Origin of the sequence: Cytobacillus oceanisediminis (assembly GCF_003182355.1) — a bacterium.
In the GTDB taxonomy this organism is placed as follows: Bacteria; Bacillota; Bacilli; order Bacillales; family Cytobacillaceae; genus Cytobacillus; species Cytobacillus oceanisediminis_A.
Genome location: NZ_QGTW01000001.1, coordinates 690,825 through 806,167 on the forward strand (window position 1 = coordinate 690,825; position 115,343 = coordinate 806,167).

108 protein-coding genes, 10 pseudogenes and 1 riboswitch (2 of these 119 cut by a window edge) are annotated in these 115,343 nt (G+C 37.9%); of the genes and pseudogenes, 24 read left to right on the top strand and 94 right to left on the bottom strand.

Annotated elements, in window-relative coordinates; genetic code table 11:
• The 7 genes from DFO73_RS03255 to DFO73_RS03285 form a co-directional block, all read right to left on the bottom strand.
• A protein-coding gene (locus tag DFO73_RS03255) for a DUF3574 domain-containing protein (protein WP_258309189.1) crosses the window boundary here: on the bottom strand, window positions 1-266 show its 5' portion. The gene continues 193 nt to the left of window position 1, outside the view; 266 of the gene's 459 nt are visible here — the first part of the coding sequence; the start codon lies at window positions 264-266; its stop codon lies off the left edge, out of view.
• Between the two features lie 350 nt (window positions 267-616).
• Entirely contained in the window at window positions 617-2,374 is a 1,758-nt protein-coding gene (locus DFO73_RS03260; protein WP_110063327.1) for an ABC transporter ATP-binding protein, read from the bottom strand.
• Window positions 2,375-2,407: 33 nt separating this feature from the next.
• On the bottom strand, window positions 2,408-3,220 hold the full coding sequence (locus tag DFO73_RS03265; RefSeq protein ID WP_110063328.1) for an energy-coupling factor transporter transmembrane component T family protein: 813 nt from the start codon (window positions 3,218-3,220) through the stop codon (window positions 2,408-2,410).
• A 36-nt stretch (window positions 3,221-3,256) separates the two neighbouring features.
• Window positions 3,257-3,835, bottom strand: a complete 579-nt coding sequence (locus DFO73_RS03270) for a hypothetical protein (RefSeq protein ID WP_110063329.1) — start codon at window positions 3,833-3,835, stop codon at window positions 3,257-3,259.
• A 272-nt stretch (window positions 3,836-4,107) separates the two neighbouring features.
• Window positions 4,108-5,160 carry an NAD/NADP-dependent octopine/nopaline dehydrogenase family protein gene (locus tag DFO73_RS03275; protein ID WP_110063330.1) on the bottom strand — a complete coding sequence of 351 codons (1,053 nt, stop codon included), beginning with the start codon at window positions 5,158-5,160 and terminating at the stop codon, window positions 4,108-4,110.
• Window positions 5,161-5,190: 30 nt separating this feature from the next.
• Entirely contained in the window at window positions 5,191-5,883 is a 693-nt protein-coding gene (locus DFO73_RS03280) for a GntR family transcriptional regulator (RefSeq protein ID WP_110063331.1), read from the bottom strand.
• A 186-nt stretch (window positions 5,884-6,069) separates the two neighbouring features.
• Complete coding sequence (locus DFO73_RS03285; protein WP_110063332.1) at window positions 6,070-6,261, bottom strand: hypothetical protein; 192 nt, start codon at window positions 6,259-6,261, stop codon at window positions 6,070-6,072.
• 1,040 nt (window positions 6,262-7,301) lie between these two features.
• On the opposite strand from DFO73_RS03285, the gene DFO73_RS03290 reads away from it, so the two are divergent.
• Window positions 7,302-7,892: a guanylate kinase gene (locus DFO73_RS03290; protein WP_110063333.1), complete on the top strand. Its 591-nt coding sequence runs from the start codon at window positions 7,302-7,304 to the stop codon at window positions 7,890-7,892.
• Window positions 7,893-8,056: 164 nt separating this feature from the next.
• Here the strand turns inward: DFO73_RS03290 and DFO73_RS03295 are convergent, their stop codons facing one another.
• The 3 genes from DFO73_RS03295 to DFO73_RS03305 all read right to left on the bottom strand — a co-directional run bounded on the left by DFO73_RS03295 (window position 8,057) and on the right by DFO73_RS03305 (window position 11,537).
• A complete protein-coding gene (locus tag DFO73_RS03295) occupies window positions 8,057-9,553 on the bottom strand; it encodes a flavin monoamine oxidase family protein (RefSeq protein ID WP_110063334.1) in 1,497 nt (498 codons plus the stop codon).
• 474 nt (window positions 9,554-10,027) lie between these two features.
• The gene (locus DFO73_RS03300; protein ID WP_258309192.1) at window positions 10,028-10,369 is read right to left on the bottom strand and encodes a CBO0543 family protein; all 342 of its coding nucleotides are present in this window, start codon (window positions 10,367-10,369) and stop codon (window positions 10,028-10,030) included.
• A gap of 34 nt (window positions 10,370-10,403) precedes the next feature.
• Window positions 10,404-11,537 carry a DUF2515 domain-containing protein gene (locus DFO73_RS03305; RefSeq protein WP_258309193.1) on the bottom strand — a complete coding sequence of 378 codons (1,134 nt, stop codon included), beginning with the start codon at window positions 11,535-11,537 and terminating at the stop codon, window positions 10,404-10,406.
• Between the two features lie 68 nt (window positions 11,538-11,605).
• On the opposite strand from DFO73_RS03305, the gene DFO73_RS03310 reads away from it, so the two are divergent.
• Window positions 11,606-13,486, top strand: a complete 1,881-nt coding sequence (locus DFO73_RS03310) for a terpene cyclase/mutase family protein (protein WP_375137292.1) — start codon at window positions 11,606-11,608, stop codon at window positions 13,484-13,486.
• Between the two features lie 180 nt (window positions 13,487-13,666).
• On the top strand, window positions 13,667-15,091 hold the full coding sequence (locus DFO73_RS03315) for a Na+/H+ antiporter NhaC family protein (protein WP_110063338.1): 1,425 nt from the start codon (window positions 13,667-13,669) through the stop codon (window positions 15,089-15,091).
• A gap of 383 nt (window positions 15,092-15,474) precedes the next feature.
• On the opposite strand, the gene DFO73_RS03320 is transcribed toward DFO73_RS03315, so the two are convergent.
• The 3 genes from DFO73_RS03320 to DFO73_RS03330 all read right to left on the bottom strand — a co-directional run bounded on the left by DFO73_RS03320 (window position 15,475) and on the right by DFO73_RS03330 (window position 20,338).
• Window positions 15,475-17,031 carry an HAL/PAL/TAL family ammonia-lyase gene (locus DFO73_RS03320; protein WP_110063339.1) on the bottom strand — a complete coding sequence of 519 codons (1,557 nt, stop codon included), beginning with the start codon at window positions 17,029-17,031 and terminating at the stop codon, window positions 15,475-15,477.
• 21 nt (window positions 17,032-17,052) lie between these two features.
• Entirely contained in the window at window positions 17,053-18,633 is a 1,581-nt protein-coding gene (locus DFO73_RS03325) for a BCCT family transporter (protein ID WP_110063340.1), read from the bottom strand.
• 238 nt (window positions 18,634-18,871) lie between these two features.
• Window positions 18,872-20,338 carry a helix-turn-helix domain-containing protein gene (locus tag DFO73_RS03330; RefSeq protein ID WP_110063341.1) on the bottom strand — a complete coding sequence of 489 codons (1,467 nt, stop codon included), beginning with the start codon at window positions 20,336-20,338 and terminating at the stop codon, window positions 18,872-18,874.
• 409 nt (window positions 20,339-20,747) lie between these two features.
• On the opposite strand from DFO73_RS03330, the gene DFO73_RS03340 reads away from it, so the two are divergent.
• Window positions 20,748-22,202, top strand: coding sequence for a flavin monoamine oxidase family protein (locus DFO73_RS03340; RefSeq protein WP_110063342.1), 1,455 nt, complete (start codon window positions 20,748-20,750; stop codon window positions 22,200-22,202).
• Window positions 22,203-22,474: 272 nt separating this feature from the next.
• Here DFO73_RS03340 and DFO73_RS03345 read toward each other — a convergent pair whose 3' ends face one another.
• The 3 genes from DFO73_RS03345 to DFO73_RS03355 are packed head-to-tail and all read right to left on the bottom strand — an operon-like array spanning window position 22,475 to window position 27,973.
• Entirely contained in the window at window positions 22,475-24,049 is a 1,575-nt protein-coding gene (locus DFO73_RS03345; RefSeq protein WP_110063343.1) for a SagB family peptide dehydrogenase, read from the bottom strand.
• Window positions 24,050-24,071: 22 nt separating this feature from the next.
• Window positions 24,072-26,015: a TOMM precursor leader peptide-binding protein gene (locus DFO73_RS03350; protein ID WP_110063344.1), complete on the bottom strand. Its 1,944-nt coding sequence runs from the start codon at window positions 26,013-26,015 to the stop codon at window positions 24,072-24,074.
• Entirely contained in the window at window positions 26,012-27,973 is a 1,962-nt protein-coding gene (locus DFO73_RS03355) for a putative thiazole-containing bacteriocin maturation protein (RefSeq protein ID WP_110063345.1), read from the bottom strand. Before DFO73_RS03355 ends, DFO73_RS03350 begins: the two co-directional genes overlap by 4 nt.
• A 173-nt stretch (window positions 27,974-28,146) precedes the next feature.
• On the opposite strand from DFO73_RS03355, the gene DFO73_RS29920 reads away from it, so the two are divergent.
• Window positions 28,147-28,743, top strand: coding sequence for a hypothetical protein (locus tag DFO73_RS29920; protein WP_441307074.1), 597 nt, complete (start codon window positions 28,147-28,149; stop codon window positions 28,741-28,743).
• 40 nt (window positions 28,744-28,783) lie between these two features.
• Here DFO73_RS29920 and DFO73_RS03365 read toward each other — a convergent pair whose 3' ends face one another.
• Entirely contained in the window at window positions 28,784-28,879 is a 96-nt protein-coding gene (locus tag DFO73_RS03365; RefSeq protein WP_110063346.1) for a YjcZ family sporulation protein, read from the bottom strand.
• A 204-nt stretch (window positions 28,880-29,083) separates the two neighbouring features.
• On the opposite strand from DFO73_RS03365, the gene DFO73_RS03370 reads away from it, so the two are divergent.
• Window positions 29,084-29,230, top strand: a complete 147-nt coding sequence (locus tag DFO73_RS03370; protein ID WP_258309196.1) for a hypothetical protein — start codon at window positions 29,084-29,086, stop codon at window positions 29,228-29,230.
• Here the strand turns inward: DFO73_RS03370 and DFO73_RS03375 are convergent.
• Window positions 29,217-29,525 (bottom strand): hypothetical protein, encoded by a 309-nt coding sequence (locus tag DFO73_RS03375; protein WP_142669505.1) that lies wholly within the window; start codon window positions 29,523-29,525, stop codon window positions 29,217-29,219. The genes DFO73_RS03370 and DFO73_RS03375 overlap by 14 nt on opposite strands.
• Window positions 29,526-29,601: 76 nt before the next feature.
• Here DFO73_RS03375 and DFO73_RS03380 point away from each other — a divergent pair.
• A pseudogene (locus DFO73_RS03380) lies at window positions 29,602-29,757 on the top strand (AraC family transcriptional regulator); the annotation flags it as partial.
• Between the two features lie 523 nt (window positions 29,758-30,280).
• Here DFO73_RS03380 and DFO73_RS03385 read toward each other — a convergent pair.
• The gene (locus DFO73_RS03385; protein WP_110063348.1) at window positions 30,281-30,787 is read right to left on the bottom strand and encodes a DinB family protein; all 507 of its coding nucleotides are present in this window, start codon (window positions 30,785-30,787) and stop codon (window positions 30,281-30,283) included.
• Window positions 30,788-31,454: 667 nt separating this feature from the next.
• Here DFO73_RS03385 and DFO73_RS03390 point away from each other — a divergent pair.
• Window positions 31,455-31,592 (top strand): sporulation histidine kinase inhibitor Sda, encoded by a 138-nt coding sequence (locus DFO73_RS03390; RefSeq protein ID WP_110063553.1) that lies wholly within the window; start codon window positions 31,455-31,457, stop codon window positions 31,590-31,592.
• Between the two features lie 229 nt (window positions 31,593-31,821).
• Here the strand turns inward: DFO73_RS03390 and DFO73_RS03395 are convergent, their stop codons facing one another.
• A complete protein-coding gene (locus DFO73_RS03395; RefSeq protein WP_110063349.1) occupies window positions 31,822-32,244 on the bottom strand; it encodes a VOC family protein in 423 nt (140 codons plus the stop codon).
• Between the two features lie 351 nt (window positions 32,245-32,595).
• Between DFO73_RS03395 and DFO73_RS03400 the strand changes: the two genes are divergently transcribed.
• Window positions 32,596-33,534 carry a 3-oxoacyl-ACP synthase III family protein gene (locus DFO73_RS03400; RefSeq protein ID WP_110063350.1) on the top strand — a complete coding sequence of 313 codons (939 nt, stop codon included), beginning with the start codon at window positions 32,596-32,598 and terminating at the stop codon, window positions 33,532-33,534.
• Window positions 33,535-34,327: 793 nt separating this feature from the next.
• Entirely contained in the window at window positions 34,328-36,013 is a 1,686-nt protein-coding gene (locus tag DFO73_RS03405; RefSeq protein WP_110063351.1) for a NucA/NucB deoxyribonuclease domain-containing protein, read from the top strand.
• Between the two features lie 206 nt (window positions 36,014-36,219).
• Here the strand turns inward: DFO73_RS03405 and DFO73_RS03410 are convergent, their stop codons facing one another.
• The 8 genes and pseudogenes from DFO73_RS03410 to DFO73_RS29140 all read right to left on the bottom strand — a co-directional run bounded on the left by DFO73_RS03410 (window position 36,220) and on the right by DFO73_RS29140 (window position 44,245).
• Entirely contained in the window at window positions 36,220-37,566 is a 1,347-nt protein-coding gene (locus tag DFO73_RS03410; RefSeq protein WP_110063352.1) for an MATE family efflux transporter, read from the bottom strand.
• A 113-nt stretch (window positions 37,567-37,679) separates the two neighbouring features.
• Window positions 37,680-38,501, bottom strand: a complete 822-nt coding sequence (gene nikE / locus DFO73_RS03415; RefSeq protein WP_110063353.1) for a nickel import ATP-binding protein NikE — start codon at window positions 38,499-38,501, stop codon at window positions 37,680-37,682.
• 34 nt (window positions 38,502-38,535) lie between these two features.
• Window positions 38,536-39,366, bottom strand: a complete 831-nt coding sequence (nikD, locus tag DFO73_RS03420) for a nickel import ATP-binding protein NikD (RefSeq protein WP_110063354.1) — start codon at window positions 39,364-39,366, stop codon at window positions 38,536-38,538.
• A 20-nt stretch (window positions 39,367-39,386) separates the two neighbouring features.
• Window positions 39,387-40,217, bottom strand: coding sequence for a nickel ABC transporter permease subunit NikC (nikC, locus tag DFO73_RS03425; RefSeq protein WP_110063355.1), 831 nt, complete (start codon window positions 40,215-40,217; stop codon window positions 39,387-39,389).
• Window positions 40,214-41,158, bottom strand: a complete 945-nt coding sequence (gene nikB, locus DFO73_RS03430) for a nickel ABC transporter permease subunit NikB (RefSeq protein WP_110063356.1) — start codon at window positions 41,156-41,158, stop codon at window positions 40,214-40,216. Before nikB ends, nikC begins: the two co-directional genes overlap by 4 nt.
• A gap of 17 nt (window positions 41,159-41,175) precedes the next feature.
• Window positions 41,176-42,807 (bottom strand): nickel ABC transporter substrate-binding protein, encoded by a 1,632-nt coding sequence (nikA, locus tag DFO73_RS03435; protein WP_110063357.1) that lies wholly within the window; start codon window positions 42,805-42,807, stop codon window positions 41,176-41,178.
• Window positions 42,808-43,274: 467 nt separating this feature from the next.
• Window positions 43,275-43,703 (bottom strand): annotated as a pseudogene (locus tag DFO73_RS03445) (DUF523 domain-containing protein).
• A 410-nt stretch (window positions 43,704-44,113) separates the two neighbouring features.
• On the bottom strand, window positions 44,114-44,245 hold the full coding sequence (locus tag DFO73_RS29140; protein WP_258309197.1) for a hypothetical protein: 132 nt from the start codon (window positions 44,243-44,245) through the stop codon (window positions 44,114-44,116).
• A gap of 410 nt (window positions 44,246-44,655) precedes the next feature.
• Window positions 44,656-44,757: riboswitch (purine riboswitch) on the top strand.
• A gap of 132 nt (window positions 44,758-44,889) precedes the next feature.
• On the opposite strand from DFO73_RS29140, the gene DFO73_RS03455 reads away from it, so the two are divergent.
• The gene (locus DFO73_RS03455) at window positions 44,890-46,086 is read left to right on the top strand and encodes a NupC/NupG family nucleoside CNT transporter (RefSeq protein WP_258309199.1); all 1,197 of its coding nucleotides are present in this window, start codon (window positions 44,890-44,892) and stop codon (window positions 46,084-46,086) included.
• 379 nt (window positions 46,087-46,465) lie between these two features.
• Here the strand turns inward: DFO73_RS03455 and DFO73_RS03460 are convergent.
• The 5 genes and pseudogenes from DFO73_RS03460 to DFO73_RS03485 all read right to left on the bottom strand — a co-directional run.
• Window positions 46,466-46,893: pseudogene (locus tag DFO73_RS03460) on the bottom strand (isocitrate/isopropylmalate family dehydrogenase); the annotation flags it as partial.
• 577 nt (window positions 46,894-47,470) lie between these two features.
• The gene (locus tag DFO73_RS03465; protein ID WP_258309201.1) at window positions 47,471-47,995 is read right to left on the bottom strand and encodes an SRPBCC domain-containing protein; all 525 of its coding nucleotides are present in this window, start codon (window positions 47,993-47,995) and stop codon (window positions 47,471-47,473) included.
• A gap of 569 nt (window positions 47,996-48,564) precedes the next feature.
• A pseudogene (locus DFO73_RS03475) lies at window positions 48,565-48,793 on the bottom strand (MFS transporter); the annotation flags it as partial.
• Between the two features lie 264 nt (window positions 48,794-49,057).
• On the bottom strand, window positions 49,058-49,651 hold the full coding sequence (locus tag DFO73_RS03480; protein ID WP_110063362.1) for a dienelactone hydrolase family protein: 594 nt from the start codon (window positions 49,649-49,651) through the stop codon (window positions 49,058-49,060).
• A 74-nt stretch (window positions 49,652-49,725) separates the two neighbouring features.
• A complete protein-coding gene (locus DFO73_RS03485) occupies window positions 49,726-50,019 on the bottom strand; it encodes an antibiotic biosynthesis monooxygenase family protein (RefSeq protein ID WP_110063363.1) in 294 nt (97 codons plus the stop codon).
• A gap of 245 nt (window positions 50,020-50,264) precedes the next feature.
• On the opposite strand from DFO73_RS03485, the gene DFO73_RS03490 reads away from it, so the two are divergent.
• On the top strand, window positions 50,265-50,558 hold the full coding sequence (locus tag DFO73_RS03490; protein ID WP_110063364.1) for a hypothetical protein: 294 nt from the start codon (window positions 50,265-50,267) through the stop codon (window positions 50,556-50,558).
• A 243-nt stretch (window positions 50,559-50,801) separates the two neighbouring features.
• On the opposite strand, the gene DFO73_RS03500 is transcribed toward DFO73_RS03490, so the two are convergent.
• From DFO73_RS03500 to DFO73_RS03510, 3 genes are all read right to left on the bottom strand, one after another.
• Window positions 50,802-51,287 carry a DinB family protein gene (locus DFO73_RS03500; RefSeq protein WP_110063365.1) on the bottom strand — a complete coding sequence of 162 codons (486 nt, stop codon included), beginning with the start codon at window positions 51,285-51,287 and terminating at the stop codon, window positions 50,802-50,804.
• Window positions 51,288-51,604: 317 nt separating this feature from the next.
• Window positions 51,605-51,868 carry a hypothetical protein gene (locus DFO73_RS03505; protein ID WP_110063366.1) on the bottom strand — a complete coding sequence of 88 codons (264 nt, stop codon included), beginning with the start codon at window positions 51,866-51,868 and terminating at the stop codon, window positions 51,605-51,607.
• Window positions 51,869-52,134: 266 nt separating this feature from the next.
• Entirely contained in the window at window positions 52,135-52,545 is a 411-nt protein-coding gene (locus DFO73_RS03510) for an Lrp/AsnC family transcriptional regulator (RefSeq protein WP_110063367.1), read from the bottom strand.
• A gap of 118 nt (window positions 52,546-52,663) precedes the next feature.
• On the opposite strand from DFO73_RS03510, the gene DFO73_RS03515 reads away from it, so the two are divergent.
• Window positions 52,664-53,425 carry an MBL fold metallo-hydrolase gene (locus DFO73_RS03515; protein ID WP_110063368.1) on the top strand — a complete coding sequence of 254 codons (762 nt, stop codon included), beginning with the start codon at window positions 52,664-52,666 and terminating at the stop codon, window positions 53,423-53,425.
• Window positions 53,426-54,040: 615 nt separating this feature from the next.
• Here the strand turns inward: DFO73_RS03515 and DFO73_RS03520 are convergent.
• From DFO73_RS03520 to DFO73_RS03535, 4 genes are all read right to left on the bottom strand, one after another.
• Window positions 54,041-54,973 (bottom strand): D-2-hydroxyacid dehydrogenase, encoded by a 933-nt coding sequence (locus DFO73_RS03520; RefSeq protein WP_110063369.1) that lies wholly within the window; start codon window positions 54,971-54,973, stop codon window positions 54,041-54,043.
• A 157-nt stretch (window positions 54,974-55,130) separates the two neighbouring features.
• Window positions 55,131-55,754: an FMN-binding negative transcriptional regulator gene (locus DFO73_RS03525; protein WP_110063370.1), complete on the bottom strand. Its 624-nt coding sequence runs from the start codon at window positions 55,752-55,754 to the stop codon at window positions 55,131-55,133.
• A 21-nt stretch (window positions 55,755-55,775) separates the two neighbouring features.
• Window positions 55,776-56,294, bottom strand: coding sequence for a GNAT family N-acetyltransferase (locus DFO73_RS03530; protein ID WP_110063371.1), 519 nt, complete (start codon window positions 56,292-56,294; stop codon window positions 55,776-55,778).
• Window positions 56,295-56,320: 26 nt separating this feature from the next.
• Window positions 56,321-56,773 (bottom strand): MarR family winged helix-turn-helix transcriptional regulator, encoded by a 453-nt coding sequence (locus DFO73_RS03535; RefSeq protein ID WP_110063372.1) that lies wholly within the window; start codon window positions 56,771-56,773, stop codon window positions 56,321-56,323.
• A gap of 116 nt (window positions 56,774-56,889) precedes the next feature.
• Here DFO73_RS03535 and DFO73_RS03540 point away from each other — a divergent pair, with 116 nt between their 5' ends.
• Entirely contained in the window at window positions 56,890-57,534 is a 645-nt protein-coding gene (locus DFO73_RS03540) for a YczE/YyaS/YitT family protein (protein WP_110063373.1), read from the top strand.
• A 55-nt stretch (window positions 57,535-57,589) separates the two neighbouring features.
• On the opposite strand, the gene DFO73_RS03545 is transcribed toward DFO73_RS03540, so the two are convergent.
• The 3 genes from DFO73_RS03545 to DFO73_RS03555 form a co-directional block, all read right to left on the bottom strand.
• Window positions 57,590-58,360, bottom strand: a complete 771-nt coding sequence (locus DFO73_RS03545) for an alpha/beta hydrolase family protein (RefSeq protein ID WP_110063374.1) — start codon at window positions 58,358-58,360, stop codon at window positions 57,590-57,592.
• Between the two features lie 630 nt (window positions 58,361-58,990).
• Window positions 58,991-60,001 carry a tRNA dihydrouridine synthase gene (locus tag DFO73_RS03550; protein ID WP_181395902.1) on the bottom strand — a complete coding sequence of 337 codons (1,011 nt, stop codon included), beginning with the start codon at window positions 59,999-60,001 and terminating at the stop codon, window positions 58,991-58,993.
• Between the two features lie 504 nt (window positions 60,002-60,505).
• A complete protein-coding gene (locus DFO73_RS03555) occupies window positions 60,506-60,961 on the bottom strand; it encodes an SRPBCC family protein (protein ID WP_110063376.1) in 456 nt (151 codons plus the stop codon).
• Window positions 60,962-61,286: 325 nt separating this feature from the next.
• Here DFO73_RS03555 and DFO73_RS29735 point away from each other — a divergent pair.
• Window positions 61,287-62,118: pseudogene (locus DFO73_RS29735) on the top strand (tyrosine-type recombinase/integrase).
• A 131-nt stretch (window positions 62,119-62,249) separates the two neighbouring features.
• On the opposite strand, the gene DFO73_RS03565 reads toward DFO73_RS29735, so the two are convergent.
• The 5 genes and pseudogenes from DFO73_RS03565 to DFO73_RS29745 all read right to left on the bottom strand — a co-directional run bounded on the left by DFO73_RS03565 (window position 62,250) and on the right by DFO73_RS29745 (window position 64,785).
• Complete coding sequence (locus DFO73_RS03565) at window positions 62,250-62,456, bottom strand: DUF2187 family protein (protein ID WP_110063377.1); 207 nt, start codon at window positions 62,454-62,456, stop codon at window positions 62,250-62,252.
• 35 nt (window positions 62,457-62,491) lie between these two features.
• Complete coding sequence (locus DFO73_RS03570) at window positions 62,492-62,806, bottom strand: hypothetical protein (protein ID WP_110063378.1); 315 nt, start codon at window positions 62,804-62,806, stop codon at window positions 62,492-62,494.
• Between the two features lie 598 nt (window positions 62,807-63,404).
• Window positions 63,405-64,160, bottom strand: a pseudogene (locus DFO73_RS29145) (tyrosine-protein phosphatase).
• Window positions 64,161-64,449: 289 nt separating this feature from the next.
• Complete coding sequence (locus DFO73_RS29740; protein WP_375137294.1) at window positions 64,450-64,665, bottom strand: hypothetical protein; 216 nt, start codon at window positions 64,663-64,665, stop codon at window positions 64,450-64,452.
• 18 nt (window positions 64,666-64,683) lie between these two features.
• Window positions 64,684-64,785 (bottom strand): VOC family protein, encoded by a 102-nt coding sequence (locus tag DFO73_RS29745; protein ID WP_375137295.1) that lies wholly within the window; start codon window positions 64,783-64,785, stop codon window positions 64,684-64,686.
• 952 nt (window positions 64,786-65,737) lie between these two features.
• On the opposite strand from DFO73_RS29745, the gene DFO73_RS03590 reads away from it, so the two are divergent.
• Window positions 65,738-66,283 (top strand): DUF3231 family protein, encoded by a 546-nt coding sequence (locus DFO73_RS03590; protein ID WP_110063381.1) that lies wholly within the window; start codon window positions 65,738-65,740, stop codon window positions 66,281-66,283.
• Between the two features lie 520 nt (window positions 66,284-66,803).
• Here the strand turns inward: DFO73_RS03590 and DFO73_RS03595 are convergent.
• Entirely contained in the window at window positions 66,804-67,349 is a 546-nt protein-coding gene (locus tag DFO73_RS03595; RefSeq protein ID WP_110063382.1) for a DUF3995 domain-containing protein, read from the bottom strand.
• A 1,100-nt stretch (window positions 67,350-68,449) separates the two neighbouring features.
• On the opposite strand from DFO73_RS03595, the gene DFO73_RS03600 reads away from it, so the two are divergent.
• The gene (locus DFO73_RS03600) at window positions 68,450-69,367 is read left to right on the top strand and encodes an NAD-dependent epimerase/dehydratase family protein (RefSeq protein WP_258309202.1); all 918 of its coding nucleotides are present in this window, start codon (window positions 68,450-68,452) and stop codon (window positions 69,365-69,367) included.
• Window positions 69,368-69,836: 469 nt separating this feature from the next.
• Window positions 69,837-70,394 (top strand): annotated as a pseudogene (locus DFO73_RS03605) (IS110 family transposase).
• 144 nt (window positions 70,395-70,538) lie between these two features.
• On the opposite strand, the gene DFO73_RS03610 reads toward DFO73_RS03605, so the two are convergent.
• The 6 genes from DFO73_RS03610 to DFO73_RS03635 form a co-directional block, all read right to left on the bottom strand.
• Window positions 70,539-71,135: a class I SAM-dependent methyltransferase gene (locus DFO73_RS03610; protein WP_110063384.1), complete on the bottom strand. Its 597-nt coding sequence runs from the start codon at window positions 71,133-71,135 to the stop codon at window positions 70,539-70,541.
• 123 nt (window positions 71,136-71,258) lie between these two features.
• Window positions 71,259-71,681 (bottom strand): DUF3916 domain-containing protein, encoded by a 423-nt coding sequence (locus DFO73_RS03615; RefSeq protein ID WP_110063385.1) that lies wholly within the window; start codon window positions 71,679-71,681, stop codon window positions 71,259-71,261.
• A 228-nt stretch (window positions 71,682-71,909) separates the two neighbouring features.
• Complete coding sequence (locus DFO73_RS03620; RefSeq protein ID WP_110063386.1) at window positions 71,910-72,809, bottom strand: PhzF family phenazine biosynthesis isomerase; 900 nt, start codon at window positions 72,807-72,809, stop codon at window positions 71,910-71,912.
• A gap of 135 nt (window positions 72,810-72,944) precedes the next feature.
• A complete protein-coding gene (locus tag DFO73_RS03625; RefSeq protein ID WP_110063387.1) occupies window positions 72,945-73,544 on the bottom strand; it encodes a hypothetical protein in 600 nt (199 codons plus the stop codon).
• A gap of 156 nt (window positions 73,545-73,700) precedes the next feature.
• Window positions 73,701-74,162, bottom strand: coding sequence for a VOC family protein (locus DFO73_RS03630; protein ID WP_110063388.1), 462 nt, complete (start codon window positions 74,160-74,162; stop codon window positions 73,701-73,703).
• Window positions 74,163-74,601: 439 nt separating this feature from the next.
• The gene (locus DFO73_RS03635; RefSeq protein ID WP_110063389.1) at window positions 74,602-75,429 is read right to left on the bottom strand and encodes an HAD-IIB family hydrolase; all 828 of its coding nucleotides are present in this window, start codon (window positions 75,427-75,429) and stop codon (window positions 74,602-74,604) included.
• Between the two features lie 84 nt (window positions 75,430-75,513).
• On the opposite strand from DFO73_RS03635, the gene DFO73_RS03640 reads away from it, so the two are divergent.
• Window positions 75,514-76,497, top strand: a complete 984-nt coding sequence (locus DFO73_RS03640; RefSeq protein ID WP_110063390.1) for a LacI family DNA-binding transcriptional regulator — start codon at window positions 75,514-75,516, stop codon at window positions 76,495-76,497.
• A 48-nt stretch (window positions 76,498-76,545) separates the two neighbouring features.
• Here the strand turns inward: DFO73_RS03640 and DFO73_RS03645 are convergent, their stop codons facing one another.
• The 5 genes from DFO73_RS03645 to DFO73_RS03670 all read right to left on the bottom strand — a co-directional run bounded on the left by DFO73_RS03645 (window position 76,546) and on the right by DFO73_RS03670 (window position 79,246).
• Complete coding sequence (locus tag DFO73_RS03645) at window positions 76,546-77,019, bottom strand: AAA family ATPase (protein WP_181395904.1); 474 nt, start codon at window positions 77,017-77,019, stop codon at window positions 76,546-76,548.
• A 225-nt stretch (window positions 77,020-77,244) separates the two neighbouring features.
• Window positions 77,245-77,466 (bottom strand): cyclase, encoded by a 222-nt coding sequence (locus DFO73_RS03650; RefSeq protein WP_110063391.1) that lies wholly within the window; start codon window positions 77,464-77,466, stop codon window positions 77,245-77,247.
• A 170-nt stretch (window positions 77,467-77,636) separates the two neighbouring features.
• A complete protein-coding gene (locus tag DFO73_RS29750; RefSeq protein ID WP_110063392.1) occupies window positions 77,637-77,933 on the bottom strand; it encodes a DUF4181 domain-containing protein in 297 nt (98 codons plus the stop codon).
• A 191-nt stretch (window positions 77,934-78,124) separates the two neighbouring features.
• Entirely contained in the window at window positions 78,125-78,400 is a 276-nt protein-coding gene (locus tag DFO73_RS03660; protein ID WP_110063393.1) for a hypothetical protein, read from the bottom strand.
• 429 nt (window positions 78,401-78,829) lie between these two features.
• Window positions 78,830-79,246: a carboxymuconolactone decarboxylase family protein gene (locus DFO73_RS03670; protein WP_110063394.1), complete on the bottom strand. Its 417-nt coding sequence runs from the start codon at window positions 79,244-79,246 to the stop codon at window positions 78,830-78,832.
• A gap of 123 nt (window positions 79,247-79,369) precedes the next feature.
• Here DFO73_RS03670 and DFO73_RS03675 point away from each other — a divergent pair, with 123 nt between their 5' ends.
• Window positions 79,370-79,819: an Lrp/AsnC family transcriptional regulator gene (locus tag DFO73_RS03675; protein ID WP_110063395.1), complete on the top strand. Its 450-nt coding sequence runs from the start codon at window positions 79,370-79,372 to the stop codon at window positions 79,817-79,819.
• 745 nt (window positions 79,820-80,564) lie between these two features.
• Here DFO73_RS03675 and lepB read toward each other — a convergent pair.
• The 6 genes from lepB to DFO73_RS03710 all read right to left on the bottom strand — a co-directional run bounded on the left by lepB (window position 80,565) and on the right by DFO73_RS03710 (window position 85,528).
• Window positions 80,565-81,110 (bottom strand): signal peptidase I, encoded by a 546-nt coding sequence (gene lepB / locus DFO73_RS03685; protein ID WP_110063397.1) that lies wholly within the window; start codon window positions 81,108-81,110, stop codon window positions 80,565-80,567.
• A gap of 490 nt (window positions 81,111-81,600) precedes the next feature.
• Window positions 81,601-81,987, bottom strand: a complete 387-nt coding sequence (locus tag DFO73_RS03690) for a VOC family protein (RefSeq protein ID WP_110063554.1) — start codon at window positions 81,985-81,987, stop codon at window positions 81,601-81,603.
• 97 nt (window positions 81,988-82,084) lie between these two features.
• Complete coding sequence (locus DFO73_RS03695; RefSeq protein ID WP_110063398.1) at window positions 82,085-82,363, bottom strand: ArsR/SmtB family transcription factor; 279 nt, start codon at window positions 82,361-82,363, stop codon at window positions 82,085-82,087.
• A gap of 607 nt (window positions 82,364-82,970) precedes the next feature.
• Window positions 82,971-84,020: an SDR family oxidoreductase gene (locus tag DFO73_RS03700; RefSeq protein WP_110063399.1), complete on the bottom strand. Its 1,050-nt coding sequence runs from the start codon at window positions 84,018-84,020 to the stop codon at window positions 82,971-82,973.
• Window positions 84,021-84,227: 207 nt separating this feature from the next.
• A complete protein-coding gene (locus DFO73_RS03705; protein WP_110063400.1) occupies window positions 84,228-84,854 on the bottom strand; it encodes an undecaprenyl-diphosphatase in 627 nt (208 codons plus the stop codon).
• Between the two features lie 128 nt (window positions 84,855-84,982).
• Entirely contained in the window at window positions 84,983-85,528 is a 546-nt protein-coding gene (locus DFO73_RS03710) for a helix-turn-helix domain-containing protein (RefSeq protein WP_110063401.1), read from the bottom strand.
• Window positions 85,529-85,704: 176 nt separating this feature from the next.
• Between DFO73_RS03710 and DFO73_RS03715 the strand changes: the two genes are divergently transcribed.
• Complete coding sequence (locus DFO73_RS03715) at window positions 85,705-87,066, top strand: D-serine ammonia-lyase (RefSeq protein ID WP_110063402.1); 1,362 nt, start codon at window positions 85,705-85,707, stop codon at window positions 87,064-87,066.
• Between the two features lie 239 nt (window positions 87,067-87,305).
• On the opposite strand, the gene DFO73_RS03720 is transcribed toward DFO73_RS03715, so the two are convergent.
• The 6 genes from DFO73_RS03720 to DFO73_RS03745 all read right to left on the bottom strand — a co-directional run bounded on the left by DFO73_RS03720 (window position 87,306) and on the right by DFO73_RS03745 (window position 91,689).
• Entirely contained in the window at window positions 87,306-87,770 is a 465-nt protein-coding gene (locus DFO73_RS03720; protein WP_110063555.1) for a DUF402 domain-containing protein, read from the bottom strand.
• 423 nt (window positions 87,771-88,193) lie between these two features.
• Complete coding sequence (locus DFO73_RS03725) at window positions 88,194-88,415, bottom strand: helix-turn-helix domain-containing protein (protein WP_110063403.1); 222 nt, start codon at window positions 88,413-88,415, stop codon at window positions 88,194-88,196.
• 10 nt (window positions 88,416-88,425) lie between these two features.
• The gene (locus DFO73_RS03730) at window positions 88,426-88,908 is read right to left on the bottom strand and encodes a DUF2975 domain-containing protein (RefSeq protein WP_110063404.1); all 483 of its coding nucleotides are present in this window, start codon (window positions 88,906-88,908) and stop codon (window positions 88,426-88,428) included.
• A 483-nt stretch (window positions 88,909-89,391) separates the two neighbouring features.
• Entirely contained in the window at window positions 89,392-90,315 is a 924-nt protein-coding gene (locus DFO73_RS03735) for an AEC family transporter (protein WP_110063405.1), read from the bottom strand.
• A 56-nt stretch (window positions 90,316-90,371) separates the two neighbouring features.
• Window positions 90,372-90,686, bottom strand: coding sequence for a hypothetical protein (locus DFO73_RS03740; protein WP_110063406.1), 315 nt, complete (start codon window positions 90,684-90,686; stop codon window positions 90,372-90,374).
• A 130-nt stretch (window positions 90,687-90,816) separates the two neighbouring features.
• A complete protein-coding gene (locus tag DFO73_RS03745) occupies window positions 90,817-91,689 on the bottom strand; it encodes a LysR family transcriptional regulator (RefSeq protein WP_110063407.1) in 873 nt (290 codons plus the stop codon).
• A gap of 219 nt (window positions 91,690-91,908) precedes the next feature.
• Between DFO73_RS03745 and DFO73_RS28435 the strand changes: the two genes are divergently transcribed.
• Window positions 91,909-92,067, top strand: coding sequence for a hypothetical protein (locus DFO73_RS28435; protein WP_181395906.1), 159 nt, complete (start codon window positions 91,909-91,911; stop codon window positions 92,065-92,067).
• A 256-nt stretch (window positions 92,068-92,323) separates the two neighbouring features.
• On the opposite strand, the gene DFO73_RS03750 is transcribed toward DFO73_RS28435, so the two are convergent.
• Window positions 92,324-93,226, bottom strand: a complete 903-nt coding sequence (locus tag DFO73_RS03750) for a DMT family transporter (protein WP_110063408.1) — start codon at window positions 93,224-93,226, stop codon at window positions 92,324-92,326.
• Between the two features lie 160 nt (window positions 93,227-93,386).
• Here DFO73_RS03750 and DFO73_RS03755 point away from each other — a divergent pair, with 160 nt between their 5' ends.
• Window positions 93,387-94,763 carry an aminotransferase-like domain-containing protein gene (locus tag DFO73_RS03755; protein WP_110063409.1) on the top strand — a complete coding sequence of 459 codons (1,377 nt, stop codon included), beginning with the start codon at window positions 93,387-93,389 and terminating at the stop codon, window positions 94,761-94,763.
• 370 nt (window positions 94,764-95,133) lie between these two features.
• Here DFO73_RS03755 and DFO73_RS03760 read toward each other — a convergent pair whose 3' ends face one another.
• The 12 genes and pseudogenes from DFO73_RS03760 to DFO73_RS03815 all read right to left on the bottom strand — a co-directional run bounded on the left by DFO73_RS03760 (window position 95,134) and on the right by DFO73_RS03815 (window position 107,240).
• Entirely contained in the window at window positions 95,134-95,634 is a 501-nt protein-coding gene (locus DFO73_RS03760; RefSeq protein ID WP_110063410.1) for a DinB family protein, read from the bottom strand.
• Between the two features lie 79 nt (window positions 95,635-95,713).
• Window positions 95,714-96,304, bottom strand: coding sequence for a lysophospholipid acyltransferase family protein (locus DFO73_RS03765; protein ID WP_110063411.1), 591 nt, complete (start codon window positions 96,302-96,304; stop codon window positions 95,714-95,716).
• Window positions 96,305-96,569: 265 nt separating this feature from the next.
• Window positions 96,570-96,902 (bottom strand): chaperone CsaA, encoded by a 333-nt coding sequence (csaA, locus tag DFO73_RS03770; protein WP_110063412.1) that lies wholly within the window; start codon window positions 96,900-96,902, stop codon window positions 96,570-96,572.
• Between the two features lie 34 nt (window positions 96,903-96,936).
• On the bottom strand, window positions 96,937-97,836 hold the full coding sequence (locus DFO73_RS03775) for an EamA family transporter (protein WP_110063556.1): 900 nt from the start codon (window positions 97,834-97,836) through the stop codon (window positions 96,937-96,939).
• A 92-nt stretch (window positions 97,837-97,928) separates the two neighbouring features.
• A complete protein-coding gene (locus DFO73_RS03780; RefSeq protein ID WP_110063413.1) occupies window positions 97,929-98,630 on the bottom strand; it encodes an AraC family transcriptional regulator in 702 nt (233 codons plus the stop codon).
• Between the two features lie 459 nt (window positions 98,631-99,089).
• A complete protein-coding gene (locus tag DFO73_RS03785) occupies window positions 99,090-100,280 on the bottom strand; it encodes an aminotransferase-like domain-containing protein (protein WP_110063414.1) in 1,191 nt (396 codons plus the stop codon).
• Between the two features lie 609 nt (window positions 100,281-100,889).
• Window positions 100,890-102,503: a M20/M25/M40 family metallo-hydrolase gene (locus DFO73_RS03790; RefSeq protein WP_110063415.1), complete on the bottom strand. Its 1,614-nt coding sequence runs from the start codon at window positions 102,501-102,503 to the stop codon at window positions 100,890-100,892.
• Window positions 102,500-103,671, bottom strand: a pseudogene (locus DFO73_RS03795) (aminotransferase class I/II-fold pyridoxal phosphate-dependent enzyme). Before DFO73_RS03795 ends, DFO73_RS03790 begins: the two are co-directional and overlap by 4 nt.
• A gap of 27 nt (window positions 103,672-103,698) precedes the next feature.
• Complete coding sequence (locus DFO73_RS03800) at window positions 103,699-104,982, bottom strand: TRAP transporter large permease (RefSeq protein WP_110063416.1); 1,284 nt, start codon at window positions 104,980-104,982, stop codon at window positions 103,699-103,701.
• Window positions 104,979-105,467 (bottom strand): TRAP transporter small permease, encoded by a 489-nt coding sequence (locus tag DFO73_RS03805; protein WP_110063557.1) that lies wholly within the window; start codon window positions 105,465-105,467, stop codon window positions 104,979-104,981. Before DFO73_RS03805 ends, DFO73_RS03800 begins: the two co-directional genes overlap by 4 nt.
• Window positions 105,468-105,549: 82 nt before the next feature.
• Entirely contained in the window at window positions 105,550-106,575 is a 1,026-nt protein-coding gene (locus DFO73_RS03810) for a TRAP transporter substrate-binding protein (RefSeq protein ID WP_110063417.1), read from the bottom strand.
• Window positions 106,575-107,240, bottom strand: a complete 666-nt coding sequence (locus tag DFO73_RS03815) for a GntR family transcriptional regulator (protein ID WP_110063418.1) — start codon at window positions 107,238-107,240, stop codon at window positions 106,575-106,577. The genes DFO73_RS03810 and DFO73_RS03815 overlap by 1 nt, the downstream gene beginning before the upstream one ends.
• A gap of 117 nt (window positions 107,241-107,357) precedes the next feature.
• Here DFO73_RS03815 and DFO73_RS03820 point away from each other — a divergent pair, with 117 nt between their 5' ends.
• Complete coding sequence (locus tag DFO73_RS03820; protein WP_110063419.1) at window positions 107,358-108,728, top strand: FAD-binding oxidoreductase; 1,371 nt, start codon at window positions 107,358-107,360, stop codon at window positions 108,726-108,728.
• 489 nt (window positions 108,729-109,217) lie between these two features.
• Here the strand turns inward: DFO73_RS03820 and DFO73_RS03825 are convergent, their stop codons facing one another.
• From DFO73_RS03825 to DFO73_RS03860, 9 genes and pseudogenes are all read right to left on the bottom strand, one after another.
• Window positions 109,218-109,736, bottom strand: a complete 519-nt coding sequence (locus DFO73_RS03825; RefSeq protein WP_110063420.1) for a DinB family protein — start codon at window positions 109,734-109,736, stop codon at window positions 109,218-109,220.
• 324 nt (window positions 109,737-110,060) lie between these two features.
• Entirely contained in the window at window positions 110,061-110,270 is a 210-nt protein-coding gene (locus DFO73_RS03830) for a hypothetical protein (protein ID WP_110063421.1), read from the bottom strand.
• A 4-nt stretch (window positions 110,271-110,274) separates the two neighbouring features.
• A complete protein-coding gene (locus tag DFO73_RS03835; RefSeq protein ID WP_110063422.1) occupies window positions 110,275-110,445 on the bottom strand; it encodes a TetR/AcrR family transcriptional regulator in 171 nt (56 codons plus the stop codon).
• 345 nt (window positions 110,446-110,790) lie between these two features.
• Complete coding sequence (locus DFO73_RS03840; RefSeq protein WP_110063423.1) at window positions 110,791-111,582, bottom strand: DUF817 domain-containing protein; 792 nt, start codon at window positions 111,580-111,582, stop codon at window positions 110,791-110,793.
• A 52-nt stretch (window positions 111,583-111,634) separates the two neighbouring features.
• A pseudogene (locus tag DFO73_RS28440) lies at window positions 111,635-111,715 on the bottom strand (helix-turn-helix domain-containing protein); the annotation flags it as partial.
• 1 nt (window position 111,716) lies between these two features.
• A pseudogene (locus DFO73_RS03845) lies at window positions 111,717-111,851 on the bottom strand (DUF2975 domain-containing protein); the annotation flags it as partial.
• A gap of 481 nt (window positions 111,852-112,332) precedes the next feature.
• Window positions 112,333-114,054 (bottom strand): methyl-accepting chemotaxis protein, encoded by a 1,722-nt coding sequence (locus DFO73_RS03850; RefSeq protein ID WP_110063424.1) that lies wholly within the window; start codon window positions 114,052-114,054, stop codon window positions 112,333-112,335.
• A gap of 317 nt (window positions 114,055-114,371) precedes the next feature.
• A complete protein-coding gene (locus DFO73_RS03855; protein ID WP_110063425.1) occupies window positions 114,372-115,058 on the bottom strand; it encodes a copper homeostasis protein CutC in 687 nt (228 codons plus the stop codon).
• Between the two features lie 163 nt (window positions 115,059-115,221).
• Window positions 115,222-115,343, bottom strand: partial view of a PhnE/PtxC family ABC transporter permease gene (locus tag DFO73_RS03860; RefSeq protein ID WP_110063426.1) — the final stretch only. It continues 736 nt past the right edge of the window; the window shows 122 of its 858 coding nt (coding positions 737-858); its start codon lies beyond the right edge, outside the window — the gene reads right to left on this strand; it ends in the stop codon at window positions 115,222-115,224.

Genomic DNA, 115,343 nt, shown 5'->3' on the forward strand with positions numbered 1-115,343 from the left:
TCAATAGCTGTTGCTCCTCCAAACATTTCTGAAAATTTCTCTAGCGACCTGTTAACATATGGAGTATTGTCGATTGGCTGATCTACATAATACGTAGAGGGTACGTAGATTTTCACTTCATCTTCGAGATGAAATTGCCCTTTTAAGGCAGAAGATTGTATTCTATTGAAGGTTTCATGTTCCCCTGTAGCATATACAGCATTTCCTAAAAAGCCAATGAACAGAATCATGGGGATGATCCAATAGAAGATTTTTTTCCTTTCCAACATTGCCACTCCTTCTTATTAAAAAGTTTGGCTAGCAAAACAAAGATGAAAATCTACCAATTATTATAATTTCTTCTATCTGTTTTTTCATGGTAATTTTTTACTTATTTTCATATCTATTTTTTAGTCACTAAATGCTGTAAGAGACCAGCAGTTTTCAAGAGTATTCCAGAGAATAACAGGACATTTACCGGTATTTCCTGCCCAAGAAACTTTTCTCTTATACCATTCTGCTTAAACATTCACAAACTGGCCAAATGGCAACACGATTAATTGAAAAAGGACACCGTGTATTCCAAGGTGTCCTTCCGTAAATTTTTTCATGATTTAAATGTTACAATGTTACTATTTTAAATAATTGATTTCTTCCCTACTTTTTCAGTTCTATTCTCTATAAAATTCCTGCTGAACATCTTCCAATTTGTAACCCTCGGAAACCCATTTTCTAATAAAGCAGCAGAAAACTGCGAAATAATCGGAGGCTTTAATTTGAGTGAATGAAGCATTTGATAGTTTTTAAAAAACACTTCATTCGGGCTGCCATCCAGAACAATTTTACCGCCATCCATTACGACTACTTTGCTCGCATATTGCGCCACGACCTCCATATCATGAGTGATCATGACAATGGTTGCATCTTTCTCCTCTATGAGTTTTTTCATCAAAGTTAATAGCGCTTTAAGACTTTGCTCATCTTGGCCTGTGGTTGGTTCATCAAGTAAAATAATCTTTGGGTTTGATATAAGCATGGTTGCGACAGCCAGCCGTTGTCTTTCCCCCCTGCTTAATGAGAAAGGATGTTCTTTTCTTTTTTTCTGTAAGCCTACTGTATTGATGGCCAGTTCAACTTGTTCCTCTATTACTTCCTTGCTATAGCCTCTGTTTTTTAGTCCAAATTCGACTTCCTCTTCAACAGAATTACAGAAAAGCTGATTGTCGGGGTTTTGGAAAACATACCCGATATCCAATATGATATCCTGGACTTTATAATCTTTCGTATTTTTATTATTGATGATGACGGACCCATGATTGGGCTTGAGCAACCCAATTAAATTTTTCATTAATGTTGATTTGCCGCAGCCATTATGCCCGACAATAGCCAAAAACTCCCCTTTTTGTACTTCAAGATTGATATCATACAGGATTTGCTTGCCTTTTTGGTAACTAAAATTTACACCATTTAATTTTGCCACAGCATTTTCATTGCCGCCTCTTTTTTCAGCTTCGTGCTTTGGCAGGCTTAGCTTTTTTGAAACTAACAGGTTCTTAACCCATTCAAAAACTTCTTTCTTGGATATCGGTAATGGATCACATTCATACCCCTTATCGAACAGGTATTTAGCCAGCCTTATATGATCTGGAATCCTTATCCCCAAAGTGTCCAGATCATCAAAGTGATGATAAAAAATGTCTCTCGGTTTCCCATTATAAAGAATGCATCCTTCATGCATAATGATGACTCTGTCAATGGCTTCAACCAAATCATTTAAATCATGTTCGATAATGATAAAAGTCGTATCAATTTCTTCTTTCAATTCCATTAAAATGTCCATTACTTCCTGTTTGCTTACCGGATCCAAATCTGTTGTCGGATCATCCAGTATCAAGATGGACGGCAGCATGGCTAAGTTGCTTGCAATCGAAACCTTTTGCTTTTGGCCCCCCGATAATGAGAAGGTAATTTGCTTTTTAATATCTTCGAGTCTCAGTTTTTGCAGTGCGTAATGAACCCTTTCCCGAATGACTTCCTGTTTGTAGCCCTGGCATTCAACCCCAAAGGCAATCTCATCCTCCACTCGGATGGAGAAGATTTGATCTTCTGGATTTTGAAAGACCATGCCGATCTCAGAGGCAAGGTCATGCATGGGCACACGTTGCGTATCTTTTCCATTTATCACAATATCCCCGGCTAAATTACCCTCTGCAAGATGCGGGATGATTCCGTTTAAACATTTTGCAAAAGTTGTTTTTCCGCTTCCGCTTGTTCCAGATAAAAGGACAAATTCTCCCTTTCCAATCTCCAGGTTTATTTCATTTAATGCTTTCTTTTCCGTGCCTGGGTAAGAAAAACTGACTCCTCTTACTTCAATAATATGATTGGCATTCATACATTCACTCCTTCTTCAGGGGTGATACAAAGTTTAGCTATACACGATAGAATTAGATCCTCCTAACCCCAAGATGAATCGAATATAGATAGCAGCTGCAAAGAAAAGAATCGTCAGAACGATAACGAATATATCCATTCGTGTTAATTTCATATCTTGATAGTATTCTTTCCAGGCCATTTTGCTAAATCCCTTACTTTCTACAGCCAGCCCCATTGTTCTGCTTTTTCTCAAAGAGTTAATTAAGAGAGGAAATACAGCCAGTTTAAAACTATTCCAGCTTCCTCTCAGCCCTTTTTTATTTACGCCTCTAATGGTTTGCGCATTAGAGATATTCGTTAGCTCTTCAAATACAAGCGGGAAAAATCGTAACGTGCCCAGGAACATAAACGCCACATTAATCGGCACCTTCATTTTCATTAACCCTTTTGCCAATAGTGCGGGATCTGTCGTGGAGATGATAATGATTGTCATAAAGCAAGGGATTGCAATTCGGTAGCCAAGAATCAGCCCCGAGTAAAGGCCTATATCCGTTGCCTGAAGAGAGCCTATTGAAAATAATATGTTTGTATTTGGCTGATTGTAATTATAAAATGTCGCGAACACGATTGCAGACATGGCAAGGATTATGATGGTTACGAGTAAAGGCAAAATGGGTTTTATTTTGATTTTGGCGGAAAACCATAGGAGAAGTCCCAGCATGAGGATCCCTGTTAAATAGAGAGGATCCATAAATAAAAGCGGAATAATTACAAACCCCAGAATTAAAAATAGCTTTGCCCTTGGATCCAGTTTGTGCACCCAAGTATCCTCATCCAAATTAGAAACGAAATCAATTGCCGCCAATTGTCACACCTCCTGGATTATTTCAAAGACTGGCCTTTAGCCCAAGAGTGCTTTAATCCGAATGCCAAATTTTTTCGCAAATACTGTACCAATGACCATCCCGACAATGGATATGGCGAAGACTATGCCGATTAAATTGAATGGAACTGGAATTTTCATTACGCTAATAATGCTCCACCATACAAAAGCTTCATAAACGATGTTATAGAGGACTGCAGCGATAATTAAATGTTTCGTGCTTGAATAAATTTCATCCGGATTACTAAATGCTTTTTTACTGATATTCAAATAGATCTCCGGCAGCAGTGGAGCAATGACGACCAGAACCCAGTATACTGGAATTTCTCCTTGAATAAAAAAGTTGATGGCGCACCAGGCTACCGTATAGTAAAAAGATGCATATGGTCTCCTGACAATCACCCAGCAAAGAACCAGGCAGAAGGCACAAAATAGATAGACAAAGGTATGATTAAAAGGGAAAACAACACCAGCAAACTTAAAGAAATACCAGAGGACTCTATACAGTACAGCGAAGATGACAATGGTAATTAAATCAACAGCTGTTATTTTTCCCTTTACCTGCTGCACTGGATTCCCCATTTCTAATTGACCCATCTTAGTACACCCCTCTGTTTTTTATGAACTCTCTTTTCTAAAAGATTATTGTTTTTGAATAGATTCTGCGAGATAAACACGGTTGGTTGATTGGAGCGTAAGGTGCGAGACTCCTGCGGGAGAGCGGGACAGGTGAGACCCCACAGGTTCTACGCGCCGAGGAGGCCCACCGCCCGCCCCGAAGTTCGCTTAGCATCCTGGAGCGGAAATCAACCTCTTCTCACTACTTTAAAAAAGCAACAAAGTTTGCGAAAACAGCCTTTATGAAAAACTTAAGTTGACTTAACAACACCTCCCAGTGCATGAACTTTCTCCATTGTTAACCCCTCAAAATTTACTCCTTCCTTTCGAAAGTCTTTATTTAATAACAGTGAAGCCGTATTAATAATGGCGTCTGTATAGGGAGTCTTTACTCCCGCTAGTTTCCCTAATTCTGATATTGGAACAAGACCATAAGGTATATCTTCTGTAAAATATCTATGGTCGAAGGAGGCGGGACCCTTACCTACAGGGAATAACCCGGATAAAGCTTTATACAAGCTTGGATAATCCGTTTCGTAGAAATCATTTAATAACGTTAAAATGTCTTGAGTCTCTACCTCTAAAAGCGCTGCTATTCTTAGCCTTTCTTCATCTAGTTTTTCAATATATGAAACCGTTTTTGGGGAAGCACCTTGACTATAGAATTGAAATTCCTCAGAAGAATCAATCCTGCTGGCATTGAATAAGGCGATCGGGGTATGAATGACAACGTTTGTATTATTAATGGAAGTTTCAAAAACATTCTTTGTTGTTGTTAATTGAGGAAAAGTTTTCAAGAACTTTTTAGAGATTGGAGTGTGTGCGGAATTAGGAATAGTGCTTATTAAAATATTTTTCTTTACTTTATTGATAGATACGGATCCGTTATGATCTGCTATACTTACAAATGGCATGGCACTCGTTTCTGCAATCGTGATATTCTTGCTTTCGAATGTATCGCCTAAAATTTCTTTGCATTCAATGGCTCCCCAATACCCAGGAAATATCGCAATGGTTTGATTATTTTTTAATAATGGCTTCAATTGATTGAAGACTGGTCTGTGTCCAAATGATGTAGTGGAGATGATGATAAACTCAGCTTTTTCTATCACATCTTCCAAATCAGCTGATACTTTTATTGATACCCTCCCTGAATAAACCCCTTTAAGATTAAGTCCCTTTCTGGAAATCAGCTCTGCTTTTTGTGAGTCTCTGCTATATAACTTCACCTCCTCTCCATGTAAAGAAAGGTAACCTGCTATAGCCTGCCCTGTGTTGCCTGCTCCAATGACGGCAAACGACATAGAATCCCACTCCCCTTTTAAGATCGCTGTTTAATCAGAGATCTCATTCATGGTGTCTTCATATTGCTTTGCAACTGCTACAGCCTGCTCCATTGAATTTAGGACATGATTTTTCATCATGGATTCAGCATTGTGTTTATCTTTCTTTTTAATAAAGTCCAGAATCATTTCATGTTCAACCGATGTCTTTTTGGTATCTATAAAATGAGCGAGCCTCCGATACCTCGTGATATGGTCATTAAGCTGTCGCAGTATTTTTACAGCAGTCTTATTTTGGCTAACCTCATAGAGATACGTATGGAATTGACTCCCGTAGTGGCTGACATCCTCCATGTTTCCTTCATCAGAAGTTTGTTTGACCATTTGAACAAAATAGGATAAATGTCTAATATCCTGTTCTGTACAATTCTCTGCCGCTTCTGCTGCTATAATGCCTTCTAACATACTTCTGACGACAAATATTTCTCTAACTTCCTGCGCTGATACGGGTGCAACTTTTAACCGTCCATTAGGCTGCCTGACAACCAATTCTTCCAGTTCAAGTCTTTGCATGGCTTCTCGAAGGGGAGTCCGGCTAATTTCAAGCTCTTTGGCTAAATCCTCCTCGACAATAGGCTGATCTGGGGTAAATTCACACTTAAGAATCTTATTCTTGATCTCTTGGTAGGCGAAGTCTTTTGCTGAAATTCTTATCGCGGTTACAGTTTTGTTCAGTTCTTTCACCTCCTTAATATAATTGTATACAGTTATATTTTAGTTCAGAATTTTCAAAATATGACTAGAGAATAGGCATGTAATAAAAAAAAGACCTCCCATTAGGAAAGTCTCTCACTTTTCCGCCAAAACTTCTATTCTTATGAAGAATCATAGCAGCTTTCAGCAAATGTATTATTCGTATTCCGTCTCTTCTTAATTTTTCCTAGGGAAGATTCTGACATCGTCTGTTTTTAACTTTCCTCTTTTTTCGAAGTCCTTAAAATGGATAATTTCAGAAAGAATCTTACATCCATCTGCTTTTTCAAACTCTTCACTAGCTTCAACCTTATTGTCATACTCAAACATTTTGATGCCGTCTTGTAAAAAAAGGGTTAAAATCCACATATCTTTTCCCTCCTGGATATTAAGATTAACGGACTAATCTCCCTACATTGTTTTATGTGTGAGTCCGCAAAAAAGAGAAACAAAGGTTTATGGCTGATCATTACGATCCAAGTTTGGAGTTCATCTGTATGTGATTGAATGGTTTGAATGTATTTCTGGAATTCTATTTAAACTTCCTCTGCTGAAAAAATGATAAAAATGAATTCCTTCCCCATTCCTTCACATCTTTAACCGAGTCCCTGACTCTTTCCCACAAACATTCCTTATCGGTACAGAACATTTCCAGGAAGAACGTATGACCTCATTGAATTTGACACTTTATTTCATAAACAGATCAAAACCGATTGTAATCAGCCAGCCAAGAGCAAGACTAACGGACAGATATGTACCAATATAAAGGAAAATCTCCACCATGATTCCTCCTCAATTAGGATTGACTTAGATTTTTGGGCGCTCCATGCAAAATAGCGTTTTCATAAGGTGGATTTATTCTTGCTGCTATATGCAAATCCAAACAAGCAGTAAGGCAAGCATTGAATTCCATTGCTTCCAAAACGTCTTTCAATCTGTTCTATTTTCCGGTTTCAACTCCCTTCGTCCTAAAAACAATGCCATTATAACAAGTGATTCTTAAAAATATGTCGAACCATCGGAAATACACTTAATTGTTAATAGACTGTTAACTTCCTTTAATAAACCGCTGTAAAAACTAATATTTGTCTTATAGACGAAATCCTGCTTCTCCTGAGACATTTCACTTAAGGTCTTGCTTCTATATTGATTACTGTTAAAAATCCTTTGTTTTCTGTTAAAGTTGTTTTACGAATATTAACTTTTGAATATTCTGTTAATATTAAAGGGTTTTTGCCAATTATCACGAATTTTTAGGTACAATCAAAAAAGGGACATCTTCATATTAAATAGAGCTTAAACATTGCGGGTTTTCTTGCAAATGCACACCCGCATTGAGGTGAAATAAAACTTCTCAGAGACAGATGTTTCTTTTCTTGAAATTCAATTTTAAAAGATGGAGGTCATTTATGTACCAAATTAAAGGAAAAGAAAAAATATTCATTTATACTGGCCCAGATGGTTCAGGGAGAAAAACCATTGCTAAAATGGTCGCTACCGCGTTTGATATGCAAACTGTTCTTTCCTACACCACTCGTTCCCCCCGGCATTATGAAAAAGATGGTGAAGACTACCATTTTGTTGATGTAGAAACCTTCAAACTCATGCAAGAACAGCAGGAATTTCTCGAAAGTGTTGAAATTGATGGGTATTATTATGGGATTCGCGAAGAGGATATCGTCCAGGTATTTCAAAAACATCCTCTCATTTATTTAACTTTGAATCCTGAAGGTGCGGAGAAGCTGGAGAAAATGTATGGTGAACGCATCATGAGCTTTTTTATTTTTGCGGATCGCGAGACAGTTATTCAGCGTCAAAAAGAACGTCAGGATCCTGAGGAAGACATTCAGCGGCACATGGCCCATTACGACGAAACCATGGGCTATAAAAAGAACTATAAACATGTATTTGAAAATTATGATTCTCCACAAGTAGCTTTTCAAATTAGCGAATTGATCGAAGCATTTTTAGACAGAGGCGTTATTGTTACGGACTACTAAAGAAATAGGTTGAAGAGAAGCTGGATGAATAGTTTCAAAGTCTTTCCTTCATGGCCTCAGGCAAATAACAAGTATAAAAGCAGTGGATTTCGTAAAGAAATCACACTGCTTTTGATCGTTTTCATCATTGATTGGTTAAAAAATATTTCGTCATTAGGCACTTTTTATTGCTTTACTTTTGATTCAAAGTGAGTTTTTGGCAAGTCATTAACTTCATATGCAGCACGGATACCGGACTCGATTGCTCCCTGGATCCAGGCATGATTCGTTGAGGCATGTTCGCCTGCGAAATGCACCCTGCCTTCGGGTGTGGAAATATAGGGGGATAACTCTTTCACCTGCTCTGGTTTAAACATCGTGAATGCTCCAGCAGAATATGGATATCGAATCCAGCTGTGGCTCGTTCCTCCTTGAAAATCACTAAAGACCTGTTTACCGTGAATCTCAGCTAAATTTTTTAATACATATTCCAGGCGATTATCTTCTTCCAGACTATCCCACGGTATCGCATCATCTTCCCATGTGTAACTCCCCAAAATAACACCCGATCCTTGTGTACCGAGACCATGACTTGGGTATTGAACATATTTAATAGGGAGATCCGTAACGGTTTGCCCGCCATACAAACCTTGCCTTTCCCAAAACCTGTTTTTAAACTGGATGCCTGTCTTCGTCGATCCCACATATTTAAGTTCCCGAATGGCCTTCCATTTGTTTTCGGAAAATGAATGGCGAGGCTCAATTTCTACAAATTGAAGCACCGAAAAAGGAATCGTTACAATTGCAAGGTCACCTGTAATTTGAAATGGCTCTAAAATTTTATGGACAGAAGAAATGGTTACTTGGTTATCGTGTTGTTTAATTTTCTTAACATATTGTCCGTATTGAATATTATCTTTCAATTGATTGGTAAATGCTTTAGGAAGCTGGTCGTTGCCGCCTGTGATTTCATAAAATTTGATACCAGGGGTAAATAGGATTAGCAGTTCACGTACCAGTTCCAAGAAAGAAAGCTCCATAAGCCCTTCCAGTGTAAGAAGTACTTTTATCATTTCAATGGCACCCGGGGATAGTGTCACGCCGAATGGATTGTATCTCAAATAAGTATCCAGCGAGTATTTATCTAATTCCTGTATGGCCCATGGCCAATTTCTTTTTGGGTTTTGTTCTATAAAACTGGTTACCGGTTTTATTGCTGCTTGAAGCAATTCGCTGGCTGTTTTGCCTTTTTCATGCGGGTAAACGGGAAAGCGTAACATGTCAGGATTCTGTTCATACGCTTTTAGACGAGTTTTTATCCCTTTCACATAGATAATATCGTTAGGAGTCGAATTGATAAACTCATTAACTGGGAGCTGGAATTTTTTTATATATTCCATCGTCAGCAAATGAGTATGGGGAATTCGCATCGCACCAGCTTCAAGAAATTGCTGATCCCTAAAATCTCCCCTTAATGTATATATCCGTCCTCCCACCCTATCACTTGCTTCAAGGACCGTCACATTGTGCCCAGCCTGCTTAAGCAAAGAGGCTGAGACCAGCCCTGCCATACCTGCACCAATAATGATGATCTTCTTTGGTACTTTGGTTTTTTCAAGTCCATTTCTTATGATTGAAATCATGTGATCAGAGGATAACTTGGGAAATACGTAATTTAACATGCTTTTCCTCCTCTACAACGATGAAGACCAGGAACCGTTAAAATAGGGTCTTCAGTCATTTTATTCAGGAAGAAAAGCGAATTATGTATAAATCATGATATCTAATAAACTTGGATAAGTAATACATAAAAATTTATGTAACTATTTTCCATTACTAATTATCCTTTAAGTCTATAAGTAGTCTTATTGTTGATACATATAGTGAAGAGTACATTGTGATTAAAGAGATGCCCCCGGTACAATACCGAGGTCATCTTTTCAATAGCAAAGTCTCTTACTATTAAACTGTAGAATACAGTTAAATTGGCACACCATTTTTTTGGCTAATATGAATTATTTCTTATTATACCCATTGTATTTATGTATTCTGTTTGTTTATTTGCAAACAAAATTCGTTATCGTTTATATATAAAACTCTTATATTAGAAAATGGCCTGCATGGAAAGGTATTTATCCTTCCGTGCCGGCCTCTTATTATATCTTTCTATTCATCCATCCATGAAACGCATAAATCAGCCCAATAAATAAGCAATAGCCCACCAAGGTATTCAAGTGGTTCCAGTCATCTGCATGAACGAACAATCCCAAATCCTCTGCCGCTTTTTCCATAACCGCCATCGCCAAACTGATAAACAATACAAATAGGACCCTTAACCAGCTTTTACACCTTTGCATGATTTTTAAAAGAACAATCATGGTAATGGGAAGAACAAGCAGCGTGAACCCTATATGGATGGAAAAAATCGTTGGCAATGGGCGAATCGGGAAGCTGTAAAGCTCCTTTCCGACATAATAGAGATCTAAATAAGTTCCCAATAAGGAAGCCAGCAGCATAGCGGGTATGTAGCGTTTAATGCCATATCGTGACGGCTTTTTTTGCGAGGGCCGCGAGCTCGAGTCTTTCAAGTGTTTTACAGTATGCATCCTGAATCTCCCCATTAATGGTATCTTCCAATTCATTGAAATAATCCAGTACGTGAAAATGTTCAAACCAGTCCCCTTTTTCCGCTTCTGCATGCTTTACATTTTCCCAGGCATTTTCAAGAGTGGGACTATAGATTCTTCTGCCTCCTGGCCTCAGCTTGCATGATTTTAATTGAAACTGATATTTTTCGCCTGGAAGCCCTTCGTGGACAGCATTAAAAATAGCTGGCCAATAATCCTTCCTTGAGCCCGTATGGGGGTGGCGGTTCGCCCACTGTTCCGTAAGGGCCAGCACATCCTTGTTCCTGTAAAGGACTTCATACAGCCTCTTCCCTAATAAAATTCGTTCATGTAAAGACTCAAAATGATATAAGGTCTGCCCCTTCAAATGAGTAGCTCCGCCCTTTTTGTATGGAAAAAGGATGTGATTGAGTGACAGAAGCTCCTGAAGCTTAAATTCAAGCTTTTGAAAAACCTCATTTTTATAACTGTGATTCTGAATCACCCGTTTTTCCAGATAGCTTTGTTCATTAATAATCAGGGCGATTGTGAGGAAGTATGGATTCGGCTTTCTCCAGAAGCAGCTCCAGTTCGCTTCCATAAAGACGGAGATATTTAAGAAAGGAAACAGGAAAAATAACGGTCTGTTTCTTTTCAGGCTTTCACGGTAAATCAAAAATTGCGGATAGGCATCCTGAAAGATAAGCCAATTCCCTCTTTCCAAAAAGGAAAAAAAGGATTGCTTTTCCTTTTCCGATAATAATCTGGACAGCAGTTCCCCCTTAAGGTCAGTCATGTTCCAGCCGCCATTTCGGGAAACCATATGCCCGAGAAACGCCCAGTGTACTTCCGGATGCTGACGGTAGAAATCCAGATAGGCTTTTGTTCTTGTGACATTATTTTGATTCCATACCTCTGTTTCCCGTTTGATTTGCTCGAGGATTTTCATCTCTTCATCTGAAAGGGTTCCAGTTTTTTGGATACTTGTCCTTTTCTTTAATTCTTCTTTTATCACTTCAATGGGGGATTGCTCTTGTTTCTTTCGGAAAAAGATCGTCATCCCCTCCTCCATGAATTCTCTCTCCGTTAACTGAATATGAATCAATATATGAAACTACTGGGAGAGGAATGTGCAAAATGACCAATACCATCCAAGGGATTAACCAGTTAATCGATAAGTTAAAAAAAGAACAGTCTTCAGATGGATCTTGGAAATATCCCTTTGACACAGGCATCTCGACAGATGCTTATATGATCATTTTATTAAGGACACTGGAAATACATGATGAAAAATTAATAAGGAGGCTTGCTTCCCGAATTTTGAGCAAACAGGAGGTAAATGGCGCCTGGAAGCTTTTTTATGATGAAAGGGATGGAAATGCCGCTGCCGCGTTAGAGGCCTATTACGCGCTTTTATATTCCGGCTATGTTCAGAAGGAAGATCCGAGGATGACTGCTGCCAAGCGGTTTATCCTGGAGAATGGCGGGATGGAAAACGTGAATGTCTTTACGAAAATCATGCTTTCTTCGACGGGGCAGTACAAGTGGCCGGCATCCTTTCCAATCCCTATTGAGATCATGCATCTGCCCCTTTCCTTCCCCTTTAACTTTTATCAGTTTTCAGTGTATGGGCGAGTGAATCTTGCTCCAATTCTGATTCTGGCAGAAAATAAATTCAGTTTAAAAACGAAAAATAGCCCCGACCTTTCCGATTTAAGATTAACAAGGGCTGAAAAACATGATTGGGAAATTCAAGCAGAATGGCGATCTTTATTATCATTAATCAAAGAAGGCATAGAAGACCTCTTAGGCCTGCCGGAACAGCTTCACGCAATGGCGATGGACCGGGCAAAAAAATATATGCTGGAGCGCATTGAAGCGGATGGAACTTTTTATAGTTATTTCAGTTCGACCTTTTTAATGATATTTGCTTTATTATCTCTTGATTACTCAAAGAATGACCCCATTATAAAAAACGCCGTGAATGGCCTGAAATCGCTTAAGACAGATATAGACGGCCTCCCGCATATGCAATATGCAGATGCCAGTGTGTGGAACACGTCCCTTATTAACTCCACTCTCCAAATGGCCGGTGTCTCCCCTGAAGACCCCGTTGTTCAAAAGGCAAACAACTATTTGCTGAAGCGTCAGCATGATCAGTTTGGGGATTGGGTCATTCATAATCCGAATAGCTTGCCGGGCGGATGGGGATTTTCTGATGTCAATACAGTCAACCCCGATGTGGACGACACGACTGCTTCTTTGCGGTCGATTGCCAGAAGTGTGAGGGGCAGCCCCATCTATCAAGATGCCTGGGATCGGGGCATAAGCTGGCTATTATCCATGCAGAATGACGATGGCGGCTGGCCTTCATTTGAACGGAATACACAGAATCCATGGCTCGATTTCCTGCCGATCGAAAAGGGTGAATATATTTTTGGTGACACGACCTCCGCTGATCTGACGGGAAGAACCCTTGAGTTTTTGGGGAACTATACAGATCTTCCAAAGGACCATCCTGCTTTTAAGAACGCAATTACCTGGCTCTTGAAAAATCAGGAACACAATGGTTCGTGGTATGGCAGATGGGGAGTTTGCTATATATATGGCGCATGGGCAGCTGTCACTGGGCTTATTGCCGCTGGGCTATCAGCAGAACACCCATCCATCCAGAAGGCAGCTGACTGGTTAAAGAGGATTCAAAACAGGGATGGCGGATGGGGGGAATCCTGTCTGAGCGACAGCCAAAAGACATACGTACCCTTGAATGCGAGCACCATTACAGACACATCATGGGCAGTTGATGCCTTAATTTCTGCTGAAAATAAGCCCACAGAAGCAATCCAAAAAGGGATTCATTATCTGCTGAACTCACTCGATAAAGAAGATTGGACAACAGCCTATCCAAAAGGGCAAGCCATGGCAGGAAGTTTCTACATCCATTATCACAGCTACCGGTATATCTTTCCCCTTATGGCATTGTCCCATTATCATCAGAAGTTTGGCTAATTGTGCATATCCATGCAAACAACCAAGCGCAAGGCGGTCGCTGATTAACTTTTGGCACTGCCTTGCGTTTTTTAGTTTTTTTTCGACTCCTTTTTCCAGTCCACCATTTTTTCATAACTGCCCGCTCCCCAGGCAATACTAATTTAGTAATTGCATTTTTTGGCTTCGGGAGGAAGTACCTTGAATCAAACCTGGCTCTCTCTGTTACCATTCATAATCGTAATCGCCATGTCCATCTGGCTAAAAAATATCCTGCCTGGATTAGTTGTTGGCATTTTGGTTGGATCTGTCATTGTTTCTGCTGACCCGCTGGCAGGCACGGAGCAATCTGTGTCATACATCGTTACCACCCTCTCCGATGAAACGAATATCAAAATCATCGGGTTTTTATATTTATTTGGCGGCCTTGTTGGGATGATGAACATTACAGGCGGCATTAAAGGCTTTTCTGAATGGGCCGGTGCCAGAATCCGAACAGAGCGGGGGCTCCTCGGCTTTATTTGGTTTACTCTGCCCTTTACGTTCATGATGCCGATGTTTCGCATTATGATGATTGGCCCTATCATTAAGTCACTGATTAAAAAGATGAATCTGTCCAAGCAAAAGGTGGGCATGACGCTGGATATTTCAACAGAGTCTGTCATTGTGCTTTTGCCGGTTGCGACGGCATTTGTCGGCTTCATGGTTTCACTGGTAGAAGGCGGTATTAGCGGCCTCAACCTGGATATGTCTCCTTATGAAGTGTTTTTACTAAGCATTTTGTTTAACTTTTACGCCATCATTATGCTGGTCATTGGGATTGTACAGACGTTTTGGACTCCAAAAAGGACAGACCAGCATAATAAACAAGTGCATATAGATCTCGAAGAACAAGAGCATGAATTCCACCGCATGGGGATTAAGAAAGAATTGTCCCTTGTTAAGGCACAGCCCTGGCATTTGATTATTCCTGTTTTTTTGCTGCTTGCTTTTTCACTTTTTCTTTTATGGCAGGACGGCATGGCTCAGGGTGCTAACACCCTCTTTGAAGCCTTTTCGATGGCGGATGCCACTTTTGTCATGCTGCTGGCTGTTTTTATCACACTGGTGATAACGTTTGTTTTTTACATAATGAGAAAAGAAAAAATGAACGAAATTCTCTATCATTTTTACGATGGAGGGAATCAGATGATGGAAGCGATCAGCCTCCTTATTCTGATCTGGGCATTAACCCTGGCTGCAGAGGATCTTGGCTTTTCCGAGTTTATCGGAAGCTCACTCGGTAGCTTTTTGCCAGCCTACCTGACTCCAGCAGCGATTTTTGTGCTTGGTTCTGTGGTTGGTTATTTTATTGGCAGCTCATGGGGAACCTGGGGGCTGTTCATGCCATTGGGAATTACACTGGCCGTTTCAACCGGAGCGTCCATCCCTCTTACAGTTGGTGCTGTTTTCGCTAGCGGGGCATTTGGTGCGTTGACTTCCCCGCTTGGTGATACCACCATTACGACTGCCTCCATATTGGATATGGATCTTGTTGATTATGCCCGGTATAAATTAAAGGTTTCGGCTATTGGCGGTGTGATTGCTGCTGTGTTGTTTATTGTAAGCGGCTTTTTCACTTCCTGATGGTATTGCCAGCACTATTAACCGTACAGGCAGAGCCTGCTACTTTCTGCTTTAATCTTCTCCCCGTTGCAAAAAATTTCCTCGGTGTTAAATTTTGTGCTCAAAACTGCGGAAACAGTTATGTGTATTTTTTAAACTCTGAACAAGCAAGTATTAAAGGGAAATGTTTTTAAACCTCTCATCGTCTGCTTCTTTAGACTTGCGACCGGGAATTTTTTTTGCGGCATAAGAAAAGGAAGCGACAGATCCTGTCACTTCCTTTTCTTTATTAAACGTGCTTCAAATAACTTTCTTTCATTTGTTTTAAGGTTTCATCAGCAGGTAGACTGTAGGCGTATGCTTATTTTACATTGACATGAAGAGTGTTTTATAAATTGAATTTTTTACTTGTAAGCTCCGTCCCTATTAAACTTTCCTATTGTATCTTCCACACACTTTATAATTTCACCTGAATGAATCAAATCTCGAATCCCTTCCAACAGAGGGTAAAGATATAGATCTTCTTCCATTTCAGGTATGAAACTGCCAAGCTTGTCTAACACTGCTTTGCTGGCAGAGCCTGGCGGATTATTGGTTTCAGCGAACTGATGGGCAGAATATACTGACAGCAATTCAATTGCCAAAACATATTCCAGCTTAATTGCCACCTCACGTGCCTTTTTAGCTGCATTATAGCCCATCGCGACATAGTCTTCCTGGTCTGCGCAAGTTGGAATGCTGTCAACGGTCGCAGGGTGGGATAATATTTTCATTTCATTTAGGAGCCCAGCTTGGCTGTATTGAGGAATCATTAGGCCTGAATTTAAGCCCCCATTTTTAATGAGGAAGTCAGGAAAGCCTGAATGCTTACTATTAATAAGCCGGCTGTTTCGCCTCTCTGACATTTTCGCTAAGGCTGTCACCGCGATACAGGCTGAATCTAGCTCGATTCCTACATATGAAGAATCGCAATTGCAGCCGGATATCGTTCCCCCTTCTTCATCATCAGGCCATAGGATCGGATTATCACTGCAGCCATTCATTTCTATTTCAATGGTTTTCAGCGCATCATTAAGCGTTTTTTTGGCAGCTCCATGCAGCTGCGGAATGGCTCTCAAAGATAATGCATCCTGTAAACGATAATCGATGAAGCTCTTAGCCATATTTGAGTCTGAAAGAATCTTACGTATATTGTCGGCGGTTTCCCGCTGTTCTTTATGGGGACGAACAGACATTAGCCGATCATCAAATGCGCGGACCGTTCCCTTTAATGCTTCAAGTGACATTGCCCCGATAATATCAGCAGCGGCCGCTGCTTTTAACATATCGTATAATGCAAGAGCACCCATACCAGTTGGGCTGGTTGTGCCACTGGTAAGTGCCAATCCTTCTTTTGCCGAAAGCACAATTGGTTCGAGACCTGCCAAGTGCATTGCTTTTTTGGCTTGCATTTGCTGCCCGCCAAAATAAGCTTGGCCCTCCCCAATTAAGACAAGAGCTATATGAGCCTCTGGACTTAAATATCCGACCGAACCTTCCTTTGGGGAAAATGGAGTTAACGCTAGATTTAAAAATTGCCGATACATTTCCAGCGTTTCTAGTCGGACCCCTGAATATCCTTGACCAAGATTTTGCAGAACCATTAGCATTGTTGCCCTTACCACTTCTTCAGGAAGTGGTTCACCGACAGATGTAGCATGTGATAATAGAATATTTTTCTGCAGCTGGGCTGTTTCCTCAGGAGAAATTAATTGTGTATAGAGGGCTCCAAAGCCCGTATTTACGCCATACATAATTTTACCTTTGTCCATCTGCTTTTCTAAGTGACTTCGAGAGTTCTCTACCCTTTGCTTATAAGCATCGGAGAATTCGACCGGGGTCTTATATCGTGCAACTGCTGCAAACTCTTCAAGTGTTAGTGAATTGCCTAATACAACTTTCTTTATGTCTTTTAGATTCATGCCCTATCCCCCATATCCTAGTCACTTTTCAACTTTATCAATAAAAAACATCTTAATCGCAGAGGCGACCTGTAATACGAAAATAAACAGGACAGTAGAACCCCCAAGAGCTGCTAAATACTTAACGCCGTCGACCCCTTGGGCTCCACCGGCATACGCCACCATAACGAAAGCAATCGTGGCAATTGAAAGTGCCCAGAGAAGCTTTTTCCACTTAGCTGGCTCCTCATCATGTTTGATATTTTCAGTGCACAAAGATGAAATTGTGCGTACCATTGAATCTGCGGCGGTTGCAAAAGAAAGGATAAGAGCAAGCATTACAACAGGAATTAATATACTGCCTAACGGCAAATTGGCTAAAAATGCCCATAGCCCAGCAACTGCACCACTTTCTTTAATTGTGCCAACAAGGTCTATAACGTTATTTTGCTGCCAAAATAACGCCGTTCCTCCCCAAACCCCAAACCAAACGATGCTAAATACGGAAGGCAAAATCCAGTTGATAAACATAAATTCACGAATTGTACGACCATGCGAAATAATCGCAAGAAATATTCCCATCAAAGGTGCATAGGCAATCCAGATGGCCCAATCATATAGAGTCCACCACATTACGAGCGCTTCTCCGCCCATATCTATTGGGTCTAGGCCCCAGGCCCAGAAATTTTGCAGCCAGTATCCCATTCCAGCAGTGGAAGTTCGTAAAATATACAGAGTTGGACCAATAATAATGATCGTAATCAGTATAATGTAAAATACTTTTGCATTGATATCTGACAAAATCCGAATTCCCTTATCCAATCCTTTCAATGCTGAAAGGGTAAATGTACCTGTAATCAAAAAGGTTAACACGAGCCACATTATAGGTCCTTGCTGGATCCCATATGTTGTTTCAATCCCCGAGCCTACCAGAGCCAACCCGGCACCTAGGGAGGAGGCCAATCCTAGTGCGATTGCTAGCACAGCTAATGTATCAATGATGCTTGTCCAAACGCCCTTCGTTATTTTTTCTCCAAATAAAGGAATTAACGTTGCTGTAACCGATAATGATTTCTTCCGATTAAAGTACATGTACGCTACGACTAAGCCGCTTAATGAATACATGGCATAAGGGATGAAAGTCCAATTATAGAAACTCCGTCCCATTGCAAAAATCGCTGCTTCAGAAGTTCCTGGCTTAATACCTGTTTGTTCCATTTCTCCATAAATATTTCCAAGATAAATGATTGGTTCATTCACTCCATAAGTAATAACACCTGTTGCAATTCCTCCTGTCAATGCCATTGCAAACCAAACAGGAAAAGAGAATTTAGGCTTGGCATCCTCTCCCCCTAAACGAACCTTTCCAAGCTTTGAAAATGTTACAAGTGCCACAATTACTAATGCAACAATGGAAATGATTTGATAAAGCCACCCGAGACCCCGCAGAGAACCCAGAAAGCCGTTCATTGATATGTCTGCCAGCATTTTGTTATTAACAATACCAAGAACAGCCCCTCCTCCAACAATGAGAAACGCTGGCCAAAAAACACCTTTACGGGTTTTCCGATTTGTTCCGATTTTCACCTCTGGGCTATTTCCCTTTTCTGTTTCCAAAGACATGTATACTCCCCCTTTTAACAAACATGTGTGTAATTCAGAAACGAGTTGGCAAAATAATGTTTTGAATTTACAGAAAATTATAAATCATAAACACTCATGAAAATATACATGTTCATTTTGAACTTCAATACATATCTTTGATATTAAACTTTATATTGAGACCTATATATATACTTTTCTTAGATTTCTATATTTTCTTTAGATTTTAAAGTTGCGAGTTATAAACAATATATGTATTCTATTTGTTTAATCGGTACTCCCGTGGTGTAAAAGAAGTAGCTTCTTTAAAAAGACGTGTAAAATAATTGGGATTATTGAAACCAACTTGATAGGCTATTTCTTTTATGGAGAGTTCCGTTCCTGTCAAAAGCCGTTTTGCCTCTTTAACTCTTACGGTTGTTAAGAGCTGACGAAATGGTGTTCCATGTTTGTTCATTAATACATGGCTATAGTAAGAAGGGTTTCTTCCCACTGCTTCAGCTACTTTCTCAAGTGACAAATTAGGATTACTATAATGAGATTCAATATAACTGATCCCTTTTTCGATAATGTCATTTTTGGAATCTACTTCAGCTTCCTGAGCCCAGTCGATAATTTGATAAATAAATAACAGCATTTCTTGTACAATACGATACAAAACACTATTTTTCAGGATTTCAGTGAATATTTTCATATAATATTTTTCAACATCTTGTTTATTTAGACTATATGTCTTCATAAAACGCCTTATTTGTGCCAATATACTAGTCAGTCTGGTTCTTAATGTTTCCGGATTTGGAAAGGGTGTATGTATATGTAAAAATTCATTATGCATCCATTCTTTTATCTTTTGTTTATCAAAACTGTTAAGCATGTCAATCCATTCACGCTGTTCATTTGGTGTTAAGAATGGATCCACTTCACACCTGCATTCATATTCATCCCTTGGCAGTACCACCTGCCGATAACCAATAAAAAAAGTTACTTCCAATAAGCTTCTTGCTTTTAAATATTTATCATGAACAGGACTGTCTTCAGTACCGGATGGAATGATCACAGCTGCTAATGGCTCTATATATACCGCTTCCCATTCCCTTAATATTTTCCATGCTTCTTCCTTATATCCGATTCCTGTATCTCTAAAAAGACAAACTACAGCATCCATCAAAGGCAAAATAACGGGTTGTTCCCGGAATGGATAAAAGGATAAGAATGAAGCCAAGTCTATCACCTTTTGATTTTCAGTTTGCAGCAGAATAAGCGTAATATTGGCAGCATGCTGTTCATCATTTAAAAATAATGAACGGTAGGAATAACCTTCATTATGTAAAGACCCCTGACTATGTTTTTGTTCACCAATAGCAGCATTCGAAAGGGCCATTTGCAGACAACGTTTTATTTGTATTGGCTCAAGCGGCTTAACAAGTAAATCAATGCTCTGCCATTCAAGGGCTTGCTTTGCTCTTTCAAAGGTTGCTTCAGCTGAAACAACAATCACTTTTTTACAAAACCTTTTAACATGCCTTGTCATAGAGGCCCAATTTTCATTGGGAATCATATCTAATTCTATATATAAAATATCTGGAGTCTCTTTTTCCAACATTATTATTGTTTCCTTTATCGTGGTTGCAGTTATTACATGATTAATAGGGAATGAATATGCTGAAATAAGCCATTCAATTACGATTCTCTCATGCTGGTCTCGCTCAGAAATTAATATCTTCATTTAGTTCACCTGCCAAGTAGTAATCTAACAGTCTTAAAACTTTTAAAAAATGACTTAAATTAAGTTAAAGTATATAGATTATTTTTTTAAAATAAAATAACTTTTAAAAATATTTAAACGATCTTGGTTTGCTTTTTCATCCAACTCCTCTGCAATACTTATTTTATGATGGCGTGTGGGAAGCGGTAAACATTCTTATTCTCATTTGGCAATAATGTTCTGCGGAGGAGTTGGGTTTTTTTAGCGCGAGCTCCCTGGGAAGTTTTCTTCCCGCTTTTCTTACTCCAGCAGCTATCTTGTCTGTTGCTGCATAAAACAACCTATTTTAATAGTCATTACGTTTAAATGCACATAGGGATCCCTTCAAATGAATATACTGCAATGATTCCTATTGCAGAGGGGCGAAGAGATGGCTTGGAACAAGAAACTCGAATTAACGATTGAGCAAATGCTTTACCTGATTAGAAATGGATTGAGAAAATCACACTCCCCGAAGCACATAATCATTGTCGGTGCAGGTATGGCAGGACTAGTTGCTGGTTCTTTATTAAAGGAATCCGGTCATAAAATCACAATCCTTGAAGCGGACGGCAGAATTGGCGGACGTGTATATACCATGCGCTCCCCTTTTAGCGATGGATTATACTTCAACGCAGGACCCATGCGCATCCCCCATGTCCATTCATTGACTTTTGAATATATTAAAAAATTCAGGCTTCCCATCAACGTATTTATAAACCGGACTCCAATGGATCTTCTTTACGTAAATGGCATCAAAACGCGTCTCGACGTGTTTGAACGCAACCCAGGCATTTTAAAATTCCCCATTCCTCCAAATGAGAAAGGGAAATCGGCAGAAGAGCTTCTGCTTTCAGTCGTACAGCCTTTTATTGACTTTATCAACCAAGACCCTGTGAGAAATTGGGCCATTCTGGAAAAACAATATCGGAAATACTCGTTTGGATATATATTAAACTCTTATTTTTCAGATGGTGCAATCGACATGATCGGTGTGCTTCTCGATTTGGAAGCATTCATGGGAATGTCTTTTATTGAAGTTTTACGAGAGTTAATCATTTTTACTTCACCAGGTGGTTACTATGAAATAACAGGCGGAATGGATCGATTGCCAAAGGCATTTCTGCCCCAATTAAAAGAAGATATTCGCCTCCAGCAAAAAATGACGGGAATCGTTCAGGATACAAATGGTGTTGCCATCCACTGTACTCATCAGCATTCCCAGGAGTCTTTTACCTTAACAGGTGACTTGGCTATCGTGACCATCCCATTTACGGCTTTGCGATTTGTGGATGTCAAACCATTCCATTCTTTCTCCTATTTGAAACGCAGAGCCATACGCGAACTTAATTATATGGCAGCAACCAAAATTGCTATTGAGTTTAAGAGCAGGTTTTGGGAAAAAGAAGGCCAACTTGGCGGGAAAACCATTACGGACCTGCCGATTCGATTTACCTTCCTTCCAAGTCACGGGATTGGGACAAAAGGACCTGCAATTGTTTTAGCCAGTTATACTTGGGCGGATGAAGCACTAACGTGGGATAGTCAGCCTGAGGACGAGCGCATTCACTATGCGCTAAAAAACTTGGCGGAGATTTACGGAAATCAAGTGTATGCTCAATTTGTTACAGGGGCTTCCTACAGCTGGGGCCAGAATCCTTATTCTTGCGGCGGATTTACATTCTTTGAACCAGGACAGGAAACCGAATTGTATCCTAATATCCTAGCACCTGAAGGGCGAGTCCATTTTGCCGGTGAGCATACGTCCCTTACCCATGGCTGGATTCAGGGAGCGATCGAATCCGGGATACGAGTTGCCTATGAGGTGAATGACTTGCCAAAATAAAACCGGAAAAAGAGAGAAAAAGTACTGATACTTCTACTATATGCCCGAGCTGCTGGGGGAACATTTTATGCTAGAGGAACCTCCTGAATATCGAAACTGCCCTCAAAGCCTAGGATCTTCTCTATTCAGAATCGGAAAATGATAAACTAGTGAAAAAGAGATACCCTCTTATTGAGAGTATCTCATTTCGGCTCGGTATTAGTCTTATAAATTATTGTTAAATTGATCAAAGTTGTATATCAATTTTACTTCTATCAGAATCATCTCCTTGCCTAGCTAATTAAATTCCCCCTCAACCATGGACGGGCTCGGTAGAAGCCAATCGGGATTTGGATTAGGCTTGTTTTTCCCTGTGATTCCATCCTGTAAATTTCATCACACGTTTTCGCATCAAATCCGAGAAGTGGATGCCCGCCCATCCCGAGGGCTGTCGCCGCTAAAAGCAGTCGCTGCACAAGCATACCAGCTTCCATTTGCTGGATACGGTAGCCTCTGTAGCCAAGTGCCGTTGTATAAAAATCTTTATCCCCTGCTACATGCAGGCAAAGCGGGACTTGGAACAAATTCACATTACCAGCTGGCATTCCGTATTGCAGTACAAGCCGATGATCTCCGGAATTTAGCTCCTGCAGCGAATGAGTATCGCTGTCATAATAATAAGCTCCATCCGGAATGCCTTCCACATTATTCAAGCAGGCATAAAGCATGACACGTGACTTGCGCTTATCAAGTGCCGCATCTAAATCGTTTCGGTACGAGAAAGAAGCAGTTGCCTCCTGCAGCAGAGCTGCCAGCTGCTTCCCGCTAACCTTTCCTAAAACGAAATCAATGTCCGGTGAATAACGATTTCTGCAGACTGACGCAAGATCATAAGATATCCTTTTTACATGAGGAAGAGCCACCGCCTGCCCCTCACAATGCCTCTCTTCAGCTTTCATTTGCTGAAACGATCGCGTTGATTCCAGCATGGACGCCTTATTTATTTTGGTTAACATCGGAAATTCTTTAACTTTAAGCGACCTGACACAGTAATTATTCTGAATAGATGTCACTTCCTGGCACAATTCAGAGGCAGAGACCATCTCGTCTATGCCGCTTCTGTTCGTAAACCAGCTGGTCGGTTCAACCGAAAGCGGGATAACGGCATAAACGCTCTCCTCCTGTTCGGGCAGTCCAAGAAGATGGTTGAAGGCACGATCAAGAAATTGATAGTACACCCCCGCTGCAAAACCAAACCTCTTCGCCACCTCCAATAATTGACCAATTACCACACCTGCATCCAAGCCCTGCAGACGATAAGCAAAGTTATTGTATTTAAAGAAATTTTTCCAAAACATTGTCGTCACAAACACAGTGCCAAAACAAGCGGACACATCACAGCGATTGCCAAGAGCACGGGCTGCATATGAATCAAAATTGCCTTCACGCAGCAAGACCAGGCGGTGGTGCAGCACATCATAATGGTATATCCCTTCCGGCAAATCCTCCATTTTTAGATACATGTATAATTCGTTGGGATACAGCGCTCCGCCAGAAGGAACAGTACGCCGAAACGACTGCATAATGTTATCCGCTTGTTCATTGGAACCAAATGCAGAGGCTGACTGGCAAAATTGATTAAGGCCAAATACATACCAGAGAAAATGACCGATTTTCCGAAGGTCAGGCTTTGCCGGTGCCTCCCATTCTTCAAGAGAAAGGGGTACTTCCAGCGAAAGGGGAACAACTGGCAAGCCGCGGTAAAGCTTATACGCAAGCGGCGCATCTTCCCAGTCCACTTCCCAATCTGATGGGCTTATCTGATCAATATCAAAATGCAAATTATGCAGAAATGTCTCTAGACTCATCCTTTCACCTCCCAGACAGCGCTTATGGAAATGGGTGCGGATGTGGATTAAGCTGCTCAAATGCAAGCGGTTCTTTTGCATACCCGAGTTCCATTGGGACCCTTAACACCCTCTCAATCCCTGAGACGCGTGTTAGGTGATGTCCGAATGTCATAGGCAGCATCCCTGGAATCAGCACTTTGACACAATGTAATCCGTTCCGTTTAACTTCCGGTGTGGTCTGATCCACCACAATAACATCAAGGTTCACTCCGTGTAATGCTTGAAGAATGTCCTGCAGATCATCTGTCAGGTCTGCATGTCTCCCCTCCCACTTGAATTCCTCGGAAAACGTTTGGAGCGGACGATTTTCATCCAGCAAGAACTTTAGACGCTCTTCCGCTTGCGGTAAACCGTAGAGCATCCCATGATCATCCATTTTCCTGACGAGGGAAGAATCTTGCAGCATTCGCAAAAATTCCTCCTGGTTCGCTTCCAATTTGTCGTCAAGTGTCATCATCATCCCAGCTAACTCGTGAACCGCGCTTTTTACCGCCCGTACCGGGTCAGGATGGGCTCCTGCCGCACAAATGATATTCAATCCCTTTTGCTTCCTGTTTTTCGCCATCGCCCAAATACTTGGAATGCCGTGCTCCATTGTCGCGTTATAGATATACAGATCGTATCCCGCTACCGTCCTCACCCGATCAATCATTAACTTCAATTCCTGGTCATTTGAGGAATAAGGATCAAGACGCGGAAGGCTTAGCTTGCCGTACCAAGCCATCAGGAACGAATCACGCTCCACCACTTCTAAAATACCGTAGAAAATAGCCTCCTCCAAGCTTCCGCCTAGTGCACATCCGTTGGACGTTTCATAGACAAATCCCTGCCCGCAGCCCAAGCTGTAATAAGCAAGCAGCTCAGGAACCAGAATGGGACGCTCTTGCAAAAACGAATAGCCCCATACCCAATTCATTGGGATATCAGGATCAAACTTTTTAAATGGAAAATCCGGCCGTGCATACTGTTCATCCGCATGCACACCTACTTTAACAGGATTAAGGGCCCGATCTTCCAGGTTGCGGAAACTGTCATAGACTACTGTCCGTTTTCCACGGGGTGCCATACCGCAGGACCGCTCAAGACCCTCCAAAATCGCAGTCAACTCGCTTACCTTATATGAATGGGTCCGGCCTGCTACCCCTTCGTCCCCTGAAAACAACGGCAGATTTACAATTACATCCGCAAACGGAGGTGTGAAATCATACATTTTACCATTCAATAAACCAGTCCGCGGATCCAGGTAATCTTTGACGAGAAATTTATTTAATTCATCCATGGAACGGCAACGGTAACTGTCGGGGCTAACTTTTGGACTAGGCTTCATTGAAATTCGGGCAGCTGCCTGTGAATCTTCAGGTAACGGACTGCAGACCGGACACAATGAATCCGGTAAGATCTTGTGGCAAGAGTTCTGAAGTGTCTTCAGGTTGATCAAAAACATCCTTCCTTCCAAGTCGTCCAAGCTGCCCTCCAACACCCTGTGCACTTCCGATACGAGCAAGTAAGCCATCTGTAATAGCCCCGTGCTCGATGCCCATGCGTCCTGTATCATACTACCGTTCTCTGCCAGTTTCTGCTGCAGTCCCCACATCTCTTTGCGGTCACGCCCTGCAAAGAGTTTTCGCATGTCCGCACACTGTGAGCACCCCGGCGTCCCCGGGTGAACCAGCGGACCAACCACACCCTCGCCAAAGGAAACAAAGCCCCTTAACCAAGGAATACCGGATGATCGTGACACCTCTTCTACCTTTTTATGGACGGCAGGAAACCAGGCATCGTGCAGCACCAAGACCAAATCGGTCCCTTCCGGCAGGTCTGGTTCAAAATTTTTATAGCGAACTATTTTATATTGGGCGGGCAGTTCTTTGCACACGCTGTCCGCCAGCAGTCCTTCTCCGACAACTACCACGACCGCACTCACTGAGATTCCTCCTCTCGTAACAGCACCCCAAACACCCCTGCCAGATGCTCTTTTAAAAAGGGTTCAACCGAAAATTCACAGACTAAGAGCTGCTTGCTGTTCCGTTCCAACACCTGTATAGCAGACAGCAAAACCTGGGATTGTTCCGTCTCTTCACAAGGAGGAATAACTAGGTTTAGCGGCTCCTTTTCTTCCAGAAGAAAAGATGATACCTCTAAGGCTGCTGGTTTATGTCTGCTCGTTTGGTTTTGCGCCTGGATGAGCGCGTACTGCAACGCTTTCCTGAGCGCTATTGTTCCATTAAAGCCTGCACTGCCATACCAGCGATCGTTCGCACCAACCCAGACCAGAGGGAAGCCGGAAACTTCTTCGCCCATACAGATTTTTGGTGCTCCCGCCATCGTGGTCAATGCCTCCAAATAAAACCGGCACCGTTCATCGTCTACTGCACTTAAATGCACCTGAGTGACAGAATTCTGATCAGCATGACGTTTAGCTAGCTCCTCGTCTAAACACCTTTCCAACCCGCGGTAAACACCCTCCACAAACGTTTCCCCTGCTCCAATACCTACAAATTCATGTGAATTTACACGATTGCCCTTTATATGATGATTTGGAAGCAGATCGGTAACGAGCTGACCAGCCATCCGTGACACATACGCTTCTATCCCGGTCAGACCCGCTTCCCGGCGTGCCTCCTTATGCCTCAAATCTGAACAGATAATGTTTGGCAGCAGCTTTGCCGGACCCTTGGACAGCGGGTCGACTGCCTCAACATCGCACTGCGCTAGTGGAAGCTGCTTTAAATCTCCCTCCTCCCATTTATGAAAAATCCCTGATTCTTTGGATGTCAATTGGCTGAAGAAAAGAAACAAACTGTTCGGCTCACTTCTGCTCGAACTTTGTTCGATCCTCAGATCAACATCTTGAATCCATTCCACAGCTGTAGTTCCTGTCAATTTTGGATGAGGCAAGAATGAATGCCAATTTCCTTCCAACGTATCCAGATTAAGCAGGAAGAACTGATTTCTTTGTTCCGCACTGGTTATTCCTGTAACCTCTTTAAACAGTTCAAACACGATCAAATTCGCCAACATTGCTCCTGCTGTGGAGGAGAAGGTGTGTAATTGCTTGTCTTCGCAAAACGCAGATTGATGGATGCGGTGCCACGCAGACTCCCAGCACCCTTCTGATTCAGGATGCACCAGCGGACCTGCGAGACCAACCTGTCTGTGGAATATAGCAGGAAGGAACACCTTCTTCTCTTCCCTGCAAACGGCATGAATAACACGCAGTTCCTCTATGCCGCCCGTATCCGACACATATAAAATGGAATCATACGGCTGAATAATTTCCTCCCATGAATTATCTTCTTCCTTCTGATGGGGTACCTCCTCTACTGAGACCTCGGGATCTGATTGACGGGCATGTTCCATAATGTCCTTCAACCGCTGTCTATTAGTAGATTCCGGGTCCGTAATGAGCATATGGACCTTAGGCAATCCGGACTCAATCAGTGAAGAAACCAGCGAAACAAAAAAAGGACCCGATCCTACTGCCAACACTTTTGCCTGACGATAGGCCTGAAATCGGGATGCGCCCGAATCGCCGAAACTTTCCAAGAATTCGATTTGAGAAGCAAACTTTTTAAGAACATGTTCTTGCAATTGATGCGGATGGTCTTGGCTTACATCCCGAACAAAGCCATTTCGATACAGCACTTCTGCAATTTCAAACACCCGATCCCTATGTGGACCCGGCAAACCGGCTGTCAAATCCCCCAATGTATATTCACCATTAAACATCGGGATCAGCTTTTGAACCCACTGATCGATCATACTGCCTTCCATTTGGAAGGAGCTTACATTGTTCCGAAAATACACACCATTCTTAGGATCAGGGAGAAAAAACGTGTCCCTTTTCACCTTCAGCCGCATAGAAGAGGTCAAATTTTTCATTCCGCTCCTCCTTACCCGTAAACTGTTCCTATTTATGAAACATTCCTTTCTCTATAATCCTATGTACCGGGATTTGTCTCATATGTCTGCCCTTTAGAAGAAAAGCCCCTGCATGCAGTTGCAGGGGCTTCCCTTTTGAATGTCCAGCCAGTATTTTTATAAAACTGGCATGATTGATAAGGCTAGCGACCGCCACAACGGCCGCCGCAACGGCCGCCGCAGCGATCACCACAGCGACCGCCGCACCTAAAACAGTTAGAGCAGCGAAAACAATTAAAACAGTTAAAGCAGCTGAAGCAGAAAAAGAAAAAGCAGCTAAAGCAACGGCCAAATCCACCGCCAAAACCACCGCATTGCCGTGCCTGATCCATATAGTACTGGTTTTGATCCCACGGAACCGCCTCGTTCGCATGGAAATCACCAACATTCAACATTTGAAGATCTCTTTGGAAATCATTCATGTTCATACCTCCGTATTTTTTAATATGCTGTGCCAGCAACATGAAAGGGGACATAATGAAGAACATCAGAAATCAAAAGTCATGAACCCATCAATTCTTCAATACTCTCCTCATCAAAATATGTTCTGCGATGGGGGATTGTTACTGAATCAAACACCCATATTTACCCGAGATTCATATAACCATGAAGAACGAATAAATGTTTTTGGCATCGAATGTGTTGCCGACTATATTTCAACAAGCTCGAGATATTGCTTAAAAATACATCTAAAAAAAGAAAAAAGAAGCGTCTCATGGACACTTCTTTGAAATAAGGAAGGTGAACTTATTTGTTTGCTCATTCCTAATATTAGTAGAACCCTTTCATGAAGGATGTACCGACAATAATTAAAAGAATGAAAAGGACCACGATTAAAGCAAAATTAGAACGATGGCCGTCTGACATAGCGTATCACCTCCCTTAATGAGTATGTAATATAGCGTATGTCCCAATGATTAATATCGTAATGGACAAACGTGGAATTATATAAAAATAGAATAAAGTGTGCAGATCTTTTTTACTCGACCAAAGTTGAGTTAATGGAGTTACGGAAGATATTTGTCCAGATCCGGTGTTCCTCTTGGGGTACCTGGGGACTTTTCATGCCCGTTGAGAAATACAATGGCCGTCTCAACAGGGGCTTCCATCCCTTTAACAGTTGGAGCTATCTTAGCAAGTGGAGCATTTGGTGCCTTAACCACACCGTTTGATGATCCCACCATTACGAGAATGTTTCACTCTTTCAATATCCAATAGTACTGCCCTCATTTTTCATGAAAATTAACCTAATCCCGCAAATGAGTAAAACAGTCCCAAAGGCAGTAATAAAGAATATTGGGGATAGTATTTTTACAAAGGAAAGCCCGACCATAATCAAGCCAACAAGGAGATAGTGATTAATGGCTTGCAAACGGTAGGCTTTCTGCTCAATATGCCAAGCATGATAGTAACCTTGTAAAAATCCTGAAATAACCTGTAATAAGAGAGCCATAAAAGGAAGAACTTCAAACGAATTTCTTATTAAGCCTACAAGTATATAAACAGAACCCATCCCCATGTAAATAAAAGGGATATACAATAGGCAGCCTTTTTTATAACTTGAAAGACTCGATAGCCCAGGGCAGAGCATCAGTGATGTTATTAACCATATCATGAATAACTATGATCGGTCTTTTCGGATTGAGGATCTTGCGGAAATTGCAAACATGAGCGTTTCTTCGCTTCATAGGCACTTTAAAGAGGTAACACCCATGAGTCCTATTCAGTTCCAAAAACAATATAAACCTATTATCCCCTTCCTTATGGTAGGGGGTTTTTTTGTGGAGAAAAAGGATAATCATTCAGAGAGAGCATCAGGAAAAATTGGTGCAACTAACAAATTATGAATCATTACATATAAACTAACTCCCCGTTAGTTCAATAAAAAATGACTCGCCACAGCCCCCCTCTCTTAAACTCAAACACTCGTTAGTTCAATAAAGCCTTAATAGCTTTTAATGATAATTGAAGTTTCTTACCCCCTATTTTAAACATCGTTTTAACTATCTTTCTTACTGCGGTTTGATTTAGAATAGCTACCAACATTACCGTAATCAAAGCATAAATAACTACTTTTTCCCCAGACATTTTTTTATCATATTAATTCTATTAGAATACAATTAGTCCTTCTTAAATTAAACTCCCCCGATAGTGCAAAAAAAGCTGCCAAAATGACAGCTTTGTTCATTCAACTCTTACACCCTTTAGTTGAATAAGAAATGAGACGCTTATTAAACAATCGGCCTTTTTTGGCATATTCACAAAACGCTAACATTCAAAAAGAAAATATACATAATCCGTAGGTACGCCTCGTTCACCTTGTTGACGCAGCATCGCTGTCACATTTCCGCGATGGTAGGTTCCATGATTCACTACATGATGAATAAGATCTGCAAGTATGAACTCACAGCGACCATATTGAGGGTGCTCTGTAATGATGATTCGTTCTAGGTCCTGCTGCTCTGCAAAAAAACTGTTAAATTCCTTTGAAAGCGCATCATAGAACACTTCAAGTTTATCTATGGACGCTCCTGATGCTTCTGACTTTCGACGCTCAACTTCTTTAACAGTATCCTGAAAGCTACTCCCTTTCATCGTCTCCAACCAAGTAATGTCTGTTGCAAATAGGTGAATCAGCACATCTGAAATCGATGAGAAAACACTATTAACTGTCTCGTTATAAATCCTATCAGGTAGCTGTTTCAAGTGTTGGATCACTTTTTGGTTAGCCCAAACGTGGTAATCGTACAATTTCCTTGCCCGATTATTTTCCATTAGCTCACTCCACTCTTTTTTTAAAATTGAAAAAAAGTTTTAGGACGATAAGAAGTAATTAAATTTGTTTTCTCTTAATCAGCCTGCTTCCAAATCTCAACTCTACATATTATTCTTTATATCCTTTTTTTCTGGACTTTTTTCACCCATCTATTTTGCTGAAGGTAATAGAATAATTGGAATCCTCCGGGAGAGTTTACTTTAATCCTTGGTTCTTTTACAGCATCTCTTCGAAACTTGGACTAAGTGTATGACCGAAGAACTAATCCTCCCTTTATTCCGCAATCTGGCCCGTTTGTTCGAATGACAAAGTGAGGTAGTTACGTGAAATCCTTATTTTATAATGCTGGCCCATTACAAAGACACTCGTTGCTCGATATAAGCGCCCGATCGTTAAAAAAGCTTTTTTACTTTATTGTAACCTCCATACAGCAACAAGTAAAAATGCTCCCTTTATAAAAAGTCCACTTTATTAGTTAAGTTCTCTTAGTTTTTAATCTGCTGATTCCTTTAGTCGAAATTCCAAAAATTACGTAATATTTATTACAATTTCGTTACAATGTTTATGGAACTATTTCCTTTTTTTTGATTAATTTAGATAATAATGTTTGTGTGTTTATTCACTGATTGAAGGATTTTAGGAGGGCGAAAATTGACGGTTCAAACAATGTCAGATGAGTTATTAATTTCTTCGTATCATAATGCTGTAAAGCTAAATATAAACGATAACTTTATAGAACTATTGTATAGTGAAATTGAACGTAGAAATATTCAGCATTTACTCCCGCATGGACAGTCCAGATAAGGCATATGTCTGTATTTTAAACAAAAGATAATGTGTTGAAGAAGCAAGGCCAAAACTCCAATATCCTCGGGCAACACGATATGGCCCTTGTTCTCTGCATTTCATATTCCGCTATAAATTCCAGCCTAGTTGTCTTCATGGGCTCTAAAAAGAAAGAATAAGATTATTTTATCGCAATGCAAATTCAAAATGAACCTGCGATGCTTTAATAAAACATCGCCTCCTTTAGCTATCTATTGGGAAACAAGATATTTTCTTTGAAAAATGGACTTAGTTCACTCCATACATCAAATTTATTACCATCTAAATCATAAAAAACAAAATTTCTTCCAGAGTGTCCTCTGTTTTCTATCTCTTCGACTCTAATTTCATTTTGCTTAAAGTCTCTATGAATTGTTTCTAATGCATTTAATCCGTTAACCTCAAATGTTAAAGAAAAATGCTCATTACCGTAAATATCAAAGAAATTGGAGCTTTGATTTTCATTAGCCTTCACAAGGAAAATGCTTTGATTGGCAAAATTTAAAATAGCTTTGTCTTGATCTTTGTAGCTTAACTCTGCTCCTAATTTATTTATATACCAATCAGAAGAAAGGCCTACATCAGTTACTGGTATGTATGTTGTTCCTACCCTTAATAATCTCTCACCCATTATTTAGTCTCCTTTTAAATTCTTATTAATAATAATTTCTCCTTTTAAGTATCTTTCTCCTTTTGAACTTCCATTTTTTTCTTTAATCAATAAAAGTTCACTCCTAGTGTACCTTGCTATATCTTCCACCTGCTTTTAATAGGGGGTTTCTAGTAATGTAAGATCCTGCTGAATTTTTTTATACACTTAACCGCCAATTGCTAACAGGATTTTTCGTCTGGAGCTGAACAGAAGAAGGAATGGCTGTACTTTCAAGCCTACAATTAATTTGAAATATATAATTATTCCAGAAAATGTAGAATTTTGTGATAAAATGTAATGGAAAATATTAACTTATGGAGGTTTTGGTTAATGTACAGTGCAGGCGTACTTGGAATCGGAGTAAACATCCCGGAGAAAGTCATAACAAACGAAGTGATATCAAAACGATTCGGCATTACGAATGAAGAGATTTACAGGAAGACAGGCATTTTGGAAAGACGCTACGAGTCTCCTAGCGCTTCCCTTACGGACATGTGCGAAATCGCAGGCAAGAGGGCAATAGAAGACGCTGGTGTCGACTCGAGTGAAATCGACATGGTCATCATCGGTACAAACACTCATGACACCCACATTACGGCGGCACTAGTACAGGAGAGGCTCGGCGCCACACAATGCGCAGGTCTGGACCTTCACTCGGGATGCTCCAGCTTTATCACGGCTTTGGCGACGGGCGCCCAGTATGTCCAGACGGGGTTATACAAATATGTATTGGTAATTGCCGTCGACAAATGCTCTTCCCTCTTGAACCCGATGGACAAAAAGACCGCTCTGCTGTTTTCTGACGGGGCAGCGGCTGTTGTTGTGGGAAGGGTGGAAAATAACAAGGGAATCCTTGGCATCCATATGCAGATGGATGGAAGCGGAGGGAAATACCTCCATCTCGATGAAAACAAGAACATCAAGATGGACGGAAGGGCCGTTTACGAATTCGCTGTGGACCGATTTCCGAAAGCGGTGCATAAAGTGTTGGAAGTATCGGACTTATGCCTGTCGGATGTAGATTTCATCGTCCCGCACCAATCCAATCTGCGTATCATCGAAGAAGGGATCGAGAGGCTGGGATTTTCTATGGAAAACGTACACACCAAAACCATTCAATATTACGGTAACTCCTCAGCACCTACGGTAGCAATAGGACTCCATGAGGAAGTGAAGGAAGGTAAGATAAAGGACGGGGATTTGGTAGTCCTTGTGGGATATGGAGCAGGTCTCGGTTGGGGAGCCATCGTCCTTCGCTGGGGAAAGTGACCATTGTTAATGATCAAGCCGCTTGACTTGGCGGCTTTTTTATTTTGCTTCGTCACATTAAATAATAGCCCGGAAACATTATAGGCACAGACAAACTGCTGATTTAACCATTCTGGATCAGTACTTCCCTGTATACGAAGGAGTTTTTTGTGAGATATACTTAGCTGATTCCCTGCTAACTTTGCTTCACTTCCCTATTCTCCATCATTTCTAATACATCAAAACTACCATATTTTATTAAATTAACCTGCCCCTTCGTTCAAAAAGAAAAAAGCCGCCTGTTTTGGCAGCTGAACCTTAAGCTCTTGCACCCCATTAGTTGAAGATCACATACTCCTAAAAAGATATAGACCAAAACCAAGGGTATACCTCCATAGAGTTTTTTACCTACTATTATAGGACAACCGTAAGAAAATTTTAATCTCACTTCTGTATTAACATAAAGTTTTCAGTTTTGTTCGAGGTTCTTTTCCATTAAATAAAAATTTACACAAAGAAGAAACTTTCCTTGTTTCGGCAAGGCACCAGATGGTTGAAGATCTTTATGAATAAAATTAAAGGGTTTTTTATACGACCCCTTTTTCCTAGTACACTAATTATTTTGGGAATTATTGTAGGTTATTGGTTGTATTTCCCTTGGAATATATTGTAGATTTCTTTTTTCTGTAGTATCCTGTCAACGATTTGGATGTTATCGAAATAATGGATCTAATTTATTGTCCGGGAGGAAAATCCCTTCCATCTATGTCTAAGCCAACATTTATTCCAAATCAAAAAATCAGGGAGGGATTAGATGTCCAGGTTTTACAGACAAATTGTTATAGCTATACTTCTTTTGTTTTTGGTAATGGGAATGATTTCACCGGCACAAGCGAAGTCCGAAACAGAAGGCGGAGGTTATTGGCTCCCAAATGACAAGGAGAAGATTGAAAAGGCAACCGAACTGATGCAGCAAGGAAAGTCCATCGGAGAACTTGGGATCATGCAAGATCAGATCCAGAAAAAAGAAGGCATTCAGACATTAGATGAATTGATGAAAGAAGACCAGCAAAGTAACGCAACCTACAAAGCGAACATGGCTCCTCCAATCAAGACGGCAGCCGGATGGACACCCCCTGAATTTGACTATGATCATATCCTGACCACAGAAGAATGCCAGAGAAGTCCAGACAGCAGTTCAGAAACAGGGTATATCAAGAACCGTTATTCCTTCTGCTGGTCCCATGTTGCAACATATCAAGTCCCTGTAAAATGCATTGGCGGGTTCTGTTTTAATGAAGGCGTTCAATTTCAATTCACTGAAATAGGCTATGGCTCCAACCAAAGCAGGAAAATGAGGGTCTATTATACACTTGATGATATCATCGTGACGCATCCATCCCTAAACGGAGCCAAACTGAAAATTGATATGATGTGTGAATCCAAGCTGAATGCAGGTGACTGTAAAGAGGATCCCGACTATCCAGCTACGGAACGAACGATCGCCCAATGGAAAAACACGAACTTCAGTACAGAAATTTTCACATCAGAAGCGCCCCCTTCAACTGATTCAAACCCTGACCAGTTGGGCTACATGGAATTTTGGCCAAAACTTACCCTTACACATGCACCAAGGAAATTCAAAAAGAGCATTGATGGCATTAAACAGACAGTTCGTTACGATTCTGCAAAATATATGTTCGCTTTCCCTAATCAATATTTCTGGCAAGGAGCCGTATTCAGCAAAGCCACACCCATTTTTAACGTCCCAATCACAAAACCGGAATTTTCGATGTTAGCTGAAGCCGGCCAGCATTGGAAGTTCGCGATGGATCACCCGGAACAGACTAAGCCTCAAATGATCGGAAAGAAGATACCGGGCGAAGTCGGGGACAGCACGTTGACACGGATGTATACGAAACGCCATCCGGATGAATACAACCGCAACAGGTCAAAGACAAGAAGCACTTGTGAGCGGGAGTTCAGAGATGAGGATCGGACCGGCAAGGATTGTGACGAGTATCCGTTCGCTTCCACCTGGCAAGGCTCCTCGACGAATGGATCGGATAATTTTTCTGTGAGCCTTATTTCATCGGACTCCAATCAAGCTGCAGGGACCTGGCTAGGTACCTGGTACGCGTATGACCGTATATTAGACGGAGACCGATTCCACGTCCAGGTCGAAGCCCCTGAGAAAATTGCGACGATCCGTTCTGAAGGCCAGCCACAAGACGGTCAGGACCATCGTTCCAGCGATAACTTCTCTATTCAGAACATACCTTCATATGCGACCAAGTTACAGTGGAAAATCGTCGATGGACCAACTGATGCTAAGTTTGATGTCATGAAAGACATCAATTTAGGCATAGATGAAACCATTTTTTATGACCTCCAGGATGGATCGGAAACAGAAATCGAAACCAGCGGGGATCTTTATATCGCTAATCCGGAAAATACGAATGGGGAAAGCTTCACTGTAGAAGTTTATGCCATCCCATAATAATAACTTAGAGGCTGTTCTTTAAGTATGTGATACTTAAAAGAACAGCCTCTTTCTTACCATTAGTGTTTTATATGCACAAAGTTTATTAAAACTAAACTAAATCGTTTTTAAAAAAGGGCCCCTTTAACAGAAATACCCCCATTAGTTTAAGTACATTCCTTCTCAAAAGCACAGAAAAATGAACAAAGTGGAATCTTCTTTCATTAAAACAGCGACTTTGACATTTTAGGTAAATAAGAACCTAAAACAAGAGAACGCGAAAGAGTAAATAGGGTAAATGATAGCCATAAACCATGATTGCCAAGTACCGGTATTAGTACGTATACTAGGACAATAAAAAATATCATAGAAACCATTAATGAATTCCTAATTTGAGCCGCTTCTGTTGCTCCAGAAAACACCCCATTTAGGATAATTCCCCAAAACCCTGCTATAGGAAATAATAAAAGCCAGCCCTGGTATTGCAAAATGCACTCTATTACTTCTTCAATTGAAGTAAAAAGAGGATAAATAACCGAAGAACAAATAAACAACAATAATGATAATACAATTCCTGAAATTGTTCCCCACTTTGCAGATAGCTTTATCGTATCTGAAAACAACTGATTATTATTTGAACCGATAGCTCTGCCAATTAATATACTGCTTGCATTTCCAAAACCACCTAAGCAATAAGCCATAATAAAATGCAGTTGAAACAAAATTGCATTAGCAGCAAGCTCCACTTCCCCCATCTGTGCTCCTTTTGAAGTAAAGATCGTATAAACAGCTAACAAGCAAATTGACCGAATAAACAAGTCGCGATTCACCTTAATCATTTTTATAAATACTGTTCTTTCAAAAATGTTTTTTACTAAATGAACGGACCTGATGTCTACTAGTTTCAGCTTTAATAAAATGAAGATTCCTGCTAGCATTACTCCAACCTCTGCAATTAGACTTGCTGCGGCAACACCCGCAACCCCCATATTCAGGCTAGTAACAAACAAAACATCCAACAAAATATTTATTACATTCATCCCTATTTGCAGATATACAGTTAATTTTACATATGAAGAGCCGATTAGCCATCCAAGAATAACATAGTTCATTAGAGCAAAGGGGGCACCCCAAATGCGAATATCATAATATAATGCAGCTTGGCCAGCTACACCAGAAGTGGGGTTTATGATCTTTAAAGCTGCCCATTTAATAGGTTCTTGAAACAGAATAAATAATCCGCCGATGACCATGGCAATAAACATTGGTCTGAATAAGGAGTACAGTAATTCAACATGGTTATTGGCACCGTGAGCCTGAGAGGTGAAACCTGATGTGCCTACTCTTAAAAAACCAAGCACCCAGTATAAAGTATTAAATATTAAACTGCCAACAGCCACACCACCTATAAAGATTGGATTAGGGAGCTGTCCGACTACCGCCGTATCAACTGCTCCAAGGAAGGGTGTCGTCATCTGTGATATAATAATCGGCACGGCTAAAGCCATATATTGTTTATTCGTTAGAGATGCTTGTAAAGTGTTTGTATACGCAGAACTTTGTAAACTCATATAACTTTCCCCTTCAAACAATAAAAATGTCACAGCATTTTAATATGTTGTGACATTTATGCATTCGTTTTATTGACTTCACGATATTTAGGCAGCCGATTCTCTGTTTTGTATTATACCATGTTTGTCCTGGTCGTAAGTGTACGAAAACGCGGGTGTTCAGCAAGGATGGAGTCTCTTAATCGTTTAACTACAGGGTGTTTGGAGGAAAAAAATTGGTCTTTTGAATCGTAATGCTCCACCAATTCTCCCTTTTCAAGGACGGCAATATGATCAGAAATTGAAAAAGCTGCTTTAATATCATGTGTAATAAAAAGATAAGATAAGCCGAAGTCATCCTTTAATTCGTTTAATAATTGTAAAATTAAGCTTTGTGTAACCATGTCTAAACTGCTTACTGATTCGTCAAGGACGATCAACTTCGGTTTAAGTGCAATTGCTCTGGCAATATTTATCCTTTGCAATTGTCCGCCACTAAATTGATGCGGGTATTTTTTTATATCCTTTTCATTTAAGCCTACTCTTTCTAATAGCTCAATAACCCTTCTTCTCTGTTCTCCCATAGTTAGTTTTTCATAGTTCTCTAATGGCTCGCTTATAATACGTTCGGCTGTCATTCGGGGATTAACAGCTGAATATGAGTCCTGAAATACAACTTGGAGGTCGCGGCGTATTTTATGCTGGGTAGCTTTATCGGTATTATAAATGTCATATCCTTGAAACAAAACCTGGCCTTGCTGTGGACGCTGAATCCCGAGAATTACTTTCCCTAAGGTACTTTTACCTGCTCCGCTTGTACCAATTAAGCCCAAACATGTTCCTTCATCAATAGCAAAGGAAATATCATTAAGAACTTTATTTGTTTGATCCTTCCCTTTAAAAAGCTTCCTTGAATGAAAGCTAAGATTTACTTGTTTTACCTGTAATAAGCTCAATGGTTTCACCCCCTTGGAAATTTCAATCGGTCCATTACAACATATAAGTATAGGGTTGTTTTTGAGAATATAAGGTTGGTCTTGTCCTTAACAGCTTCTTTGTGTACTCATGTCGGGGATTATCAAATAATTCTAACACATTTGCAGTTTCTACTATTCTCCCATGTTGCATCACAATTACATCATCAGCCATCTCTGAAATAACTCCAAGATCATGAGAAATGAGTAAAATAGATGTTCCATATTCTGAACGAATTTTATCTAATAGGCGCAGTACTAATAATTGACTATGAAGATCAAGTGCTGTAGTGGGCTCATCGGCAATAATAACGGATGGCTGTAAGCATGCAGCCATGGCAATCATCACTCGTTGAAGCATACCTCCACTTAATTGAAAAGGATAGTTTTTTAACAATTTATAGGGATCTGGCAAATTTACACTTTCCATTACATCAATCGCAAGCTTCTTAGCCTGCTTTTTATTTAATAGAGTATGAGATTTAATCGTTTCAATAAATTGATGGCCAATCGTAAAAACGGGAGTAAAAGCATTCATCGGATTTTGCATAATAAAAGCAATATCCTTCCCTCGAATTTTCCGCATTTCTTTGTTTTCCAGACCATTCAATTCCCTGCCTTGCAGTGTAATGCTCCCTCTAATATCCATATTCTTCTTATCATGCAGCTGTAGGATAGACATACTTGTAACCGTTTTGCCACTGCCGCTTTCCCCAACGAGACCTAGGATCTTCCCTTTTTCAATTCCAAAATTAATGTCCTGAACAAGTGTTGAGGACCCATTATCGGTTTTTACTTGCACATGTAAGTCTTTTACATTTAAAATGTCTCGGTCATTTACTTCCATTTTTCAACAGTCCTTTTTCATTAGCGGCGTTTAACCCCAAAACGTTCTGATAGTGATTCACCTAATAAATTAAAGGTAACAACGACTAGCATAATCATTAAACCCGGATAAATCATTAATGCTGGATGTGTTCTGATATATGACTTCCCTTCATGAATCATTGCCCCCCACTCTGGTATAGGTGGCTGTACACCTAAGCCTAAAAAGGACATTGATGACAAATTCATAATCGCCCAGCCCATTTCTAATGTTCCCATTACAGCCAGTGATGGAAGAACATTAGGAATAATATGTTTCTTCATGATGGACCATGTAGAAGAACCGCTGATTTTAGCTGCAGTAATATAGTTCTGTTCTTTCAAGCTTAGAACCATTCCTCGAATTACCCTTGCGTAATAAACCCATTGTACGAGAATTAATCCTAAAATGACTTGTTTAAGACCCGCTCCCCAAATACCAACAAAACCAAGAACAAACAAAAGGCTTGGGATCGCCATCAGACCATCACCGAATCTCATTAACAATTGATCAACCCAACCACCTTTATACCCCGCAATAATACCAATGATCAAACCAATACTTAAAGCTGAAATAAATATTAGCATAGCGAACCCTATTGAAATTCGTGCACCATATAGGATACGCGAAAACGTACATCGGCCTAAATGATCTGTTCCTAATGGGTAATCCAGTGAAGGCTGCTGTAGTTTATGAGTTAAATTGACAGCGATAGGGTCATTAGGTGCAATCCACGGAGCAAAGATTGTGATCAAAAATAAAACGCACAGTATTAAAGAACAAATGACAATTACTTTCTGACTTTTTAACATATCACGAAACTTTGCTTTCATTGGTACTGCCTTCCTTTTCTGGAAATACGCGGATCAATATACATTTGGATAAGGTCGACAATTAAGTTACTAATAAGGAATAATCCCGCTGCTAACAGTACATAGCCTTGAATAACAGGAACATCACGGTTAAAAATAGCCTCAATAAAAAACCGCCCAAACCCTGGCCATGAAAAGACTGCCTCTACAATTATAGCTCCAGTCATTAAGTTTCCTAAATTCATTCCAAGTCCGGTAATCATAGGGGAAATGGCAATTCTTAATACATGCTTTCCCATTATAATTTTTTCATGAATCCCTCTCGTCCGCGCAAAGAGCACATAAGATTCTTGTAAATTTTCAAGGACGCTTGCACGTAACAGTCGGGTATATAAAGCGATTAACGGGAAAGCCAATGTGACTGAAGGTAATATTAAATGTTTCCAGGTTCCCGTACCTTCTACCGGGAAAAGGTCTAGTTTTACAGAAAAGAAAAAAATGAATAAATATCCAAGCCAAAATGATGGGATGGATGCCCCTATAAAAGAGAGGAAACGACTAAAATGATCAATTCCACTGTTCTTCTTTATACCTGCTAAAAACCCTATAGGGACACTTACCAGGATTGCAATCAAAAGACTGCCTATCGTTAACTGAATAGTTGCCGGCATTCGATAGGAAATCTCTTCCCATACAGGTTTATTCGTAACATAAGATATGCCAAAATCAAATTGGCATATCTTAATAAGGGCATTCACATATTGGATAAAGAGAGGCTGATCTAAGCCGAACTCATGTCTTTTTTGTTCCAGCATCTCATCTGTTGCCTGGATATGTGCAGCAGCAAAGTATGCCTCTGCCGGGTCCACCGGTGATAGGTTTATCATTCCAAATGTTAGTAGAGTGGCCAAAAGAAAGATTGGAACGATGGTGAATATTCGTTTCAAGACATAAGTACCCATGAAAAACGCTCCTGTCGTTACTTCTTAATACTAATTCCTGTAAATGGATGTTCATCTCGATTAGCAGGGAATGTAAAATTAGAAACATCCTTTTGATAAACTGCTATTTTCTTAACATACGAAATAGGTACAATGGCACCCTGCTCTTGTAGTGAGCCTAAAATTGCCGTGTATAGTTCTTGACGTTCATTTTCATCTGTTGTTTGTGTAACCTGAGCGATTTGGTTCAGTAACTCCTCTTTATTAGAATAAGCTGAAATAGCTTCTCTAAATCCAAAACCTTCTGTTGCAACGATATTTACGAAAGTATGTGGGTCATATGGAGCGCCATAGTTACTGAAGAAGTTCATATCAAACTCATTCGCTTTGAATCTTTCAACTTGAGTGGTAAGCTCAACTCCAACAATATTTAATTTTACGCCTAATCCCATCCACTCAGATTGTAATGTTTCAGCCATTGTTTTTTGAATAGATTCAGCAGAGTTATACATTAACTCGATTTCTAGCGGTTTCCCATCTTTTTCACGAATGTTCTTACCCTTTGGCAACTTCCAGCCTGCTTCATCTAATAATTGCTTCGCTTTTTCAACATTATAATCGACCTTGGCTGCATCAACATTTGAAGTGTAAGGGAAGTTTGCTGGTAAGATATAGTCAGCCTTCTCTTCCAAACCAGATGTCACGCCCTCAACCATTGCTTGCTTATTAAATCCGTAATGTAACGCTTGACGAACACGTACATCTGAAAGCTTTTCTTTATTCGAATTCATAACTAGCTGTCTAGTAGCGACTGGTTCTGAAATGCTGCTCCCATAAGAACCTGTGGATTCTAATTGCTTAAAAGAATCTATTCCGATAACACCCTCACCATAAACAACGTCTAAGTCCCCTTTTTCGAAAGCAAGTACGAGTGTTTCAGCATCCGGAATGACTTTAACTTTAATTTTCTCTATATTTGGGAGTTCTCCCCAATAATCTTCGTTACGTTTAAAAACAGCAAATTCATCTGCTTTATATTCATCTAATACCCATGGGCCTGTCCCAACTGGCTTTTCTACACCTTTTGAAGTGTCACCATCTTGAGGGAAACCAGCTTCCCCCAGGAATCGAACTGGGCGTACGACAGCTAGCTCCTGAATAGTAGGGTAATATGATTCTGTTAATGTTAATTTAAATGTATACTCATCGATAACCTCTGTTTTATCGATCTTCGAAATAAATCCTAACCAACTGTGTAAATCCACATTTGCTAATATAGCATCAAAGTTCTTTTTCACAATCTCTGCATTAAAATTTGTGCCATCAGTAAATTTCACATCTTGACGTAAGTTGAACAAATATTCTTTCCCATCTTCGGAAATCTCCCATGACTCTGCTAAATGCGGCTTTAACTCTCCTCCATCCTGGTAGCTAACTAAAGGCTCATAAACCATGGATTGAGCAAATAATTGAGATGGATTATAGATATGCGGATTCAATTCACCTATATCTCTAGGCCAAGCAAAGGTAATCATATTGTCACTTTCAGTGGCAGATTCAGATTTTTCATTTTCTGCTGATTCACTTGAGCAGCCAAGTAAAGCGATAGATAAAATAAGAACCATTACAGACATAAGTAAAAATCGTTTTTTATTTTTGGGGTTTAACATAAAAAGTTGATCCTCCTAAGTGATAATGAAAACTATTATCAATAGTAGGGTTTGAATATCTGATTGTCAATACAATTTCAGATATTTCACAAAGTATTCTAGTTATTAATGTTATCATTGTAGAAATAAGTATAGCTGTGATATATATAAGCCCAACTGAAAACGGATCCTGCAGCTTTTATAAAGATAAATGAATTTTAATAGACTTAAAAAACTTAGCCTGTCTGAACACCTTCCACACTCTTCATAAATGCATTCGCAATTTTGTTAGCTGGTACTGGACTGTTAGCACAAGAAGAAAAGCCGCCAAATTTGGCAGCTGAATCTTTAACTCTTGCACTTCATAGTTTAAGTACATTCTTTCACAAACTTTCCTCTGAACAGATGCAGCACTGCTCTGCTCAAAGGGTATTTGGAGACAAACAGCCTCTACTAATTTTAGCTGTAATAATGCTTGTAGCCAGCAGCTAAATATAGGTTTCAGCAAATTGTTCTTCTGAAATTACTCTTAGTCCATTTCTGTTTAATAAAGCAGAAGTAACACCCATCCCCTCAATTTTTTCACCAATGAATTTGCCATTATAAATCTTTAAGCTGCCGCAGGATGGGCTATTTTCCTTGAGAACCACTATAGTCGCATTTATTTCTAGAGCTTTTTCAAGTGTATCATAAGCTCCTTTTATGTAAAGATCTGTAACATCTTTCCCTGATTTTTCAACTATTTTTGCCTTTCCATTCGAGTACATCTTCTCCGTTTCCACCTATTATTTCAGCAGGTTCTCTTGGAGTTGAAAACCCACCTAGTAATTCTGGACATATTGTAATAGCTTTATTTTCTTCTGCAAGTTTATTCATTTCTCCATTAATCCCGCTAAGCAGGAACTCACCAATATTATATTTCTCCCCCCTTCGACGTAAATCTTTCTTAATAAATTTTATCAACAATTTATTTATTCAACTAACTGTCCGTTAATGCAATAAGAAACTAACTTTTATTTTTTTGTTTCTTTTCATATCTTTTTAAAATTAATTACCTATTATACCAATCCATAGTGGCCCTTCCAAACCAGCTTAAATATCTATTAAAAAATTCTCCTTCCACTATCGAAAAATGACAAAATAAATAATGCTATACCCACAAAAGTTAAAGATTGGAACAACCAAATCAACTTATGTTTCATTTTGTAACTTCCGAAAAATGCACCCCTAACCATTCCTGTTATCTCAATAACAAACACTCCCTGGATTGCAGCAGGATTCGGTGTTCTTGCACTCCTTAGCTGAATAACATTGTAAGGCCCTATATTTATTTCTTTATAACCCAAAACACGACTATACCTAATCCCACCAAAATAACACCAATATGAAAATACCAATAGTCAATAAATAACTCCCATTGAAGTTGTTGAATTTCTTTAACCCTTTCAAAATAGTCCATTAGTTTACTCCCTTGTATGAGCTCTTTTTAACTCTTATTACGTTTTTTGGGTGGGTTTGGTTTCAGCCTTTAATGCGATTAACCTAAAATTCACTATCTTTAAGAATCCTTACTCAAGGGAAACGGAATGCCTTACCATAAAGGTGGAGCAGAAAGGTTGTTGCAATCTTCATCCTTATACTTTTCAAGGTGAATGTGAATGGGCTTCAGCAAACAGGTGTTTATATTCAAAATTTGCTGCCAACCAGGCGCTTTTGTGTTTAGTTAACGATTTATGTTTGTCGAAGAAGGAATTCAACTAAACGACTCTTCATTTGATTGATACGTTCAATAGATCATGTTTAAAAATTCAGTATTATATTACTTTTTACTAGCCTCTTGTTTATTCGAAAAACCTCTGTTAGAATTCAAAAATCAACTTCATACGTCCTTATATAACTATGGAAATATGGTCCATAAGTCTCTACCCGGCAGCCGTAAAATGCCGGACTATAAGGAAAGTTAGAGCGCGACACGGGATATGTGTACCCTGGTGCATTCTCTTCTTTCTTTATAGATCGAGAGAATGCACCTTTTTTATTTCCATAAAGAAGTCAGACATCTGACAACAAGGAGTCGTCTATGAAGCTATTTTAAGGAGGTTAATGATGAATATTATATATGGTTTATTATCCCTGGTGGGGATACTGTTTTTGGCTTGGCTTCTAAGTAAGAATAAAAAGTCCATCAAATGGCGCACGATTATTGTAGGTGTGACGTTAGAAGGGATTTTCGTCTGCTTTATGCTCAATGTTCCCCTTGGCCGCTGGATTCTTACAAATACTGCTCAAGGCGTGCAAAACGTCATGAACTATAGCCAAGCAGGCATTGAATTCTTATTTGGGGGTTTTTTTGCAGAAGGAACGAATGTAGGATTTGTTTTCGCGATTCAGGTGTTATCCGTTATTATCTTTATCTCTGCTTTGGTCTCAGTTCTGTATTATTTACGAATCATCCCGATTGTTGTACGTGGACTCGGTTGGGTTGTTGGTAAAGTGTTTGGTACCACCCGTGTTGAATCTTTTAATACAGTTGCCAACACGATGTTAGGAGTAGCAGAAGCCCCGTTACTAATTAAGCCTTATCTGGCAAGACTGACACGTTCGGAATTGTTCACCGTTATGGTTGGAGGCACAGCTTCAGCAAGTGGTGCGATTCTTTTGTCCTACGCTCAAATGGGTATTGATATTAAATATTTACTCATTTCTATTTTCTCTGTACCATTTGTCGCTATAGTCATGTCCAAAATCATGGAACCTGAAACAGAACAGTCTGATACGACTGAAGATGTCAAAATGGAACAGGCAGGACACTCAAATATTTTTGAAGCCATTTCGGAAGGAGCTGTAAGCGGAGTAAAGCTTGCCGCTAATATTGGTGGTTTGCTTATTGCGTTTATCAGTTTATTGGCACTAGCGGACGGCATTCTAGGCATCATTGGAACGGATTTAGCTACCATATTTGGTTATGTATTCTTTCCTTTTGCTTTACTTGTCGGGATTCCTGTTGATGATGCTTTCCGTGCTGCCTCCATTATCGGAACAAAGCTTGCAGCCAATGAACTTATTGCTTTCCAGGACCTGCTCAAATTACAAGAGCAACTAACTCCGCAAACTGTTGCGATTTTATCCGTTGCATTATGTAACTTCGCAAACCTGTCTACTATTGGACAATTAATTGTAGGCCTTGGCTCCTTGGCGCCATCAAAGAAAAAACTAATTGCATCTCTGAGTTTTAAAGCCATTATCGCCGGTACAATGGCAAGCTTTATTACAGCTATCTTTGTAAATATGTTTATCTAATCTTTAACAACCTTAGTAGTTGAAATGATATCCTTTTTAAAATAAATTTAACTGAGTTTGTTATAACTCTATAAAAACACCCTTTAGCTGCCATTGTTAGGCAGCTCTTTTTATGGATATGTTAGTTAAAGGATGAGAGTATCACCTCAATTTTTTTCTTATTACCCTCAGTTTAATAAAAGAAAACCACATCAAAAGGCAACTTTGATCATCGGATGCACCTGACTAAAGGGTTAATTATCAGGGTTATTAAAATCCTTATAATTCCCATAAAGAAAGCGGAAAGACAGAAAATCGATCAAACCTTTTTACAAATAAGCCTTAATCCTTCTTGACGTTAAATATAATATAATAAAAAAACGCCCAAATCCCATATATACCAAATAGCAGCTAATGGATTAGCGATACCCTTTCCAGCAATATCGGGAGCTGATCCGTGAATAGGCTCAAACATCGACGGATAGGTACGTTCTGGATTGATATTTGCGCCAGCCGCAAGTCCCAAACTGCCTCCAAGCGCTGCACCTAAATCAGTTAATATATCACCAAATAAATTTGATGTTACAACCACTTCAAACCTTGCAGGATCTTTAACCAGATACATGGCCGCAGCATCTATAAGATAGGAATACGTTGGGACGTTAGGATATTCTTTACTAATATCTTCGAAAATGGAATCCCAAAAGAACATAGAATAGTTTAAGGCATTTCCTTTACTAATACTCGTAAGTGCCCCCCTGCAGATGCAGCTGTTTCGAATGCATTACGGATAATCCGTTCTGTTCCTTTTCTTGAAAAGACACCTGTTTAAGGGGATTTGTACCATTTCTTACTCTGTTCATATGCTATAATTATCAAACAGATAACTTCCAATAAATAGGTGGTGTAAAGAATGGCAATTACCATTCTTTATTTAATTAGTAGCTTTATCCTCGTATGTCTTGGAGTGATTTCTTATAGTTTTTCAATAAAGATCACCAATAAAGATTGGAGAAACTTAGCACAGATTATATCTATAGTCTTCATGATTTATGGACTGTCCAATTTAATTTATTTAACCCTATCTCGTCTATTAGCTTAACTCTAAAAATGTCAATATAATAGGTTCTTCTTAAATATAACTGCTTACGTTTGTTGAAAAAAAGCACCTTGTTTGACAGCTGTTCTTGAACTTAAGCACCCTATAAGCGAGCATTCGTGAGAAAAGAGTATTAAACTGAGGAAGTTTAAGTGAATTTGTTCACAATATATACCTAATTCGAGCCTATTGTTAAAAAAATAAAAGCGTTATCCTACTTAACCAGGATTAACGCCAATGCTAAATTTTTGATATCCACTTTGGACTTTTTCCTATATCCAGATATAATTTAAGGATAACCTATTTCTATTGAATGTTGGATAAATAATTGTCAAGTCTCTCGTATTGTGAAGAGACTCCTTGAACAGCTCCCATGTCGACCACTTGCTTGAGAGCTTCAGCTGTAGAGAATTGTGACCGGGTAATGATTGTTGTTTTGCCTTCTTTTTCTAAGAAGTCCATTTTAACAACCGTTTCAGGCATTTCTGGAAGAACATTGTAATCAGTATCAGTAAACATATCAGTGTAAACTATTTTTTCCGGAACGACAATTTCATGATAAACCGCCTTACCACAGGACTTCATTCCAAAGAAGTCACCTTGGTTTTTATCAACACATGTCATGCAATATAGCCAAGCACCATCAACCTTAAAATCCATCTCATGAACTTCTGTCTCCCATCCCTGCGGCCCCCACCAGGCTGCCAGGTGAACGGGATCTGAAAAGACTGAAAAGACTAATTCCCGTGGTGCGTCGAAATCCCGCTCAATAATTAGTTCCATCCCCTCTACCCTGGATACCAATTTGTTTACTGATGTGTTTTCTGACAATTTAATTCCTCCCGCTATCATTAGTGTTTAATCAAGAGATTTCCCTTCTCAGCACAGCCTAGTTCTTATCTTATAGTTTACGTAAATACTCATCTAACCGAGCAAATCTTTCCCCCCAATTTTTACTCCATCGATTTATCAAGATTTTAAAGGGCTGATGCCTAAGCCTGTAAATTCGTTGATTAGCATCTGCTCGCACTTCAGCCAATCCAGCCGAAGAAGCTGAAGCAGCTCCACAATGTCATCTACCGGCACATATCCTTCACGTAAAAGCTCTACAAACTATAACCTAATGAGGACAATAAGTCCGCTCAAAATTATGGAGATGTTCCCCTTAACTATAATATAACTAAAAAGGAATATTTATGTAAAGGAATATTCAGAATTATTTTAAAATTAAATAAAACTGTAACCATCACAAATACTCTTTTTCTCAATAGCTGACTCAATATATAGATTTCCTCACTTAGAATTTCTGTTCCAATTAATAATATTACAGAGATTTCGTTCTCATTAAAGGTCTGCTATACTACCTTCACAACATAAGAAGGATCTTTTGCTGGTTTCTTTCAGAACAAAGTCAAAACGATCCCTAGAGCTAGTATGACAGTCGCAAAAATAGTAAGGGTAGATAATATCTATATCAAATAATATCCCCCCTGGTCCGCTAATATTCGCTAAACTTGTAAACATCGAGTTCATTCCACCAACGAAACCTTGTTCCTTCCCGGCGATATTCGAAAAATAGGATGTAACAGCTGGCCGAAATAAATCGAATCCAACAAAAACAATAAAAGTATCATTATTTTCTTCTTCTGTACGATCGGGCTCAAATAATAAAATAATAGAAAGTACATCTGCAAATGTACCAAGTGCACCTGCAAAGAAGAATGGTATACGTCAATAATAGCCTTCAATAATTACATAGATGAGCTTGGGAAAATTTAACCCAGTTTTTTATTTAGAGGTCAACTCTTGCTTAATTAATCTCACCCTTTAGTTGAACAATAAAAAGGGCTGCAGCAGCCCTCATTTTGTTTAAAAACACGCCCAGTTTACCATTCAATGTTTCCTAAAAAAAGAAAGCATTTGATTGAAGGCATCTAGTGCTGATTTTGCATGAAAATTAGGTGAGTATGGGTCACTAAATCCGTGTTTTCCATAAAATTTATATATCTCTATATTGCTTTTATCCAGATTTTCAATTAACTCATTGACGTTAAAGGAAGGTTCTTCTTTAGGAAAGAATAAAATTGTCGGGGTTAGTGGCACAATTTCTTTGTAATTCCTGATTCTTGAACCGTAGTATCCCACTACCCCGCTGAGATTTTCTTCCTTACTACACAACCACGCAACAGTTGCCCCTACACTAAATCCAACCATATATATTTTATTGTATTTATCTTTTACACCTAATAAAATATCCTTTATTTTATGAACAGCGTCATTAAATCCCACGTTCTCCATATAATTTTGATAAGCAATTTCTTCTTCAGAATAATCATAAGGCTGTTCACGTTCCAGTAGGTTGGGACAGATGACATCAAAGTCCTGTTCTGATATTCTTTTACAAAAATTCTCTATATGCTGATTAATTCCATAAATTTCGTGAACTACAATAACCAGGTTATCATTCTTATTTAAGATCTTAATCATTTGCCCCCCTGAAATTATTACATAAAAAAACAGTAAATTTCTATCAATTCTTATTCAACTACTTCAATAACCTTTTATAGCTTTACATTTTCAAAATGTTCAACTATTGGAAAAGGGTCATAGAAATGATGTAGTTGCTTTTTCCATTCTTGATACTCTTTCGATTGTCTAAATCCAACCGTATGGTCTTCTAATGTTTCCCATCTAACCAACAATAAATATTTCCCTTTAACTTCCATACACCGTTGCAATTCGTGAGATATATAACCTTTCATTGATGAAATGATTTTTGATGCTTCACGAAATGCTTCCTCATAATCCTCTTCTATACCTGGCTTAACTTGTAACATAACAGCTTCTAAAATCATGTAATCTCCCCCTATTTATCAATTTTATATTCTTATTAAACTACCAGCCCGTTCGTTCAATAAGTTCAACAAAAAGGTGCGACAATCCTTCTTGGATCAACGCATCCCAAAGTTTAATAACCTCTTCTCTTTTTAGTGCATATTTTCTTTGCATTGTTCACAAATAGGATATAATTTTTATTTTTTCTGTTTAGTTCTTAAATCCCCTTTATTCTATATGCTTTATTAATGGGGAGTTGAGACTAATGAAAAATGAACAGTTTGATATCGAAACACTTAAATTAATTGGAAATAAACTTGACTATATTTACTCCACTGCTAAATGTAATTACAATGATTCCCCCGAATTAATGGATACTATTGAAAATTTAGCTCAGGTAGCAAATATGTTTGCAAAAATTAGAATTGAGGAATTAAAAGGGCATGTAGAAACATCGAGCCCTCAAGGATTCATAGTATCTAAATTAGCTAACTCATACTCCAGGATGAAAAATTATGAGAAACAAAAAGATATTGACTTTCCTACTTGGAAGCTCTAAAGCTTCTTTTTTTATTTCATATTAATTTAGGCGCCTATTTATTTCCATGACTGTGCACCATATGTGTCAATTGTGACATATAAAAGAGGGAGGTTTACATCTCCCTTCCACTAATCTGCCTGATAGAAATCCCATTTCACGCGTAAAACCATTGGAATCCACGCAAAAGTCCAAAAGTACTTCTCGATTCTTTTTGACCCATTCGTATTCTTTCCGCTCCATAGTATCTGCCCTCTTTGCATTCTACTCTTTACTATTCCAGGAACCCTGGGCTTTTCGTATATAGATGATCTGTCCAATATGATAAGTGTTATGTGTGCACAAATTTGATATCGCACCCCACCATAGCGCATCTACTGGAAAATGCGGGATTTGTTGATGCAGTTTTGATTCCGAAGCAGCCTCAATCTCTTGTTGCCACTCGGCTAATCCTTCGTCTAATTGTTGAACAAGTTCTTGCCATTTCATTTCGGTAAAACCTTCAGCAGAAAACGTAATTGGATTTTCTACAGGCGGACTCACTTCTTCTTCCTTAAAACGTTTCAGCCACCGCTCATTATAGAAGTGAAGATGCTTCGCGATCTCACCTATGGAATGAGATCCTTCATTTTGTTTCCACAATACATTCTCTAAACTCAGTCCCTTTAATGCCGTACTTAATGGTTGAATCCAGCTATCCTCGTTACGGCATACTGCCAATTGATCTAATAAAAACTCTTTTTTACTCATTAACACATTCCCTTCCTTAATTATTTCTCACCATAATAAAATTTAATTTTCGAAAATCTATAAAAAACTGATCCATCCATATCAGCCCCTCTCCTGTTTTAATCCCACATCATTAGCTTTATGCGGTACAGGCAGAACCAATGACAAAGGATATATTCTCCAATAGTCTGCAGTATCCTTCTTGAACTAATATTATTAACAAAAAAACAGCCTTTCGAATGAAAGGTGATCCCATGCTTAATTGGATTAATTATCTTAGTTATTAGTGCAGGAATGAATGATTAATGTTCTTATCTTTTAGGAACGCTTTAACCTTTTTAAAAAGGCAAATCATCTTCAATTACCGGCTGAATTCGCTTTACTTCATCTGTAATGTCATGTTCCTCATCCCAGCTTACCTTTTCAATAAAGGTCTTACGGAATCCGGTTTCTTTCATCTGCTCCTGAATCCATTCATAAGCAACAATACTGACAGCAAAATCCGGATTATCCTTAAATTCACGATCACTCACAAAAAACTCGCCACGCCGTAATCCTCTGCTTCCAACAATGTTCAATATTGTTTCAATGATTACTTTCATATTGTACACCTCAACAAAAGAAGTCTATTTCACTATTATAGAACATACATTCCCTTTCGATTCAAAAAAAAAGCCCTCCATAATAATTGCGGTTATGATAAATCTTCAACGAATGACAGAAAGCTGCCTATTCGGTCATTCGTTGAATTCCGGAAGCTTACATGGTTGCAATTTAATTTAAAGAATATGTCTGAGTTTTTTTATTCTTATTTAATCTAAACACCCGTTTGATTAAGTGCTTTTTTCTAACATCCTTTATTGATGTACTATTTATTAATGACAATCGATAATTTATAGCTCACATAATTGCTCAAGTCTGTCAAAAATTCATCTAATATTTTATTGGATGGAAATTTGCATTCTAGAAGGTAACAACATTCTCCACTGATTTTGTAGTTGTTAAGGACGTATAGTTCTTGTTTTTGTAAGAACGTAAGATAAGGTTGATGATTCGTGCTTTTCGTAAAAACATGTACAATTGCGTGAACTGAATACCCCATTTTTACTTGATTAACTTTAATTGTATACCCCTCAATAATCCCATTATCCTCTAACTTCACAACTCTGGCTGAAGCAGCCTGTCCAGTCAAATGGACTTTTTCACCTAATTCCTTCATCGTGATACGGCTGTTCTTAGTAAGTTCATCTATAATTCGCATATCCGTGCTATCTATCATTTATACAGATCCTTTCAATAATCAAGTGAAACTGCAAAAAGACTTGATTTTATCTATGTATTTCAAAAATGGTCTTATTATAAACTATATGTACATTAAAGAAAAGGAGCTAATGATTATGAATATACAACAAATTCGAAATGCAACATTAGTTGTCGAATACGCAGGGAAAAAGTTTTTAATTGATCCATTTTTGGCTGAAAAGGGTACTTATCCGCCCTTTCCCAATTCATTAAGACAAGATCAAAATAACCCTTTAGTCAGCTTACCAACCTCCATAGACGATATCATTAATAATGTAGATGCTGTTATTGTAACTCATCTACACTTAGATCACTATGATGATGCAGCCAAAGAGTCATTGCCAAAACATATAAAAATGTTTGTACAAAATGAGGATGATGCCAAAGCAGTTAATAATGATGGTTTTCAAAATGTAGAAGTTTTACAAGAAGATACAGTCTTTGAAGACATCCAATTAATTAAAACAGAAGGCGAGCACGGTAGAGGAGAAATATTAAAACTTGCTGGTCTAGTGTGTGGTGTTGTCCTTAAACACCAAAACGAAAAAACTTTATATGTGGCTGGAGATACTGTTTGGTATGAAGCTGTTCAAGAAGTAATCGATACACATAAACCTGAAATAATTGTTGTCAATGCTGGGGATAATCAATTCCTGGAAGGCGGTTCTCTCGTAATGGGTAAAGATGATGTTTATGAAGTGCATAAGGCAGCACCTGCTGCAAAAATTATTGCCAGCCATATGGAAGCTGTAAATCATTGGACATTATCAAGGGAAGAATTAAAAATATTTATTAGTGAAAAAGGAATCTCCTCTCATGTTTTCGTACCAGAAGACGGAGAATCATACTCATATTAAGAATTAGAACAGACAGAAAAAGGATTTCTGTCTGTTTTTTATTACTTTTAATCCTTAAAAATGAAGATTTTTTATTCAACTGCCACCTTCTGACCTTATAATTAAAATCTCGTTTGTTAAAATTTAAAACAACATTCTTTTAACTTTTTTTATAGATTCTGCTTGTTTCGTTCAACTTCATTCTTCAATTAAACAGCCCCGTTTGTTTTAAAAAAAAGCTGTGTTAAAGCTTATTGTTGATTTTAGCACCCTGTTGATTGGAGTGGAAGGTGCGAGATCCTCGAAAATGCTGACGCATTTCCTTCGTGCGGTGTTTATTCGAGGAAGATTATTCAATGTCCTGCGGGAGAAGCGTGTCAACGGGAGGCCCCGCAGGTGCGAATGCGCCGAGGATCGCCGGACCGCCCGCGGTTCGCTGAGTACCTGGAGCGGAAATCAACAGGCAAATTTAACAGAGGCAAAAAGAAAAAGCCACCTGGTTCGGCACCTGATCTTAAACATAGCACCCGATTGCTTAATAATTTTATACCTTTAAACAATTTCCCTCTGTTCTGCGACGAAAACGTAAATGCTAAAAAACGAATGATCCTAATCCACCAAAGGTCCTTGCTTATATTAATACCCCTTCATAAAATCCACCCTATTAGGTAAAATTTCATTATTTTCGATTTTTTTCAATGTATCAAAAAAGCATGCTATCGCTTCAGTCACCTCTGTCACAGCAGATATATGAGGAGTGATGACGATATCGTCTCTTTCCCAAAGTTCGGAAGTCTCCGGCAGCGGCTCAGTATCAAGAACATCTAACACAGCGTAACGGACTTTTCGTGAATTTAGCGCTTCAATGAGCGCTTGCTCGTCCACCGTGAGGCCTCTGCCGACATTGATAAAGGCAGCGCCGTTTAAATTGCTGAAAAACGCACGATCAAATAGCTTACTCGTTTCATTTGTCAAAGGTAATGTGCTGATAATCCAATCTGCCTGTGCAGCCAGCGTGCTTGCAGAGCTGGTTTCCGTTACCTTTTGAAAATACTCCTTTTGTTTACCGCTTTGCGAGACGCCGTAAACGGTGGCTCCAAAACTTGAAAATACTTTTGCAGCCTCCTGTCCGATCTCTCCTGTACCAAAGATAACAATCGTTTGATCCTTCACCATTTGTGGAGTTTGTGGAGCCCACTTTTTCTCCGTTTGTTTTCCTTCAAAGTATTGATGATATTGAAGATCTCTTAATACATAGCTTAAACAATACTCGCTTATTCTTTGTCCAAACGAGCAAACCGTGCGGGTTAGTAAAATATCATGTCCCTTCCATCCATCAATTTCTAAATAATTGTTTACACCCGCATTAAAGGAATGTACCCATTTAATATCGGCAAAGTGGAAGCCTGGACATGGCTTGAAACCGACATAGGCATCTGCCCATGACAAATCCTCTTCTGTTATTTCATCAATCCCTTTAAAACGAAAGGTCTGAGTTATTTTAGGAGGTAACTGCTCTTGAAATTGCTTTTCATAGTTACCTGCTACCAGTATATTATGTATGTTCATTAGACTTCCTCCATACTTTTTATTAGGTAATGCATCGAGTCTCCGTCCAATACTAACAAAAACCGTGTAATCAAATTAATGGTTCCAGAGAAATGTACTCATTCCTTCTAAAGGGATCTGCACACTACAAAAAAATAAAACCCACCCAAAAATGGGCTTATTTGTGACTGTTTACTCTTTTTTCCATCAATTCTGCCATTTGTTTCGAATTTGGATTTCCTTCATTTTTTAATTTATCAATGATGTTAATATAATCCTTTTCATTTCGGTTCTGACTTAATTTATATGCAGCCTGAATTTCTCCCAGTTTAATCTTAAACCCAACAATACCTTTCAATTCACTTTCTAAGAGTTGAGGAGAAAGTTTATCCCATAAAACTGGATTTTCCCGGTGTTTTTCATATTTTTCCAGCATTATTGTTAACTCTTCTATTAATTCATCTTTCTCTAAAATGCTTACTTTACCATATACATGGACGGCTTGATAATTCCATGTTGGAACTTCTTCATGACCATACCAAGAAGAAGAAATGTAAGCATTCGGTCCTTGAAACATGACAAGCACATCTTCACAGGTTTCAAATGTTTTCCACTGGGGATTCCCAAACGCCATATGTCCAGTAAGATAGTAATCATCGTCTTTTTTCTTTAAACCCAAAGGCAAATGCGTGGCAATTGGTTTCCCTTGATCTGTTGTGACAATCGTGCCAAAAGAGTTTTTTTGAACAAAATCCCAAATCTCATCCACATTTGTAACCTTATAATATTTTGGAATATACATAATAACCCGCCTTTTGAAATATTATTTTTGCGTTTTTGTCATTATAAAATCTATTTGTTCTTCATCACCCATATAAAAAGAGTGGGCTCCAGTTTGAACAAACCCCATTTTCTTATAAAAATCAATAGCATTTTTATTTTTTTCCCAAACGCCTAGCCAGATTTTCTTTTTATTACGTTCCCTCGCGATTTCCATCGCTTTATTTAGCAGATATTTACCAAGCCCATGTTTTTGAAATTTGCTCTTTATATAAATCCTCTCGATTTCAAGTGATTCATCATCCATTTCTTCAGACTGAGCATCATTGATATTGACCTTTAAATATCCAGCGACTTCATTATTAAAATAAACAAAAAAGAATTGCGAATAGATATTGGATAATTCTTTTTCTAATTGTTTTAAGTTAAATGCCCTTTCCAAATAGGCATTCATATTTTCGGGTGAGTTCTGTTCCTTAAATGTCTCATTAAATGTTTCATAACTAATTTCTTGAAGTGTGGGTAAATCCTCAAGATTACACTGTTTTATATTTATAGTCATTTTAAATATGTCGCTCCTTTATATAATCAATAATCTCTCTTGTTTCCCTTTTTTACAAATTCCCAGTCTTTTTCTACATTTCTTCTTACTCTTTGAAGAAGATTGAAAATGGTTTCTGCTTCTTTTTCGGAAAATCCCTTTAATGCAACGATATTGGAATAATCATTTTCTCTTTTTATAAAAGGATAAACATTTTTCCCTTTCTCTGTTGGAAAAAGTTTTTTAATTTTTTTGTTATGTTTATCCTCTTTCTTTTCAATAAAGCCATTCATTTCAAGTTTTTTTATAGCACGAGCTGCTGTTGTTCGATCTACTTTTATCATCTCGGCTAACTTTTCTTGAATGATTCCTGGGTTTTCACATATTCGCACAAGGTACAAATACTGTCCTTTTGTAAGGTCATATTCTTTAAATTCTAGATTACTTATAGAATCTAAGGCCCTTGCTATCATTCCAATCTCACGAAGAATTTCCTTCATAATTGCCTCCTTCGCACATATTTTTGTTGCAAATGCAACAAAAATGCCATATATTAAACTTAACCTAACTTTGTTGCATTTGCAACAAAAAAATAATGATAAAGAGGTCGAGTAAAATGAAATATGTTTTTTATGTATTAGGAATTTTAATATTGACCCTTGGTATTTCTTTCACTATACAATCAGACCTTGGGACTTCACCTTTTGATGCACTTTTGGTAGGACTGTCCATAAATGTGGGGCTTACTGTGGGAAGTTGGGAAATCATAATAGCTTTAATATTGATATGTTGTAATTCATTTTTAAAAAGACAAAGACCAGAAGTTTTGGGCTTCTTAACAGCATTTATAACGGGTATTGGTATTGATATGTGGCTTTTTTTATTGGACAATTTGATAACTCCTGAACTGGGGTACATCAAAGTAGTTTGTTTTGGAATCGGCTTAGTTGCTATAGGATTAGGAACAGCCATTTATTTACACACAAATTTTGCCCCTATTCCAATAGACCGTTTAACCTTAATCATACAAGAATTAACTAGAACAAATATACTGTTATCGAGAACAGGCATTTACCTGGTATTCTTGATGATGGCAATAATATTCAATGGACCTGTTGGCATTGGAACTTTATTAACCGTTTGTTTAGGAGGTCTAATACTCAATTACTTCATGCCACTTACTAAAAAAATAATAGACCGCATATTAACCCACTCTAGTACATCACCAATTTATGATAAAGATAAAAACCCTTCAATATAGGATGGTTTTTGTAGTTCTTGTTCCACTAACCTGCCCCTTTAGTTCAATAAAGAAATTATAATAAGTCAATAACAGAGGTCCATGCAGAAGAAGTTGGTTCAATAATTTTAAAATGCTCTATATATGGGAGAATAACTAGCTTTACGTTTTCCCCCTTTTCCACAGCATATTTGTAATAATCCTTACTTAAATCTACTGGAACATGGCGATCTAATTCACCATGTATCAACACTTGTTCTACCTTCATTGGCAATAATTCAACAGGGGAAGTCAATTTATAACGTTCAGAAACTTCTTCAGGGGATCCATCTAATAGTGCCGCTACGTGACTCTTCTTTTTCTTTTGTTCGTGGATTTCCCACATCTTTACTAAGTCTGTAACTCCAGCTAAACTGATCACTTTTTGAACAGAAACAAGAAGCTTGTTAAAAGGACCATCGATTGAAACTGATTTAATTCTTGAACCTAACCAAAGGGCTAAATGTCCGCCTGCCGAATGACCAATAACAATAACTTTTGATAGGTCTATAGGATTTGACTCAGCAATTTTTGATAGATGGTTTATAGCATCAATAACATCATTAAATGTGCTGGTCCATCCTCCTCGATCTTCCCCCACTCTCCGATACTCGATATTCCAAGTTGCATAACCTCTTTGGGTTAAATCATCAGCAATTGGATTATTCTCCTCTAAGTTGTATCGTGCTTGCCAAAAACCTCCATGAATTAAAACTATTACTGGACAAGAGTATGAATTCTCAGGCATTCGTAATACACCAAATTGAGATTCATGTTCTCCGTAATAGATCTTACTTTTATTCGTCATTTATAACTCCCCTTGTAACTTTTTGATAACTGTGTATTTCGATAACAATAGCCACACTTCCTTTATAGAAGAGTGGCTAGTGACGATTCCCTTATGTAACTAAACTGCCTAGTAAAAAGACTCCACTCCCAAAACTTGCAACCTGGTAAAATCATTTATCAAATTAAAGTTTAAATAGCCGTTTGAATCATCTAATGTTCCACCATTATCTACAATAAAGTGAACCTTTATTCTCAGAATCTGGTTTAATTAGACTGCAACCACTATTCTATACCCTATTGGATACCATCCAGGAGGATAATCTATATATTTGGGAATAACTCCGTAATATTATTAGTAGAGACGCAAAGAAAGACAGTTACTGATACCACTCAAATTACTGAAAAACAGCCTTATCGCTAATGGACAAGGCTGTTACTCTCATACCAATTCAATTTTCGCCATATCCTCACAATGTGCAGAATGTGGCAACACAAGAGTGCTGGTGGGTCTATTACATTCTTGAGACCTTATTCATTCAGAAAACAGACTTTATCAAAACAAAAGTTGCCGCTGCAAAGGAACTTGAACCTGAATAAAATAAGTACACATGAGTTGATATGATTCATTTTTCCTCTAACTTTTTGAGAGTTACAACATTTCACTGTCCCCGTCCCATCCACATTCTTTTCCAAAGTTATCAAGCAATGCACGCACTTCATCTGTTGATTTCGTGTTCATCAATTGATTTCTTAATTCACCAGCTCCACGGAATCCTTTGACATAAATTTTGAAAAAGCGATGAAGCCCTGTGATTGAACGTGGCAATACTTCCGCATATTGATCTTGAAGATCAAGTTGCAGTCTTAATAGATCAAGGTATTCTTTACTGCTATGCTCTTTTGGCTCTTTTTCAAAAGCAAAAGGATTTTTAAAAATACCTCGTCCGATCATAACGCCATCAATACCATATTGTTCAGCAAGCTGCAGCCCAGTTTGACGGTCAGGAATGTCTCCATTGATTGTTAGTAGCGTATTTGGTGCGATACGGTCACGTAATTTTTTGATTTCCGGAATTAGCTCCCAATGCGCATCTACTTGGCTCATTTCCTTTCTTGTACGTAAATGAATAGAAAGGTTCGCAATATCCTGTTTTAAAATATGCGTTAGCCACTCCTCCCACTCATTTACATCCTTATAGCCAAGTCGTGTTTTCACGCTGACAGGCAGTCCGCCCGCTTTTGCTGCTTGAATAAGTTCTGACGCAACGTCTGGACGCAGAATAAGGCCACTACCCTTCCCTCTCGATGCCACATTCGGTACAGGGCAGCCCATATTAATATCGATGCCTTTAAATCCCAGCTCCGCCATGCCAATACTCATTTGACGGAAATGTTCGGGATTATCCCCCCAAATATGTGCCACCATTGGCTGTTCATCTTCTGTAAAAATCAAACGGCCGCGCACACTTTTCATACCCTCTGGATGACAATAGCTATCCGAGTTTGTAAACTCTGTGAAAAATACATCAGGGCGACCAGCTTCACTTACTACGTGACGAAAAACAACATCTGTTACATCTTCCATTGGTGCAAGTACAAAAAATGGTCGTGGTAAATCATGCCAAAAATTATCTATCATTTCAAACTCAAATCCTCTCACTATGGATACAACTTTAAACTCTCGGCCAAAAAATATAAAGCCAAATGTTCCACTTCTTTTACACTTATATATCATGCTTATTAACTTATTATCAAACACAAGTACATTTGGACATTTATGATATGTGAAAAACAATTGTGAAAATCGGCAATATTTATTTTAACGAAAATCGGTCCTGAATGGTATTTTTTAAACAAAAAAGCAGATGGTATAGATTTTATCTATATCAACTGCTCTACTGTTATACCAACTCCAACCACGCAACTGCTTCACAATGTGTGGAGCGTAATTGACAACACAAAAGGGATGTTGGTTGGTTTATCAAAATTCTTTGAATTTTTTTAAACAAGTACTTGTTTAATAATAGCACCCTATAGTTTAAGTACATCATTTTACAATATCGATTTTTTCGAAGTTTCATTGAACAGGAATCCATATTTCCATCCCACATTCTTCACTTTCTCCTTTTCCAATCATATTAACTTACCAGCTGCTTCAATAAGTTTAATTCATATTTTCGGCAATATTTTTTAGTGCCTTTGCACGCGAAACAATAAAAACTCTCATATACTTCTCCAAAAACAACTTATCGGCTATAACGCCAATTGGACCGAATGGAGACTTATATTGGAATTTGTCTATCATTATGGTTCCATCTGCTTCTTCGATAAACTGATGTGTGTGAACAAAGGAATGGAAGGCTCCTTTCACCATCACATCTACAAACTTATTGGGTTTTTCCATTAATGTCACTTTGGCTGTCAGCCTTTGTTTAATACCAAAATGAATGGCTTCCCAAGTAACAGTATCTCCCTCCTCTAATAACCCTTCTGTCCCTCCAACAACGGCTCTTTCCTTTGTATTAGAGGTCGTTTGAGTATGAATATCTACATTCCTCGCAAGGTCAAAACATACTTCAATAGGTGCATTAATAAATTGTTGATGCTCAATAACAGGCATTTTATATTCTCCTTTTATAAGCACTTTCTAACACCATAATTATAATTCATCGAAGTCAATATTAACTACATCTTCTTAAGCTAACCTGCCCCTTTAGTTTAAAAAGAAAAAAGCTGCCCGATTAGCAGCTGATCTTGAACATAAGCACCCGTTACTTTAGTACATTTCTTAACAAACTAATCCTTTTTTCACACTTTATTTACTACAGGAATGCTGCCCCGTTAGCTTAAAAAGTCTTTTTCGTTGAGACTTTTTCGTTGAGACTTTTTCGTATAATCCAGTCAATAATTCCTCTTGGAATCCAATTTAATGGGAGGGAATTTATTTGTTATTATCTAACGCGTGGAAAACATATGAAGCTGATAAACGTATTGAGGGCTTTTCGCCATATACCTTAAAAGCATATGGAGTTCAGGCAAAGCTTCTTATTAGTTATTTCGAAGATGCAAAAATTACAACTCTAACTACAGGAAAATTAAAGGATACCTCTCCAATTCAGGTAATTTAAAACCAGCAAGTATGGCACACAGAATACGGTTTTTGAAATCATTATTCCATTGGTGCCATGAGGAAGGTCATTCCACCCATCAACCCAGCTGCTAAAATTAAGGATCCAAAGGTGGTGGGCAAGAGAATCCCAAGTTTCTAACCGAAAGGGAGATTGAGCTTTTGCGTGAGGCTTGTATTAGCCCGATGGAAAATGCCTTATTTGAATTTATGTTCCCGCCTGGCTGTAGGATCGGTGAAATTGTTTCACTTGAAAGCAATTGGATTAATTGGTCCAACCGTTCTGCAATTGTCAGGGGAAAGGGAGATAAGGAACGTGAAGTCTATTTTAATATCCGAGCCGAAATTTGGCTGAAGCGATACATAGACAGCCGCCAGGATAAGGATCCAGCTATATTTGTAACAGAGCGGCAGCCACACAGAATGAGTATTGCCCAAAAGAGGTATGTCATAAAACGAATCTCAGTTCGTGCAGGAATTAATAAGGAAATCCATCCCCACCAACTTAGACACAGTTATGCTACCCACTTATTAAATAATGGGGCCCCTGTTGAAGTTATACAAAGTCTTTTGGGACACGAGAAAAGCGTCGGATATATGCTCAATTAAGCGGAAGGCTCAGGCAGGAGTTATACCAAAGATATTTCTAACAAAGAAGCAACGCAGTTCAAGCGTTGCTTTTGTACTCTTACCCCGTTTGTTTAAGTACATAATATCACAAACTTTTATCCCCTCAGTTAGCAGAAAAAAAATGCCGCCTGTTGTCAAAGAGTTTTAAGGATTAGGAGGTTTCGGGGGAAGATAAAACTACGTAATTAGAATGTTTGACGACAGTTTTGGTAGTATCATAATGTAAACTTTGGCTCGATTCCATTGAAATGTCAACAATCACACTATTATCCCTTACAACTCCAACAACACCTTCAATTATTATTTCTTTTCTTTGAAAAGAAACCCGGTCACCTATTTTAGCTTTGTTCTTAGTCATTGTTCTTCCCCCGCTTCAATAAAAAACCTTTTTAATTACGCTAAAAGTTCATCCAAAGATAAAATTTTATGCAGCAAGAATTTATTTGAATCTAAAACTCCTATAATAATCTGATTATCTTCTGTTAAGGTAATATATCTAAAATATTCGTTATTATGAATGGTTATTTCACTTTCTAGTTTGCTCTCTAACTTCCCAAAGACATCTTCACTGTACTGAAGGTGGAGTATATCATCTAGTTTTTCCTCTGGGTAGTTGAGCCATTTAATAACATAGTCTTTTAGTGACCTTTGTTCAATCATAGATAACCTTTTCTTGAAAATTAATTGTGATACAGTTACTGTTTTCATTGTTTTCACTCCTCAAGAATACAGTCTATACTGAGAAGGTAATGACAACAACACTAATACCGTGACATTCTATTTACATTTTGTTTACTTGGTAACTTTGTAAATCGTTAGACATCCATAAAGTAAAACTACATATCTTGAATAACTGTAATTAAAAGCTTAAATAATAAATTGACCCTTTCATTAAAAAGTATATTAGAAATATCCCTGAGAGCGTTTGTTATTGTTTGTCTTTTTATTAATTGGTCTAAAAATCCTTTATCTTAGTTTTTCCATATTCCCGTAGTTCTTGACTGAGGGAAATTGCTAATATAGATAACTTATGTCATTTATTGTTTTCCAATGATATATTTTAATGACAAAATACTATCCCATTGGTAAAAAAAATAAAAAGCCGCCTGTTCGGCAGCTGATCTTGAACATAAGCACCCTTTACTTTAAGTACATTTCTTCACAAATTTGTCTTTTTTACAGTTAGTTTATTTAGGAATGCTACCCCCATAGTGAAACAAAAAAACAGCTACCTATTGGCAACTGGGTCTATAAAAGATAAGAATCCTATAGTTCACAAAGCATTAGTCAATTTCAAAACGAGTTTCTACTCTAATAACATGTTCTTAAGTTTCAGTATCATGGTTTGATTAATTTCACATGCTTCGCAAAGATAAGTTTCAACTGAACCGTATCTTCGAATAATATTATCATATACTCCATCAAGAACCTCTCGATCAGCCATTAAAATTAGCTTAATTCGCTCTGTTGAGACCTGAAAAAGAGTTATCCATTTCATTACTTTTGTTAATTTTTCCATACGAGATTCATAAAAACGATTCGTCATGAGGTACTCCTGTATAACAGTTTCATAAGGAATACCAACAAGCAATTGAATTAATGCAGATATATACCCCGTTCGGTCTTTCCCAGCTGTACAGTGAACCAGAGCTGGTAGATTACGTTCATAAGATAATGAGGTGATAATTTCCTTTATCTGAGAGGTTCGTTCAAAAGCAAGATGTTGATAGCAGGGAATCAATATTATAAATATTCCTTTCCATGATTCGGAAACTCACAATATTAATTGGAAACAACTCATGAAATTTTTTAGCAAAAGTGGAGCCTGTTTTTTGATGCATTCATTTGGTGTACGGAGATCACATATAACTTTTATGTTAAGCGTTTGTAGTATCGAAATATCTTTATCCGTAACCCTAGACAATTCATCAGAACGGAAGAGGACACCTGATTTCATGAAATTTCCGTCGCTGGTCTTCCAACCTCCTATATCTCTAAAATTAGATAATTTCTCAATTTGTTGGATTACTAATTTCCCATTTTGATTTATTTTTACCTCCATTGATAGTTCTACATTAGACTATCTAATAAGCATAAGACGCTAGACATTATGAAATTGTTAAATATCAATAATTCTTACTAATTTTCACTAATATTGTTAATGAAATATTCTGCAGCGTTAGTGTAAGTAGAAACCTTCACAATCTCTAATATTTTAACATATATATCCAATAGTCTTTAGGGACGATCCTCCACAATATGGCCCTATTCATAATAAAGGACACTTTTCCTATTAAAGAAAAGAGCCCGATTCTTGATTAACAAACATAATCGTATATCCTTTTTTGTACTCATAACGGTTTCCAGTTTAGGTCTTTGACGTCTTCTTTATCTTCAACAGCAAATGCAATATGCCGGATACCTAGGGTATTTGCAAAAGGTTGCTGAATATCTTTTTCATCTGACGGCGTATAAAATTTGATTAGCTCTATCCATGCCTGACCGTCTGGCGTCCGCAATCCTACACATGCTACTTTAACGTCTTTAACCCCAACTACCTGATCCATCCACTCTCCTTCCGATTCCTATTCCCCTTGCACCTCAAGGCCAAAATCGAGAAAAAACTCTTTAGCGGCAGAGAGATCATTTACGATTACACCCACATGATCTATTCTATGGATTTTCATATCTCATACCTCCTATGTTCCTGTTATTTTGCAATATCCTGTATTCTTGATTAGTTTTTTGTAATTCTAATTCGCTAAAAACAGAAAATATCCTTCTTCAACAAACTGGCCCTATTCATGAAGAAAGATGCTTTCCTTATTTCAGTAAAGCGTCTTTTAAATAAAAATATGTCCTCACTCATAAAATCAATTATTTTTTAAACTAACGCGCCCTTTTCTTGAATAAAAACTTATAAAATAATATAGCTATGAATTATTAATGACGATTATCTATAGAATAAATTCCCAACAGCCAGATTCCCGGCGGTCTTTTTCTTTTAGGGGGCAGCACCCGAAATACGCGAATTTTGTACGCTAAGCAAACACTCCACCAAAAAAAAGCCGATTAACAGTACGTTAAAGGAATCGACTTTTTATTTGTTTTATTCCATTAAAGCGCCCAATTCTGGAATAACTAAAATTTGACTTAATTCCAAAGTTTGTATATTTACCAATCGCGAATGGGAAAATAAAATTCATGTGCAAGGCGTGACTCCATCATCCATAAATATAACAGCTGCACCTTGCTCTTTTAAAAAAAAAAAACGGGCTATGCCCCAATCATTAGTAAATAGTATACATAAACTGAACTTAAACAGAAAATTTAGCCTTCAGCCAGCTACTTAAAGGTGCCTAAAAAGGTGCCTTTTCCTATTTTGAGCGCATTTCTTGCTACAGAAATACGCCCGATCGTTGAAGATCTTAATTACTAAATTACTATGTCTTGTTGAACTAAACCACCCTTTGGTTTAGTTTAATAACCACCTTCCATGTTCGAACTGTGCAGTATAACATTTATCCCCTAGTGGTCAGTCATATATATTCTTACCAAAAATTTCTGTATAGTGAATATTTTCCTGCATGCAAATACATAATATCCTTGTACTCTATTTCTAGTTAAAAGGAGTAACCCATGAATATTCAAAAAATGATAAGGAGTGTAGTTATGGGAATATTAAGTGGTAACCCCCAGGATGAACCAATGCATTATGGTGAGGTAATTTCGACTTGGACTCACCTATTGACTAATAATGGCCTAATTGCCGGATATCAATCTTTTTTTAACCATACTGGTGATCAAGACTTAAAGAAACTCATTGAAGAAGCGATACAAGGTTTAAAAAACGAGAACAATCAATTGCAAGAATTGTTAAAAGCAAATGGAATTGGATTACCACCTGCTCCACCAGATCGCCCTAATGCAAATCTAGAAAGTATCCCGGTAGGAGCCAGATTTACTGATCCAGAAATAAGCGCATCAATTTCAAAAGATGTAGCTGCTGGATTAGTGACATGTAGTCAAGTAATGGGTCAAAGTATTCGAGAAGATATTGCCATGATGTATGGCCAATTTCATGTGGCAAAGGCCCAATTTGGCTTAAAAATGTTAAAGCTTAACAAAGAAAAAGGTTGGTTAATCCCTCCTCCTCTTCACTACAATCAATCTAAGGATTGCTAATGTATCAAGCGCCTCTTGTTAGGCGCTTTTTTATTATGAAGCCTATTTTTTTCGTAGTATGTGTCAAATACCACATAAAAGAGGGATATTTTTTCATCTTTTTTGTTCTAATAACCTGCCCGTTGGAATAAGAAAAATCTGCCGCAATGGCAGCTCTGATCTTCAACTTTTGCACCCGATAGTTTAAGTACAAATATTCACATTCCGATCAAATTCACTAAGAATAACATACTTGTTGAATTAAAGGGTGCTTATTTTCAAGATCAGCTGTCACACCCGGTGGCTTTTTTGTTCATCTAAAGAGCAGGTTAGTGGAACAAGAGAAATGAAAATCTACCTTTTTATGTCGCAATTGACACAAACTGTGAGATAAAAGGTGGGATTCTTGAACATAAGCACCTTATAGTTAAGTAGAAATCTTCATAATCTCTTTTACTTGTCAAAGTAATAATCCCGTTAGCGAAATAATAAAAGCGATCCTCCATTACTGAAGTATCGCACCATTAGTTTAAAAAAATCTTCATAGCATCTTAGCTGATTTATCATTATTATAAGATTTCGGCATATGATTCAGTTTTAATTTCCTTTGATAATTCAAAACTGTAAAACAAAGAGAGAGTCCCCAAATCAAGAAAAGAGTATACCAAACGTAGCCCCAAATTACTGAATGTACATTGGTATCATAATAGATGAATGCCTCTGTGGATGTCACTCGGTTAACCCCAAGAAAGAACCTTAAATAAAAATAACCAAGGCCCCAAAATGTTAATCCTGCTGCTGAAACCCATCCGGGAATAACCAGCAAAAGACTTGGAATTTTTTTGCCCCAAGGTCTTACAAATGATAGGCAAAACAGTGCTGCTAAAACAGCCACTAATCCCATACCCCAAAATCCAATTGCAACGGACCAAAAATTATTAGAGGCAGAATTATATTTACCTGGAAATGCAAAATCAATACCTAATCCCCACCATAAATGTGGAGCAGCATAAAGAATTGCACACACTCCTGCTACATAACCCCAGTATGATTTTTTATTCCCAACAGTATTTTTATTATTATTCATTTGAATACCTCCACACTTAAATTTACTTTCTCTTGGAGTATACAAATGATGGTACCAATATATTCTCGATAGGTGGTAAACTAACCTGCCCCATTAGCACAATAAGATCCCTGCCTCAGCCCCGCAAACTCTTGCACCCTTTTGTTTAAGTACATTTCTTCACAAAACTTGAAACTCATTTTCATTTACTACATGAATGCTGCCCCTTTTGTTTAAGAATCAAAAAAAGCATCCTTTATTAAAGGATAAATTCTATTGTTGGTACAGATATTTCAAAATCAATTAGATTATCGTTTTCTGGCTTGACTTCGGGAAGATACATGGCTTTTTGTATATAAATCTAAAAGCGATACAAGAAGATGTTTCAATTTGTTGGGCTTCTCGGTGGAATCAAAATTTTCAACAATGCCGCAATAATATACGGCGGAACAGAAAAAGTCTTCAACGGGTTTATTTTGATTTTTATTCTCCCTAAATTTCTGTCTTCACCTTAAATTCTAGGACTTTAAGTGTTTCCTTCTCCACTAACCTGCTTCGTTTGTTCAATAAGGAGTTCAACAAAAAAGGTGGTTAATCCTTCTTGAATCAACGCACCCTTTAGTTGAATAAGGAGTGCCGGTACCCTATTTCTGACTTGCCTTCATTTAATCATTTACTAAGTCTGGGGAAAAATGAGCCCCTGCATTGCCAGCCTGTGCCAGGCCTGGCTCCGGTAGGCCGAAAGCTGAGAACAAATGATTCCTGCAGAAGCCTCACTAGCCTGCCCTTAATCTTTACGATCAATATTCAAGACTTTTGCACCGAATTTCGCTCAGCTGGTAAACAGTTGCTTTCCCAAGTATGCCTGCCACGAACCACTACCTTATTTATAATAAGTTCCCTTCCGTTCCGAACTTCAGTATCTAACTGCGACCCATTTTTTATAAATAATTACAGGTGGGTTTATAAAAAATGGCTATTATCCACTATTTACTAATAATTAATCCACATTAAACACACTGCATTCAGGAAATTCTAACATGGAATATTAGAGAATATGATATGTTTCTAGCCTCATGTGGAAACTAATATGGAAATCACAACTAAAGGAGTGTGGTAAATTGAGGAGAGTAATAATAACAGGAGCAGCCGGAAAAATTGGCAGGTGGACAGTACGGGCTTTTATGGAAGCAGGATATGAAGTAATCGCTACCGACAGGAAATTAAGGGAAGAATCTGCCTCTCCGAAATTCCTCCAGGTTGAATTAAAGGATTTTGGCCAAGTGTCCCAACTTTTAAAAGGGGCTTACGCAGTCGTACACCTTGGGAATATTCCCACCGATGTCAGGAATACATCTCAAGCATTATTCGAAAACAATATGCTTGTTAACTTTAATATCCTTGAGGCATGTAAGGACCATCAGATTCAAAAACTTGTTTGGGCATCAAGCGAAACGGTATTAGGTTATCCTTTTTTACCAGAAGAGATTAGCTACCTTCCTGTGGATGAAAAGCATCCAACACGGGTTAAGTCATCCTATGCAATGGTAAAACGGTTGACTGAAAACCTTTCACAGATGTTTTATGATCTTTCTGGTAATAAAACTCAAATCGTTGCTCTTCGATTTGCAAATATTTACGAGCCGGATGAATATGAAAAATTGCCAATCATGCACTGGAATGATGAAAAGCAGTGGGATCTTCAAAAGAAGAATGCCTGGGCATATTGTGATGTTAGGGATGCCGCTCAAGCGTGCCTGCTTGCTATCCACAAAGATAATTTAGGAAACGATATTTTCCACATTACTGCTGCGGATACAATCATGCCAAAACCAAGCCAATATCTCGTGGAAAAATATTTCCCGAACGTAAAACTGAACAAGGATATAGAAGAAAATGAAACACTCATGTCCCATGATAAAGCCAAGAGTATCCTTGGCTACGAACCAAAATATACATGGCGCAATGTACTGAACAGTGATGGAACTACCAAAGCCCTCCCTGAAGATCAACTGGCATTGTCAAAAACAAGTATCTAAACTATAAGTTGCCGGGGCTCTTCCCGGCTGCCCCCCTTCCATTACGAACTTTTAATAAAGTCTCTCCAATAAATCCAGGAACTTAATTTTCGTTTTTATTGAACCTCCCTGATATAAGCTATTTGGTATCTTATTCAACTAACCCATTTGTTTAAAAAGGAATTCAACAAAAAGAGCCGTTAATCCTTATCAGAATCAACGCACCCGTTAGCCATCCATGAAGCACAAAAATCAGTGTTTCACCACAGAGAATGAAAATGGTTTCGAACCGTCAATACTGATTCTGCGGCTGGGAAAGGAAGGTCGCTGAACTATGGTGTGTTAGAGCCCATCCGTTAGTCTGACTCCACCGACCACGGTGCACCACTGACTGTTGCTCCATTACGGGAAGCACACATGGTAGATTAATCCTATTCTGGTTGTTGCACCAGCCTCTACTTTAATGATTGCCGTAGAAAGGATGTTTTCAATGGATGTAGTCATTGAAAGAGCTTGTGGTATGGATGTCCATAAGGACAACATTACAGCCTGTATTATCACACCTGAAGGAAAGGAGGTTCAAACTTTTTCTACTAAAACTGTATTTTTATAGAAGTTGATTGACTGGGTTAAGCAACATAACTGTACACATGTAGCCATGGAAAGCACGAGCGTTTATTGGAAACCCATCGTGAATTTACTGGAAGCACAGAATGAAAGTGCAGGAAAAAGGAAATCGGCTAAAACTAAAAAAGGAAACAAGTATTTAAGGTCAGCTTTGACTGAGGCAGCTCATTCGGTAAGGGGATCCAAAAACTATCTCGGAGCACTGTATAGGCTTACAGCCTTACGAAAAGGCAAGAAACGCGCTGGTATTGTCGTCGCTCACGCTATGTTACGTATCTCTTATTATCTCTTAACTCGTAAAGAAATGTATGTAGACTTGGGCGAAGACTACTTTGATAAACAGAGACAACAATCGATTGTCAGGCATTCTCTTAGACGACTCGAAAGCTTAGGATACACAGTAACGTTGGAAGAGCCTTAAAGCATCCTAATCCAGTTCATCTAATTACCATAGATCCTAATGTGGCGCTCTCCCCTATAAAAAAACAAATGAGCTGCGTCTTCTTCAGTATTGCCTTTTGAAGTTAATTTTCCTGGTAGTTGAAAAAGTAATTATTCTTCATAATCACTTTATACTACTGGATATAAACATTGAGGCTTCTTGATTCATAAAAATACGATTTCCATGATAGAATGTCTTAATTTCAATTGATTTAAATCCAACTTCGGATAATCTTTTTTTCAGTTCTTCATGCGAAAAGCCGTTATGAACTTTAGGATGATTTATTTTATCGTTTTTGTCAAAATCAATAACAATTAGCTTGCCACCATTATTTAAAATGTTAAACAACTCTTGTAAAATCTTTTTAGTATCTGGAATATGAAGAAGGACTAATGACATTAAAATTATGTCTGCCTTAAGTTCAGGTGTTTCTTGAGTAAAATCTGAATAAAGCACTTTTGAGTTAGTAATTCCTTTATGAGAAATTTTAGCTTTCGCAACCTCCAACATTTGTTTTGATGAATCTACCAATAAAATAGAATCTACTAAATCTGACAATTCTAAACTAATTAGACCGGTACCACTCCCATAATCCAACAAAGATTTTGATTTACTATTTCGTAATTCTGGTCTTACTTGCTTAACTATAACGTTAGCTAATTCTATTCTTTCTTCCGTATCATATCTTTTTGCCATCTGCTCAAAAACGTTATTTTCCATATTACACTCCTATTTATTAATAAATAAGGTACTTAGTGGGGATTATAGCAAAATTCAAAATCTTGAGGATGGTTCTCATTTGTTTTTCCACTAACCTGCCCTGTTTATGCAAAAGGCAAATTTTCAGTTTAACTCACCTATGAACCATTTTTCTCCTTCATAGCAATAATCTTCATCGGAGATTATTGCCTTACACCCTTTCACTTCTAAAACAGGAGGTAAAATAAGTTTCCACTCTTTAATAAGATTTCTTTGCTTGTTCAAAGGTTGCCACTTTTGTTCTTTGCTATCCCTTTCAAAATATCCATCAAACCAACTTCTATCGGGTAAGACTGCGATCTGGGAATCAAATAAGTTAGGTAGACTAATTACCGTGTAAATTCTATATTCATCCTGTAACGGTGACTTTAAATTTTTCAAATGGCTAACCCTATTTATCAATGTTTGAATTATATCTCGTCTTAATTTATTCGGAGCTTTAATAGAATCGATATATGCCTGAGAAAATGGCAAATGTAAATGCCAATACCCTAATCCAACACTCACTAGGTACTGGCAATTGCTCTTTCAAATAGGGAGTTGATTAAAGTCTTTTTCCTTCTTCTAAGACCTCTAAGTTTTTTTAGATTCATTATCATATTTCCACCGATTCAAATAGTGCACCACCTTTTTTATATAGCCTTATTCAAGTTAAAGAAGAAACAGGAGCCGCCGATCCTCACATGATCTTCAACTCTAGCACCCTTTTCTTTAAGTGCATTACTTCACAAACCTTTAATTTTCTAACATAATATCGAAATCTTTCACAAAAACTGCATTTCCAGTGATTTCAACACCATAAGATTCGCCATTCTTAGAGATCTTTACTCCAACCCGACCGTCTTTTTCGATTTCATGCCCTTGCTCAACTACAAGGTTTAATGAGTCTTTAAAATTAGTATTTATGTATGTAGCAAAATAAGCGCCCATAACTCCTGAAGCAGTACCCGTTACTGCGTCCTCTATAGTACCTGAATACGGAGAAGAGAAGTGTCGAGCATGCATGTCAGCATCTAAGTCATAAGTTTCTGTGCAAAATGGATGAACAGATGATTTAGGCATTTCCTTTAATATCGAAGGGAAAACTTTATTATTTGGTTTCATTTTATTAAAAGATTCTAAGTTTTTTATTGGGATTAATAATGTCCAAGTACCTGTGCTTCCATATAGAAGTGGTAAATTATCATTGATGTCGTTTTCTTCTAATCCAATCGAATTAGCTAAATCTTTTTTTGAACCTTTGAACTCTTCAAATTTTGGTAATCCCTGGTTCATCGTTATAAATACTTCATTTTTAGTTGTTGAATTTATAGTTATAGGTAGAATCCCTGCCCTTGTTTCAATTGTTAAATCTGTTTTTTCACCTAATACCCCTTTTGTTTTTAATGCATAAATAGTTGCCATTGTGGCATGACCACACAAATTCATTTCGTGACCTGGTGTAAAAAAACGTATTCTTAGGTCTGCCACTTCAGATTTAACTGGAAAAGCAGTTTCGTTAAATCCTACTTTGAAAGCAATTTCTTGCATTTGTGTATCTGTTAATTCATCTCCGACCAATACTACTCCCGCAGGATTTCCCTTATTAGGTTCTTTACTAAACGCATCATAATGATAAACCTTTATGGACTTCACAACACATTCCCCCAATGGTGATATTGAAAGCTCTTTATAATTTTACCATTTTCTACTTCTTCCTTGTTCCACAAAACCCCACCGTTAGCAGAACAAGAATAAGCAGCCGTTGATTGACAGTCCCTTATGGAAAATTCAAGTCAAAATTCTTACACCATTAGGATCCTCTAGCTGTTTGAGTGAGAAGTCCTTTATAATAATTTCCCTGATTGTAACTGTATCACCAATTACCTGTTTAATTGTTTTAACAGGCTTTCCGAATAAAAGATCAAGGTCATTTTCTAACCCTTGTATCTTTGTTTCTAATCTTAATTCTTGTATTTTTATGTCATCAGTAATCGAATCTACTATGTCTTTGTTTGTTTGAAGTTCTATTCTAAAATCATAAGGTGTTGTAATAAAAGTTCTTCGTTCACCTTTATCAACTTTCCAATTCAATTTATCTGCATTTTCACATATAGTATCTGTTTCATGATCTGATACCAAAAAGCCAATATGGTCGAATATAACCCTTTTTCCGTATCCAAAAGTAATATTTACGGTTCCTTTCCTTGCCTCGATAATACGAAAAAGAATATTTTTCTCTCGGAAATCATCCCACTTTAAGGGAGGATCAAAATTTAGAAAATCTCCTTGGGATTTTCCGATACGTTGTGATATCCGGAAGCCATTTTTCACATAAAATTTTTCTGTTTCTTCTACATATGGGGTCCAAAAATGATAATGAAAAAGCACAAAAGTCACCTCTTTATTGAGCTCATTACCTTAGATATTCAATACAAAAAGTAATTTTACCTTATTCCACTCCACAATCTGGCCCTATTCATTAAGAAGAGCGCATTTTTCACTCCAGAAATTCGTCCGTTTGTGGAAGAAGTAAAGATGATATTTTTATTTCTTCTTGAGGAGTTCTTCCCACCCTTCTAAAGATAATTTTTCATTATTTTCTTTTAAATGTTCAGGTACTTCAACGTAACACATCAACTCTAAACTATTTCCATCAAGATCTTTAAAATACACAGATGCATTTCCTTGATAGGGTCTAACAAAAGGTTCTACTGAAGTTCTACTTCCAAAAGGAACAGCTGAAATACCTTTATTTTTTAACCATTCTAAGGAATTTTTCATATCCTCATAAGATATAGTAAAGGCTAGATGCCTTAAAGATGGGTGGTAAGGCGTTTTATACTCTTTCCCTTCCCATAATCCTACCCAGCTTTCTCCTTCAACTATCCAGAAAAAAGCGGTTTTCGAACTACGCCAAGCTAGCTTTAATTCTAAATTACGATAAAATTTAATCGATTTGTCCAAATTTTCGACTGGCAAATGAGCTTCATAAATCCCTTTAATCATTTAACTAACCTCCTTATATTTATTTTTGCATTCCTACAAAATAATTACCTCCAGGAAAAGTTTGAACCCCCCTACAACTTTAGATGTAGAATTATAAGGAGCCTAAATTCCCTATTCAACAAACCTGCCCAATTTGTTGCATAAGAGCAAAAGCCGTCTGGTTCTGTAATCTATCTCCCTGGAATGCTGGATGCTATGCATCATATCCTGTACTTTAATAAAATCAAGGCCAATTTAACTTATCCTAATCCCCTAATAAATAGTGGTAGAATTTCTTTTGAATTAAAAAGAAGGGTCATGGTCCTCCTCACTCATGGGCCTTCTCCTTTAAGCTGAATATAAGAGTATCACTCTGCAATAATAGTTTCTAACTACAGATTTAGGCTAAATAACAGCCTGTGATGGATCTACCTCCATTAATGAGCATTGTTCAACAAATTTAAAAGAAAATCCTACAAACGTTTTGGATACCTTTGGCATAAGGATCTGCCGTTATCGTGTCATGCAGTTGTTTTGCTTCTTCTGTAGCATTCTGCAATAAATATCCATGCTTTACAGCTTTAAGCATCTCTATATCATTCCCACTATCCCCAAACGCAAATGTATTCTCAACAGAGATGCTAAACTGTTTTATGACGAAGTACACTACTGCACGTTTGCCTGTATTTTGTGGAATAAAATCTACATCAAATGCATTTACCGGATCTCCAGCTAGTGGGTTACAACGGTTAATATTGAAGTTTATTCCGCTATTGCGTGCTAATTGTTTTATGATATCTAGATCATACTTAACCCTCGCACTATCTTCTATAAAATAATAATAATTCATTTTAAACGATTGTTGACCAAATTGTGTTTGTTTTTGTAACTGTATCCCATATAACTGTCTTAAATCATTAATAAAATCTTCAACCACTCTATGGCTAAATCCTGACCTTTTTATTCTTTTCCTCCACTCTTGATTTTGGTGAAATTCTCCTTTTGGATTAATCTCCCATAACTCCGTTCCTAGGTTTGATGCAATAAAATGTGGAAGGTAGTTCATCCGAGCTGCTCTCATTTTTTTATGGATATCAGCCAAACTACTGCCTGTTACCCAACCAATTCTGATATTTTTCTTATGAACAATCCTATCAAGATATTCCTCAAGCTCATATAAATCTTTTAACTGCCAACCTTGTAGCTCATGCGGATAGTATGTTTCATCAAAATCAAATATCATTAAGTAGTCAGGATTTCCGTTAGAATGGTACACTTTAAATGTCACGTTTAATACCTCCCTGTTCTATGTTATTTTTAGGTTACAGGCAGGGAACGTTCCCAGGTCAAATCTTTTTTAGAGGTAAAATAAATGGCTACTATTCTAGATATAGCTCGACTTAGTGGCGTTTCTAAGTCCACGGTATCACGCGTTATCAATAATCATCCTCATGTTTCAGAAGACAGCCGAACAAGAGTAATGGAAGCAATAGAAAAGTTGTCTTTTGTTCGAAATGCACGAGGTGTACACCTTAGAACACAGTCAACAAAGACTATTGGTGTGACTATCCCGGTCCTTGATCACCCCTATTTTAGCCCGCTTGTTGGCATGATTGCAGCAAAATGCAGAAAAGTTGGATATAAAATAGTGATTTTCCAAACGTTTTATTCTATTGATGAGGAATATGAAATTTATGAGAAGTTAACTGAAAATGAGCTGGACGCGGTAATTATCACCCATACTTTATTAGGTGAGAAGAAGATTAAACAGAGAGTTAGAGATAAGATAGTGCTTATTTGCAACGAACCACTTCAAACAAGACATTTAGATGTCTTTTCACTTGATGAAAGAGATGCAGTTTATTCGTCTACCCAATACCTGCTGAAGGAAGGACGCAACCACCTATTATTTTGTGCGGATGAAGAAAGAACGCCACTTCAGCGACAAAGATGGGAAGGGTTTAAACAAGCTCATCTTGATTTAAATAAATCCTGTACTGTTCAGCAAAAGATAAGTGGTTACTCTACGATTGAAGAAGGTATACTACTGGGAGATGAAATTTTTTCAGGTCATTGCAATCATGATGGAATTCTTGCAGGCAGTGACTTTTTAGCAGCAGGATTACTTTCGTCAGCTAAAAAACATGGTGTTTCTGTTCCAAAAGAACTTTCCATTATTGGTTTTGACAACCACCCAATTTGCCTGACAACTTTCCCTGCACTTTCTAGCATTCAAAATCAGACTGAATTGATGGTCAAGGATTTGATTACCTGTTTACTAGACAGACTTGGCGGTAAAGAATTTCCCACTGCAAGAAAAGTTTATAAAGGGGATCTGGTGATAAGGGGGACATAAGAAAGGAATTGGATATTCCCTTTTTCCGAATCTTAACTATTTTTCATATTAATCTATGTATTCAGGATTAAATCGTCTCCTTAAAATCTTTGATCTGCTTTCTTTTTCAAAAACTCTGTTCCATCTAAACATATCCTTAAACATTTTAAAAAAAGGTGTATAGTTAGCTGATTCTACGCCTATTAGTTGTCGCACGTACCTATTAATGATCCTAAATACTCGTAAAAAATACGGAGTATCCAAAAATATAATTAAGTCAGCATTTTTAAAACTTTTGCCTACCCTGTAATGATTATGAGCACCTTCGACAATCCACCTTTTCATACTAACTATTTGCTCTAAATATTTATCCCTATATTCATCAGCTCTTCTTATGTCTCCTGATTTATGCCTTTCCCATACCACATTATCCAGTTCATAATACTGTATGTTATATTTCTTCGATAATTTTCTGGCTAATGTAGTTTTGCCACTGCCTACTGAACCAATTATATGTATTTTATCGGGTAAATCCTTTTTCAATTATTTCACAACCAATATAAAAACACATAATTCCCTTTTTATTTTCAATTACATATTCTGTATGTTCTTGGGAAACCCTTCTTTAATAAACCTGCCCCGTTTGTTACAAAAGTAAGTTCTACAAATAAATCCGCACCTATCAGTTTAACAAAAAAAGCCACCTATTTGGCAGCTTGATCTTTTTCATATTAAGATGGATTTCTCATATAGAGGATATAATTACAGCTACTTATCAACTGATTTCCGTTTATGTTTCTCATTAATTATTTTTTTGTTGAGTATCCTAACTTCCCCGACCATTAGCAGCCTCATATCCTCTACGATATACTTCACTAACTCATCATCAGTAATGTCATCACCATCAATATCAAGACGAAAATCCTGTCCTTGTATTCCACCGCCATTAGTAAAATCGATTTCAAAGTCGAACATAACTCTTTTATCCATTTTAAATCCACCCCATATTAGTTTCGATTCGATATTATTTATATTCTTGTTGAATGAAACCATAACCTTCTTGAGCTAAACTGCCCCGTTTGTTTAATAAGGAATTCAACAAAAAAGGACATTAAACCTTCCTGGATCAACGCACCCCTTAGTTGAAGAACCAATTGTTATCAATGTTCCATTACAAAGATGTTTAAAAATGCAATTAGAATTATCAGGGTACCTAACCATTCGTGATAGTATGCTTTTGCTCTCTTATTATTTACATACTCTTCAATGCCATTGAAAACACCCATTAGAAAAAACATCCCTAACACTGGGCTTATTCTTTCAATAGAAGTAATATTTGAGTCATCATGAAGGTACAATGTACTTACAATAAATAAGAAAAGAATGTTAGTATCGATAACAATAAAGACTTGCTTTCTATTTTTGGAGAATAACCATAATCTATTTTTGCTTTTGATATTTAATCATTTTTCCAAATAAAGCTTACTAAGTAAGAAGTGAATAGCAAGCATTATAACTAAAGTAACTATTGTTCCAATCTTCATCTAACCTTCCCTTACCTAATTCAACAATCCTGCCCCTTTAGTGTCATATGAAAAGCAGCCTATTTTGGCCCCCACATACCACCTGTTGAATGCCCCGCAAATCCCTATTTAGGAATATTCAATGCTTTTCTTAATGTTTCCAGATCCAAAATCGTTTCTTCCATACTTAGTTCTTCTAGCTTTTGAATTTTTGATGAATTGCCAGCTTCTTTTAAGTTAACTAGGTAAACTTTAAATAAATTAACGAACATATTTGCAAAATAATTACCTCGTTCATTGAACTCACTGTACAAATGAGTAATGCATAGAGGGTCTCCATTCCCACAAACAAAGTCTTCAAATATTCCTCTTTCAGTATTTACGAGTTCTTTACTCCACATATTGACCTCCATTAAGGGATATATGAATTATTTCGTGAAATAAAATAAGATACCCTTCTTATATCCAATTGTTATTCAACTTACTTTAGTTGAAAAAAAGGCGCCTGATTCGGCAGCTGATCTTGACATAAGCGCCATATCGGTTAAGTACAATACTTCACAATCTCGGAAAAAACCTATATTTTTCTTGTTATCTGATTTGTAACTCTTTTTTAAAGGTTAAAGTTAGTTCCACCTAAACTAAAACAACCAGTTATCAAAACTGGTTGTTTTTTTAAAAATGAAATTTACTTGAATTACATAGAATAAAGCTAGAAGCAAGTTAACAATTAAATATCAAGTTTATGAGTACCGATCCATTTCACCATTGCAGGATCTCTATGTGAAAAGAATAACCTATCTTTCGTATCTAACGTAGCAATTCTATCGTTAGTCCTTGACTGGTTCTAATTTCATCATTGCTCCAAAGTATTGTGATGCCGTTGTAAAAGATATAAAAGCGCAAAGTTCACTAATCTCTTCCGCCGTTAAACGCTCCTGCAAAACTTTAAAAGCCGAGTCTGGAATATCATCTTTTTGCTTTAAATAAACTTCTGCAAACGCAACCGAAATAGAAGTCTCTTCATCAAATTTATCAGGGTCAGGTTTACCCTTGGCTTTACAATACTCGCATCCATTACCTTGGGCTAAAGTTCTCCTTACCTGCTCTTTTAATTCAGAAGATAGTAGCCCTCCTTTTTCTAATACACTTCCCAAATGAGACCATGCTTTCATTATTTCTACGTTATGTCCTAATAGTCGTTGAAATGGCGTGTCACCGTAACCTGATTCCTTAATTCTTGTCATTTCTAACCCCCCTTTGTTATATTTAATAATAAAATAAAAAATAGTTAAAGCACATTAAATCCATAATGAATAATTTGATTAAATCATTAAATAATGAACAAAAAAAGGGGAAATCCTTTAAAAATGAAAATCGATGATATTGATAGAATGATATTAGATGAATTGCATAATAATAGCCGCCTATCTATGAGTGAGCTTGGAAGGAGAATTAATTTATCTTCTCCTTCTGTAACAGAACGGGTTAGGCAAATGGAATCATTCGGTATTATTAAAAAATATACATTAGAAATTGATTATGAGAAATTAGGTCAGCCTATCCAATGTATAATAGAGGCAACCGTAAAAAACGGGGACTATAAGAATTTTAAAAACTTCATTCAAAAACTCCCAAATGTAGAATTTTGTTATCGTATAGCAGGTAATGCGTGTTATATGCTTAAAATGAACTTTGATACCTTTACAAAAGCGGAACAATTCATAGAAGAGGTAAACCCATATGCACAAACGGTAACACATTTTATTTTCTCACAAGTGCCAACAATTCCACGAACTAACGAAAGATTCCCCTTATAGTATGTGAGAAAATTTACTAAACTGCCCCGTTTGTTCAATAAGGAAGTTGAACAAGAAACCATTCCAAAACTTATAGTTATGACACTGCACAGTATCAACGTTTCTATAAGTAAAGGGTATCTTTTAGCTGTAAGTAACAGGTTGGGTATCTTTTTAATTTGAGACTGAAGGATGGAGATTTTTATACAAATGTTATGACCAATAAAGTGTATAGATTAAATGAAGACCGTGATGGTAGCTGGGATTTGAGTATGCGTAATGAAGAATGCAATCATCAAACGGCAAAGACATCGGGGCGTGATATGTTTAAATCCTTAAAAGGTTTTTATAAAAAAGAAAACAGCTGAAATAATTGGCTGTTATTTTCAAGTTGAGGTCTTTAAAAAATTTATCACCAACAAAAAGCCGCCTTTACCCGTCAAGCAGCTTCTGTGTCTCGAATATCGAATAGTACGTATTGAATAGGAACCTCTTTAATATTTTGTAAAAATGAAAGCATTATACACCGAAGTACAAAATAAGGGGGTTTTAGTCCGTCTCTTTCACTATTGCACCCGTTTGTTTAAGTACATTTTTTCACAAACTTTGCTCTGTTACTGGAATCCTGTCCTAATTTGCAATAGGATCGGGTATCACAAAAATAAGAGCCAATTAGTATATACAGGATGAAAAAAGGTGCACTAACCTTCTTGAATAGGTGCACCCTTAAAAGTAACAAAGCTATTTACTTTATGAATAGATAAAATCATTTTTTTATAATTTTTATTTCATTTATCGGATAATAAACAATTTTTGTTGTTCCAATTACCTCCTCTAACGGAATAGCTCCTATATCACGGCTATCCTTACTATGCCTTCTGTTATCGCCCAAAACGAAAAGATGACCTTTAGGAACGGTATCACTACCTACTGCTGTTTCCTTTAATGTAAAGGAATCTGTTAGGGAACCTTGACTGATTCTTTCCTTATAAATTTTTAAATAAGGTTCATCATATGCTTTGCCATTTACATACAAAACATCATTTTTATACTCTACCCTGTCGCCTGGAAGTCCAATTACACGTTTGATGTAATCCTCGCCGTCTGGGGCGTGAAACACAACAATATCAAATCTTTTCGGTTCCCCGATTTTGGTTACAACCATACGGTCCTTGTTCTGGAGAGTGGGGTTCATTGATTCACCGTCAACAACAATGGGGGTAAAGAAAAAAGAGCGAATAATAAACACTAAAACAACTGCAACCATAATGGATTTAACCCATTCAAACGTTTCACTTTTCTTCTTAGTCATTACTTGTCCTCCCTTAATATTCGTCCAAGTTTATATCCTTATTTTACCACAAGTGTTAAGATATTTATTATTCTTCTTCCACAAACCTGCCACGTTACTTTAAGTACATTTCTTCACAATCGCTTCCTAATTTTAGCATATTTCGCGCACTACGTTATTCAACAATCTGGCCCGATTCATTAAGAAGAGCGCATTTCTTGCTCCAGAAATGCGCCCGATTCTTGAAAACCAGGTACCTACTATTAGCTGTTTGCTGAAGATCGTTAATAAAGGAAAGCACCCGTTAGAGTTTAAGTGTCTAATTCGCAATGTTACATTTCTATTGTAAAATGACAACATTGTTATTTAATTTTATACCTTAAACATGTATAACCCCGACCTAAAATTAGGACAGGGTTAACAAAAAGTTGTTTAATTTTTGAAATAACACTTCACAGGTCTTAAACTTGCCAATCGTGTCGATTAGAAACTAGGTTCTTTCGTCATAACGTTACTTCTGCTCTATCATCTGAATAAGGTTTCCGCATGTATCGTCGAAGACAGCTATTGTGACTTTGCCCATTTCTGCTGGCTCCATAGTAAACTTTACGCCTTTTTCTACTAATCGTTTGTACTCTTTGCGAATATCTGCAACCCCAAACATTGTTACTGGAATGCCATCAGCAAATAGCTTCTGCTGATACTCTTTGGCAGCAGGGTGGTCATTAGGTTCGAGTAAAAGCTCGGTACCGTCTTGTTCATCAGAAGAAACAAGCGTTATCCACCTATATGCTCCGCTGGGAACGTCATGCTTTTTTACAAAGCCCAGCGTTTTTGTATAAAACTCTAATGCTTTGTCTTGATCTTGAACGAATATACTAGTAATAATGATTTTCATCATGTTTTGGCCTCCTTTGATATTTGCGATGTATGGTTCTCTTCTAACAATCTGGCTGCAAATAGAAAAACTCATACATTCATCATTAGTTATAAAATTAATCTACCCATCCTTTCAGCAAACTTTTAAGTGGTTCTTTGTTAAACATAAGTACTCGATATTTTCCCTTTCGTTTTGATATTACGAGCCCTGCATCTTCCAATGTATTAAGATGTTTAGCGATTGCCTGTCGCGAAATGGAAAGGTTGTGTTTCATAACGAGACGTGCAGTAAGTTCATACAACGTCAGCTCGTTGCGTTCGGAAAGTTCATCTAATATAAGCCGCCGAGTCGAGTCGCCAAGTGCTTTGAATATAGCGTCTTTGTCCCAATTCATATGTCGATTATATGCAACTCTAAGGTTGCATGTCAAGCATAAGCAACTGTCTGGTTGCGTGACAAAGGAACCGTATCATGCAACCTTAACAAGTTAAAGTCACATAATAGTAGAGTTCCCCCTGATCTTTATCAATTGTAACCGTTTATCAAATTTTTCTTCAAACTACATTTGCCCGATTGCCAATTATAATGATTTCAAAATTCGTAATTCATCTCAATCCTTTTATTCCATTAAGCTCTGTTAAATTAGCCTGTTGATTTCCGCTGCATGCACTCCCTTTCCGCGGGCGGTCCGACGCTCCTCGTCGCTTTGCTCCTGCTGGGTCTCCCATTGATCCGCACTCCCGCAGGATGTTGAATAAGCATCCTCGAATAAACACCGCACGAAGAAAATGCGAATGCATTTTCGAGGAGTTTGTACCTTCTGCTCCAATCAACAGGGTGCTAAAAAACAACAATAAGCTTTAACAGAGCCTTTCATTAAAAAAGACACTTTTCGTGCTGTTCTTGAAAAGTGCCCGTTTGCTGATGATTATAATTTAGAAGGTATCCCTTTTTTAGATATAATTTTCCTAGGCTTGATGGACATTGGGGTAATAACCCCATCACGATGTCTCCTTTTTCTCTTTTTGGAACCAGGCACCTAGCAACTCTTGCTCTTTTTCACGCGATATCCCTGCTTTTCGTACTGAATCTTGTCTCGCTTTCTCCCATTGATATACATCATGAATTGTTTCTTCAAGCGGAGTGAAGGAAAGCCCGGCGTCTAAGGCCTTTTTTACGCTGATGGACATTTTCCACGGTTTAGTTTCTCCTTCTAACGGGAAATGTTCAGGGATCCATAACGGCATTTCCGTCCATGGCTGTATTTGATGATCTAATACAAATTGTTCATCTGCCCAAACAAATTTGGCATTGCTATTAGTAACTGCTTTACACTTTCTCAAAAGCTCTTCCATCGTCAATTCATAATCAGGACCTGTAATATTGAACGTACCAGCTTCTCTTTTTTCCGCCATATCGAACACCCATGTTGCTATATCCTTCACGTCGATCAGTTGAATTGGACGGTTTGCACGTCCCGGCACCACTATGTTTCCTCCTTCCGCGATACGTTGAACCCAGTACGGGAGCCGATCCGTATAGTCAAACGGGCCAACAAGCAGACCTGCCCTGATATGCAGCACTCGTCCTGGCCAATATTTCTCTGCTTCTGCTTCGCATAGCACTTTCAACACGCCGTAATACTCATAAGGAGAAATCCTCCCTTCCTCAACGTCTTTCAATATGTCTTTCAATTTATCCTGCGGCATAGACTGTAAATGATAGTCTTCCGCGATATTGAGTGGAATCCAATCTTTATAAACAGAGATGCTTGAAATGTACGAATAATGTTCGATACTATCTCCGAGCACTGCTGCGATTTTGTTAATTTGGTGGGGAGCGAATCCACATGTGTCTATTACGGCATCCCATTTCCTGTTTTTGAGCTGCGATACATCACCGTCTCTATCACCGATGAGCTGTTCCACTTCGGAAAACGCTTCTTTATTGTTCCCCCGATTAAATAACGTGAGGTCATGCCCTCTTTTCAATCCTTCTTCTGCCAACGCTTTACCTAAAAAACGAGTACCTCCCAATATTAGAACCTTCATACATTTCCCCCGCTCCCTTTAATAGCCTGCAATAAATACATTCATTTTATATAACGTTTTTCCTTCTTAAAAAGATACGGAGTTTATGAAAAACAGATGTGGATTTTGCGAAAACCTTGTATTTATAAGCTATTTATTTCTAAGTATTATTGGCCCCATACAAGAAAAAGAGGCGTTCCTATAAACGCGCCCGATTGTTGAATAACTCTAAAAGTTTTTTGACTTGTTTCCTTTTGTTCTTTTGAACAGAAGAAGAAGTATGTTTTCACATTTTTCATAAATTTTTATGATGGTTTGAGTAACACTTAGTTTAGGAAATGTTAAATATATAAAAGTTGCTGCAGCTAGGCTTATTAATACTCCTGCAAAAACATCAAAAGGATAATGAACCCCAACCCATATACGGGAGACTCCCACGAGAACAGCTAACAATACCCATAAAATAGACCAGCCTCTCTTAAAGAGCCAGAATGAAATACAATATGAGAAGAATAAAATGGTATGGTCACTTGGAAAAGAATTGTCTTTTTTCTTATGTATCAGTTTATTAACGTCTGTCAATTCAACAAAAGGCTGATAATTCGAGTGAAATACCCCTGAAACCTTTCCTATCGTAAAGGCACAAATGAAAGCGATCGATGCAGAAAGAATCATAATTCTATTGTCCGTATTTCTTGTAAACCAAATAATAAGAACACTTAGTGCAAGTAAAAAAACCATATATTCAGCAATAAAACTAAATGCGGGATTCAAAAAGGGATGTTCTTTTCCTAAGTCATTAACCAGCCTAAACAATGATATGTTAACTACTGAAATATCCAAACCCAACACCATCCAATCTCTTTTTAGAACATAGTAAAAGAGAATTAGATGATCTGCCATCGAATTAAATAACATTATTTAGATTTATGTGATATTTTTGTAGGATTGGTGTCACATCAATTATGTAAAAGGGGCCGCAATTAAAAAGCTGGTGGAGTCACCGAAAAAAGTATGGCGGCATTTTCATTAAAATTATTTTCCCATTTATGCTTTATTTGTGCTGGTATTTTTACACTATCACCGGGTTCCAATATGTATTCTTTATCATCTAAAAACACTTTAATTTTCCCTTCTAATACAAAAGCAACTTCTTCTCCTTTATGCTCCAACTGTTTCTCAGATGAAACTGTGTTCGGTGGAAAATTCATAATGGCTGTTGCCAGGTTTCCGGTAAAATCAGGAGAAACTAGCTCATAAGATAAATTTTCGATAATCATTTTCTTTCGGTGACTAGATCTAACAACTAAATCAACCGTGTTTATTTCTTCAATAAGAAAACTAAATGTAGGAACGTCTAGGGATTTCGCTAACATTTTAAGAGTTTGAATAGAAGGGTTTGCTAATCCGCGTTCGATTTGACTCAACATTGAAGGCGTTATTTCAGCTAACCTTGCTAATTCTCTAATGCTTATGCCTTTAGCTTTTCTATATTTTTCAACCTTTTTACCAATATCTATTTTCTCCATTTCTATTCACACCTCGACAATAAACTTTTAATAATATTTAACATTATCGAATTAATTTAAATTTAACTTAACAACAAAAATGATTTGTGTTAATTTTAATTTAACATTTCTTAATGAAATTTTTATTTTACTTCAATTTGATTGCTGGAATCAAGTCAATTAGGAGGATTAACTAAATGAAAAAGATTGAAAGCAGAGACCTTCGAACGTGGGTAGACCGCTATCCTTTATTAAATAAACTCATTTCGACCGAGGAAGTATTGTGGTTAAATCCTAATATCAAAACATTCAAATCAGGAATTAAAAAATCCCCTCTTACTAAAGATGATGTAATGGATGCAGAGGAAAGGCTGAAACGTTTTGCTCCGTATATTTCCAAGGTTTTCCCAGAAACAAAAATGATGAATGGATTAATAGAATCTCCTTTAGTAAGAATTCCCTCAATGAAACAATCCTTAGAACAGGATAATCAACAAACTATATTAGGTGAATTATTGCTTAAGTGCGATAGTCAGCTCCCTATATCAGGGTCTATAAAAGCAAGAGGCGGTATATATGAAATTCTCAAACATGCAGAAGAATTAGCTATTCAACATCAATTGTTGACGATTCAAGATGACTATTCAATTTTAGATAGTGATAGGTTTCGAACTTTCTTCTCACAATATTCAATTGCAGTAGGCTCGACTGGAAATTTAGGGCTTAGTATAGGCATCATGAGTTCAAAGTTAGGTTTTAATGTGACTGTACATATGTCAGCTGATGCAAAACAATGGAAAAAAGACTTGCTTCGAAGCAAAAATGTTAATGTAATTGAATATGAAGCGGATTATAGTATAGCTGTAGAGAAAGGTAGACTTCAAGCAGACGGGGATCCTGCATGTCATTTTGTGGATGATGAGAATTCATACGACTTATTTTTAGGATACGCTGTTGCAGCGTCTCGATTGAAAAAGCAATTAGAAGGGTTAGATATAATAATTGATGAAAATCATCCTTTGTTTGTTTACCTTCCTTGTGGAGTAGGCGGTGGTCCTGGCGGTATAGCTTTTGGCTTAAAGTTATTGTATCAGGATCATGTTCACTGCTTCTTTGCCGAACCTACCCACTCTCCATGCATGTTACTTGGTTTAATGACTGGACTTCATGATAAAATTTCTGTACAGGATATTGGTATTGATAATATAACAGACGCTGATGGACTTGCTGTAGGAAGACCATCTGGTTTTGTAGGCAAAACTCTAGAACCGTTCCTAAGTGGAAGTTATACGGTTAGTGATGAACAGTTATATAAATTATTAAAGGATCTAGTTGATACAGAGGGGATTCATTTAGAACCTTCAGCACTGGCAGGCATGATAGGGCCAATTAAATTATGCAAAGAAGGAACCAACTATTTACTGAAGCATAATTTAACGGAAAAAATGAGTAAGGGTACACACATTATTTGGGGGACTGGCGGGAACATGGTTCCTGAAGAAATGATGGAGCAATATTATCAAAAAGGATTAAAATTAACGTCAGAGAATCAAAAGTAATTCAACACGGGGTTAGTTGACCCCCGTGTTTTTCTTCTTTAAACTTACCTGACTCCTAAGCTTAAATACAATCCTCCACATACTCTCCATACTAATGTTAATGAAAATATCCACTTTTTTCTTAGATTCTTATTTTATTCTATTAAATGGCCCTAAAATGGAAAATAAGTGCTTATCCTTGTTACAGGATAGCGCCGGTTTGTGGAAATTTAAAGGATTAAAACAAACTTCTATAAAGGTTATCTGTTGTTCAACCAAGGAAGAAGTTCTTCATGTTTATAAGTATTTTCAGTTTCTGAAATAATTTCAGAAAGAAGAATATCAATAGAATCCGTTAATAAGTTTAGCGTTTGCAGGACAGACCCATTTTCAAATCGATCCAATGACAATGACACAGGTAGCTCATCCTCGTCTAAAATAAGGTAGTCTCCATTAGGAAGAACCATAACATCAATAATCAAATCCTCAAAGGATACTAACTTATCGGTCATATATGTGTTTTTTACAATATTAAAATAGGAACCTAAATACTCCCCTTTTTGATCTCTCCAGATGTATAAATTATATGGACGATCTTTCCAGTAATATGCAATTGTATAACTACCTTTCGGAATCGTTAATTTTGTTTGGTTTGCTATCATCGTAAAGGATTCTTGAATGATATGGAAAAGCACTGCACTTTGATTTTGTGCTTTTAATAGCATGCAGTTATATTCAACAACTACAGAGTCGTACCGTATTTTTCTCTCTATTATTTTATCGCCACGTTGAAGAGGGAGTATGCTTAAATTCACCACAGCTTTAGTTTCTCCTTCCTATCTAATGTTCCTTCCCAAAACAATTTTGTTTATTAAGAGTAACATAGAATTTTTCCTTTACCGTTATTAATCGATTATACAGGTTTTATAAATCAAAATTTCATTCAATTACATGGGCAATTTGTGCAAAAAGAAAAAAATAAAAAAGCTCACCAATCGGTAAGCTTTTTTGCTTAATGCTTTTCTATCCCGCTTAATTATAAACAGACTCCGGAAGATTATGAACGTATTTATGGACATGTTCAAAATTTCCTGGAAACAAAACCTAAAGTATACCTTGAATAAAATTTTTAGAGAAATTGGTGTCTATTATTCTTGAGTTTCTTCGTCACTTTTGTATTCTAAAATATCTCCAGGCTGACAGTCTAAAGCCTTACAAATTGCCTCTAGAGTTGTAAGCCTAATTGCTTTTGCCTTTCCATTTTTCAATATAGAAAGGTTAGCCATTGTTATTCCAACTCTCTCCGAAAGTTCAGTTACGCTCATTTTCCTTTTCGCCAGCATCACATCAATATTGATTATAATTGCCATTGTTTTCACCTCAGACCGTTAAATCATTTTCTGATTTTATATCAATTGCTTCTTGTAAAAGTTTTTGGAGAACAGCCGCAAAGACTGCGATAACCATCGAAGCAAAAGGTACAACCAATCCGACGAAGATGACACCTGGGGCGTCGTCTATCTCCGCAAAGAGATAGAAAAGCGGCAAGACTAGCACATGCAGACTACTGATTGTGATTGCACAGTATTTGATTTTCTTTAAAGCTTTTACAGATAATTCGGAGAAAGCTTTATTCTTGTCAATATAGCGTAAAAGTTTGAAAGCCTGATACAAAGCAAAGTAAAAAGGGATAGCCGATGCATAAAAAACGATGGAAACGAGATATTTTATATAAGGAAACTCTGGAAGCAACTTTGCTGCAATATTCCCTAACTCAGGTACCAAAAAGATGCACAAAGCAAGAATTGGGACCCCCAAAAGAATAACAGCTATTTTTAAAAACAACGTTGTTACTTTTTTCATAAAAAGCACCTCACTTAAAATTGTTAGTAATTTGATTTTAATACATAATTTATCGAGATTCAATAAAAATTTTCTTGTTTTTAATACATTATTATCGTTTCGTCAGATTCCTTCTATTTTTTTAAAACAAAGGCTCTATTAAATTAGCCTGTTGATTTCAGCACGAGGCACTCCCTTTCCACGGACGGTCCGACGCTCCTCGTCGCTTTGCTCCTTCTGGTCTCCCTTTGATCCACACTCCTGCAGGACGTTCAATAAGCATCCTCGAATAAACACCGTACGAAGAAACTGCGAATGCATTTTCGAGGAGCTCGTGCCTTCGCTTTAACAGAGCCAAAATAAAAAAGCATTCCTCATTGCAAGAAATGCTCTATACTTTTAAATTATACAATTTATAACTTGTTCAACTAACATGCCCCTTTAACTTAACAAGAAACCGATACAGCTAATTATTTTTTCGTACCGAACTTTTTATTTCATTTTTTAAAATAATATTTTGGATAGATAAACAACAGTAGTAACAGTAATCATGCTGCATAAAGTTGTTAATAAAACAACTTGTGCAGCATATTCCGGATGATTTCCATATTCCAAGGCAATAAGTGAACTATTTCTTGAAGCAGGGAACGAGCTTGCAATAAACAACGCCTGTGCAACTGTACCTTCTAAACTTAATATTAAAATTGCGACAAACGCAATACAAGGTGCCAATATGAGCCTGCAAAGAAGACTTAGTACCAATGGAGTTGATAACCTATGGATTTTTATAAACGCACTCTGCGCCCCAAGTGTAATGAGAGCTATCGCCAAAAAAGCATTTGATGTATTTTCTATCGGTGTCCATATAAATTCTGGTATTTTAATAGATGTTGCTTGGAGAAAAATCCCTAACAAAAAGGCATAAAACACAGGGTTTCTTAAGAATATTTTCATTGCCTGGAATCCTTTACTATCAACAGATAAAGAATTATATAATCCATAGGTATAGGTAAGAAGATTTTGAAAAATCATAACAACTACTTGAATAGATAAACCTAACGGATTATGCTGAAAAACAAGTTGACTCACAGGTAACCCAAAATTGCCGGAGTTTATAAGTACAACGCTATTTTTGAAGGTAGCAGATAACCTGTTTTCAAATTTAAACACCTTAGAAATACCTGTACTTACGCCAATCAAAAATAGATTTTGTATAGCAAGGAAACTAATAATATATACGAAGATGTTTCCTCCTAATGTACTCCCATATGTACTAGTAAAGCCTACTGCAGGCATTAATAAATAATTATTTAATTTAGACAACGTCCTCATATCAAAGGTGAATTTCCGGTGGAGAATTGCACCGACTCCTATAAGTGAAAAAACCGGAAAAAACACTTTAATTAAAATAAGAAGTAAAATCTCCATAAAGTACTCCTCCATTTAAATGCATGCAACATTCCTCAATTATTTATTTTGTTTTATCAATAAAATGGTTCAAATATCTGGATAAACACACTATAGTCATTCTTGTAATATACCGTAAAAGCGACGTCATACTTACTGGTAGTCTCATCATGTATTTCTTTGATTCCGTTAATCGGTAACCCAAAATATTTTCCCGTTATTGGTTCGCTTATCATAATTCGTTCAGGGTGAATGTGAATGATAGCACTTTTAACGTAACTCATAAAATTAAAACCACCCATATATGCCATATCATCTATCAATATTGCATCAAAATTTTTTCCTTCATGCTGTTTAACCATCGGTACCAGCATCTTCGATAGTTCGTTCATTTTCTCTCCCCCTCAGCAATTTAATTATAAAAAGGCTAAAAAATTTATTAAAATACAAATAAGCTATCGGGAGGCATTCAAAAAATGAATAAACAAAGAAAAAAGCATGGGTAATGAACCCATGCCTTGATTAAATATCATTAATAAAATCCATTTTTTTAATAAACTCTACAAATTCTTTAATTACTTTTAATTCCAGAGATTCCTGATGATACAGCATCCACGTTTTCCTCACAAGTGGTTGACCGCTTTCATTATTCAAATTAATACGATACAGACTTGAATGATCCTCGACAAGTACGCTGGGAAGAATTCCATACCCTAATCCATTCAACACCATTTCTTTACATGTATCTGCTTTATCAACTTCCATCCCAATTATGGGAGGTTCAGAAAATGTTCTAGTCCACCAATTATCGACTAATGCCTTTAATGCATTATCTGTATCATACTGAACTCTCGGTAATGACGGTAAATCCTTTAGTTCAATTTTTTCCTTTGAGGTGATGCAGATATTTTCTTCAAAAAGGAGATGCTTAGAACCACCCCAATGATAATCCCCTCTCACAATTCCAATATGAACTTCACGATTATAAACGAGGTCAAAAGCTTCTCGACTCCATCCAGTTGTAACTTTAAAATTCACTTTAGGAAACTGCTCACGAAACAGTTTTAAAAGACCTGGCAATTTATGTCTCGTAATATAATTAGAGACCCCTAATCGTAAAGTACCGCTTATTTCATGATCCATGTTTTGAACCGTTTCTTTAATTTGACGAAGTCGACCAAGCATTTCATCTGCACATTTAACCAAATATTCTCCTTGGGGTGTAAATTGGACTCCCTTTGCACCTCTGCTAATAATAGCTTGATCGTATTCCATTTCAATTTGTTGGATTCTCTTCGTTAACGAAGGTTGTGATATATATAAACTTTGTGCTGTTTTCGTAATGTTCTTTTTTTCATATAGAACTTTTAATATTTGCCAATCCCGTTCATCCATGATTTCCTCCATAAAAATATAAAACGATTATTTTTAACCTTTGGAAATGATAAATATAACCTCTATTTTATCTCGATAGGATTAGCTAATTCAACTATATTGCCCCTACAGGACTAATCCCCTTTACTTTAAGTGAAATTCGTTCTAATCCTCGGATATACCGAGTGTTTTTTTGTAAATAATAAGATTGTTAAAACAAGAAATGGAGGAGGATTTGTAATGCAACAGGATCGACAAGCTAAAGAGAATTTGGGTTCTATTACGAAACCGGAATTTTCCGGAACTGATGCACAAAAAGTAAAACAAGAAATTCAAAAAGATGTAAGTGAAGGGCAAGGTGCAATGACTGCCCGAGAAGCAGGAGCAATGCGAGATTAAAAAACCACTCAGCGTGGTTTTTTTTTCTGCTTTAAAATTAAACACTTTACATCTCTCATTTCGATTTCATAAAGATGCCGTAAATTTAAGGATTAGGCACGGTTTGTTTGAAAGACCCTCTCAAGTGATTTTCGTGAATATCAAAAAATTAATCTGCCCCTATTATAGTTAAATAAGAAAAAATCCACCTGTTTTGGCAGCTGGATTTTCAATTCTTCCACCAGGTACATTTCTTCACAGTCTTTTGAACATGCAGTTAGTTTTTCTCTAATACAGATCCTTTTTTTGATACGGGAGCATTTTTGCCTAATATAACAGAGAAGACAACAACCATTGCTATTACAAGAGTGAAAAATGTAATGGATTCATCTAGAAATACTGTTGCAAAGAGAATCATTAAAAATGGCTGTAAGTATTGAACCTGACTAACTCTTGCTATTCCGCCCATAGCCATTCCGCTATACCAAGCAACATATGCTAGAAATTGACTAACTACTGCGAGGTAAATAAAACTAACCCAAGCTTGTAAAGGGGCATGGATCATTTCAGTTGTAAGGTTTAGCCCAACTGGAATAATGAAAAATGGAGCACCGATCATAATTGCCCAAGCAATCACTTGCCAGCTGCCTAATTCTTTCGCTAATCCCCCACCTTCTGCGTAACTAAGTCCAAGTAAAAGCACTGCTGCTAGTAAAGCTAAATCGGGAAATTGTAATTGACCGAATCCAAGATGAAGTGCATACATAATAACAGCTAAAGAGCCGATTACACTTGAAATCCAGAATTTGAGAGAAGGGATTTCACCTGCTCTAAACATAGCAAATCCGGCTGTTGCTAATGGTAACAGGGCTAATTCCACAGCACCATGAGAAACAGGCAAGGATTCCATTGCCCAAGAAGTGAGGAGAGGAAATCCTAAAACTGCACCAAAAGCAACAATAAGTAGACTTTTGAATTGGCGAGGAGAAGGTAGTTTTTCTTTTCTAACAATCAATACCACAGCTACCAAAAAGGCTGCAACCACTGTCCTTCCTAAACCAACGACCGTAGTACCAAAATACTCTACTGCAATACTTGTAGAAGGGAGCGTTAAGCTAAAACAAATGACACCTACTAATCCCAACAATAATCCAAATTTCTCTCTGGTTTCTCTCTGCATCTTATCCTGCCCCTATCTTTTAATTTTTGAGAATATCTGTATCATTTTCTGCTTTTCAAATGCACAGTTCTGATATAATTAAATGATAATGGGGTACATACAATAAAATAAATCATTATTTTACCCATCTGTACTGGTACAATTAAAGGGGAATTAATATATGAGTTCAAAATACATCAAGATAATGGAAGAAATTAAACTTCGGCTAGCAGATAGATCGCTTATTGCAGGCAGTAAGCTCCCTTCTGTTCGTCAATTATCTGAGTATTTTTCATGCAGCAAAAATACGGTCATTAAGGCATACGTCGAACTAGAAAAAGAGCATTTAATTTATTCAGTTCCTAAAAGTGGCTACTTTGTTGTGAATGAATTTCAAAATGCTACGAATGAAAATGACGTGATTGATTTCTTGTCTGCTGGACCAGATAAAAACGTTATGCCTTATGTTGAATTTCAACATTGTATGAATAAAGCAATTGAACAATATAAAGAAGAGCTTTTTACATACTCTGATCAACAAGGGCTTTACTCATTACGAGTACAGTTAGTGAAATATTTGCAGAATCTGCAGGTGTTCACTCAACCTGAAAGAGTAGTCGTAGTTTCTGGGTCGCAGCAAGCCCTTAATTTATTAATTTCTATGCCGTTTCCAAATGGAAAAAACAATATTCTAATTGAACAGCCTACTTATTTCGGATTCATTGAGTCCATCAATCTACAGCAAGCTAATACTTTTGGAATTGAATTATCGATGGAAGGCATTGATCTTGATCGTCTGGAATACATTTTTCGAAATAATGATATAAAATTTTTCTATATTATCCCGAGATTTCACAATCCACTTGGACATTGTTACTCGAATAGCGAAAAGAAAAAAATCGTTGAGTTAGCTGAAAAATACGATGTATATATAGTGGAAGATGATTTTTTAGGAGACCTTGACCCAAATGCAAAATCAGATCCTTTATTTTCTTTTGATCCTTCCGGGAGAGTAATTTATATTAAAAGCTTTTCGAAAATTTTCCTCCCAGGATTAAGGATTGCTGCAGTCGTTCTTCCTACATTGATGATTAACAATTTTTTAAGATATAAATTTAGTTCAGATTTTAATAGTTCAGCACTTTCTCAAGGTGCACTAGAAATCTATTTAAAAAGTGGTATGTTTAATAGCCATCTCAAAAAAATAAAAGAGGTATACCGTACTAAAATGCAAATCCTTCAAGAAGCCTGTGAATTATTGCTACCAGCTAATACTTGTTTTTCAAAACCGACTTCAGGATTTTATCTAACCATCCGTTTGCCCGAGAATGTGACAGCGAAACAGGTAGTTCATATGCTAAACGAACAGCATATATTTGTTGATGATGCATCTAGAATGTTTTTGCCAGAATATAAAAAGGAAAATCTCCTTCGATTAAGCATCTCTCAAGTGAACGAGAGTCAGATTAAGCTAGGTGTAGAGCGATTGGCTCACTGTATTGCTTTAATTAGCAGCAGAAAAAATCATATTACTCCAAATAACTTTTTACTCCTTTAGTATGGGTGAGTTTATATTGAGGGTCGCATCATGTGAATTTCCAGCACTAAGAAAATATACTCAAAACGGTTATTTATGTCACTTAGAATTTGAGCAATCATCTGAGACATATTCCACTCTCCTAATCAACTTGCTTTTAAATAAAACTAAGCCTCTCAAAACGATGATTTTTGAGAGGGTTCCTCCATTAACATGCATCCGATGTATTGAAAACTTCTTGTTAGTACCTTATCGAACTAACCTGCCCTTTCGTTCAAAAAGAAAAAGCCACCAGTTGGCAGCTAATCTTTCAATCTTGTATCCGTTAGTTTATGTAAAATTCTTCGTAAACTTGCATATTAGAACCCCAAAAAGTTCTTAATACCCTTTATCAATAGGATTTAGACAGCTTTATATCTTTTATTTGCTCTATATGTCTTTGCTCGTGTAAGTACAGTAATTCAATCCATTGCTCTAAAGATAATTCACCAAATGCAGGATGGTTCGCTGCTCTTTTAGATAGGATAGACCTATCATTAATTGTACGAAGGACATTTAATAAATTTTCTCTTGATTGAGATAAAAATTTTAAAATAATCTCAACATTTAAAGGATCTTCAGATGGTTTAGCTATTTCTGGTGATTCGAATTTTTGGGATCTATCAGAAGCTAAATGAATAGGTTTATGGGAAACACTCTCGTATTCTTTACCATTTAATCCGTTTACTATAGATTTTGTAAATAAATCTTCTGACAAATATAAATGATGACAAACTTGTGCGATGCTCCACTTATCTGGGGCAGGCTTTTCATTTATTTCTTCATCATTTAATTTTTTAACCTCGCTAATTAACTGTTTACTCGATTCTAGCAATAAATCCAATGTTTTCATTGTATCTCTCCAAAGAAATTAATTTTTTGACCTCAGATTTGTGTAAGTATGTAACAATTAGTATAAATTCTCTAAAAGCTTAAGAATTGTTTGAAATTTCCTTCTCTAAATTAGTTAAAGTCTGTTCTAAGAAATTGGTAAAATATAATCTTTCTTCTTTATCTTTTGAGGTTATATAAATAGGCTCACCAAATATAAGATAAGGCTTTTTTCTTGAAAAAAGTTCTTTTAAATTGTTCGGTCCTTTATAAGCTACAGGGACAATAGGAACATTAGAACGTTGTGCGATTGTAATGGCACCTTGTTTTAAAGCTATTTGTTCATGAGTCCTCGTTCCGCTTGGAAATATTCCAACAATCTCTCCCTTTGATAAAAGGCGATTTGGAATTTTTAACACACTTGGTCCGGGATTCTCTCTATCTACGGGAAACGCATTTAATTTCTTTAACAACCAAGAAAATAACTTATTATCGAAAAGCTGTTTTTTCGCCATATAATGTATTCTTGAAGGTAACAAAGTGGTGCCAAGATAGATCACATCAACCCATCCAGTATGTGTACACGCTATAACATAAGGACCGTTACTAGGCAAAACTTGCTTATTGTAAACATCTATCCTTCCAAATATACGTAAGAAGATTTTTAATAAATACGCAATAATATAATACAAGCCGAACCCTCACTTTCCCTCTTAATAATTAAAAAGTTAAACTACTTACCTTCATTTTATCACTTGCTATTAATAGTTGGTACTAAATTTTATCTATACTTTAACTAAACTCCCCGTTAGCCCAATAACAAGAAAGGGATTGCCGCAGCAATCCCTTTCTTCTACACCTGCACTCTTTAGATTAAGAAGAATAAAATTCTTACTAATTCAGTGGTAAATATCTTTTATCAAATAATTAATCGGCTATACAATAAGCACAAATCTATTATAAGATACGTGTTCCATTTCTAATAGGTTCATCGGGCTTTAAAAGAACAACATCCCCCTCTTCCGGAACCCCACCTATTACCAATACCTCAGATTTAAACCCTGCAATACGCATTGGTGGAAAATTCACTACTCCTACCACTTGACGTCCACAAAGTTGTTCAGGACTATATCTCCGTGTAATTTGAGCAGAAGAATGTTTTATACCAATCTCTTCTCCAAAATCAATTTCCAGTTTTAAAGCAGGTTTTCTTGCTTCAGAAAAAGATGTTGAACTGATGACCGTGCCAACACGTATATCTAGTTTTAAAAAGTCTTCAATTTTTGCCATACTGATCGAACCACCTTTTTATAATTTTTGTATGTCACTCATGCTGAACCATCCTAAGTTCCTTTTGGCTACCAGAATTTTTGGATGACCATATTAATATTCCGATTCCTAGCATTAAGAGGAAAATCCCTAACCAAGAGGTTCTGTTTAAGTATTCTCCTAATATGAAAACTCCTAATAATGCTGCTGTTAATGGTTCTGCTAAAGCAAGTGTAACTGCAGTTGATGAAGAGACATGAATAAGACCTTTAGCAAAAAGGAAATATGCGATCCCAGTTGCCATTATCCCAAGGTGAAGGCTAACACTCACACCTCGAAAACTCGTTATCCAAGACATATCAAAAACAAATAAAAATGGTGATAAACAGATTGCACTAAGAGTGAAAACTACTGCAACTACTGATAAGGATGAATATTTTTCAATCAACTCTCTACTTACAAGAGTATAACTGGCGAACGATAAACCAGCCCCCAAAGCCATTAATATTCCAACAGGGTCTACATATACTGATTCTTTATTCATAAACAACATTAGACAACCTAAAATTGATAGGAATGTGGAACACCACCAAATGATATCCGGACGTTTTTTAAAATAAATCCATTCAATGAAACCAGATAAAATAGGCGCACTGCCAATTGCTACCACTGTCCCAATCGCTACCCCTGTAATGGTAACTGCAGAGAAAAATAATGGCTGATACAATGCCATACTTAAAGAAGCCATTATAGTTGTCTTGATTGGCCAATTTTTAATTTTCATTTTTCCTGCTGCGAGAGCAATACATAATAAAAATAGACCACCTGCTGCTAAGCGGGCAGCACCAATAGCAATAGGATGTGCTGTTTCCGGCGCAAGTGCCTGAGATGTTCCCGTGGTCCCCCAAAGTATTGCTGCAAGTAATATTAAAAAAGGAGACATTTTTCCCATCATTTCGCTCACCTCAATAAAAAAGATAAAAAGAATATTGAAACTTATAATAGAAAATTTCTTGAAAATTTTCTTTACCAAGTTTAATATCCCTTTTATCCATTATTAAGAATTCTATATTTTTGTGGAGAAATTCCCTCACAACTAGCAAACCACCTAGTAAACGATGAAGAATTCTCAAAACCTAATTCCTCACTGATCTTCGACATGGACCATACTGTTGAAATTAACAGATGTTTAGCCTCCTTTAAACGAAGTTCAGATATAAAAACTTTTGGGCTTTTCCCGGTTTTTTTCTTAAACCATGCTGAATAATAGACTGGATGGTAATGTTCTATTTTGGCTAAAGTTTCTAATCTAATTGACTCCTTAAAATGTTTATGAATATAGTCAATAGAAGGGGGGTTTGAGATCTGAAGTTTGTTGGTTACATATCTAGTCAAATCTACTAAGGAGGATGTGTTCTCCTGACTCTTCGCCTCTTCCAATAGCAAATAACGGATAGAATCCCATTGTTTATCCAACCGTATATACATGCTGCTTGTATCTTCGGGTAAATATTGCGTTGGAATATCCAAGATTAAAAATTCATTCCTGTCTATGGATCTGTAGTTATGATCTAACTTGGGAGGAAGGTAAAAACAGTGATCTGAGTTAAGTTTTATCGCTTGCCACTTCGTTTGTATATCTAAGGAGCCTTGTAACGGAAATAAAAATTGGCCAAACTCATGTTGGTGAGATTTAAACTCTCTAGAATAGGACCTTTTTTCACAAGTTACTTGGTTGACACTTTCCATTTTACTCCTCCCCAATCTTACTTTAAAATATATTATAATTCTAAACAAAGATGTAATAAAGATTTTGAAAAAAGGGAGCATGAATTGATTTAAATCTTGTTAGAATTTCTTTTCCGCTACCTACTTCAGCATTTTGAAATGCAGTATTTAAGTTCAATAGAATTTACTATTGTAAAGTACAATGCAATCCCTGCAAATATAGTAAAGACTGCACCAATACCTTTAAGCATTTGTTTGTTTTTCTTCTTGAATAGTAGGGTTGTTATAACCACAATTTAAAAATATGATGCAGCAATTATTATTTTAAATATTTTCGTGTTAATATCCTCAACCGCAGTTTCGAAACGCTCCAACTATTCGATATTATCCATATTCTCTGCGATAGTAGTTATGTTGTCTTGATGCTCGAACATCACCACACGTATCATAACCAACTTAAATAATATAGATATATTTATTTCAAAGACTAGCTTCTACCACTCTCCCCAGCCTTTGAATTCCCTTTGCTATTTCCTTTTCATCCTCATAACTGAACGAAAGGCGCAGAAACTCGGTTCCATCTGTTTGGTCCAGGAAAAAGTATTTACCCGGGATATAGGATACTCCCTCCGACAGCGCCTCTGTCAGCATTTTCGATGTGTCGACTCCGGGAATTTTAATCCATACGAAGTAACCGCCTTTTGGTATATACCAGGAAACCGATTTTGGAAGGTACAGTTCCAGTGCCGAGAGTAGTACGGCACATTTGGCCCGGTATGTGTCTCTCAAGGTTAGGAGCTTTTCCTCAAAATCGATGTTTGCTATGAATGTAGCCATAGTGGCTTGAGCAAATGGATGGTCCAGATCTTTTTTAAACCAGGCGGATGCATGAATGATTTCACTTGCTCCTACTATCCATCCAATGCGCATTCCTGGTGCTACAACCTTGGATAATGAACCAACATGCAGAACTCTGGACTTTTTATCCATTCCTTTCAGTGTTGATGGATTCTTATCAAATGATAATTCCCCGTATGCATCATCCTCCACAATGAAGAAATTATAGCTGTCGGCTAACTCCAATACATGCTGTCTGCGCTCTATTGTCATTGTCGTCCCTGTAGGATTATGATAGGTTGGAATGGTATATAGAAAACGTGGCTGGGCTAGCCCCTTTCGTTTCCTTTCCACTAAAACCTCTTCCAATACATCAGTTTGGAGTCCATTTTCATCTACCGGAATACTGATAATAGATTTGGTATAGTTTTGAAAAATTTCTAAAGCTTCCATATAAGTGGGAGACTCTATCGCCACAATTGTCTCCTGATCAAGGAAAATGCGGGCAATTAAGTCGATCGCCTGGCAGGCGCCGGAGGTTATCAACAGTTCTTTTCCTGAAACAGAAATACCTCGCTTTTCCAACCTTTCTTCAACCTGTTTCTTCAGCTTTGCAATACTCGGACTTCCAAGATAATGGAGCGGTAAATCCCGCTCTACATCCAATAGACTGACAACCGCTTCCTTTAGCTCCTCATCTGGAATAAGAGCAGGTGCCGGATACCCGGAATGCAGACGAATGCAATCATTCGGAAGCTTGGGAATCCACTCGCCAGGTGAATTATTCTTAAGTGCGGCTTTGATGTTTTCAGGAAAAAAAGTTGCAGCATTCACTTCTATCCATCACCTTTCCATTACATTGTGTTAGTTACTACCATTGATTGTAAACCTTCTTGTCTGATATCCTCCAACAATTCCTCTTAAAATTCAGGAAATATTAAAGGAGTCCCCAACATTGAAGATTCCCGTTCTGTATTTTTTTTAAATGTTGCTTTGTTCCATATGAAAGCCTTTATCCCATCTGACTTATCCCGCAAAACAGCCTAAAAAAATAGATGCCTGTGATTACTGCCATGTCCTATCAATACAGCAACACTCGAGTTATGCGATACTCATTCCATATATGGGCATGGTGGTTTGTTAAAGGTAAAACGATGAACGCTTATTACAAAAGGCAAAGAGCCTATCATCCCCACCTCTATATGTAAAGCAGTGCTTTTAAGTTTATACGAAGTGGTTGCTGAGTTAACTTTTTTGAATTTCGAGCATACCTAATCGGCTCTTCATTTGAAACATAAAAGACGTTACTTTTAATGTTAGTAACGTCTCTGTAACTAACAAGATTAATCATATGCAGATCAAAATGTAAGGCTTTACCTTGATAAGGTGTAAGCTAACTCTTTACCTTGCAGCTCTTGAAAAATGGAAGTAATTATAAACTTATCAAGATTGATGCTCCAAAATCAAATGCTCCAGAATCTTAGGAAGCTGTTCAAAGGCAAATGGTACATGCAGCCGCTCTGTTTTTTGATGAGCATCTCTTCCTATCGGCCCAACATTGATAACCGGTGCTTTGAATTGGGACATTTCATCAAAAGGAATGGAATACAGCTCCTGTCCTCCTGGAAGGTTTGAATTATACATTTCCATTTCAGATAAGTCTCCCTGTAATCCCGCATAGCTTAAATCTGAGATCCCGTTAAAATAGTCAACTGCATGGAGCTCCTTGTCAAACTCTTCCTTTGTAAAGCGAACGAGAGTGTGTGACAGAGACTGGATATCCTTATGTTTTGCCGTATTAATGGCCGGATAGTATGGCGGTGCATAGAACAAGACGATCATTGGCCCTAGTTCCTGGCATAGCATGGATATTTGGTCTGCAATTTGAATTGTTTGTTCACGAATGTCGCCTTGTGTGTCTCTGGCAATGGACCGTTCCAGAATGGTGATGTAATCTTCACTTGTCTTCTTAACAGCAAAGTCCCTTAATTGCTCATAGAAGAATATGCGGATATCTGGAACTTCATTAATTTCCAGGTTAAATGAACGGTACCTTTCTACAATAAAATTTTCCATTTTCTCCGCTGCGATTTCAGCTGCCCGCTTCATTTCCTCCATCACATCAGCAGGAGTTTTCTTCATTAATAATAGATTATACAAGCTGACAGAACGGTGTGGAATTTGGGTAGAATACTCTTTTTTCAAGTCTTTTTGAAGCAGGAGAGTCGGCGGCGGACTGATCTTTCCATTCACAGTTTCACAAAACATTTTATTCCATTCAATTTCCTGTGTTAGAACGGATGACATCCACCCGGCATTGATACCGGAGAACGGCTCGCCCACATGTGTTTCCCGGCCAAAGCAAAGTGCTCCGGGCATAATTTTCCCGATTGATCCCGTGTAAAAATAGTATTTCTCATCTTGAGGAACCTGGGAAAACATCGGCTCTGAATTGAGGAAAAGAGTGTAAGTTAAATCATTTTCTTTCGCAATATCCAGAAGCTTCGGAATCACTTCCCGCATTCCCCTTGAATTCACCTCTTCATCAGGAACAGTCAGCAAAAGCAGATTGATTTTCCATTCTTCACTAGAAGCCTTCTCGATGAGCGACATATGCTGAACAAGCCCGCATTTCATATCCATCGTCCCTCTTCCAAACAGCCATTCCCCTGATTCAAGATCTACCCTTACATCAGCAGGAAGACGGTCAGTACGTTCCTTCAGTGCCCTGGTTAACTCTTCTGGATAAAAGGCAAGATGCTTTAATTCACCATAATCATCGATATCTACGACATCAAAGTGGCTGATCATTACAACCGTTTTCTCAGCCTCGTCATGCCTATACAGGGCAGTCAGAACAAACCTGCCATCCGCCATCGGATGATTAATAATTTGTGAGGGATGTTTTTTAAAATAAGGAATATCCCTTAACAGCTGCTCCACCCTTAGCGGAAAATGCTTTTCCCCTTCAGATAATGTAACACTTGGGATAGATACCAGATCGCATAAAGTGGACTTTAGTTGCTCTGGTGACTGAAATGAATATTTATGTTTCATACAAAAGACTCCTTTGCCTTGTAATGATGAATAAAACGTTCTAGCCTGTTTAATCCTTCCTTGAGGATTTCCATGAAGTAAGCGTAAGAAATTCGTATATAGCCTTCCCCGTATGGTGTAAAGGCACTGCCGGGAACAACGACCACCCCTCCTTCGCGGAGGAGCCTGGTTGCAAAGATGTGCGAATCTGAGAAACCATCAGGTATCTTCGGGAAAATATAGAAGCTTCCTTGGGGCTATTCCGTCTCCATCCCCATCCTATGAAGCCTTTCATATACATAGTCCCGCCTTTTTACATAAGTCTCATTCATCAACTCGAGATCATTGCCTCCAAGTTTCAGCGCCTGGATGGCTGCATACTGGCTCGTAATAGAGGCACAAATCACATTATACAAATGCACTTTTACCATCTGCTCTTTTATTGATGCAGGTGCAAGTGTATAGCCAATCCTCCAGCCAGTCATGGAATGGGACTTGGAGAGCCCATTAATCAAAATGGTTCTTTCTCTCATACCATCTAGTGCGGCAAAAGAAACATGCCGGCTCCCGAATGTATTTTCGCTGTATATTTCATCAGAAATAACATATAAGTCCTGTGCCTTTAGCCATTCTGCTAGAGTTTCCATCTCCTCTTTTGTAGTATAACTCCGGTTGGATTGGATGGATAGTGAAATAAAACCGCTTTCGTTTTATTGGTAACGACTGCTTCAATAATTCAAGGTCCGTTTTAAATACATTTGCAGAGGTATCCACCGAGACAGGCCTCGGTCCGCACAGCACAATCAATGGAATATAGCCGGGATAGGCAGGAGCAAACACAACTACTTCATCCTCTTCCTCCAAAATGGTGCGGAAGTCGGCATCCAATGCTTCACTGGCGTCAATAGTAATGATGATTTCGTCCTCTGCCCGGTAGGAAAGGCCATACTTCTCTTCAAAGAAAGATTGCACTTCTTTTCTCAGGCTTAGCATCCCTCATTATGAGAGTAACTTGTATAATCCGCATAAAGGGACGATATAGCCGCTTCTTTAATATGTGCTGGTGTGGAAAGTCCGGCTGTCCTATAGTAAGGTTCACCGTATCCGGAAAATGGACCAGCTGATTGGAAAATTTTCTTATTCCTGGGGTTTCAAGACCCAGAACACGTGCGTTCAGTGACAGTGCCATGTTCATCAACCTTTCATCAGCATGCTATTACTGTAAAAACTCCGGCAGCCATATAGACAATGCAGGGACATAGGTAATCACTAGCAAAGAAATAATCATCGAAAATAAGAACGGCAGGATGGCCATCGAGATCTTTTCAATCTTCACACCGCTCACACTCGAAGCGACAAATAAATTAACACCGAGTGGCGGAGTGATAAAGCCGATTGCCAGGTTTGCCACCAGGATGACGCCAAAATGAATCGGATCTACACCAACTGCAGTCACAATCGGCAAAAGAATTGGTGTTAAGACAACCAAAGCAGAAATCGTATCAATAAACATCCCAACGATTAGCAGGAGCAAATTAATTACAAGCAGGATCACGAATGGGTTAGTTGATAGATTCGTAATAAAATCTGCAATGCTTGCAGGGATTTGCTCAAGAGTCATAATATAAGCGAATGATATAGACAGACCGATAATGATCATTGTTGTAGCATTAATGACGACAGCTTCCCTGAAACTGTCGTATAAATCTTTCATAGTTAATTCTTTATGAACAAACACACCGATAATAATGGCATAGACAACGGCAACTACCGCGGCTTCGGTTGGTGAGAAGATACCTCCATAAATTCCGCCGAGGATGATAACCGGTATGAGCAATGCCCATTTTGCATCATATAATGATTTTAATAGTTCTTTTGTAGAATAATTGACTCTCTTTTCAGGCTTGTAGTCACGCTTTTTAGATATGAGAAACGAGACAATCATCAAGCCCGCCCCAAGAATGATTCCCGGAAGAATCCCCGCCAGGAACATGCTACCAACAGATACTCCCCCAATAACACCATAGAGGACAAAAGGAATACTTGGCGGAATAATGACACCAATTGAACCGGAAGCAGCAGCCACTGCAGCAGAAAACCCTTCTCCATAGTTTTTTTCCCGCATGGAAGGAATCATGAAGGAACCAATCGCTGCCACAGTCGCAGGACCGGAACCAGAAATGGCAGCAAAGAACATGCATGAGACAACGGTCACTAAGGCGAGTCCGCCAATCATCCACCCAACAAGTATCGTGGCGAGGTTTAACAGCCGTTTGGAAACTCCGCCTTTCCCCATTAGTATTCCTGCAAGCATAAAGAACGGAATGGCCAATAACGGGAAGGAATCTAGTGAGGTAAAGGCTTTCTGAGTCATAATCGTCAGCGGCAAAGTGGTTGTAAAATAAATCGTCAAAAGTGCAGAAGCACCCAATGCGATGGCAATTGGAACACCGATTAATAAGAAGACGAATAGTGAAATAAACAGAATGGCAACTGTCAAACTGCTTCTCCTCCTTCACTTCTGACAGGCGTTTTCCAGATAAACCAAAGCTGCTGAAGAAGGCGAATTGACATTCCAGCACCACCCAAAGGAATAGCCAGGAATGGAATCCACATCGGCAGCTGCATCGCTGGGGTCGTTTGTCCATTCTTCAAGCTACTCAAGACGAGCTGTGTGCCCAATACAGCAAGGAATAAGGCGAGAATAAACCATACGAGAATCGATAGGGTATCAAACACTTTTCTAATAGAATCCGAGAATAAATTTCTAAACGCCTCTACGCGAATATGCGCACGGAGCCTGACCGCATAACTGGCTCCAATCCAAACCTGCCAAATATGTATATAACGGGCAAGCTCTTCTGTCCAGCTGGGCGCAGAATCAAATACATATCGTCCCACCACCTGGGCAAAAATGAGGATGACCATCGCAGCCAAAGTGAGAACCAGAAAAACTTCTTCAAGATATTTATCTAATCGTTTCATAGCATTCTCCTTGTTTTGGATGTTTAAGGAAAGCCCACCTAACTCCGTATCAAACGTAGTAAGCGGGCCTGTTATTGCCTGTTTAATTGTTTGCTTCAAGTGCCTGGTTTACCAGATCTTCACCAATTTCAGGGATATACTTGTCATATACAGATCTGGATGCTTCTCTGAAGGCATCCTTCTGTTCATCAGTCAGCTCATTAACCTGCATGCCGCCCTCTTTAAGTTTGTCCAAAAACTCTTTATCCTGCTTTTGAGCAATTTTACGCTGTTCATCCCGATATTCAAGTGAGGCCTCTGTAATTATTTCTTGCAAATCCTCCGGCAGGTTATTGTAGAAATCATTGTTCATCAATAGAATCGTAGCAGCATACACATGGCCACTCATAGTTAAATAGTCCTGCACCTCATAAAACTTGTTTGTGTAATAAAGGGAAATAGGACATTCCATAGCGTCATATGTTTTTTGCTGGAGAGCTGTATACAGCTCTCCAAAAGCAAATGGAGAAGCATTAGCCCCGAAAGATTTAAAAGTATCTGTATGGACAGGATTTTCCAGGGTACGGAACTTCATTCCCTTTAGATCCTCAGGACTTTCAATCGGTCCGTTGTTGTTTGACATATGTCTGAAACCATTTTCGGCAAACACCAGACCTTTCAGGTCATTATTCTCGAGATCCTTCAATAAGGTCTCTCCTAATTCCCCATCCAAAGCCTTATAAGCAGCTTCGTTGGAGTTAAACAGGAATGGAAGGTCAAACACCATGAATTTTTTGTTAAAAGAAGCAAGCGGGGCTACTGCAGGAATCGTCATCTCAACATTCCCAAGCTGAACGGCTTCAATCGCTTCACGGTCAGACCCGTAAAGAGACCCATTTGGGTAAAGCTGTACTTCGATTCTACCTTTTGACCGTTCCTCTACATTCTTCTTAAATGTCTCTGCGGCAATATGGCTGGATTGTTCTTCAGGAACCAGATGGGCAATACGGATCGTATATTTATCTCCGTTTTCTCCCCCGCCGGATTTACTATCTCCAGCAGTAGGCCTTCCGCAACCGCTGACGATTAAGACTGCAATAAGCATCGTGAACCATAACAACTTCTTCATTAAAATTCCCCCTCTTTTAAATAAGTTTGTATTCGCTTGCCAACCTGCTGGATGTGATATTCCATCTTTAATTTAGCTAATGAAATATCTCTATCTTTTAAAGCATTGACAATGGATTTATGCTCCTCAACAGCATCCTTCACACTAATGGGGAGAGTTTTTGATAATAATAGAAAAGCACGGTTAACCCCTTTGTTCACTTGTTTAATCATTTCTGCCAACGTTTTGTTTTTGTTCCTTTCTGCCAGCAGCAAATGAAAGGCCCAATCCAAATCATTAAATTCTTGATAATCCAGATCCTTAATGGTTCTTTCCTGCAACCCAATATTCTTTTCCAGGTCAGATATCAAAGCCTCATCAAGCGTATATTCAATCGTTTGAATATTGTACGCTTCAAGAACAGAACGAACTTCCAAATAATCGAGGGCCTCTGACGGCGAATAGGAAGCAACTGCCGCCCGCTTCCCCTTTTCCATGACAATTAAGCCATCCTGGGCAAGAAGCTGAAGGGCTTCCCTTAATGGTGTCCGGCTTATCCCTAAATCTCCTGCTACCTTTTCCTCAGGAAGCACATCACCTGGGGAAAGATCTCCGGAAATAATAGATTGTTTAATAATGTCATAGGCTTGTTCACCCAGTGAGCGTTCCTTTGCAATTTTTTTCATCTGATGCCTCCAAAATCTAACTGTATACTGTATACAGTTATAATAACCTCTGATAAAATAAATGTAAACAAATTTTTATAAAATTATAAATATTCAAAGAGTGGAGATGGATTTGCATTGTATAACGATCTTCTAAAGATTCTCGGTAAAGAAAAAGTAAGCAAAAGCGAAACTCAGCTATATCACCACAGTAAAGATGAATCCTTTCATCCTCACAGAGAACCCGATGTGGTCGTTTTCCCCTCCTGCACCAAAGATGTCCAGCTTGTCGTACAGTATGCCAATAAACATGCAATTCCACTTGTTCCGTATGGAGCAGGATCAGGACTTGAAGGCCAAGCTATTCCCATTCATAAAGGAATCAGCATAAACTTTGAGAAAATGAACCGAATTGTTTCTTTCCGGCCTGAGGATATGATGGTAACCGTTCAGCCCGGCATCACCCGTCTAAAACTGAATGAACAGCTAAACCGTCATGGTCTTTTCTTTTCGGTTGATCCGGGTGCAGATGCCACCATTGGTGGCATGGCTGCTACGAATGCGAGCGGGACAGCTGCTGTTAGATACGGAACGATGAGAGATCAAGTGTTAAAGCTTGAAATCGTTCTTCCTGACGGGAGGTTGATTCAAAGCGGAAGTCTTGCAAAGAAATCATCCTCTGGCTATCACCTAAACGGAATGTTTGTTGGGTCGGAAGGAACTCTGGGTATTTTTACTGAAATTACCCTAAAGCTTTCCGGCATTCCGGAACATATTCTTGCCGCGCGCTGTTCCTTCCCGGATATACGGGCATGCGCGCGTGCTGCAGAATCCATCCTCATGGCCGGCATTCCAGTTGCACGAATGGAGCTTGTTGATCAGGTCAGCATGCTTAAAGTGAATGAATACAGCAACACCTCTTACCCTGCTGCCCATTCACTCTTTTTCGAGTTCCACGGAAATCAAAGCGGTGTGGAGGAAGACTCCAAATTGGTTGAAATGATTGTGGCAGAAGCGGGAAGCAAGGATTGGGTTGCCGAAACCAAATCAAAGGACCGGGCTATGTTGTGGAAAGCACGACATGACTTAGCCTATGCTTTCCGCCATCAGAATCCCTTTTTGAAAGCCTGCGGAACCGATGTATGTGTTCCGATTTCAAAACTGGCTGAACTGATCGTCTTCGCAAGAGAAATCATTGACCGGGAGGGGATTGAGGGAGGCGTTCTCGGCCACATTGGGGATGGAAACTTTCATACCATTTTTCTTTATGATCCCGACAATCCTGTACAAATGAAAGCTATAGAAAAAATCGACGAACAAATCGTCAGACTTTCCCTTTCGTATGGAGGAACATGCACGGGAGAACATGGAGTGGGATTGGGAAAAATAAAATACCAGCAGGAAGAACACGGGGAAGCCTTAGAGCTTATGTATGGGATAAAGCAGCTGTTTGATCCGAAGAATATTATGAATCCTGGGAAGGTATTGCCTGTGAGGATGTTGAAGTGAGGGATTAATGATACCTGTATTTTAAACAGATATAACAAATCAGCATAGCCAAAAGCGGATGAAAAGGACGCATTTCATTAGAAATGCGTTATATTTTAGTTTTACATTAATTTGGGACTTAAGGTGGTAATGAACTCGAATTTATTCTAATTATGTAAGATTATTTTATGGTATTAAAATATTGAGACGAAATGTTAAATTTGAATTTTTACATCTGAAATATGAGTTCAATCCTATTCATTCTCCATTTGTAAACCCTCTGAAAAATTATGATAATCATTTAATTCGATAAAAATAGCCACTCTTCCTTTTATAGAAGAGTGGCTATTGACGTTTATCTTATTTAACTACCATTCCCGTTAGCACAAATAGAAAAAGCTGCCGAAACCACAGCCTGATCTTCAACTCTTTCACCCGATTGATGAAAACTTCTTATATTTTTTATTAAACCATTTAACGGATATTCAGATTCTATACCCTATAAATTAGTTATTCATCCTTAAAATTCCGGAGCATTTGGAATATCTGTCCCCTATGATGTGATTCGTGTTCAATTAGATGATAGATTACCCATTCTGGTGTTACATCGTAATATTCCAGACTTCTTGAGCGACGCCAATCATCTAAATTCATAAAACGAAAATGATAAAGCAATTCCTTTCTTACAGCCTTCAGACGATGTAAATGTTCATTTATGCTCTGTCCCTGAATATGTGTTAAAGTGTTATCCACATTGCGGTCTTGTTCAGGGAATAATGATCTGATATCGGGATTCCATTTCCCTTCAAGGACCTCTTCGTAAACCCAATCCGCCTCAATAAAAGCGATATGATATAACAATTGCCCAATGGAGTGTCCGCCATTTAACCGCTTATCCAGAACTTCCTGGCTTAATCCTGTTATTCTTTTTAAAATCGTTCTTCTGACATCTTCTAAACACCAGACCCATCTGCCAATTTCAGGTTGATATCCCGGCAGCGCTTCTACTGCTAAACGATTTTTCTTCATCTTTAGCCATCCCCCTGCTTATTAGGGATCACGCAGTTTATAGGGGTTATCATCATGCGTTACCCTTTAATCAAAAAGCACCCCATTAAGCATAAATCCATTTTTCATAACAACAACGCCTCCTTAACTGTTAGATAATTTTAATTATAACAGGAATTACGAATTGTCGTATTTTTACTTTAAGATAATGGCTGGATTGTTGTACACGAGCCACTTTTCAACTAAGTTGCCCCTTTAGTGAAATCCACATTTATACTCCCTAAAAATAAAAAAGAGCCAACTTCTCTTTATAGAAATCGGCACCTTCATTTATTCGCTATACGTTTAGCGTGACGCTTTTGGCGGTTGGCACACGTCACATTTACGCTGGTTATTATTCTTAAATTTCGTAAATGTTTTTTCAAAGTTGCTGCCACATGCACATTTAAATAGTAATTTTTGAGAAAAACCTTTATATTCCGTCGTTAGCAGCCTGCTTTCCGAATTGTTCTCAACAAATTCTTTAATTTTACCAATCGTCCATCTTTTATTCATTCTCTTACACCTCTTTATCCTTAAAATGATAATAAAAAGCAGAACGATTAATATTTGCTTCCTCTGTTATACCTGCAATTGATATTTCTTTAAAATTCCTTCGTTTTGCTATTGTAGAAAATGGGTCAATAATAGACTGTCTAGTACAGTGTATACCCGGATCTTTTTTCCTCATTCTTTCTCCTATTCCAACGAAACAAAGTTTAGCTGTGTTTGTTTTATTAATTTGTTAATAATAACATTATATACTTTTTCAACAATCGTTGGAATTATTCAGCTAACCCGCATTGTTCGTTAAACAAGGAAAGCGATCCTTCCTTATTAAAGAATCGCCCCCTTAAGTTTAAGTTATGCCTTCCTGCAATATTATTAAAAGCTATTGATAAAGAAAAAAAGCAACAATTCGAACGTTGCTTTTTCCAATTTATCTTATGCGGAATTTTGTAAGCTAAGAGAACTTCAACCAAAAAAGTAGAATTCAGCTAAGGAATGGCACTTTTATAAAGAGGATTCATAACAGTTATAAAAACTGACTAGCGTCTATCCTAGTGGAATTTTTCCCCTTAACCTGCTTTAACGTCGCTACTATAAGAAAGCTAACAATCACCAATAATAGCCATGAACTCACCTTTCCTAGATGAACGAGACTCCATGCATCGGTTTGGTTTGGATACTCCCAAGCTCCAAAGAACGTTGCGATATTTTCAGCTATCCATATAAAAAATCCGATGAGCACAAAAGAAATTGCGAGTGGCATACGGTAACGAGTTCCATCAACCTCGTATGTGACCCATGATTGCCAAAAGACGATCATTACAAGTCCAGATAACCACCAGCGAACATCAATCCAATAATGATGGGTAAAAAAATTCAAATAAATCGCAGCTGCAAGAGGTACAACTACCAAAAACGGCGGCCACTGAACCAGTTCAACCTTTAACCGCCTCCACGCCTGGCAAAGATAACTCGCTACACTTGCGTACATGAATCCGCTATACAAAGGCACTCCAAAAACTTTGAAATAGCCTTCCTCTGGATAAGACCAGGAGCCCATATGTACCTTGAAAAGTTCAAGAGCAAGTCCAATAAGGTGGAACAATGTGATAACCTTTAGTTCATCCCGCGTTTCAAGCCCGGAATGCACCATCCACCACTGCATCAGAAGACAGATGATGAGCAGCCAGTCATAACGCGGCAGGAAGGGAAGCGTCATGAATTGTGTAAAAGCCAATGAGGCAAAAATAGCGACAGGAAACAAACAGGATAGAGCCTGCTCCCAACCAAAACGAACGAGTTGTTTTAGTGCTCTCATAATTTGCGCCTCCATTTTTGAATGGTTAAATTCATGAGTAACTCCCCTTTTGTTAAATAATGAATTTATCTTGTGTGTCTTCATCACTTCGGTATTCTAAAATATCTCCGGGTTGACATTCTAAAGCCTTACATTATATAAGCAATATTTGGAAACAATTCTGCTGCAAAATTTGCTATCTCAGGCACCAAAAAAATGCACAAAGCAAGAATCGGAATTCCGATAAGAATACCAGCTATCTTTAAAAAGAGCGTTGACTCTTGTTTCATTAAAAGTACCTCACTTATTTATTGTAAATTTGATTTTAATACATATTTTATCGTTTTACAATAAATAATTACTGATTTTATTTATATTTTTATTGATATATAAATATCCCTTTGATGGTTCATTATTCACCACTGCTCTTGTTTTATGGTATTTAATAAAAACTAAACTTTATTAATACTCTTCTTTCACTAATGCTTCGTTAAATTAAGGACAATTCTTTACACCTTCTTCTAAACTTTAACGTATATATAGCCAATTTCCTTTAAAACTTTTGTTCAAGAAAATGGCCCGATTGTTGAAAGATAATCAGACTGCACTCTATAGCTATCTATCCAGTTAGTAAAATTAGAATACCGGATGCTATAACGATTCCAATAAAAAAGCTGCCAATCTGGCAGCCTGGATTAACTTTTATTAATGCTTTTAAGAGATCAAAGAATTGTGGTATTCAATCCATAATCTCTCGGGTTGTTTCCTCCCCTAAGCCTTATACTGCCTCGTCATTTCAGACAGTGAGTTAGCTAGTAAATTTAACTTGATTCCTATCTCGCTTGTATTTTCCATTTGTTTCGATTGAATAACACTGGAAGCAAGCATTTCTTCCGCACTGGCCAATGTTTCCTGGGATACTGAAGAAAATTGCTCTGCACCTTGCTCCAGATGAGGCAGCAATTGCTCCAGGTTTTCCAGCTCAGACTGCATGGATAGGAGCTTCTCGCTAACAACTGAAATCTCATTCATTAGCTCATCAAAAGAATTTTTCGACTCACTTGCTATTACTAGATTGCCCTTTATTTTCATATGGATTTGATTAAACTCTTCCGAAGCATCTACCGTGATACTCTCCATATTTTTAATTGCATGAGTAATTTCCTCTGCAGCTGTTGCTGACTGCTCAGCCAGATTCCTGATTTCACCGGCTACAACAGCAAATCCTTTTCCGGCTTCCCCCGCACGAGCAGCCTCAATGGAAGCATTTAAAGATAGCAGCTTTGTTTGCTCTGCAATCCCTTTTACCAAACCTACAAGATTATTAATCGATCGTGAAAAATCTTTTACTTGGTGAATGGTGATGGTGAGTTTTTCAAAATCTGTGCCAAATGACTGAATGGCTGTAATCAGCTTGCCCATATTGCTCTCACCGCGTTTTGCAGACATATTCATAGTGGCAGAACTGCTATTAACACTGTCCATATTTAAAAACATCTCTTCAATCTTATACTTCATTTCTTTAAAGCTAATCACGCTATTTTCTGAACTTGCAGCAGTCTGCTCTGCTCCCACTTTTACAAGATTAATGGCCGACACCAGCTGCTGGCTGCTTGTAAGGGCGCTCAAGGAGGACTCTTCCAGTTCATTACCTGTATTCTCCAGCTCTTTTGTTGTCTCAGTAATCTCGCTCAGCATTTTCCTCATTTGTCCAATCATACTATTATAACTGTTATGCAAGGAGGTAATTTCGGGAATCGTTGTATGAATTTCGGAAGAACTTTGCAGATTGCCATCCCGGACTTCCTTCATCGTATTTCTTAACTGGTTAAGAGGCTTCGTTATTTTTCCCACAAATAGGCTAACAATGATAGTAGCAGCAATAAGGCTGACAGCAATGGCTACCATTATAAAATAACCAATAGCACTAACATCGCCCATATACGACTTTGTCGGTATTAAGAGCACATAAATCCCTGCTATTTCTTCCATCTCCTGAAATGCCACAGTGTACTCTGTTCCATCCATCTGTTCATGAATGACTCCATTCTTCATTTTTGTGATTTTATTTATTATATCCTCCGAAAAAGGTTCAGCGGAATTTTTGCTCACTTTGAAAGGAGTAATCTCCTTCTCAGAGATATAAAAAAAATCGGACGTAATCCCATCTGACTGAAGCTTTTTTTGCTGTGAACGAACACTTGCTTCAAGCTGCTGCATAAAGTAATTTTCATCACTTATGTAAACAAATTTTAAATTCTCTGCGATATAGCCCATTAATTCTGCTTCTCTCTCCAGCCGATTTGCTATTGTTTCCAATGCCATTTGTTTTGTTTTCAGGTATGAACTAGATCCTAATACTGCTATGGTGATCAGCAGTAAAGAGAAAAATAAAATATATAGCCTTGTACTCAGATTTAGTTTATGACTGAATTTGCTCCTATACTTTTTTATAGCGAGAAATCCGTTTAACCTTTTTTTATGCAAAATCATAACCTCCAACTTATCATACTAATGACCTATATTCGAAATTATACAGAGCAAATGTAAATTGGATGTAAAGATTTCATAAAGAGTTAATTTTTTCTAACCTAGAAGGACTTCATCAAATTATTTAACTTGTAATAGAGAGTAAAGAGCCGGTAGAAATTTTGAAGGGGTCGCTATCTTGTATTGGTCATATGCCACAAAGCTCAAAAGTCCTTAATATAAAAAGTAATGTGAACCAGCTCACACCACTTTTTATGTCTTTTATAAAGAAAGCACACGAAAACGGAACCCTATAAGCAAAGTTGGTGAAGCCTTTTTCTTTACAAATCTGCAATGTTTTTAATCGCCTGTATTTTTTCCGGACTAATTGCGTGCTCGTAGCTTGAATGATAGCGGACTCCCGAACCGAAATGAATTTCATTCACTGGAACTTTTTCTATAAACATTTTGATGTTATTAGCTGTAAGTCCTGCTCCAGCCATAATCTTCATAGGACTGTTTGCTGTAAGTTCATTTAACCGCTTTAGTCTTTCTGTCGCATGAATAGCACTCTTCTGTCCGCCTGATGTAAGAATCCTTGAAATCTGCGGATGCTGCTTAATGATTTTCAAGGCTGCAAATTGATCTTCTGCATCGTCAATAGCTCGATGGAAGGTAATCCCCAAACCTTTTGATGCATCAATCAATCGTTTTAGATGATCTGTATGCACTTGATAGTCAGACGTAAGAACACCGAAAACAACACCTGCCGCCCCTAACTTCCTGCAAACTTTAATATCTTGAATCATGATTTCAATATCCTCTTCAGAATAGCAAAAGCCGCGGCTATGAGGGCGGATCATTACGTTCACGGGAATCGTTAATTTCCTGCACACACTCTCAATGACACCATAACTTGGCGTTAAACCGCCCTCTCCCAGTCCTGTAACCAATTCAATTCTGTCCGCCCCGGCTTCCTGGGCAATTAAAGCATCACTAAGGGTATCAGAAATTACTTCTATGATCATTTAGAATGTCACCTGCTTTTTTAATAGTAGTTTTGATCATAACCTGCTTCGGCATCCCTGCTCAAAAGGAGGCACGTAGACATATTAAATAATAACTCACGAACAGTAAAGGCTCCTGCTATGTTTCAATAGCAGGAACCTTCTTTTAATTTAGACCATTTTGCTATGCCGCCTTCAATTTCCTCTTAATTCTTGTTGCGAGAATTTCGAGGAGAATAGCAACAGCAAGGATAAAGTAGGTAATCGCACCGATTTCCCTCATATCAAGATAAAAGCTGCTTGCCA

Excerpts from the sequence above, each read along its gene's own strand:
- DFO73_RS03260 (WP_110063327.1), bottom strand. The coding sequence starts at position 2,374 with ATGAATGCCAATCATATTATTGAAGTAAGAGGAGTCAGTTTTTCTTAC.
- DFO73_RS03270 (WP_110063329.1), bottom strand. The coding sequence starts at position 3,835 with ATGGGTCAATTAGAAATGGGGAATCCAGTGCAGCAGGTAAAGGGAAAA.
- DFO73_RS03275 (WP_110063330.1), bottom strand. The coding sequence starts at position 5,160 with ATGTCGTTTGCCGTCATTGGAGCAGGCAACACAGGGCAGGCTATAGCA.
- DFO73_RS03285 (WP_110063332.1), bottom strand. The coding sequence starts at position 6,261 with ATGTGGATTTTAACCCTTTTTTTACAAGACGGCATCAAAATGTTTGAG.
- DFO73_RS03290 (WP_110063333.1), top strand. The coding sequence starts at position 7,302 with ATGTACCAAATTAAAGGAAAAGAAAAAATATTCATTTATACTGGCCCA.
- DFO73_RS03295 (WP_110063334.1), bottom strand. The coding sequence starts at position 9,553 with ATGTTAAATTACGTATTTCCCAAGTTATCCTCTGATCACATGATTTCA.
- DFO73_RS03305 (WP_258309193.1), bottom strand. The coding sequence starts at position 11,537 with ATGACGATCTTTTTCCGAAAGAAACAAGAGCAATCCCCCATTGAAGTG.
- DFO73_RS03310 (WP_375137292.1), top strand. The coding sequence starts at position 11,606 with ATGTGCAAAATGACCAATACCATCCAAGGGATTAACCAGTTAATCGAT.
- DFO73_RS03320 (WP_110063339.1), bottom strand. The coding sequence starts at position 17,031 with ATGAATCTAAAAGACATAAAGAAAGTTGTATTAGGCAATTCACTAACA.
- DFO73_RS03325 (WP_110063340.1), bottom strand. The coding sequence starts at position 18,633 with ATGTCTTTGGAAACAGAAAAGGGAAATAGCCCAGAGGTGAAAATCGGA.
- DFO73_RS03330 (WP_110063341.1), bottom strand. The coding sequence starts at position 20,338 with ATGAAGATATTAATTTCTGAGCGAGACCAGCATGAGAGAATCGTAATT.
- DFO73_RS03340 (WP_110063342.1), top strand. The coding sequence starts at position 20,748 with ATGGCTTGGAACAAGAAACTCGAATTAACGATTGAGCAAATGCTTTAC.
- DFO73_RS03345 (WP_110063343.1), bottom strand. The coding sequence starts at position 24,049 with ATGAGTCTAGAGACATTTCTGCATAATTTGCATTTTGATATTGATCAG.
- DFO73_RS03355 (WP_110063345.1), bottom strand. The coding sequence starts at position 27,973 with ATGAAAAATTTGACCTCTTCTATGCGGCTGAAGGTGAAAAGGGACACG.
- DFO73_RS03365 (WP_110063346.1), bottom strand. The coding sequence starts at position 28,879 with ATGTCAGACGGCCATCGTTCTAATTTTGCTTTAATCGTGGTCCTTTTC.
- DFO73_RS03375 (WP_142669505.1), bottom strand. The coding sequence starts at position 29,525 with ATGGGTTCTGTTTATATACTTGTAGGCTTAATAAGAAATTCGTTTGAA.
- DFO73_RS03385 (WP_110063348.1), bottom strand. The coding sequence starts at position 30,787 with ATGGAAAATAATCGGGCAAGGAAATTGTACGATTACCACGTTTGGGCT.
- DFO73_RS03390 (WP_110063553.1), top strand. The coding sequence starts at position 31,455 with ATGTCAGATGAGTTATTAATTTCTTCGTATCATAATGCTGTAAAGCTA.
- DFO73_RS03395 (WP_110063349.1), bottom strand. The coding sequence starts at position 32,244 with ATGGGTGAGAGATTATTAAGGGTAGGAACAACATACATACCAGTAACT.
- DFO73_RS03400 (WP_110063350.1), top strand. The coding sequence starts at position 32,596 with ATGTACAGTGCAGGCGTACTTGGAATCGGAGTAAACATCCCGGAGAAA.
- DFO73_RS03405 (WP_110063351.1), top strand. The coding sequence starts at position 34,328 with ATGTCCAGGTTTTACAGACAAATTGTTATAGCTATACTTCTTTTGTTT.
- DFO73_RS03410 (WP_110063352.1), bottom strand. The coding sequence starts at position 37,566 with ATGAGTTTACAAAGTTCTGCGTATACAAACACTTTACAAGCATCTCTA.
- nikD (WP_110063354.1), bottom strand. The coding sequence starts at position 39,366 with ATGGAAGTAAATGACCGAGACATTTTAAATGTAAAAGACTTACATGTG.
- nikC (WP_110063355.1), bottom strand. The coding sequence starts at position 40,217 with ATGAAAGCAAAGTTTCGTGATATGTTAAAAAGTCAGAAAGTAATTGTC.
- nikB (WP_110063356.1), bottom strand. The coding sequence starts at position 41,158 with ATGGGTACTTATGTCTTGAAACGAATATTCACCATCGTTCCAATCTTT.
- nikA (WP_110063357.1), bottom strand. The coding sequence starts at position 42,807 with ATGTTAAACCCCAAAAATAAAAAACGATTTTTACTTATGTCTGTAATG.
- DFO73_RS29140 (WP_258309197.1), bottom strand. The coding sequence starts at position 44,245 with ATGGACTATTTTGAAAGGGTTAAAGAAATTCAACAACTTCAATGGGAG.
- DFO73_RS03455 (WP_258309199.1), top strand. The coding sequence starts at position 44,890 with ATGATGAATATTATATATGGTTTATTATCCCTGGTGGGGATACTGTTT.
- DFO73_RS03480 (WP_110063362.1), bottom strand. The coding sequence starts at position 49,651 with ATGATTAAGATCTTAAATAAGAATGATAACCTGGTTATTGTAGTTCAC.
- DFO73_RS03485 (WP_110063363.1), bottom strand. The coding sequence starts at position 50,019 with ATGATTTTAGAAGCTGTTATGTTACAAGTTAAGCCAGGTATAGAAGAG.
- DFO73_RS03490 (WP_110063364.1), top strand. The coding sequence starts at position 50,265 with ATGAAAAATGAACAGTTTGATATCGAAACACTTAAATTAATTGGAAAT.
- DFO73_RS03500 (WP_110063365.1), bottom strand. The coding sequence starts at position 51,287 with ATGAGTAAAAAAGAGTTTTTATTAGATCAATTGGCAGTATGCCGTAAC.
- DFO73_RS03505 (WP_110063366.1), bottom strand. The coding sequence starts at position 51,868 with ATGAAAGTAATCATTGAAACAATATTGAACATTGTTGGAAGCAGAGGA.
- DFO73_RS03510 (WP_110063367.1), bottom strand. The coding sequence starts at position 52,545 with ATGATAGATAGCACGGATATGCGAATTATAGATGAACTTACTAAGAAC.
- DFO73_RS03515 (WP_110063368.1), top strand. The coding sequence starts at position 52,664 with ATGAATATACAACAAATTCGAAATGCAACATTAGTTGTCGAATACGCA.
- DFO73_RS03520 (WP_110063369.1), bottom strand. The coding sequence starts at position 54,973 with ATGAACATACATAATATACTGGTAGCAGGTAACTATGAAAAGCAATTT.
- DFO73_RS03525 (WP_110063370.1), bottom strand. The coding sequence starts at position 55,754 with ATGTATATTCCAAAATATTATAAGGTTACAAATGTGGATGAGATTTGG.
- DFO73_RS03530 (WP_110063371.1), bottom strand. The coding sequence starts at position 56,294 with ATGACTATAAATATAAAACAGTGTAATCTTGAGGATTTACCCACACTT.
- DFO73_RS03535 (WP_110063372.1), bottom strand. The coding sequence starts at position 56,773 with ATGAAGGAAATTCTTCGTGAGATTGGAATGATAGCAAGGGCCTTAGAT.
- DFO73_RS03540 (WP_110063373.1), top strand. The coding sequence starts at position 56,890 with ATGAAATATGTTTTTTATGTATTAGGAATTTTAATATTGACCCTTGGT.
- DFO73_RS03545 (WP_110063374.1), bottom strand. The coding sequence starts at position 58,360 with ATGACGAATAAAAGTAAGATCTATTACGGAGAACATGAATCTCAATTT.
- DFO73_RS03555 (WP_110063376.1), bottom strand. The coding sequence starts at position 60,961 with ATGCCTGTTATTGAGCATCAACAATTTATTAATGCACCTATTGAAGTA.
- DFO73_RS03565 (WP_110063377.1), bottom strand. The coding sequence starts at position 62,456 with ATGACTAAGAACAAAGCTAAAATAGGTGACCGGGTTTCTTTTCAAAGA.
- DFO73_RS03570 (WP_110063378.1), bottom strand. The coding sequence starts at position 62,806 with ATGAAAACAGTAACTGTATCACAATTAATTTTCAAGAAAAGGTTATCT.
- DFO73_RS29740 (WP_375137294.1), bottom strand. The coding sequence starts at position 64,665 with ATGGATCAGGTAGTTGGGGTTAAAGACGTTAAAGTAGCATGTGTAGGA.
- DFO73_RS29745 (WP_375137295.1), bottom strand. The coding sequence starts at position 64,785 with ATGAAAATCCATAGAATAGATCATGTGGGTGTAATCGTAAATGATCTC.
- DFO73_RS03590 (WP_110063381.1), top strand. The coding sequence starts at position 65,738 with ATGAATATTCAAAAAATGATAAGGAGTGTAGTTATGGGAATATTAAGT.
- DFO73_RS03595 (WP_110063382.1), bottom strand. The coding sequence starts at position 67,349 with ATGAATAATAATAAAAATACTGTTGGGAATAAAAAATCATACTGGGGT.
- DFO73_RS03610 (WP_110063384.1), bottom strand. The coding sequence starts at position 71,135 with ATGGAAAATAACGTTTTTGAGCAGATGGCAAAAAGATATGATACGGAA.
- DFO73_RS03630 (WP_110063388.1), bottom strand. The coding sequence starts at position 74,162 with ATGATTAAAGGGATTTATGAAGCTCATTTGCCAGTCGAAAATTTGGAC.
- DFO73_RS03640 (WP_110063390.1), top strand. The coding sequence starts at position 75,514 with ATGGCTACTATTCTAGATATAGCTCGACTTAGTGGCGTTTCTAAGTCC.
- DFO73_RS03650 (WP_110063391.1), bottom strand. The coding sequence starts at position 77,466 with ATGGATAAAAGAGTTATGTTCGACTTTGAAATCGATTTTACTAATGGC.
- DFO73_RS03660 (WP_110063393.1), bottom strand. The coding sequence starts at position 78,400 with ATGTGGAGTAAAGAACTCGTAAATACTGAAAGAGGAATATTTGAAGAC.
- DFO73_RS03670 (WP_110063394.1), bottom strand. The coding sequence starts at position 79,246 with ATGACAAGAATTAAGGAATCAGGTTACGGTGACACGCCATTTCAACGA.
- DFO73_RS03675 (WP_110063395.1), top strand. The coding sequence starts at position 79,370 with ATGAAAATCGATGATATTGATAGAATGATATTAGATGAATTGCATAAT.
- lepB (WP_110063397.1), bottom strand. The coding sequence starts at position 81,110 with ATGACTAAGAAGAAAAGTGAAACGTTTGAATGGGTTAAATCCATTATG.
- DFO73_RS03690 (WP_110063554.1), bottom strand. The coding sequence starts at position 81,987 with ATGAAAATCATTATTACTAGTATATTCGTTCAAGATCAAGACAAAGCA.
- DFO73_RS03695 (WP_110063398.1), bottom strand. The coding sequence starts at position 82,363 with ATGAATTGGGACAAAGACGCTATATTCAAAGCACTTGGCGACTCGACT.
- DFO73_RS03700 (WP_110063399.1), bottom strand. The coding sequence starts at position 84,020 with ATGAAGGTTCTAATATTGGGAGGTACTCGTTTTTTAGGTAAAGCGTTG.
- DFO73_RS03705 (WP_110063400.1), bottom strand. The coding sequence starts at position 84,854 with ATGGTGTTGGGTTTGGATATTTCAGTAGTTAACATATCATTGTTTAGG.
- DFO73_RS03710 (WP_110063401.1), bottom strand. The coding sequence starts at position 85,528 with ATGGAGAAAATAGATATTGGTAAAAAGGTTGAAAAATATAGAAAAGCT.
- DFO73_RS03715 (WP_110063402.1), top strand. The coding sequence starts at position 85,705 with ATGAAAAAGATTGAAAGCAGAGACCTTCGAACGTGGGTAGACCGCTAT.
- DFO73_RS03720 (WP_110063555.1), bottom strand. The coding sequence starts at position 87,770 with ATGCTATTAAAAGCACAAAATCAAAGTGCAGTGCTTTTCCATATCATT.
- DFO73_RS03725 (WP_110063403.1), bottom strand. The coding sequence starts at position 88,415 with ATGGCAATTATAATCAATATTGATGTGATGCTGGCGAAAAGGAAAATG.
- DFO73_RS03730 (WP_110063404.1), bottom strand. The coding sequence starts at position 88,908 with ATGAAAAAAGTAACAACGTTGTTTTTAAAAATAGCTGTTATTCTTTTG.
- DFO73_RS03735 (WP_110063405.1), bottom strand. The coding sequence starts at position 90,315 with ATGGAGATTTTACTTCTTATTTTAATTAAAGTGTTTTTTCCGGTTTTT.
- DFO73_RS03740 (WP_110063406.1), bottom strand. The coding sequence starts at position 90,686 with ATGAACGAACTATCGAAGATGCTGGTACCGATGGTTAAACAGCATGAA.
- DFO73_RS03745 (WP_110063407.1), bottom strand. The coding sequence starts at position 91,689 with ATGGATGAACGGGATTGGCAAATATTAAAAGTTCTATATGAAAAAAAG.
- DFO73_RS28435 (WP_181395906.1), top strand. The coding sequence starts at position 91,909 with ATGCAACAGGATCGACAAGCTAAAGAGAATTTGGGTTCTATTACGAAA.
- DFO73_RS03750 (WP_110063408.1), bottom strand. The coding sequence starts at position 93,226 with ATGCAGAGAGAAACCAGAGAGAAATTTGGATTATTGTTGGGATTAGTA.
- DFO73_RS03755 (WP_110063409.1), top strand. The coding sequence starts at position 93,387 with ATGAGTTCAAAATACATCAAGATAATGGAAGAAATTAAACTTCGGCTA.
- DFO73_RS03760 (WP_110063410.1), bottom strand. The coding sequence starts at position 95,634 with ATGAAAACATTGGATTTATTGCTAGAATCGAGTAAACAGTTAATTAGC.
- csaA (WP_110063412.1), bottom strand. The coding sequence starts at position 96,902 with ATGGCAAAAATTGAAGACTTTTTAAAACTAGATATACGTGTTGGCACG.
- DFO73_RS03775 (WP_110063556.1), bottom strand. The coding sequence starts at position 97,836 with ATGATGGGAAAAATGTCTCCTTTTTTAATATTACTTGCAGCAATACTT.
- DFO73_RS03780 (WP_110063413.1), bottom strand. The coding sequence starts at position 98,630 with ATGGAAAGTGTCAACCAAGTAACTTGTGAAAAAAGGTCCTATTCTAGA.
- DFO73_RS03790 (WP_110063415.1), bottom strand. The coding sequence starts at position 102,503 with ATGAAACATAAATATTCATTTCAGTCACCAGAGCAACTAAAGTCCACT.
- DFO73_RS03805 (WP_110063557.1), bottom strand. The coding sequence starts at position 105,467 with ATGAAACGATTAGATAAATATCTTGAAGAAGTTTTTCTGGTTCTCACT.
- DFO73_RS03810 (WP_110063417.1), bottom strand. The coding sequence starts at position 106,575 with ATGAAGAAGTTGTTATGGTTCACGATGCTTATTGCAGTCTTAATCGTC.
- DFO73_RS03815 (WP_110063418.1), bottom strand. The coding sequence starts at position 107,240 with ATGAAAAAAATTGCAAAGGAACGCTCACTGGGTGAACAAGCCTATGAC.
- DFO73_RS03825 (WP_110063420.1), bottom strand. The coding sequence starts at position 109,736 with ATGAAGAAAAATCGTTTAGCAGTAGAAGCGCTGCCGGGATATCAACCT.
- DFO73_RS03830 (WP_110063421.1), bottom strand. The coding sequence starts at position 110,270 with ATGAATAAAAGATGGACGATTGGTAAAATTAAAGAATTTGTTGAGAAC.
- DFO73_RS03835 (WP_110063422.1), bottom strand. The coding sequence starts at position 110,445 with ATGAGGAAAAAAGATCCGGGTATACACTGTACTAGACAGTCTATTATT.
- DFO73_RS03840 (WP_110063423.1), bottom strand. The coding sequence starts at position 111,582 with ATGAGAGCACTAAAACAACTCGTTCGTTTTGGTTGGGAGCAGGCTCTA.
- DFO73_RS03850 (WP_110063424.1), bottom strand. The coding sequence starts at position 114,054 with ATGATTTTGCATAAAAAAAGGTTAAACGGATTTCTCGCTATAAAAAAG.
- DFO73_RS03855 (WP_110063425.1), bottom strand. The coding sequence starts at position 115,058 with ATGATCATAGAAGTAATTTCTGATACCCTTAGTGATGCTTTAATTGCC.